This window comes from Oharaeibacter diazotrophicus (genome assembly GCF_004362745.1).
GTDB classification, from domain to species: domain Bacteria; phylum Pseudomonadota; class Alphaproteobacteria; order Rhizobiales; family Pleomorphomonadaceae; genus Oharaeibacter; species Oharaeibacter diazotrophicus.
On sequence record NZ_SNXY01000006.1, the window covers coordinates 109,468 to 223,314 of the forward strand.

The 113,847-nt window shown below is 71.1% G+C and carries 102 protein-coding genes and 1 tRNA gene (2 of these 103 cut by a window edge); 61 read left to right on the forward strand and 42 right to left on the reverse strand.

The genetic code is table 11. The annotated features are described in order from the left end of the window. Both EDD54_RS00700 and EDD54_RS00705 read right to left on the reverse strand, forming a co-directional pair. On the reverse strand, positions 1-1,808 hold the 5' portion of the coding sequence (locus tag EDD54_RS00700) for an acetoacetate--CoA ligase (RefSeq protein ID WP_126537516.1). The gene continues 154 nt to the left of window position 1, outside the view; the window shows 1,808 of its 1,962 coding nt (coding positions 1-1,808); the start codon lies at positions 1,806-1,808; its stop codon lies off the left edge, out of view. 91 nt (positions 1,809-1,899) lie between these two features. Further along, positions 1,900-4,254, reverse strand: a complete 2,355-nt coding sequence (locus tag EDD54_RS00705; protein ID WP_133673942.1) for a heavy metal translocating P-type ATPase — start codon at positions 4,252-4,254, stop codon at positions 1,900-1,902. A gap of 69 nt (positions 4,255-4,323) precedes the next feature. Here EDD54_RS00705 and EDD54_RS00710 point away from each other — a divergent pair, with 69 nt between their 5' ends. After that, a complete protein-coding gene (locus tag EDD54_RS00710) occupies positions 4,324-4,776 on the forward strand; it encodes a MerR family transcriptional regulator (protein ID WP_126537514.1) in 453 nt (150 codons plus the stop codon). Here EDD54_RS00710 and EDD54_RS00715 read toward each other — a convergent pair. Further along, positions 4,746-4,994, reverse strand: coding sequence for a DUF3297 family protein (locus tag EDD54_RS00715; RefSeq protein WP_126537512.1), 249 nt, complete (start codon positions 4,992-4,994; stop codon positions 4,746-4,748). The genes EDD54_RS00710 and EDD54_RS00715 overlap by 31 nt on opposite strands. 169 nt (positions 4,995-5,163) lie before the next feature. Then, positions 5,164-6,663, reverse strand: coding sequence for a CoA-acylating methylmalonate-semialdehyde dehydrogenase (locus tag EDD54_RS00720; RefSeq protein WP_126537510.1), 1,500 nt, complete (start codon positions 6,661-6,663; stop codon positions 5,164-5,166). Between the two features lie 130 nt (positions 6,664-6,793). Here EDD54_RS00720 and EDD54_RS00725 point away from each other — a divergent pair, with 130 nt between their 5' ends. Next, positions 6,794-7,678 (forward strand): LysR family transcriptional regulator, encoded by an 885-nt coding sequence (locus EDD54_RS00725; protein ID WP_126537508.1) that lies wholly within the window; start codon positions 6,794-6,796, stop codon positions 7,676-7,678. Between the two features lie 4 nt (positions 7,679-7,682). On the opposite strand, the gene EDD54_RS00730 is transcribed toward EDD54_RS00725, so the two are convergent. Then, a complete protein-coding gene (locus EDD54_RS00730; protein ID WP_126537506.1) occupies positions 7,683-8,630 on the reverse strand; it encodes a hypothetical protein in 948 nt (315 codons plus the stop codon). A 70-nt stretch (positions 8,631-8,700) separates the two neighbouring features. After that, a complete protein-coding gene (locus tag EDD54_RS00735; RefSeq protein WP_126537504.1) occupies positions 8,701-9,231 on the reverse strand; it encodes a lysozyme in 531 nt (176 codons plus the stop codon). A gap of 209 nt (positions 9,232-9,440) precedes the next feature. On the opposite strand from EDD54_RS00735, the gene EDD54_RS00740 reads away from it, so the two are divergent. Next, complete coding sequence (locus tag EDD54_RS00740) at positions 9,441-10,499, forward strand: dipeptidase (protein ID WP_126537502.1); 1,059 nt, start codon at positions 9,441-9,443, stop codon at positions 10,497-10,499. Between the two features lie 7 nt (positions 10,500-10,506). Here the strand turns inward: EDD54_RS00740 and EDD54_RS00745 are convergent, their stop codons facing one another. Then, positions 10,507-11,751 carry an NAD(P)/FAD-dependent oxidoreductase gene (locus EDD54_RS00745; protein WP_126537500.1) on the reverse strand — a complete coding sequence of 415 codons (1,245 nt, stop codon included), beginning with the start codon at positions 11,749-11,751 and terminating at the stop codon, positions 10,507-10,509. A 153-nt stretch (positions 11,752-11,904) separates the two neighbouring features. On the opposite strand from EDD54_RS00745, the gene EDD54_RS00750 reads away from it, so the two are divergent. The 3 genes from EDD54_RS00750 to EDD54_RS00760 all read left to right on the forward strand — a co-directional run bounded on the left by EDD54_RS00750 (position 11,905) and on the right by EDD54_RS00760 (position 13,791). Beyond that, a complete protein-coding gene (locus EDD54_RS00750) occupies positions 11,905-12,540 on the forward strand; it encodes an SGNH/GDSL hydrolase family protein (RefSeq protein WP_126537498.1) in 636 nt (211 codons plus the stop codon). Positions 12,541-12,625: 85 nt separating this feature from the next. Then, positions 12,626-13,471, forward strand: coding sequence for an HpcH/HpaI aldolase/citrate lyase family protein (locus tag EDD54_RS00755; RefSeq protein ID WP_166653417.1), 846 nt, complete (start codon positions 12,626-12,628; stop codon positions 13,469-13,471). Next, positions 13,468-13,791 carry an Rdx family protein gene (locus EDD54_RS00760; protein WP_126537494.1) on the forward strand — a complete coding sequence of 108 codons (324 nt, stop codon included), beginning with the start codon at positions 13,468-13,470 and terminating at the stop codon, positions 13,789-13,791. Before EDD54_RS00755 ends, EDD54_RS00760 begins: the two co-directional genes overlap by 4 nt. 12 nt (positions 13,792-13,803) lie before the next feature. Here EDD54_RS00760 and EDD54_RS00765 read toward each other — a convergent pair whose 3' ends face one another. The 5 genes from EDD54_RS00765 to EDD54_RS00780 form a co-directional block, all read right to left on the reverse strand. Beyond that, a complete protein-coding gene (locus EDD54_RS00765; RefSeq protein ID WP_126537492.1) occupies positions 13,804-14,574 on the reverse strand; it encodes a sensor histidine kinase in 771 nt (256 codons plus the stop codon). A gap of 120 nt (positions 14,575-14,694) precedes the next feature. Further along, on the reverse strand, positions 14,695-15,021 hold the full coding sequence (locus EDD54_RS23320) for a DUF2293 domain-containing protein (RefSeq protein WP_425374986.1): 327 nt from the start codon (positions 15,019-15,021) through the stop codon (positions 14,695-14,697). 5 nt (positions 15,022-15,026) lie between these two features. Continuing rightward, a complete protein-coding gene (locus EDD54_RS23325) occupies positions 15,027-15,227 on the reverse strand; it encodes a hypothetical protein (protein ID WP_245515703.1) in 201 nt (66 codons plus the stop codon). A 71-nt stretch (positions 15,228-15,298) separates the two neighbouring features. Further along, positions 15,299-17,110, reverse strand: a complete 1,812-nt coding sequence (locus EDD54_RS00775; protein ID WP_126537488.1) for a CHASE2 domain-containing protein — start codon at positions 17,108-17,110, stop codon at positions 15,299-15,301. After that, the gene (locus EDD54_RS00780; RefSeq protein ID WP_126537486.1) at positions 17,110-20,730 is read right to left on the reverse strand and encodes a FecR domain-containing protein; all 3,621 of its coding nucleotides are present in this window, start codon (positions 20,728-20,730) and stop codon (positions 17,110-17,112) included. Before EDD54_RS00780 ends, EDD54_RS00775 begins: the two co-directional genes overlap by 1 nt. A 257-nt stretch (positions 20,731-20,987) precedes the next feature. On the opposite strand from EDD54_RS00780, the gene EDD54_RS00785 reads away from it, so the two are divergent. Continuing rightward, positions 20,988-24,701: an EAL domain-containing protein gene (locus EDD54_RS00785; protein ID WP_126537484.1), complete on the forward strand. Its 3,714-nt coding sequence runs from the start codon at positions 20,988-20,990 to the stop codon at positions 24,699-24,701. Here the strand turns inward: EDD54_RS00785 and EDD54_RS00790 are convergent. Further along, positions 24,680-25,486, reverse strand: a complete 807-nt coding sequence (locus tag EDD54_RS00790) for a DeoR/GlpR family DNA-binding transcription regulator (protein WP_126537483.1) — start codon at positions 25,484-25,486, stop codon at positions 24,680-24,682. The two genes, EDD54_RS00785 and EDD54_RS00790, sit on opposite strands and share 22 nt — an antisense overlap. A gap of 316 nt (positions 25,487-25,802) precedes the next feature. Here EDD54_RS00790 and EDD54_RS00795 point away from each other — a divergent pair, with 316 nt between their 5' ends. The 12 genes from EDD54_RS00795 to EDD54_RS00850 all read left to right on the forward strand — a co-directional run bounded on the left by EDD54_RS00795 (position 25,803) and on the right by EDD54_RS00850 (position 42,211). Beyond that, the gene (locus EDD54_RS00795; protein WP_207620575.1) at positions 25,803-26,765 is read left to right on the forward strand and encodes an ABC transporter substrate-binding protein; all 963 of its coding nucleotides are present in this window, start codon (positions 25,803-25,805) and stop codon (positions 26,763-26,765) included. Positions 26,766-26,992: 227 nt separating this feature from the next. Beyond that, the gene (locus EDD54_RS00800) at positions 26,993-28,030 is read left to right on the forward strand and encodes a quaternary amine ABC transporter ATP-binding protein (protein ID WP_126537481.1); all 1,038 of its coding nucleotides are present in this window, start codon (positions 26,993-26,995) and stop codon (positions 28,028-28,030) included. A gap of 4 nt (positions 28,031-28,034) precedes the next feature. After that, on the forward strand, positions 28,035-30,047 hold the full coding sequence (locus EDD54_RS00805; protein WP_245515605.1) for an ABC transporter permease: 2,013 nt from the start codon (positions 28,035-28,037) through the stop codon (positions 30,045-30,047). Between the two features lies 1 nt (position 30,048). Continuing rightward, entirely contained in the window at positions 30,049-30,921 is an 873-nt protein-coding gene (locus EDD54_RS00810) for a choline/ethanolamine kinase family protein (protein ID WP_126537479.1), read from the forward strand. After that, on the forward strand, positions 30,918-33,365 hold the full coding sequence (locus EDD54_RS00815; RefSeq protein ID WP_126537477.1) for a GcvT family protein: 2,448 nt from the start codon (positions 30,918-30,920) through the stop codon (positions 33,363-33,365). Before EDD54_RS00810 ends, EDD54_RS00815 begins: the two co-directional genes overlap by 4 nt. Before the next feature lie 236 nt (positions 33,366-33,601). Beyond that, positions 33,602-36,022: a GcvT family protein gene (locus EDD54_RS00820; protein WP_126537475.1), complete on the forward strand. Its 2,421-nt coding sequence runs from the start codon at positions 33,602-33,604 to the stop codon at positions 36,020-36,022. Between the two features lie 17 nt (positions 36,023-36,039). Beyond that, positions 36,040-36,978: a choline/ethanolamine kinase family protein gene (locus EDD54_RS00825; protein ID WP_126537473.1), complete on the forward strand. Its 939-nt coding sequence runs from the start codon at positions 36,040-36,042 to the stop codon at positions 36,976-36,978. 114 nt (positions 36,979-37,092) lie between these two features. Next, positions 37,093-37,851 (forward strand): ABC transporter ATP-binding protein, encoded by a 759-nt coding sequence (locus tag EDD54_RS00830; protein WP_245515606.1) that lies wholly within the window; start codon positions 37,093-37,095, stop codon positions 37,849-37,851. Further along, on the forward strand, positions 37,848-39,383 hold the full coding sequence (locus EDD54_RS00835; protein ID WP_126537469.1) for a permease: 1,536 nt from the start codon (positions 37,848-37,850) through the stop codon (positions 39,381-39,383). Before EDD54_RS00830 ends, EDD54_RS00835 begins: the two co-directional genes overlap by 4 nt. A gap of 128 nt (positions 39,384-39,511) precedes the next feature. Next, the gene (locus EDD54_RS00840; RefSeq protein WP_126537467.1) at positions 39,512-40,156 is read left to right on the forward strand and encodes a methyltransferase family protein; all 645 of its coding nucleotides are present in this window, start codon (positions 39,512-39,514) and stop codon (positions 40,154-40,156) included. Positions 40,157-40,271: 115 nt separating this feature from the next. After that, positions 40,272-41,453, forward strand: coding sequence for an aminotransferase (locus tag EDD54_RS00845; RefSeq protein WP_126537465.1), 1,182 nt, complete (start codon positions 40,272-40,274; stop codon positions 41,451-41,453). A 53-nt stretch (positions 41,454-41,506) separates the two neighbouring features. After that, on the forward strand, positions 41,507-42,211 hold the full coding sequence (locus EDD54_RS00850) for an SDR family NAD(P)-dependent oxidoreductase (protein WP_165644470.1): 705 nt from the start codon (positions 41,507-41,509) through the stop codon (positions 42,209-42,211). A 13-nt stretch (positions 42,212-42,224) separates the two neighbouring features. On the opposite strand, the gene EDD54_RS00855 is transcribed toward EDD54_RS00850, so the two are convergent. The 18 genes from EDD54_RS00855 to EDD54_RS00940 all read right to left on the reverse strand — a co-directional run bounded on the left by EDD54_RS00855 (position 42,225) and on the right by EDD54_RS00940 (position 62,755). Beyond that, entirely contained in the window at positions 42,225-43,040 is an 816-nt protein-coding gene (locus tag EDD54_RS00855; protein ID WP_126537461.1) for a creatininase family protein, read from the reverse strand. Positions 43,041-43,076: 36 nt separating this feature from the next. Then, positions 43,077-44,591 (reverse strand): class I adenylate-forming enzyme family protein, encoded by a 1,515-nt coding sequence (locus EDD54_RS00860; RefSeq protein WP_165644469.1) that lies wholly within the window; start codon positions 44,589-44,591, stop codon positions 43,077-43,079. 88 nt (positions 44,592-44,679) lie between these two features. After that, positions 44,680-45,789, reverse strand: coding sequence for a L,D-transpeptidase family protein (locus EDD54_RS00865; RefSeq protein ID WP_245515607.1), 1,110 nt, complete (start codon positions 45,787-45,789; stop codon positions 44,680-44,682). A 406-nt stretch (positions 45,790-46,195) separates the two neighbouring features. Further along, positions 46,196-47,182: an ABC transporter ATP-binding protein gene (locus EDD54_RS00870; RefSeq protein ID WP_126537459.1), complete on the reverse strand. Its 987-nt coding sequence runs from the start codon at positions 47,180-47,182 to the stop codon at positions 46,196-46,198. Continuing rightward, on the reverse strand, positions 47,179-48,213 hold the full coding sequence (locus EDD54_RS00875) for an ABC transporter ATP-binding protein (protein WP_126537457.1): 1,035 nt from the start codon (positions 48,211-48,213) through the stop codon (positions 47,179-47,181). The genes EDD54_RS00870 and EDD54_RS00875 overlap by 4 nt, the downstream gene beginning before the upstream one ends. 5 nt (positions 48,214-48,218) lie before the next feature. After that, on the reverse strand, positions 48,219-49,190 hold the full coding sequence (locus EDD54_RS00880; RefSeq protein WP_126537455.1) for an ABC transporter permease: 972 nt from the start codon (positions 49,188-49,190) through the stop codon (positions 48,219-48,221). Between the two features lie 4 nt (positions 49,191-49,194). Next, positions 49,195-50,217 (reverse strand): ABC transporter permease, encoded by a 1,023-nt coding sequence (locus EDD54_RS00885; protein ID WP_126537452.1) that lies wholly within the window; start codon positions 50,215-50,217, stop codon positions 49,195-49,197. A 139-nt stretch (positions 50,218-50,356) separates the two neighbouring features. Beyond that, positions 50,357-52,042, reverse strand: a complete 1,686-nt coding sequence (locus tag EDD54_RS00890; protein WP_126537450.1) for an ABC transporter substrate-binding protein — start codon at positions 52,040-52,042, stop codon at positions 50,357-50,359. A gap of 168 nt (positions 52,043-52,210) precedes the next feature. Next, entirely contained in the window at positions 52,211-53,110 is a 900-nt protein-coding gene (locus EDD54_RS00895; RefSeq protein WP_126537448.1) for a proline iminopeptidase-family hydrolase, read from the reverse strand. Beyond that, complete coding sequence (locus tag EDD54_RS00900) at positions 53,107-53,754, reverse strand: ANTAR domain-containing response regulator (protein ID WP_208112133.1); 648 nt, start codon at positions 53,752-53,754, stop codon at positions 53,107-53,109. The genes EDD54_RS00895 and EDD54_RS00900 overlap by 4 nt, the downstream gene beginning before the upstream one ends. Beyond that, on the reverse strand, positions 53,754-54,899 hold the full coding sequence (locus EDD54_RS00905; RefSeq protein ID WP_126537446.1) for a transporter substrate-binding protein: 1,146 nt from the start codon (positions 54,897-54,899) through the stop codon (positions 53,754-53,756). The genes EDD54_RS00900 and EDD54_RS00905 overlap by 1 nt, the downstream gene beginning before the upstream one ends. Positions 54,900-55,168: 269 nt before the next feature. Beyond that, entirely contained in the window at positions 55,169-56,542 is a 1,374-nt protein-coding gene (locus EDD54_RS00910) for an FGGY-family carbohydrate kinase (RefSeq protein ID WP_126537444.1), read from the reverse strand. Between the two features lie 20 nt (positions 56,543-56,562). Next, entirely contained in the window at positions 56,563-56,895 is a 333-nt protein-coding gene (rhaM, locus tag EDD54_RS00915; protein WP_281008702.1) for an L-rhamnose mutarotase, read from the reverse strand. Between the two features lie 14 nt (positions 56,896-56,909). Then, complete coding sequence (locus EDD54_RS00920; protein WP_126537442.1) at positions 56,910-57,923, reverse strand: ABC transporter permease; 1,014 nt, start codon at positions 57,921-57,923, stop codon at positions 56,910-56,912. Further along, the gene (locus EDD54_RS00925; protein ID WP_126537440.1) at positions 57,920-58,903 is read right to left on the reverse strand and encodes an ABC transporter permease; all 984 of its coding nucleotides are present in this window, start codon (positions 58,901-58,903) and stop codon (positions 57,920-57,922) included. Before EDD54_RS00925 ends, EDD54_RS00920 begins: the two co-directional genes overlap by 4 nt. Before the next feature lie 280 nt (positions 58,904-59,183). Next, positions 59,184-60,716 (reverse strand): sugar ABC transporter ATP-binding protein, encoded by a 1,533-nt coding sequence (locus tag EDD54_RS00930; protein ID WP_126537438.1) that lies wholly within the window; start codon positions 60,714-60,716, stop codon positions 59,184-59,186. Between the two features lie 167 nt (positions 60,717-60,883). After that, positions 60,884-61,876, reverse strand: coding sequence for a rhamnose ABC transporter substrate-binding protein (gene rhaS, locus EDD54_RS00935; protein ID WP_126537436.1), 993 nt, complete (start codon positions 61,874-61,876; stop codon positions 60,884-60,886). Between the two features lie 66 nt (positions 61,877-61,942). Further along, complete coding sequence (locus EDD54_RS00940; protein ID WP_126537434.1) at positions 61,943-62,755, reverse strand: DeoR/GlpR family DNA-binding transcription regulator; 813 nt, start codon at positions 62,753-62,755, stop codon at positions 61,943-61,945. A gap of 218 nt (positions 62,756-62,973) precedes the next feature. On the opposite strand from EDD54_RS00940, the gene EDD54_RS00945 reads away from it, so the two are divergent. Continuing rightward, positions 62,974-65,067 (forward strand): bifunctional rhamnulose-1-phosphate aldolase/short-chain dehydrogenase, encoded by a 2,094-nt coding sequence (locus tag EDD54_RS00945; protein WP_126537432.1) that lies wholly within the window; start codon positions 62,974-62,976, stop codon positions 65,065-65,067. A 16-nt stretch (positions 65,068-65,083) separates the two neighbouring features. Here the strand turns inward: EDD54_RS00945 and EDD54_RS00950 are convergent, their stop codons facing one another. Beyond that, entirely contained in the window at positions 65,084-65,242 is a 159-nt protein-coding gene (locus EDD54_RS00950) for a YqaE/Pmp3 family membrane protein (protein ID WP_126537430.1), read from the reverse strand. Positions 65,243-65,346: 104 nt separating this feature from the next. Here EDD54_RS00950 and rhaI point away from each other — a divergent pair, with 104 nt between their 5' ends. Next, the gene (gene rhaI / locus EDD54_RS00955; RefSeq protein WP_126537428.1) at positions 65,347-66,636 is read left to right on the forward strand and encodes an L-rhamnose catabolism isomerase; all 1,290 of its coding nucleotides are present in this window, start codon (positions 65,347-65,349) and stop codon (positions 66,634-66,636) included. A gap of 330 nt (positions 66,637-66,966) precedes the next feature. Here the strand turns inward: rhaI and EDD54_RS00960 are convergent, their stop codons facing one another. Then, positions 66,967-67,752 carry a helix-turn-helix transcriptional regulator gene (locus EDD54_RS00960; protein ID WP_126537426.1) on the reverse strand — a complete coding sequence of 262 codons (786 nt, stop codon included), beginning with the start codon at positions 67,750-67,752 and terminating at the stop codon, positions 66,967-66,969. 119 nt (positions 67,753-67,871) lie between these two features. Here EDD54_RS00960 and EDD54_RS00965 point away from each other — a divergent pair, with 119 nt between their 5' ends. From EDD54_RS00965 to EDD54_RS00995, 7 genes are all read left to right on the forward strand, one after another. Next, the gene (locus EDD54_RS00965; RefSeq protein WP_207620308.1) at positions 67,872-69,224 is read left to right on the forward strand and encodes a glutamine synthetase family protein; all 1,353 of its coding nucleotides are present in this window, start codon (positions 67,872-67,874) and stop codon (positions 69,222-69,224) included. A gap of 95 nt (positions 69,225-69,319) precedes the next feature. Then, positions 69,320-70,441, forward strand: a complete 1,122-nt coding sequence (locus tag EDD54_RS00970; protein WP_165644419.1) for an ABC transporter substrate-binding protein — start codon at positions 69,320-69,322, stop codon at positions 70,439-70,441. Between the two features lie 106 nt (positions 70,442-70,547). Next, entirely contained in the window at positions 70,548-71,681 is a 1,134-nt protein-coding gene (locus EDD54_RS00975; RefSeq protein ID WP_166653418.1) for an ABC transporter ATP-binding protein, read from the forward strand. Then, positions 71,678-72,556 (forward strand): ABC transporter permease, encoded by an 879-nt coding sequence (locus EDD54_RS00980; RefSeq protein ID WP_126537419.1) that lies wholly within the window; start codon positions 71,678-71,680, stop codon positions 72,554-72,556. Before EDD54_RS00975 ends, EDD54_RS00980 begins: the two co-directional genes overlap by 4 nt. Next, entirely contained in the window at positions 72,553-73,389 is an 837-nt protein-coding gene (locus EDD54_RS00985; protein WP_126537417.1) for an ABC transporter permease, read from the forward strand. Before EDD54_RS00980 ends, EDD54_RS00985 begins: the two co-directional genes overlap by 4 nt. Positions 73,390-73,478: 89 nt before the next feature. Continuing rightward, a complete protein-coding gene (locus EDD54_RS00990; RefSeq protein WP_126537414.1) occupies positions 73,479-74,990 on the forward strand; it encodes a hypothetical protein in 1,512 nt (503 codons plus the stop codon). A gap of 73 nt (positions 74,991-75,063) precedes the next feature. Then, on the forward strand, positions 75,064-76,260 hold the full coding sequence (locus tag EDD54_RS00995; protein ID WP_126537412.1) for a glycosyltransferase family 87 protein: 1,197 nt from the start codon (positions 75,064-75,066) through the stop codon (positions 76,258-76,260). On the opposite strand, the gene EDD54_RS01000 is transcribed toward EDD54_RS00995, so the two are convergent. The 9 genes from EDD54_RS01000 to EDD54_RS01040 all read right to left on the reverse strand — a co-directional run bounded on the left by EDD54_RS01000 (position 76,197) and on the right by EDD54_RS01040 (position 85,656). Beyond that, positions 76,197-76,682, reverse strand: a complete 486-nt coding sequence (locus EDD54_RS01000; protein WP_126537409.1) for a CYTH domain-containing protein — start codon at positions 76,680-76,682, stop codon at positions 76,197-76,199. The two genes, EDD54_RS00995 and EDD54_RS01000, sit on opposite strands and share 64 nt — an antisense overlap. 10 nt (positions 76,683-76,692) lie before the next feature. Further along, a complete protein-coding gene (locus EDD54_RS01005) occupies positions 76,693-77,010 on the reverse strand; it encodes a hypothetical protein (RefSeq protein ID WP_126537407.1) in 318 nt (105 codons plus the stop codon). Positions 77,011-77,174: 164 nt separating this feature from the next. Further along, positions 77,175-78,683, reverse strand: coding sequence for a M81 family metallopeptidase (locus tag EDD54_RS01010; protein WP_126537405.1), 1,509 nt, complete (start codon positions 78,681-78,683; stop codon positions 77,175-77,177). Continuing rightward, complete coding sequence (locus EDD54_RS01015) at positions 78,680-79,648, reverse strand: ABC transporter ATP-binding protein (RefSeq protein WP_126537403.1); 969 nt, start codon at positions 79,646-79,648, stop codon at positions 78,680-78,682. Before EDD54_RS01015 ends, EDD54_RS01010 begins: the two co-directional genes overlap by 4 nt. Beyond that, positions 79,641-80,600 carry an ABC transporter ATP-binding protein gene (locus EDD54_RS01020; RefSeq protein ID WP_126537401.1) on the reverse strand — a complete coding sequence of 320 codons (960 nt, stop codon included), beginning with the start codon at positions 80,598-80,600 and terminating at the stop codon, positions 79,641-79,643. The genes EDD54_RS01015 and EDD54_RS01020 overlap by 8 nt, the downstream gene beginning before the upstream one ends. A gap of 1 nt (position 80,601) precedes the next feature. Beyond that, positions 80,602-81,450, reverse strand: a complete 849-nt coding sequence (locus tag EDD54_RS01025; RefSeq protein ID WP_126537399.1) for an ABC transporter permease — start codon at positions 81,448-81,450, stop codon at positions 80,602-80,604. Continuing rightward, positions 81,447-82,373 (reverse strand): ABC transporter permease, encoded by a 927-nt coding sequence (locus EDD54_RS01030; protein ID WP_126537397.1) that lies wholly within the window; start codon positions 82,371-82,373, stop codon positions 81,447-81,449. The genes EDD54_RS01025 and EDD54_RS01030 overlap by 4 nt, the downstream gene beginning before the upstream one ends. Positions 82,374-83,102: 729 nt before the next feature. Beyond that, the gene (locus EDD54_RS01035) at positions 83,103-84,677 is read right to left on the reverse strand and encodes an ABC transporter substrate-binding protein (protein WP_126537396.1); all 1,575 of its coding nucleotides are present in this window, start codon (positions 84,675-84,677) and stop codon (positions 83,103-83,105) included. A 64-nt stretch (positions 84,678-84,741) separates the two neighbouring features. Next, positions 84,742-85,656 carry a MurR/RpiR family transcriptional regulator gene (locus EDD54_RS01040; RefSeq protein ID WP_126537394.1) on the reverse strand — a complete coding sequence of 305 codons (915 nt, stop codon included), beginning with the start codon at positions 85,654-85,656 and terminating at the stop codon, positions 84,742-84,744. Positions 85,657-85,854: 198 nt separating this feature from the next. On the opposite strand from EDD54_RS01040, the gene menC reads away from it, so the two are divergent. From menC to rplF, 33 genes are all read left to right on the forward strand, one after another. Next, positions 85,855-86,973, forward strand: coding sequence for an o-succinylbenzoate synthase (gene menC, locus EDD54_RS01045; protein WP_126537393.1), 1,119 nt, complete (start codon positions 85,855-85,857; stop codon positions 86,971-86,973). Continuing rightward, positions 86,970-87,686 carry a GNAT family N-acetyltransferase gene (locus EDD54_RS01050; RefSeq protein WP_208112135.1) on the forward strand — a complete coding sequence of 239 codons (717 nt, stop codon included), beginning with the start codon at positions 86,970-86,972 and terminating at the stop codon, positions 87,684-87,686. The genes menC and EDD54_RS01050 overlap by 4 nt, the downstream gene beginning before the upstream one ends. 80 nt (positions 87,687-87,766) lie before the next feature. Continuing rightward, on the forward strand, positions 87,767-88,558 hold the full coding sequence (locus EDD54_RS01055; protein WP_126537392.1) for a glycoside hydrolase family 16 protein: 792 nt from the start codon (positions 87,767-87,769) through the stop codon (positions 88,556-88,558). Positions 88,559-88,679: 121 nt separating this feature from the next. Next, positions 88,680-88,755 (forward strand) — tRNA-Trp (locus EDD54_RS01060). A 102-nt stretch (positions 88,756-88,857) separates the two neighbouring features. Then, a complete protein-coding gene (gene secE, locus EDD54_RS01065; protein ID WP_126537391.1) occupies positions 88,858-89,058 on the forward strand; it encodes a preprotein translocase subunit SecE in 201 nt (66 codons plus the stop codon). Between the two features lie 26 nt (positions 89,059-89,084). Next, the gene (nusG, locus tag EDD54_RS01070) at positions 89,085-89,615 is read left to right on the forward strand and encodes a transcription termination/antitermination protein NusG (protein ID WP_126537390.1); all 531 of its coding nucleotides are present in this window, start codon (positions 89,085-89,087) and stop codon (positions 89,613-89,615) included. 159 nt (positions 89,616-89,774) lie between these two features. Next, a complete protein-coding gene (gene rplK / locus EDD54_RS01075) occupies positions 89,775-90,203 on the forward strand; it encodes a 50S ribosomal protein L11 (protein ID WP_126537389.1) in 429 nt (142 codons plus the stop codon). 8 nt (positions 90,204-90,211) lie between these two features. After that, on the forward strand, positions 90,212-90,919 hold the full coding sequence (gene rplA, locus EDD54_RS01080) for a 50S ribosomal protein L1 (protein ID WP_126537388.1): 708 nt from the start codon (positions 90,212-90,214) through the stop codon (positions 90,917-90,919). A gap of 459 nt (positions 90,920-91,378) precedes the next feature. After that, the gene (gene rplJ, locus EDD54_RS01085; protein WP_126537387.1) at positions 91,379-91,897 is read left to right on the forward strand and encodes a 50S ribosomal protein L10; all 519 of its coding nucleotides are present in this window, start codon (positions 91,379-91,381) and stop codon (positions 91,895-91,897) included. A 57-nt stretch (positions 91,898-91,954) separates the two neighbouring features. Next, the gene (rplL, locus tag EDD54_RS01090) at positions 91,955-92,335 is read left to right on the forward strand and encodes a 50S ribosomal protein L7/L12 (RefSeq protein WP_126537386.1); all 381 of its coding nucleotides are present in this window, start codon (positions 91,955-91,957) and stop codon (positions 92,333-92,335) included. Positions 92,336-92,546: 211 nt separating this feature from the next. Beyond that, a complete protein-coding gene (rpoB, locus tag EDD54_RS01095) occupies positions 92,547-96,686 on the forward strand; it encodes a DNA-directed RNA polymerase subunit beta (RefSeq protein ID WP_126537385.1) in 4,140 nt (1,379 codons plus the stop codon). Positions 96,687-96,857: 171 nt separating this feature from the next. Further along, positions 96,858-101,066, forward strand: a complete 4,209-nt coding sequence (gene rpoC / locus EDD54_RS01100) for a DNA-directed RNA polymerase subunit beta' (protein WP_126537384.1) — start codon at positions 96,858-96,860, stop codon at positions 101,064-101,066. Between the two features lie 705 nt (positions 101,067-101,771). Beyond that, on the forward strand, positions 101,772-102,143 hold the full coding sequence (rpsL, locus tag EDD54_RS01105; protein WP_126537383.1) for a 30S ribosomal protein S12: 372 nt from the start codon (positions 101,772-101,774) through the stop codon (positions 102,141-102,143). A gap of 56 nt (positions 102,144-102,199) precedes the next feature. Next, positions 102,200-102,670: a 30S ribosomal protein S7 gene (gene rpsG, locus EDD54_RS01110; RefSeq protein ID WP_126537382.1), complete on the forward strand. Its 471-nt coding sequence runs from the start codon at positions 102,200-102,202 to the stop codon at positions 102,668-102,670. Positions 102,671-102,694: 24 nt separating this feature from the next. Next, positions 102,695-104,770: an elongation factor G gene (fusA, locus tag EDD54_RS01115; protein ID WP_126537381.1), complete on the forward strand. Its 2,076-nt coding sequence runs from the start codon at positions 102,695-102,697 to the stop codon at positions 104,768-104,770. Positions 104,771-104,817: 47 nt separating this feature from the next. Beyond that, on the forward strand, positions 104,818-106,008 hold the full coding sequence (tuf, locus tag EDD54_RS01120; RefSeq protein WP_126537249.1) for an elongation factor Tu: 1,191 nt from the start codon (positions 104,818-104,820) through the stop codon (positions 106,006-106,008). 57 nt (positions 106,009-106,065) lie between these two features. After that, positions 106,066-106,374, forward strand: a complete 309-nt coding sequence (gene rpsJ / locus EDD54_RS01125) for a 30S ribosomal protein S10 (protein ID WP_026782425.1) — start codon at positions 106,066-106,068, stop codon at positions 106,372-106,374. Between the two features lie 26 nt (positions 106,375-106,400). Further along, positions 106,401-107,129, forward strand: a complete 729-nt coding sequence (rplC, locus tag EDD54_RS01130; RefSeq protein WP_126537378.1) for a 50S ribosomal protein L3 — start codon at positions 106,401-106,403, stop codon at positions 107,127-107,129. Beyond that, complete coding sequence (rplD, locus tag EDD54_RS01135) at positions 107,129-107,746, forward strand: 50S ribosomal protein L4 (protein ID WP_126537376.1); 618 nt, start codon at positions 107,129-107,131, stop codon at positions 107,744-107,746. Before rplC ends, rplD begins: the two co-directional genes overlap by 1 nt. Continuing rightward, entirely contained in the window at positions 107,743-108,036 is a 294-nt protein-coding gene (locus EDD54_RS01140) for a 50S ribosomal protein L23 (RefSeq protein WP_126537374.1), read from the forward strand. Before rplD ends, EDD54_RS01140 begins: the two co-directional genes overlap by 4 nt. Before the next feature lie 19 nt (positions 108,037-108,055). Further along, positions 108,056-108,895 carry a 50S ribosomal protein L2 gene (gene rplB, locus EDD54_RS01145; protein ID WP_126537372.1) on the forward strand — a complete coding sequence of 280 codons (840 nt, stop codon included), beginning with the start codon at positions 108,056-108,058 and terminating at the stop codon, positions 108,893-108,895. A 15-nt stretch (positions 108,896-108,910) separates the two neighbouring features. Next, positions 108,911-109,189, forward strand: a complete 279-nt coding sequence (rpsS, locus tag EDD54_RS01150) for a 30S ribosomal protein S19 (RefSeq protein ID WP_126537370.1) — start codon at positions 108,911-108,913, stop codon at positions 109,187-109,189. 1 nt (position 109,190) lies between these two features. Beyond that, complete coding sequence (gene rplV, locus EDD54_RS01155) at positions 109,191-109,571, forward strand: 50S ribosomal protein L22 (protein ID WP_126537368.1); 381 nt, start codon at positions 109,191-109,193, stop codon at positions 109,569-109,571. Continuing rightward, complete coding sequence (gene rpsC / locus EDD54_RS01160) at positions 109,571-110,353, forward strand: 30S ribosomal protein S3 (RefSeq protein ID WP_126537366.1); 783 nt, start codon at positions 109,571-109,573, stop codon at positions 110,351-110,353. Before rplV ends, rpsC begins: the two co-directional genes overlap by 1 nt. 22 nt (positions 110,354-110,375) lie before the next feature. Further along, positions 110,376-110,789 carry a 50S ribosomal protein L16 gene (gene rplP / locus EDD54_RS01165; RefSeq protein WP_126537364.1) on the forward strand — a complete coding sequence of 138 codons (414 nt, stop codon included), beginning with the start codon at positions 110,376-110,378 and terminating at the stop codon, positions 110,787-110,789. A 43-nt stretch (positions 110,790-110,832) separates the two neighbouring features. Beyond that, a complete protein-coding gene (gene rpmC / locus EDD54_RS01170) occupies positions 110,833-111,033 on the forward strand; it encodes a 50S ribosomal protein L29 (protein WP_126537362.1) in 201 nt (66 codons plus the stop codon). Positions 111,034-111,044: 11 nt separating this feature from the next. After that, positions 111,045-111,287, forward strand: a complete 243-nt coding sequence (gene rpsQ, locus EDD54_RS01175; protein ID WP_126537360.1) for a 30S ribosomal protein S17 — start codon at positions 111,045-111,047, stop codon at positions 111,285-111,287. Between the two features lie 81 nt (positions 111,288-111,368). Further along, complete coding sequence (gene rplN, locus EDD54_RS01180; protein ID WP_126537358.1) at positions 111,369-111,737, forward strand: 50S ribosomal protein L14; 369 nt, start codon at positions 111,369-111,371, stop codon at positions 111,735-111,737. 2 nt (positions 111,738-111,739) lie between these two features. Further along, positions 111,740-112,057 (forward strand): 50S ribosomal protein L24, encoded by a 318-nt coding sequence (gene rplX / locus EDD54_RS01185; RefSeq protein WP_126537356.1) that lies wholly within the window; start codon positions 111,740-111,742, stop codon positions 112,055-112,057. Continuing rightward, entirely contained in the window at positions 112,050-112,607 is a 558-nt protein-coding gene (rplE, locus tag EDD54_RS01190) for a 50S ribosomal protein L5 (RefSeq protein ID WP_126537353.1), read from the forward strand. Before rplX ends, rplE begins: the two co-directional genes overlap by 8 nt. Before the next feature lie 18 nt (positions 112,608-112,625). Further along, on the forward strand, positions 112,626-112,931 hold the full coding sequence (gene rpsN, locus EDD54_RS01195) for a 30S ribosomal protein S14 (RefSeq protein ID WP_126537351.1): 306 nt from the start codon (positions 112,626-112,628) through the stop codon (positions 112,929-112,931). Positions 112,932-112,944: 13 nt separating this feature from the next. Next, positions 112,945-113,340: a 30S ribosomal protein S8 gene (rpsH, locus tag EDD54_RS01200; protein ID WP_126537349.1), complete on the forward strand. Its 396-nt coding sequence runs from the start codon at positions 112,945-112,947 to the stop codon at positions 113,338-113,340. Positions 113,341-113,366: 26 nt separating this feature from the next. Beyond that, on the forward strand, positions 113,367-113,847 hold the 5' portion of the coding sequence (gene rplF, locus EDD54_RS01205) for a 50S ribosomal protein L6 (RefSeq protein WP_126537347.1). Its footprint extends 56 nt past the window's final position; only the first 481 of its 537 coding nucleotides appear in the window; it begins with the start codon at positions 113,367-113,369; the stop codon falls past the right edge of the window.

The following is a 113,847-nucleotide window of genomic DNA, read 5'->3' on the forward strand; positions in this document are numbered from 1 at the left end:
ACGATCTTCGCCGGCACGTGCCGCGGCGAGGCGCCGGCGCGGATCCGCTCGCGGATGCGGCGGTCGAGCGCGGCGTCCAGCGTCGCGCCGGGCGCGAGCCGCACGAACAGGATGACGCGGACGTCGCCGGCGAAGTCCTGGCCGATCGCCAGCGCTTCGACCACCTCGGGGATCTGCTCGACCTCGGCGTAGATCTCCGCGGTGCCGATCCGCACGCCGCCCGGGTTCAGCGTCGCGTCGGAGCGGCCGTGGATCACCAGCCCGCCGTGCGCCGTCGTCTCGGCGAAGTCGCCGTGGCACCAGACGCCCGGGAAGCGCTCGAAATAGGCGGCGCGGTATTTCGCGCCGTCCGGATCGTTCCAGAAGCCGAGCGGCATCGTCGGGAATGGCTTGACGCAGACCAGTTCGCCCTTCTCGCCGACCGGGGCGCGCCGGCCGTCGTCCGTCCACACCTCGACGGCCATGCCGAGGCCGGGGCCTTGGATCTCGCCCTTGAAGACCGGGCGGGTCGGGTCGCCGAGCACGAAGCTGGAGACGATGTCGGTGCCCCCCGAGATCGAGGCGAGGTGCAGGTCCGTCTTGATGTCGCGGTACACGAAGTCGAAGCTCTCCGGGGCGAGCGGCGACCCGGTCGAGGCGAGCGCCCGGACGGTGCCGAGCCGGAAGCGCTCGCGCGGCACCAGGCCGGACTTCTTCACCGCGTCGATGTACTTGGCCGAGGTGCCGAACAGGGTCGTGCCCTCGGCGTCGGCATAGTCGAACAGCACCTCGGGGCCGGGGTGGAACGGCGAGCCGTCGTAGAGCAGCAGCGTCGCCCCGCGCGACAGCGCGGAGACCAGCCAGTTCCACATCATCCAGCCGAGGGTGGTGAAGTAGAACACCCGGTCGCCCGGCCGGGTGTCGGCGTGCAGGGCGTGTTCCTTGAGATGCTGCAGCAGCACGCCGCCGGCGCGGTGGACGATGCACTTCGGCACGCCCGTCGTGCCGGAGGAGTAGAGGATGTAGAGCGGGTGGTCGAACGGCAGCCGCTCGAATTTCGGCCGTCTCGCCTCGAAAGGCGCCAGGAAGGCCGGGAGGGTGGTCGCCCGGGGCAGGCCGGTGGCGAGCGTTTCGGCCTCGCCCAGGATGTCGAGCACGACGACCGTTCGCGCGGAGGGCAACTGCGGCACGATCTCGCCGAGCTTGTCGCCGATCGGGCAGCGCTTGCCGGCGTACCAGTAACCGTCGACCGTGAAGAGCACCTTCGGCTCGATCTGGCCGAAGCGGTCGAGCACGCCGCGCGGGCCGAAGTCCGGCGACGCGGACGACCAGACAGCGCCGATGGAGCTGGCGGCGAGCATGGCCGCGACGGCTTCGGGCACGTTCGGCAGGAGGCCCGCGACCCTGTCGCCGACGCCGACGCCGGCCGCGACGAGCGCCTGCTGAAGCCGCGACACGAGCGCGGCGAGGTCGCCCCACGACAGGCGTCCCGTCGCCTTGTCCTCGGCGCGGAACACGACGGCGTCGTCTTCGGGCGCGCCCGGCCGGGCGAGCAGATTCTCGGCGAAGTTCAGCGTGGCGTCCGGGAAGAATCGGGCGCCGGGCATCCGGTCGCCGTCGACGAGACGGCGTTCGCCCTTGTCGCCGACCACGCCGCAGAAGTCCCAGACCGCTTCCCAGAACGCGGCCGGCTCGGCGATCGACCACGCGTGCAGCGCGACGCCGTCGGAAAGCGGGATCCCGAACCGCTCCGCGCAGAAGCCGCGGAACGCCGTCATCGCCGTCGCGGCCGCCCGTTCCGGCGAGGGGCTCCAGAGCAGTTCCGCCATGTTCTCCCGTCCCGTCCCGCTGCCGCGCCTCGCCCGGCGCGGCCCAGCATGGCCTTGCCGGGTGTCGCAGGGCAAGCGCCGCCGGCCGATTTCACGCCTCGCCGCGCCAGCCGAGCAGGCGCATGGCGTTGGCGGTCACGATCACCGTGGCGCCGGTGTCGGCGAGGATCGCCGGCCAGAGGCCGGTGACGCCGGCGACGGTCGTGACCAGGAACACCGCCTTCAGGCCGAGGGCGATCGTGATGTTCTGTCGGATGTTGGCCATGGTCGCCCGCGACAGCCGGATCATCGCGGCGACGTCGCCGACCCGGCCGTGAAGAACCGCGGCGTCGGCGGTCTCGAGCGCGACGTCGGTGCCACCGCCCATGGCGATGCCGACGTCGGCGGCGGCGAGCGCCGGCGCGTCGTTGATGCCGTCGCCGACCTTGCCGACCCGCCTCCCGCCGGCCTGGAGTTCGCGGACGATGCGCTGCTTGTCGGCGGGCAGCAGTTCGGCGCGGTGGTCGATCCCGAGCGTCGCCGCCACCGCCGCGGCGGTGCGGGCGTTGTCGCCGGTCAGCATCACCGGCGCGACGCCGGCCGCCTTCAGCGCGTCGAGCCCGCGGCGGGCGTCGGCGCGCGGCTCGTCGCGCATGGCGATCCAGCCGGCGACCCGGCCGTCGCGGACCACTACCGCGACCGACTTGCCCTCGCCGCCGCGGGCCGCGAAGGCGTCGCGCTCGGCCGCGCCGACGACGCCGATGGCTTCCGCCGCGGCCGGCGAGATCAACTGGACCTCGACGCCGTCCACCGTCCCGCGGACGCCCTTGCCGGGCAGGGCGGCGACCGCGCCGGCGGCGGGGACGGCGATGCCGTCGGCGGCGGCACGGGCGAGGATCGCGACCGCGAGCGGGTGGCTCGACCCGGCCTCGAGTGCGGCGGCGAGCGCGAGCACGTCCGGCACCCTGGCGTCGCCGACCGCCGCGACGTCGGTCACCACCGGCCGGCCCTCGGTCAGAGTGCCGGTCTTGTCGAGCGCGACCGTGGTCAGGCGCCCGACCTGTTCCAGCACCGCACCGCCCTTCATCAAGAGGCCGCGGCGGGCGCCGGCGGCGAGTCCGGCCGCGATCGCGGCCGGCGTCGAGATCACAAGCGCGCAGGGGCAGCCGATCAGCAGGATGGCCAAGCCCTTGTAGACCCAGGCGTTCCAGTCGCCGCCAGCGACCAGCGGCGGCAGCACCGCCACCGCCGTCGCCACCGCGACGACACCCGGCGTGTACCAACGCGCGAACCGGTCGATGAAGCGCTCGGTCGGCGCCTTGGCCTCCTGCGCCTCCTCGACCAGACGGACCACGCGGGCGATGGTGTTGTCCGCGGCGGCCGCGGTGACGCGGACGCGCAGGAGGCCCTCGCCGTTGATCGTGCCGGCGAAGACGGGATCGCCGACGGTCTTGGCCTTCGGCACGCTCTCGCCGGTCACCGGGGCCTCGTCGACCGCGCTCGCCCCCTCGACGATCGCGCCGTCGGCGGCGATCCGGTCGCCGGGCCGGACCGCGATCACCGCGCCGACGGCGAGATCGGCCGCCGGCACCTCGACGAGTGCGCCGTCGCGCTCGAGCCGTGCCGTCGCCGGCACCAGGGCCGCGAGGCCGCGGATCGACGCCCGCGCCCGTGCCGCCGCGACGCCCTCCAGCACCTCGCCGACCAGGAACAGGAACACCACCGCCGCCGCCTCCTCGGCGGCGCCGATGACGACGGCACCGACCGCGGCGATCGTCATCAGCATCTCGATCGAGAAGGGTGAGCCGTAGCGGGCGGCGACGACCGCCCGCCGCGCGATCGGCACCAGTCCGACCGCAAGCGCCGCCAGGAACGCCCACGGTCCGACCGCCGGGGCGAGGTGGCCGAGGGCGTAGGCGAGCGCGAGGGCGGCACCGCAGGCGATCGCCAGCCGCGCCTTGGCCGACGCCCACCACGGGCCGTCCGAGGGGCCGTGGTCGTGGCCGTGGAGGCCGGCGGCGACAGTGGGCGAGGGGGGGGACGGGGTGTGATGGGTGTGGCTATGGGCTTGGCGTGGCGCGTGATTTTCGTGTCGGCCACCATGGTCATGGTCATGGTCATGGTCATGGGCGTGGCGGTGCCCGTGATCGTTTCCGGCACCGTGGTGGTGATCGTGCCCGTGGTCGTGCCCGGCGCAGCAGCCTTCGGCCGCCGGCGCCGCCGGCCGGGTCGCGGCGGGGCGCGCGGCCACCGGCATCACCGGATAGCCGAGGCGGGTGATCGTGGCGGCGAGGCCGTCGAGGTCGGCATCGCCGGCGTGGGTCACGGTCATCGACGCGGCCGTGACCGAGACGGTGACATCCTCGACGCCGCCGAAGCGGCGGGCGGCGGTCTCCACCTTCAGGGCGCAGCCGGCGCAGTCCATGCCCTCGACTCGGAAGCGCGTCTTCGTGGTCGGTGCGGTCATGTCCGGGGTCCTTGCGGTTCGCATGGAGCGACCCTAGATCCTCCAGCGACTAGAGGAGCAAGACCGAAAATGACAGGCCCGGTTCCGATCGGCGAGGCCGCACGCGTGAGCGGGGTGAAGGTGCCGACCATCCGCTACTACGAGGAGGTCGGGCTCCTGCCCGAGCCCCCGCGCACGGAGGGCAATCGCCGGCTCTACGGCGACAAGCATTTGAAAAGGCTGGCGTTCATCCGCCACGCCCGCGAGCTCGGCTTCGAGGTCGACGCGATCCGCACGCTGCTCGACCTCCAGGACGATCCCGGCCAGTCCTGTTCGCCGGCCGATTCGATCGCGAGGGTCCGGCTCCGCGACGTCGAGGCCAGGATCGCGCGGCTGACCGCGCTGAAGGCCGAACTCGAACGGATGATCGCCGGTTGCTGTGCCGGCACGGTGGCGGATTGCCGGGTGATCGAGGCGCTCGCCGGCGACCACCCGCATCCCGCAGGTCCGGGTCAGGCCTCGTCGGCGCTGTCCTTCAAATAGGGCTCGACCCGGCCTTTCAGCTTCAGCGTCAAGGGGTTGCCGCGGCGGTCGCGGGCGGTGCCAGCGGCGACGCGGATCCAGCCCTCGCTGACGCAGTATTCCTCGACGTTGGTCTTCTCGGTGCCGTTGAAGCGGATGCCGACGCCGCGCTGCAACAGCTCGGAATCGTGGAACGGGCTCGACGGATCGGAGGAGAGACGGTCGGGAAGCTCGGCCATGGGGCCCTCGCGCGGTTGGGGACGGGTGGACGGATCGGCGATCCCTTTAGCCGTCGCCGCCGCCATTGCCAACCATTCGTCAACCGACCGACAACCGATCGCCAACACGGGGCGGGCCGCGGCGTCGTCCGCCGCGGCCCGCCCCGGTCGCCGGTCCGGTCGACCCGTATCACTTCATCGTCGGCATCACGAAATCGGCGCCGGCGCGGATACCGGTCGGCCAGCGGCTCGTGATCGTCTTCAGCCGGGTGTAGAAGCGGACGCCTTCGGGACCGTGCATGTGGTGGTCGCCGAACAGCGACGCCTTCCAACCGCCGAAGGAGTGGAACGCCATCGGCACCGGGATCGGCACGTTGACGCCGACCATGCCGACCTGGATCTGGTGCGCGAACTCGCGGGCGGCGTCGCCGTCGCGGGTGAAGATGGCGGTGCCGTTGCCGAACTCGTGCTCGTTGATCCAGCGCGCGGCGGTCTCGAAGCTGTCGGCGCGGGCGACCGAGAGCACCGGCCCGAAGATCTCCTCGCGGTAGATCTTCATGTCGGTGGTGACCCGGTCGAACAGGGTGCCGCCGATGAAGTAACCGTCCTCGTAGCCCTGCATCTTGAAGCCGCGGCCGTCGACCACCAGTTCGGCGCCCTCGGCGACGCCGGCGTCGACGTAGCCGCGGACGCGGTCGAGGTGCTGGCGGGTGACGAGCGGGCCCATCTCCGCCTCGGGATCGGTGCCCGGGCCGATCTTGAGCGCGCGCACCCGCGGCTCCAGCTTGGCGACCAGCGCGTCGGCGGTCTCCTCGCCGACCGGCACCGCCACCGAGATCGCCATGCAGCGCTCGCCGGCCGAGCCGTAGGCGGCGCCCATCAGGGCGTCGACGGCCTGGTCGAGATCGGCGTCGGGCATGACGATCATGTGGTTCTTGGCGCCGCCGAGCGCCTGGGCGCGCTTTCCGTGCGCGGCGGCGGTGGCGTAGATATAGCGGGCGATCGGGGTCGAGCCGACGAAGGAGATCGCCTGGACGTCCGGGTCGATCAGGAGCGCGTCGACCGCCTCCTTGTCGCCGTGGACGACGTTGAAGACGCCGGCGGGCAGGCCGGCCTCGGTCAGCCAGTCGGCGATCAGAAGCGAGGCGGAGGGATCGCGCTCGGACGGCTTCAGCACGAAGCAGTTGCCGCAGGCGAGCGCCACCGGGAACATCCACATCGGCACCATCGCCGGGAAGTTGAACGGCGTGATGCCGGCGACGACGCCGAGCGGCTGGCGCATCGAGTGGCTGTCGACCCGGGTGCCGACGTTCTCGGTGACCTCGCCCTTGAGGAGCTGCGGGATGCCGGTGGCGAACTCCACCACCTCCATGCCGCGCTGCACCTCGCCGAGCGCGTCGGACAGCACCTTGCCGTGCTCGGCGGTGATCGCGGCGGCGAGTTCGCCGGCACGCTCCTCGAGGATGCGCAGGAAGCGGTTGAGGATGCGGGCGCGGCGCAGCGGCGTCGTCGCCGCCCAGCCCGGGAAGGCCGCCTTGGCGGCGGCGACCACGCCGGCCACCTCGGCCGTGGACGCCAGCGGCACCGTGCCGGTGCGCTCGCCGGTCGCCGGGTCGAACACCGGCGCCTCGCGCCCACCGTTGCCGGCCACGCGCCGGCCGTTGACGTAGTGATCGATCGCCTTGACCATCGCCGCTCTCCCGCTTCGGCGCGCCCTGCCGGCGGCCGTGATGGCGAGCGTTGTCGCGCTTCATTCGGTGCACAGCAACGTGCTATTCTGCGGATCAATTGTGCGTGGATCGTAGAACGAGGCACCGGCGATGGACTGGAACAACCTCGCCGTCTTCCTGGCGGTCGCCCGCGAGGGACAGGTGCTCGGCGCCGCGCGCCGGCTCGGCCTCAACCATGCCACCGTCGCCCGCCGCCTGGACGCGCTGGAGACGGATCTCGGCGCCCCGCTGTTCGACCGCGGTCCCGCCGGCTCGGTGCTGACCGAGGCCGGCGAGCGGCTGCTGCCCTATGCCGAGCGCATCGAGACGGAGGCGCTGAACGCCGCCTCGGCCCTGACTCGCGACGCGGCGGCGGTGGCCGGCACCGTCCGCGTCGGCGCGCCGGACGGCCTCGGCACGCTGGTGCTCGCCCGCATCCTCGGCGAGCTCGCCCGCGACCACCCGGACCTCGTGGTCGAACTGGTGCCGCTGCCCAGGGTGTTCTCGCTGTCGCGCCGCGAGGCCGACGTCGCCATCGCCCTCGACGCGCCGGCCGAGGGCCGGGCGGTGGTGGCGCGCCTGACCGACTACACGCTGTCGGTCTACGCGGCGGGGTCCTATCTCGGCGCCGCCGGCACGCCGGCCGGGCTCGACGACCTTTCCGGCCACGTCGTCGTCACCGGCGTCGACGACTTCGTCTACACCGCCGCTCTCGACTACGGCGCGACGCTCGGCAGCCGCGCCCGCCGGCAGTTCCGCTGCGCCGGCGTGGTCGGTCAGCTGGAAGCGGTCCGTGCCGGCGCCGGCATCGGCATCCTCCACGACTTCGCCGCCGCCGACCACCCGGACCTCGTCCGCGTGCTGCCCGAGGTGCAGTTCCGCCGCAGCTACTTCCTGCTCACCCACCCCGACACCCACGACCTCCGCCGCGTCGCGGTGGTCCGCCGCTTCCTCACCGAGCGCATCCGGGCGGAGCGGGGGCGGTTCCTGCGGTGAGGGTTCATTTCGCGGCCTGCGTCGACGCCTCCAGTCGCGTCAGCTGGTCCGGCAGCAGCCGTTCGGAGAAGCCGGCGACGAAACTCCAGACCAGGAGCTTGGCGAAGTCGAAGGTCGGGAGATTGTAACCGAGGTCCTTGAAGACGAAGGCCAGCTTCTCAGGCGCGGTGGGGAAGAGTTCGCCGCCGATCAGCTTCGAGACGACGAGGAGGTAGAGGATCGCAGCCGCGATGGATCCGATGAACAATCTTACCGTGATCGCCCAGGCGGCGAAGTCCTGCTCGATGAGGTCGTAGTCGAGGGTCGCGGCCTTGGCCTGGAACGAGGCGATCCGGGAAAAGAAGGCTCCGAGCGCTCCGAAGTAGATCACGGCCGGTATGTGCCAGGTGGCGACGCCTTTGTCCTCGACGCACATGAAGGCGACGACGACCACGATCAGGATCGCCAACAGGACGGCTCCGAAATTGTTCATGCGCTTGGCGGCGATCCGGCGCATCCTCCGATCGAGGCCGCGCTTGATATAGCGGAAGTGGAGGTCGTCGAGTAGCGAAAGGTAGACGGCGCGCCGGCCGTCCGGCGTCGTGTCCGCGAGGTAGGCCTTCTTCAATTCCTCGTGCGACGTGACGCCGAGCTTCGCCGCTTCGACGAAGCGCTTCGTGGCTTCCGAGGTGACGAGCTTGTCCGGAATGTAGCGCCCGAGCCGCTGCTCGGCCTCGTAGAGACGTTCCCAGGTCCGTTCCGGCGACTTGCCGCCGTCGGCGGCCCTGTCGGCGATCAGCGCGTCGATCTTGCCGTCTTTGGGAAGGCCGTTCCTGTTCTTGGACGCATCGGAGGAATTGTGCGCGTCGTTGAGAACGGAGAGCTGGATCCGGTAGGCCTCCCAGAGGGCCAACTGGTTGTCCTGCGCGGTCACGCGGGACGAAGATAACGTGAACCATTTCAGCAGATCCATGACGTCCCTCCCACGTCTTGCCGCCGTCGCTCGAATGCCCCGACCGGCCCCCGCCGATCGCCCCGGCCGCTCATATCACCCCGTCCGCGAGCACCACCTCCCGCCCGGCGCTCCACTGCACCCGTCCCTCCGCGTCGGCGGGGTAGACCGTGGCGCGGCCGCCGTTCGAGTAGAGGCCCTCGCGGAAGAGGCGCTGTTCCTTCTGGCGGCGCGGCACGATCTCGGGCGGCTTGCGCCAGTTCATGAAGAGGTCGGCGGCGCGGGCGCGGTCGCCGGCGTTGAGGGCGTCGACGAGTTCGGCACGGCCGATGCCGCCGGTGTTGAAATGGAACGAGACGAGGGCGTCGAATTCGGTGGCGCTCACCGGCACGGTCACGGCGGCGCGGACGTCGGCCTCGTAGCGGGCGACGTCGTGGCGGAACAGGGCGCTGACGGCGGCGAGGCTCATCGGCGCCGTCACCGTCGCCGGGTCGGGCGGCCCGGCGGCCGCGGTGTGGCCGACCCCGACGGTCCAGATCCCCTTGCTGTCGCGGTAGCGCGTCAGCACGATCGCCTCGTGGCCGATCAGCTCGCGCAACCCGGCGTCCGACATCACGCGCATCGGCCGTCTCCCCCCGAAGGCCCGGCACGGCTCCGAGACTGTGTACGTCGAGCATCGCACGCTTTCCGCGTGCAATCAACGGTCGCGACGGCCCCTCGCTTTTGCGGCTTCCCGGCGGGGGCGCTCCCGTGCCACCTTGCCGATCCCCCGCCGGCGCAGCCGTCGCCGGCCCGTCCCCTTCCGGAACAGCGGCCCCGAGTTTTCCACCGATGACCGATCTCGTCCCCGTCTTCGACGGCCACAACGACGTCCTCCTCCGTCTCTGCGGCCGGCGCGCCCCCGCCGGCGAGATCGCCTTCCTCGACGGCACCGCCGATGGCCAGCTCGACCTGCCGCGCGCCCGTGCCGGCGGCTTCGTCGGCGGCTTCTTCGCGATCTTCCCGCCGTCGCCGGCCTCGCTCGACTTCACCGCCTTCGAGACGCCCGACGGCCTCGACGTGCCGCTGCCCGAGCCGCTGGCGATCGGCGAGGCGCGCGTCTCGACGCTGGCGATGGTGTCGCTGATGCTGCGGATCGAGCGCGAGTCGGCCGGGCGGGTCCGGATCTGCCGCGACGGCGCGGCGCTGCGCACGGCCATCGCCGACGGCGCGCTCGCCGTGATCCTGCACGTGGAGGGCGCCGAGGCGATCGACCCGGACCTCGCCATGCTCGACGTGCTGCACGCCGCCGGACTGCGCTCGCTCGGGCCGGTGTGGAGCCGGCCGAACATCTTCGGCCACGGCGTGCCGTTCCGCTTTCCCTCCTCGCCCGACACCGGCCCCGGCCTCACCGACGCCGGCAAGCGGCTGGTGCGCGCCTGCAACCGCTTGAAGATCCTGGTCGATCTCAGCCACATGAACGAGAAGGGCTTCTGGGACGTCGCCGCGCTCTCCGACGCGCCGCTGGTCGCGACCCATTCCAACGTGCACGCCGTGACGCCGACCGCGCGCAACCTGACCGACCGCCAGCTCGACGCCATCGCCGAACGCCGCGGCGTCGTCGGGCTCAACTTCGCGACGTCCTTCCTGCGCGGCGACGGCCGGATGTCGACCGCGACCTCGCTCGACTGGATGCTCCGTCACCTCGACGCGCTGCTGGCGCGGCTCGGCGAGCACGGCGTCGCCTTCGGCTCCGACTTCGACGGCGCCGAGGTGCCGGAAGCGATCGGCACCGTCGCCGGCCTGCCGGTGCTGATCGAGGCCATGCGCGCCCACGGCTACGGCGAGACGCTGATCCGCCGGATCGCCTGCGACAATTGGCTGGACGTCGTCGCCCGCACGATCGGGTGAGGCGCCTTCAGCGCCCGAACCGGGACGGCGCGTAGGGGGCGGGGTCGACCACCGTCGGCCCGCCGGTCATCATCTCCGCGAGCAGGCGGCCGGTGACCGGTCCGAGGGTGAAGCCGTGGTGGGCGTGGCCGAAGGCGAACCACAGCCCGGCGTGGCGCGGCGCCTCGCCGATCACCGGCCGCATGTCGGGCAGGGCGGGGCGGCGGCCGAGCCAGGGCGTCGCGTCGACCCGGGCGCCGAGGCCGACGACCTCGCGGGCGCGCGGCTCGCAGCGCTCGAGCTGGCGGTAATCCGGCGGAGCGTCGCGGTCGGCGAACTCGACGCCGGTGGTCAGGCGGATGCCGCGCGTCATCGGCGCCAGCACGTAGCCGACGTCGGCGTCGAGCACCGGGCGGACGAGGCCGGGCGCGGCGGCCGGGGCGTAGTGCATGTGGTAGCCGCGCTTGACGGCGAGCGGGAAGCGATAGCCGAGCGCGGCGAAGACGTCGTTCGACCACGGCCCGAGCGCCACCACAGCGGCGCCGGCGAGGCCCGGACCGTCGTCGGTCTCGAACCGGACATCGCCGCGCCCGACGGCGAGGCTGCGGGCGTCGCCGCGGGAAAAGCGGCCGCCGCGGGCGAGGAACAGGTCGGCGTAGGCGCGCGTCGCCGCGGCCGGATCCGGCACGCTGACCGGGTCGCGCCAGTGGATGCCGCCGACGAAGGCGTCCTTCAGCTGCGGTTCGGCCGCCTTCAAGGCGGCGGGATCCATGACGTCGAAGGCGAGGCCGTGGCGCTCGAGCGCGCGCGCCTCGGCGACGGCGTCCGCGAGGCTCGCCGGCGAGCGGTAGCCCTCGATCCAGCCGGTCCGCCGCATGGTCGGGAGCGTGCCGGCGTCGGCGGCGAGGGCGTCGTGCTCGGCGACCGAACGCTCGATCAGCGGCAGCATCGCCGCGGCGGCCTCGGCGAGGCGGGCCGGGGCGGAGTGGCGCCAGTAGGAGAACAGCCAGCCGCCGATCTTCGGCAGGAAGGCCGGGTCGTAGCGCCCGTCGATCCGGCGGCCGAGGGCGTAGCCGACCAGCGCGGCCGGATCGCGCGGGAAGGCGTAGGGGATCACGCTCGACCGCTCGATCAGCCCGGCGTTGCCGGAGCTGGTCTCGGCGGCGACGCCGGTGCGGTCGACGAGGAGCACACTGCGGCCGCGCGCCTGGAGATGCAGCGCGGCCGAGACGCCGACGATGCCCGCGCCGAAGACGACGACGTCCGTTGTCATGTGCGAGTGTCCGGATGGGCCGGGCCGGACGGCGCGGCGGTGGCGGGTATCGGTCCGCCATACACCGCGGCGGGGCGCCGCGGAACGGGAAAACGTGCTAGGGCGGGATCGGAGCGCCGCGAGGACGGCGCCCGCCGGAGGAGACGCGCGACCATGGCCGACCCGAAGACGATCCTCGCCTATGGCGACAGCAACACCTGGGGCTGCGTGCCGATGAACGGTCCGGACGACGGCCGCCGCTTCCCGATCGAGGTGCGCTGGCCGACGGTCGCCGCCGCCCGGCTGGGGCCCGGCTTCGCGATCGCCGCCGAGGGCCTCAACGGCCGCACCACCTGCCTCGACGATCCGATCGAGGGCCGTCACAAGAACGGCGAGACCTTCTTCCCGGTGGCGCTCGAGACCCACGCCCCGCTCGCCGGCGTGGTGATCGTCCTCGGCACCAACGACCTCAAGGCCCGCTTCGGCCTGCCCGCCAGCGACATCGCCGCCGGCGCCGGCCGGCTGGTGGCGATCGCGAAGGCGTACGGCGTTCCGAAGATCCTGCTGGTCGCGCCGGCGCCGCTGACGACACTCGGCTGGCTCGCCGAGATGTTCGCGGGCGGCGAGGAGACGTCGCGCGGGTTCGCCGCCGCCTACGCCGCGGTCGCCGCCCGACACGGCGTCGACTTCCTCGACGCCGGCGCGGTGGTGGCGTCGAGCCCGGTCGACGGCATCCACCTCGACGCCGAGGCGCAAGTCGCGCTCGGGCGGGCGATCGGCGACAAGCTCGCCGCCATGGTCGCGGCCTGAGCCGTTAGGCGAACGGTTACGGCGTTTCGCTTAGATTGATCCCACGATGGGGCCCCCGCGCGCCCCGCCAGGAGCGAGATCGCCCGTGAACGCAATCGAACCCCTCCGATCCGTCGTCGCCGTCTCGGCGGCGCGGCCCGACCTCGTCGAGAAGGTCATGGGCCGCGGCGCCGACGCCATCCTGCTCGACCTCGAGGGCGAGGCGACCTCCGACCTGCACCGCGCCGCCGTCGCCGCGCTGCCCGACGTCGTGCAGATGCTGAAGGGCCGCGAGACCGTCGTGCTGGTCCGCCTGACTCCCGGCCTCGAGGCGACCAACGAACTGAGGATGTTCACCGACCTCGCGATCGACGCCTGGGTGCTACCGCGGGCGGAGGATCCGCAGCAGATCCAGACGCTCGCCTCGATCGTCCGCGCCGCCCGCCGTCCGAGCGACGCCGGCCTCGTGCCGCTGATCCAGACCGCGCGCGGCGTCGTCGCCGCCGCGACGCTCGGCGGCTGCGACATGCGCGTGATGGCGCTCGCCTTCGACGGCGACGCCTTCGCCGAGGACCTCGGCATCGCGCCCGAACCGGTCGGGCTCGCCATGCCGGGTCAGCAGGTGGTGCTCGGCGCCCGCGCCGCCGGCCGCTGCGCCCTCGGCCTGCCCGGCGCGGTGCGCGGCGGCGACGCCAGCGAGCGCTTCCGCTCGCTCTGCATCCACGGCCGCGCGCTCGGCTTCTCGGGCGTGCTCTGCTCGGCCCTGGCGCAGGCGCCGGTGGCGAACAAGGTGTTCCGCTCCAGCGAGGACGAGATCGCCTGGGCCGACGGCATCGACGAACAGCTCGCCGCCCGCGTCTCCGGCCACTCGCCGCGCGACCGTGACGGCCGCCTGATCGACCGCTCCGTGGTAGACCGCGCGCGGCTGGTCTCGCTCAGGGCGCGCTCGTGACCGCCAGCGACGACGCGGCGGCGCCGCGGCCGCGGGTGGCGATCACCTATTGCCGGCAGTGCAACTGGCTGCTGCGCGCCGGCTGGATGGCGCAGGAACTGCTGTCGACCTTCGGCGAGGAACTCGGGGAGGTCGCGCTGCGTCCGGCCACCGGCGGCGCCTTCTGGATCGAGGTCGACGGCGAACTCGTCTGGGAGCGCGTGCGCGACGGCGGCTTCCCGGACGTCAAGGCCCTGAAGCAGCGCGTGCGCGACGCCATCGCCCCGGACCGCGACCTCGGCCACGTCGACCGGCCGCAGAGAACGGACCCGGGCGCCTGACGGATTCCGCGGTCAGCCGCCCGCCGGAGCGGCCTCGGGCGGAAAGCGGATCTCGAAGGCGGCGCCGGCACCGGGCGCGGATTCCACCGCCATCCGCCAGCCGTGGCGCTCGACGATCGCCTTGCAGATCGACAGGCCGAGGCCCGAGCCGGTGTAGGCGCTGCGCGGGTTGAGGCGGCGGAACGGCTCGAAGATCGCGCTGCCTGCGGTCTGCTCGAAACCGATGCCGCGATCGCGCACGGTGAGCACGACGCCGCCGTCGTCGGCGCGGCGCGAGCGGATCTCGACATAGGGCTCGGTGCCGGGCGTGAAGAACTTCAGGCTGTTGGACACGAGGTTCAGGACGAGGTGGTAGAGTTGCAGCCGGTCGGCCCGCACGGTCGCCGGCTCGATCGAGACCGACAGGATCGCGCTGGTCTCCACCACCGTTCCCGACACCGCCGACAGCACCTCGTCGACGATCCGCTTCAGTTCGACCGGCTCGCGGTGGACCTCGCCGCGGGCGCTGCGCGAATAGGCCAGCACGTCCTTGACGAGTTGCTGCACCTGCCGGGCCGAGCGGCGCAGCACGTCGAGGGCGTAGGCGGCGTCGTCGGCGTCGTCGGTGGCGAGCGCCTGTTCCAGGAGGTCGGTGAAGGCGCCGATCTTGCGCAGGGGTTCCTGGAGATCGTGGAACGCGGTCACCGTGAAATCGCGCAAACGATCGTTCTCCGCGGCGAGCTCGGCGAGCCGACGGTTCAGCGCGGGCAGGTCGGTCTCGTTCGATCCATCCCCCAGCGCCATGTCCTCCCCCCGTCGGGATCCCCTGCGGTGATCAAATTAAGGCACTGCTATGTATTCGACCAGATGCGCGTCAATGCTGAGTTCACCATGAAAATGACACGCGCTGAAGCCCGCCGGTGCTCACCATCCCGTGTCTTTTGTGTCCGTCGTCGAATCGTCGTCGCCGAGGGGGCGTCGGACCCCCCAGCCGGCGAGCGCGGCCGCGAGGTCCTCGCGCACGAAATGGCGGGCGGCGTCGCGGTCGTAGCCCTCGTCGAGCAGGCTGTCGTAGTCGGTGAAGACGTGGCGGGCGTAGGCGACGAGCGAGAGCCAGGCGGCGGTCTCGGGCTTGGCGCGGGCGAGGCCGGCACTGTCGACGGCGTGGTCGGCGACCACGGAGAACTCGTGCGCGGGCAGACCAGGCGCCAGGCGGCGCAGCGCCGTCTCGATCGCCGCGCGCGTCGCCAGGACGGTCAGCCCCCGAATTCGCCGCCGACCGCGACCATCGCCGCCAGCAAGAGCACCGCGCCGCTGGCGAAGGCCCAGGCGAGGACCTCGAGCTTCTGCTTGTCGTCGTGGAAGGTCGGGCCGTTCGGCAGGACGCTGCGCACCGTCGCGGCACCGGTGGCCGCGAGCACGACGACGCAGAACAGGAAGGGCAGGGCGTCGGGCATGGTCGGGCACCACTCGTCGAACGTTTCGGACCGGACCGTTGAATGGGCGATTTGCGGCGTGAGCGCAAGTCCTACCCGCCATGCGTCGCCTCCGCCACCCCCGAACGGGTGACAGCCCACACCGCCTCCGGCTCGCTCCGGCCGCGCGGGACCACGCTGTCGACGGCCGTGAAGGCGAAGCGCTCGCCGAGGGCCGCACGGGTGGCGTCGCCGACCAGGATCGGAACGTCGTAGCGCCGGGTCAGCGTCTGCAGGCGGGCGGCGGTGTTCACGGTGTCGCCGAGCGCGGTGTAGTCGAAGCGTGCCGACGAGCCCATGTTGCCGACCACAGCCTCGCCGGTGTTGACGCCGACGCCGACCGCGAGCGGACCGATCGGCCGCCCGGTACCGTCGGGCTCGCGCTCGATCGCCGCCGACAGCCGCGCCACCGCCTCGACCATGGCGAGCGCCGCCTCGACCGCGCGGCCGGCGTGGTCGGGCTCCTCCAGCGGGGCGTTCCAGAATGCCATGACGCAGTCGCCCATGTACTTGTCGATGGTGCCGCCGCGCTTCAGGATCTCGTCGGAGAGCGGATCGAGCACCCGGTTGACGAGCTGCGTCAGCCGTTCCGGCTCGTCCTTGAGCCGCTCGGCGATGCCGGTGAAGCCGCGCAGGTCGCAGAAGAGCACCGTCAGCTCGCGCCGCTCGCCGCCGAGCCGGAGCGCCGCCGGCTCGGCGGCGAGCCGCTCGACCAGTTCCGGCGCGAGATACTGGCGGAAGGCGCGGACGATGTCGCGCCTGAGGCGGCGCTCGGCGGCGAAGTCGGCGATGCCCTGGACGGTCAGCACCGTCGTGAAGGCGAGGGCGGGGCAGACCGGCGACACCCAGACGTGGCGGAACGCCAGCAGCAGCCCCGCGCCGGCCACCATGGCCGCGGTGAAGGCGGCGCCGCCGACGATCGCCGCCGGATGGGTGCCGCCCCTGACCGAGAGGCCGGCGAGGAGCGCGGCGAGGGCGGTGAGGACGACGCCGAGGCTCGCCGGCGTGGCGGTGATCGCGCGGTCGAGGCGGAGCGTGTCGAGGATCGCCGCCTGGACCTCGACGCCGGGCACGAGGCGGCCGGTGCGCGGCGTGAACGGGGTCGCGAAGGCGTCGGTGCCCGACGCCTTGACGTCCGGCACCGCCTGGAGGCTGAGCCCGACCAGCACGATGGCGTCGCGGAAGGTGCCGGGCGGCAGCGTGCCGGCCGGGTCGAGCGCCTGATAGTAGGACACGGTGCGGTAGGTCCGCGCCGGACCGACCGGGGCGATCAGGTCGCCGGGCGCGGTGGCGGCCGGACGCTCGCCGGCCGCCTCGAGCAGCCGGCGCGCGAAGCCGTCGGCGAAGGGCGGCACGCGCCGGAGCACGCCGTCGCCGTCGAGCATCACCGAGACGAGGCCGGAACGGGCGCCGGCGGCGGTGAGCGTCTGCAGCGGTTCGGTGCGCAGGATCTGGTCGGCCTGGGGCGTCTCGACCACGCTCTCGTCGGCGCCGAGCACCACGTCGGGCTCGAGGGCGGCGGCGAAGGCCTCGTCGTCGCGGTCGTTCGAGGCCTCGGCGAAGACGACGTCGAAGCCGATCGCCCGCGCGCCCGCGGTGCGCAGCGCCCGGACGAGGCGGCCGTGCAGGGCGCGCGGCCACGGCCACTGGTCGCCGACGTCGGCGAAGGACGGCTCGTCGATCGCGACGATCACCACGTCCGGCGACGGCGCGGCGGGACGCAGCGTGGCGGCGAAGTCGACGAGGCGGGCGTCGAGCAGGTGGAACGGCCCGCTCGCCGAGACCGCCACCACGGCGGCGGTTGTGACGGCGACGAGGGTCGCGACCAGGGCGCTGCGCCGGCGCGGACCCGCCAGCGCCGCCATCAGAATCGGACCGCCAGCTTCGCCTCGACCGTGCGGCCCCAGCCGGGCGTGTCGGGGGCGATGTCGAAATGCTTGTCGAGGATGTTGTAGAGGCCGACGTCGAAGACAAAACGGCCACCGTCGGGCTCGTAGCGGAACTTGGCGTCGACGGTGAAGGCCTCGTCGAGCCGGGTGCCGAGGTCGTCGCCGAGGCGCTCGCCGACGTAGGTGCCGGACAGCGTCACCCGCCAGCGCGCCGGATCGACGTAGGCGAGGCCGACCCGCGCCATCGTCTCGGGCACGTAGGGGATGTCGGCGCCGGTGCCGTCGTCCGAGCGGGCGAGCGCCAGGGTGGCGAAAGCGCCGAAGCCGTGGCCGAGGAGCAGGTTGGCCGAGGCGGTCAGACGGTCGACCTCGCCGTCGGCGACGGTGTAGGTCTCGAGCGTGCCGGGATTGGTGATCGACAGCCGCTCGAGCCACTGGTGCTGGTACTCGATCGCCGTGAACAGGTTGTCCGACCACTCGGCCTCCCACTTCGCACCGACGGTGTCGGCGGTGGCGCCGGAATCGAGCGGGGCGTCGTAGGGGCGCAGCCCGACGGCGCCGATCGGCTCCAAGGTGGCGAGGCCGGGCATGTCGACGTCGCGCTCGGCGAAGGCGCGCAGCCACTGGCCCTCGTAGAACGACCAAGCGACGCCGACGCGCGGGCCGAGGTCGAAGCCCTGGTCGCGGCCGCCGCCGTCGCTTTCGGCGATCCCGGTGTCGTGGAAGGTGCCGTCGAGGCCGACCTCGAAGGCCAGGTCACGGTTCGGCTCGAAGCGCAGGTTGCCGTAGGCGCGGGCGAAGGAGAAGTCGCGCGTCTCCGCGCCGCTCTGCGTGCTCGGGTCGCCGCCCGGCGGCGTCGTGGTGGTCGAGAGCGCCGAGCGCTCGTCACCGCCGCCGCCCTCGAGGCCGTAGACGAAGCTCCAGGCGTCGCCGCCGATCATGTGCTGCAGGCTGCCACGGACGACGCGCTGGCGGACCTCGGCGTCGAAGTCGGCGAGCGTGCCTTCGCCGTCGGTCGGGACGTCGAACAGGTTGGCCCGGTCGGTGCGGTCGCCGTAGGTGACCGCGGCGTTGACGACGTTGCGCCAGCCGATCGTGTGGCTCCAGGTGGTGCCGGTCTGGACGGCGTCGGAGCGGATCAGGTCGTCCGGCGTCGGCCACCACCACACGCCCGGTGTCGCGACGTGCTGGCGGCCGGCGGTGACGAAGCTGGTGACGCGGTCGTAGGGCGTCGGCGTCGCCCCGAGGATCACCGACAGCGACCCCAGGCGATCGTCGACGTTGCTGTCGTTGCCGTCGAAACGGTCGACCGTGAGGTTGGCGCTGAGGCCGAACGGGAACGGCTTCAGCGCGAAGGCCTGGATGTTGGTCTCGCTGCTCCAGCCGCGGCCCTCGCCGAAGGTCAGGCCGCCGATCGTCTCGGCCTCGAGGAAGGGCGCGTGCAGCAACTGGCGCCGCCGGAGCGTGGCGCCGATCGCGAGCGGGTCGTGCAGCAGGCCCTGCAGCAGGATCGAGAAGTCGTCCTCGCCCGAGCCCCGGTCGGGGGCGAGGTCGCCGCGGGCGAGGGCGTCGGTGAAGGCGGTGGCGTTGCCCTCGGCGGCGGCGTCGTTGTAGCCGGAGAAGTCGAAGCGCGAGAACGAGCGGTCGCCGTAGTAGTCGGCCCAGGCGGACAGCCCGGCGAAGCGCATGGCGTCGGCGACGGTGGAGAGCGCGTCGGCGTTGGCCCCGAGGGTGGCGAACCAGCCGCCGCGCGATTCCGAGCGCCTCAGCGCCTCGCGCGCCGCCGCGATCGCCACGTCCGCCTCGTAGGCGTCGATGGCGAAGCCGGAGCGCACGATCGAGGGCAGGGGATCGTTCGGGTCGAGGCGGTCGGCGTTGTCGAGCGCCTGCCAGGCGGGATCGTCCTGGTCGTTCTGGTAATAGGCGGCGGCGAGCAGAAGCAGCGCCTGCGAATAGGTCGGGTTGGCGGTCGAGCCCTTCAGCAGCGCCTCGATCGCCGCGGGCATGTCGCCCTTCTGCAAGTACCAGCGGCCGAGCGCCACGTAGGCGACGTCGAAGGCGGGATCGAGGGCGAGGGCGCGGTCGATCTCGGCCCTGGCCTCCTCCATGCGGTTCTGCTCGAGCAGCATCAGCGCGTAGTTGGCGTGGCCGAGCGGATCCTCGGGGTCGAGTTCGATCGACCGGCGGATCGCCGCCTCGGACTCGCGCGTGGCGTCGCGGTCGTCGTAGGCGAGCGACACCGCGTTCCAGATCGACGCCGATCCCGGCTGGATCGCCGCCGCGGCGCGGGCGTCGGCGAGCGCACCGGCAAGGTCGCTCTCGTAGGCGCTGCGGTAGTAGCTGCGCGATTCCAGCGCCATCGGCTCCTGCGGATCGAGCGCCAGCGCGCGCTCGTAGGCCTCCCGGGTCTGCGCGCGGTCGTCGACCACCGCCGCGAGCTGCGAACGCGCCGCCGGCAGGTAGGAATCGGTCGGCCAGCGCCGCTCGGCCTCCTTCAGGAGGTCGATCGCGGCCGGGACGCCCTCGCGGAAGGCGAGGCCGTAGGCGGCGGCCGTGGCGGCATAGGGGCTGTCGAAACCGGCCGGCGGCGTCGACGGCCGGTCGGGATGGGCGAGCGTGTCGGCGAAATGGGCAGCGTAGAGCGCGACGGTGCGGCGCTTCGGGTCGAGCCGCGGCTGGGCGGCGCGGAGCGTCGCGGCGGCGGCGGCGTAGCGGCCCTCGTTGGCGGCGAGCAGGCCCTCGACGAGGTCGAGCCGGGCGGCCTCGGCCGGCGACGGCCGCAGCGCGCGGGCGGCCGCGACCGCGGCGCGGGTGTCGGCGCGGCTGTCGAAGCCGAAGGCGATCTCGGCACGCGCGACGGCGTCCGCGACGCCGCGCGCCGCCGGCGGGATCGCGTCGATCCGCGCCCGCTCCTCGCGCTGCTCCCGCGTCGAGCCCGGGTGCGCCGACAGGAGCTGGAAGGCGTAGCGGATCGGCATGTAATAGAGCATCTGCTCGCGGTCGTCCGGGCGCACCACAACCGTCTTGGTCGGCGCCTCGCCGACCGCCACGGTCGCGGCCTCGCCGGGCTGCACCACCACGCTGCCTTGCGCGTTGGCGAGCTCGACCTTGCCCTCGAGCACGATCAGCGACGTCCGCCTGTCCGGCCCGACGGTCAGCGTCCAGTCGGTGCCGCGGATCGCCGCCGCCGCCGCCGGGGTCTCGACCGTGACCGCCGAGCCGCCGCGGGCCGCGCGCGCCCAGATGGTGCCGCCGGAAAGGTCGAAGCGCGAATCGCCGTTCGGCCGGAGCTCCTTGATCCGCATCGTGGTGTTACGGCCGATGCGCAGCTGGGTCTGGTCGGCGAACAGGACGGCGAGCTGACCCTCGGCGTTGGTGCGCAGGCCGTCGCCGGTGCGCACCTCTTGGCGCACCTCCACGGGAATCCAGCCCGGCCGCTCGCCGAGCTCGAGCTGTTCGCCCCGCTTCACGGCGACGACGGTGCCGGCCACGGGCGGATCGCGCGGCACGATTTCCGCGGCCGCGGCGCTCGCGTAGACGGCGGCCGCGGTGGTGAGGACGAGGTTGCGCAGGCGCATGTCGTGAAACTGGACCACCCGATTGAACGGCGATGGAACGCGTGCACCGGTCCCGCTGTCAAGGCGTGCGGACCGGCCGCGTGGAGCGGCCGCCTCCGAACGGGCGTCGATCTCGGAAAATCGCATGGATCCATCGATTTGCAACGACTGCGAAACGTTTGGCGACCACGATGACCGGACCGGGGGCAGGCGATTTGGCGACCATGACGGGGCAGGGGACGGAAACGGTGTCGGCGCGTGCCGATCGGACGGCATCCGCGAGGATCGCCGCCGCGGTGGCGCTGCTGGCCGTGATCGCCGCCCTTGCCGTGCCCGCGATCGCACCGGTTCCGGGCGCGCGGGCCTACGTCTGGGTCGCCGACGCCGTCCTGGTCACGGCCGGGCTCGTGGCCCCGGCGCGCCTGCGCATCCCGCTGGTCGCAATCACCCTTTTCGCAATTCCCGCCGTCGTGTTCGCCACCGGCGCCGCCTCGTTCGAGAGCGCGGTCGCGGACGGGATCGGCGACGCCGTCTGCGTCGCCGTCGCGCTGGCGATGGCGCTCGGCATGGACGGCGGGCGGACGATCCGCTCCCACGACATCGCCGGCCTGTTGCGCCGGACAGCGGCGGTCGCGTTCGTCGGTCCGATGGTCGGCGCCCTCGTCGGGGCCGCTCTGCTCGCCGTCCTCGGCGAGGCGGGCTTCGGCGGGGCACTGTGGTCACGGTGGACGGCCGGCTCGGGTGGCGCGCTGACCGTTCTGCCCGTGCTGCTGTTCCCGCCGATCATCCGGCTCGGCCGGGCCAACGCGCTGCGCGAGTTCATGGAGGCGATGGCGGTGTTGGCGGCGACGCTGGTGCTCGTCGTCTTCGCCGTGCCGAACCTGCGCTTCCCCTTCGTGGCGGCGATGATCCCGCTGGCGCTGGCGTCGAGCCGGATGCGGCCGATCCAGATCGCGGGCCTGTGCTCGGCCGTCGCCACCGCCTTCGCGCTCGGCGGCGTCCATGGCGCCTATCACGGCCTCGGCAGTGCGGCCCTAGCGTTCGACGGCGGCCTGCAGGTGGCGGGCGCGGTCGCCGCCTTCGTGCCCTTCTGCATCGCGGTGCTGGCCGAGCACATCCGCCGCGACAAGCGCGCCCTCGCCGTCGGTGCGGAACAGCTCCGCCGGGCCTTCCAGGGCAGCGCGGTCGCCGCCGGCATGATCGGTCGCGACGGCACATTCATGCGTGTCAACGCCGCCTGCGCCGCGCTGTTCGGCCGTACGGAGGCGCAGATCGTCGGTCGGCGGCTCGACGCCTTCTGTCGGGAGGGCGACCTCGACCCGGACTGGCTACCCGGACTGTTTCCCTTCTCGCGCGACCCGGTGGCCCACCGCGACCTGCGTCTCGTCCGGCCCGACGGCACAGAGGTCTGGGCCCGCGTCCACGCCTCCGCGATCCGCCGCCGCCCCGGCGCACGCTCGCTCTATCTCTTGGTGCAGATCGAGAACATCGACGCCCAGCGCCGCGCCGTCGACGAACTCGTCCGGGTCCAGACCCTTTGGAACTTCGCCCTCGAAGGCGCCGGGCAGGGGGTGTGGGAGGAGGACTATCTCACCGGCAAGGACCACTATTCCCTGACCTGGACGGCGCTGCTCGGCTTCACCGAGGCCGACATGGCCGGCCGGCGCTACTGGCCCGACATGGTCCACCCGGACGACCGCGCCGAGGTGGTGCGGCGCGTCCACGAGCACGAGGCCGGTCTGACCTCCTCCTTCGAGGCGACCTGCCGGATGCGCCATGCCGACGGCCGCTGGGTCTGGATCCTCGACCGCGGCCGCATCATCGAGCGCGACTCCGAGGGGCGGCCGGTGCGCATGGTCGGAACCCACACCGACATCACGCGCCAGAAGGAGAACGAGGAGAAGCTCGCGATCCTCAACGAGCGCATGCGCCTCGCCACCGAGGCCGGCGGCGTCGGGCTGTGGAGCTACGACGTCGCGACCGGCGAGGTGTTCTGGGACGAGCGCATGCACCAGCTCTACGGCATCGACACCGGCGGGTCGTCGTCGCACGAGGTCTGGTCGGCGTGCCTGCACCCGGACGACCGCGAGGCGACGCTCGCCCTGTTCTTCGCGGCGGTGGAGCACGGGGCCGCCTACAACACCGTGTTCCGCATCGTCCGCGGCGACGGCGAAGTGCGCTACATCCGCACCCTCGCCAAGATGACGAAACGCGCCGACGGCGGCGCGCTGATGGTCGGCTGCAACTGGGACGTCACCGAAATCCGCCTCACCGCCGACGCGCTCGCGGAGGAGAAGGAGCGGCTGCGCGTCACGCTGCATTCGATCGGCGACGCGGTGATCTGCACCGACACCGCCGGCAACGTCACCTTCATGAACCTCGCCGCCGAGACGCTCACCGGCCACATCGAGCCGATGGTGCGCGGCGCCCCGCTCGCGACGGTCTACCGCCCGGTCCACGAGGACAGTGGCGAGGAACTGCCGTCCTCGGCGGCCGAGGCGCTGCGCAGCGGTGCGCCGGTGGAGATGGGCCACCCCGCCAAGCTGGTTCGCCCCGACGGCGTCTCGCGCGCGGTCCGCGACAGTGCCGCGCCCGTGCGTGCGGCGAGCGGCGAGACGATCGGCGTGGTGCTCGTCTTCCAGGACGTCACCACGGCGCGCGCCCTGCAGCGCGACCTCGCCTACGCCGCCAGCCACGACGCGCTGACCGGCCTGAAGAACCGCACCGCCTTCGAGGGCGCCGTGCAGGCGGCGCTGGCCGAGGCGCGGGCCGGCGGCCCCGGTCACGCCGTGCTGTTCGTCGACCTCGACCGCTTCAAGGTTCTCAACGACACCGCCGGCCACGCCGCCGGCGACACGCTGCTGCGCGAGATCGCCGGCGTGGTCCACGCGGTCGTCCGGCCGGGCGACGTGGTCGCCCGCCTCGGCGGCGACGAGTTCGCCGTGCTGCTGCGCGACTGCCGGATCGACGAGGCCGAGGCCCAGGGCGCGCGCATCATCGAGGCCGTGCGCTCGCTGCGCTTCTCCTGGAACGACCGCGTCTACAACTTCGGCGCCTCGATCGGCGTCACCGCGCTCGACGCCCGCAGCGTCGGCGTCGCCGAGGCGCTCGCCCAGGCCGACGTCGCCTGCTACGCCTCCAAGGCCGGCGGCCGCGACCGCGTCTCGGTCTACCGTCCGGACGCCAGCGAGGCGCACCGCCACCTCTCCGACCTGCACATCGTCGCCGGCATCCGCGAGAGCATCGAGGCCGGCATGTTCCGGCTCTACGCCCAGGAGATCCGCGAACTCTCCGCGCCGCTCGCCCGCGCGCCGCGCCTCGAGATCCTGACCCGCATGGTCGGCCCGGACGGCGCGCTGGTGCCGCCCGACGTGTTCATCCCGGCCGCCGAGCGCTTCGACCTGATGGGCGCGCTCGACCGCTGGGTGCTCGCGACCACGCTGCGCGAGCACGGCGCCCGCGTCATGGCCGTCGAGGGGCTGACGGTGGCGGTGAACCTCTCCGCCAACTCGCTCAGCGATCCGACGCTCTGGGACTTCCTGTCGGCCGAACTCGCCGCCACCGGCTTCTGCCCGTCCCGCCTCGTGCTCGAGATCACCGAGACCGCGGTGATCAACAATTTCGTCGCCGCCGAACGCTTCATTACCGCGGCGCGCGCGGCCGGCTGCCGCGTCAGCCTCGACGACTTCGGCTCGGGCGTCTCCTCCTTCACCTACCTGAAGCGCTTCCCGGTCGACGCCATCAAGATCGACGGCACCTTCGTGCGCAACATGAAGGACAGCCGCTACGACATGACGATCGTGCGCATGATCCACGAAGTCGGCATGGAACTCGGGGTCGAGACGATCGCCGAGTTCGTCGAGGACGTCGAGACGGTGGACCTGTTGCGCACGATCGGCGTGGCCTGGGGCCAGGGCTACCTGTTCCACCGCCCGCGCCCGCTCGACGAGGTGCTGGACGGCTACCGTCCGGCGCTGGCGTCGCCGGCTCAGGTGGCGCGTCGGGCCTGAGGCTCGGCCGCGGCCGCGGCGGCCTGCGGGGGCGTCAGCACCGTCGCGCCGTGTTCGGCGAGCCGCGCGGCGAGGTCCGGCGGCGGCAGCGCGTCGGTCGCCAGCGTGTCGAAGCCGTCGAAGCCGCAGACCCGGACGAGGGCGCGCCGGCCGAACTTGCTGGCGTCGGTCACCACGATGCGGCGGTCGCCGCAGGCGAGCACCTCGCGGCCGAACTCGGCCTCCTCGAAATCGTAGTCGGTGACGCCGGCCTCGGCGTCGATCGCGCCGGTCGACACGATGGCGTGGCGGACGCGGAAGCGCTTGACGAACTCCACCGCCGCCGCGCCGAAGGCGGCGCCGTTGTCGGCCCGGAGCCGGCCGCCGGCCATGTAGACCGTGTTGTCGTTGACGACCGACAGGGTGCGGGCGACGTCCGACGAGTTGGTCACCACGGTGAGACGGCGGCGGGCGAGCAGCGCCCGGGCGACGAAGCTCGTGGTCGTCCCGGTGTCGAGCATGACGCTGTCGCCGTCCTCGACGAGACCGGCGACCAGCGCCGCGATCGCCCGCTTGGCCTCGGCGTTCTCGCGCATCCGGCGGTCGAACGGCGCCTCGCCGCGCTGGCTCGACAGCGCCGCGCGGCCGTGGGTCTTCACGACGGTGCCGGCGTCGGCGAGCAGCTTGAGGTCGCGTCGGATCGTCTCCGCCGAGACGGCGAGCCGGTCGGCGAGGTCGCTGACGCCGAGGGTGCCGGCGCTGGCGAGCGCGTCGACGATCGCGGTCTGGCGGGGTGTCCGTCCCATGGTGGGCTCGTGGCGCTCCGGTGTGGGAACACCATCATAGTCGTGCCCGGCTCGTGTGGGAATATGCCCGAACTGCCCAGGAAGGCGGCAGGATGGCGCGTCTTTGCCACGCCGGGGTGTGGGAGTGCTGTGGTTTTCGGATTGACTCGCCCGGCGCCGTCGGTCGACACTGACCCTGGAGAGACGGGCACGAACCCGTCCCAGGGAACGCGCCGGTCCCGGCCCCTCGAGGCGGAGCGACCGGCGGCAACGTCGTCGTCGAGGGGAGGGCGGTCGCGGGCGGCCGGCCGTCCCCGCTCAATCGCGGGAGAGACCGATGCGCAGTGCCTTCCCCCTGTTCCGACGCCTCGCGCCGGCGCTCGCCGGCCTCGGCCTCCTCGCCGCGGCGGCGATGCCGGCGGCGGCGGTCGAATCCACCGACCCGATCAAGATCACCCTGCACGACTGGACCGGTCAGCTGCTCTCGGCCCACATCATGGGCGAGGTGCTGAAGAAGGCCGGCTACAACGTCGAATACGTCCAGGCCGACTATCTCGCCCAGTTCGCCGGCCTGAAGACCGGCGACCTCGACCTCGCCATGGAGATCTGGGCCACCACCGGCCGCGAGGCGCTCGAGGAGGCCGTCGCCTCCGGCGGCGTCGAGAACCTCGGCGAGAGCGGGCTGCAGGCGATCGAGGAGTGGTGGTACCCGGACTACGTCAAGGAGAAGTGCCCGGGCCTGCCCGACTGGAAGGCGCTGAAGGACTGCGCGGAGATCTTCTCGACGCCGGAGACGGCGCCGAAGGGCCGCTATCTCGGCGGCCCGGTCACCTGGGGCGGCTTCGACGAGGAGCGCGTCGAGGCGCTCGACCTGCCCTTCGAGGTGGTCCACGCCGGCACCGACGCGGCGCTGTTCGCCGAACTCGAATCCGCCGAGCAGCGCAAGGCGCCGATCGTGCTGTGGATCTACGCGCCGCACTGGGCCCCGGCCAAGTACAAGGGCGAGTTCGTCCAGTTCCCGCCCTACGAGAAGGCCTGCTACGAGGATCCCGCCTGGGGCGAGAACCCCGACGCCACCCACGACTGCGGCAAGCCGCGCGGGCCGATCTGGAAGGCCGGCTGGTCCGGCATCAAGGACAAGTGGCCGGGCGCCTACAAGGCGATCAAGGCCTTCACCCTCGACAACGACGAGATGGGCAAGATGGTCGGCGAGGTGGACCTCGACGGCAAGAAGCTCGACGACGTCGTCGCCGAGTGGATGAAGACCAACGAGGCGCGCTGGAAGCCCTGGGTGGAGTGAGGGGGCTTCTACCCTCCCCCTTGCGGGGAGGGTCGGCCCGAAGGGCCGGGGTGGGGTCGCTTCCGTGGGCGCGGCGCTTCTCGTGGCGTCTCGCGGGTTGACGCGTACCCCACCCCGCCGGCCTCCGGCCGTCGACCCTCCCCGCAAGGGGGAGGGTAATCGGCGCATCTCCCGCCCCCCGCCCACGGGCGGGGCGCCACGGATCCTCTCACCCGGTCGCCGTCGCCATGAGCCAGTCCGACATCGCGCCGCATCTCGCCGCCACCGGCCTGTGGAAGCTCTACGGGCCGGCCGACGTCGACCTGACGCACCACGTCGACGCGGCGCGGACGACCGAGGAGCTGAAGGCCGCGGGGGTGGTCGGGGCCGTGCGCGGGGTCGAGCTGTCGGTGCGCCGCGGCGAGATCTTCGTGATCATGGGCTTGTCCGGCTCCGGCAAGTCGACGCTGGTGCGCCTGCTCGCCCGCCTGATCGACCCGACCGCCGGCGCCGTCACCTTCGACGGCCGCGACCTCGTCGACCTGCCGCCGCGCGAGCTGATCGAGATCCGCCGCCACCGCATGGCGATGGTGTTCCAGAACTTCGCCCTGCTCGGTCACCTCTCCGCCCTCGGCAACGTCGCCTTCCCGCTCGAGGTCCGGGGGCTGCCCCGGGCCGAGCGCGAACGGCGCGCCCGCGAGGTGCTGCAACTGGTCGGCCTCGAGGGCCGCGAGAATTCCTATCCGCGCCAGCTCTCCGGCGGCCAGCAGCAGCGCGTCGGCATCGCCCGCGCGCTCGCCGGCGATCCGGAGCTGCTCTTCCTCGACGAGCCCTTCTCGGCGCTCGACCCGCTGATCCGTCGCGAGATGCAGGACGAGTTCCTGCGCCTGCAGGCGGTCCTGAAGAAGACCATCGTCTTCATCACCCACGACTTCGACGAGGCGATCCGGCTCGCCGGCCGCATCGCCATCATGAAGGACGGCGCGATCGAGCAGATCGGCACGCCGGAGGATCTCGTGCTGCGCCCGGCGACGCCCTACGTCGCCGCCTTCACCCGGCAGGTCTCGCCGTCCAAGGTCCGCACCGTCGCCTCGCTGATGCGGCCGCTGCCCGAGGGCGGGGCGGTGCCGGCGGGGTATCCGGAGGTCGCCGCCGACGCCAAGGTCGCCGACGTCGGCCCGCGCTTCCGCGCCGCGCCGGGCCCGTTCCTGGTGACCGACGGCGACGGCCGGCCGGCGGGCGTGCTGCGGCGCGACGACGTCGTCGACGTGGTACTCGGAGGCTGAACGGGTGACGGACGGCATCGCCACCGCCGCCGCGCCGCCGCGCGGCCTCGCCGGGCCGTCCCGCCGCCTCGTCGGCTGGGCGGCGTTCCTGGCGGTCTGCATCGTCGTCTCGCTGACGGCGAAGGGCCTGGCGCCGGCCGCCGCGGTCTATCCCAAGGCCTGGGTGGTGCCGGTCCGGCGCTGGATCTCCGCTTTCATGAAATGGCTGGTGGAGAGCGCCGACCTCGGCCTCTTCACCGTGCGCGAGGCGACCCGTGCCGTCGCCGCCGTGCTGGCCGTGCCCTACGACGTCGCGCTCGGCCTGTTCGCCCGCGGCCTCGTCGACGGTCCCGGCACCGACGCGCCGCAGATCCTGCCGCCGCTGTCCTGGGCCGCGGTCGTGCTGCTGGTCGCCGCCGCCGGGACCTGGGCGGGTGGGCGCCGGCTCGGCCTCTTCGTCGGCGCCTGCTTCCTCTATCTCGCGGTGTTCGGCGAGTGGCAGGCGGCGATGACGACGCTGGCCTCGATCGTGGTGGCGGTGCCGCTCGGCGTCGCCGGCGGCCTCGCGGTCGGCCTCGCCGCCTACCGCAGCCGCGGCTTCGAGCGGGCGATCTCGCCGCTGCTCGACCTGATGCAGACGGTGCCGGTATTCGCCTATCTGGTGCCGATCCTGGTGCTGTTCGGCTTCGGCCCGGTCGCCGCCATCCTCGCCACCGTGATCTACGCCATGCCGCCGATGGTCCGGATCACCATCGTCGGCCTGCGCGCCGTGCCGGCCGAGGTGCTCGAACTCGCCGCCATGATCGGCTGCACCCCGCGCCAGACCACGTGGCGGGTGCTGCTGCCGACCGCGCTGCCGGCGCTGATGGTCGGCGTCAACCAGGTGATCATGCTGTCGCTCAACATGGTCATCATCGCCTCGATGATCGGTGCCGGCGGCCTCGGCTTCGACGTGCTGGCGGCGCTGCGCAAGCTCGACATCGGCGGGGGCGTCGAGTCCGGCCTCGCCATCGTGGTGCTGGCGGTGGCGCTCGACCGGTTGTCGCAGGCGGTCGCGGTGCGCGAGGCCCGCCGCACGACCGGGGCCGACGGCACGCCCCGGCGCGACCCCGCGATCGGCCTCGCGCTCGCCGGCGCCGCGGCGGCGACGGTCGGCGCGCTGTTCGTGCCGGCGCTCGCGACCTATCCCGAGGCGTTCAGGCTCACGACCGGGCCGATCTGGTCGGACGCGATCGCCTGGATCAACGTCCATTTCTTCGACACCCTCGACGCGGTCAAGAACGCGCTGCTGCTCGGCGTGCTGATCCCGGTCAAGCGCTTCCTGCTCGAGCTGCCATGGACGGTGGTGGTGGCCGTCGTGACCGCGCTCGGCTGGAGCGCCGGGGGCCTGCGCCTCGCCGGGCTCGTGCTGGTGCTGACGTCGGCGATCGCGATGGTCGGCCTGTGGGAGCCGGCGATGGTGACGCTCTATCTCTGCGGCGTCTCGGTGGCGATCGCCATGCTGATCGGGGTGCCGATCGGCATCGCCGCCTCGACCCGGCCGCGCCTTTGGCGGGTGGTCGAGGCCGGCATCGACACGCTGCAGACCCTGCCGTCCTTCGTCTATCTGATCCCGGTGGTGATGCTGTTCCGCGTCGGCGACTTCTCGGCCATGGTCGCCGTGGTCGCCTACGCCGTGGTGCCGGCCGTGCGCTACACCGCGGTCGGGCTGATGCGGGTCGACCCGCAACTGTTGGAGGCCGGCGTCGTCGCCGGCTGTACGCCGTGGCAGCTCCTGACCAAGGTCAAGCTGCGCCTCGCGTTCCCCGAGATCCTGCTCGGCCTCAACCAGACCGTGATGCTGGCGCTGTCGATGCTGGTGATCACCGCGCTGGTCGGCACCCGCGACCTCGGCCAGGAGGTCTACGTCGGCCTCACCAAGGCGGACGTCGGCCGCGGGGTGGTCGCCGGCCTCGCCATCGCCTTCATCGCCATCGTCGCCGACCGCCTCATCATGGCGGCCGCCGGCCGCCGAAACGCCACCCGGGGAGGGCACTGACGTGGACGCCGAGACCCGCATCCGCGCGCTGCCGATCTGGAGCGGGCCGATCGCCGTCCGCCCGGTCGGCGGCGGCCTGTCGAACTCCAACTACGCCGTCACCGACGCCGGGCGCACCGTGATGGTCCGCCTCGGCGACGACCTGCCGTTCCACCACGTCTTCCGCGACCGCGAAGTGGCGGTGAGCCGGGCCGCCCACGCCGCCGGGCTGTCGCCGGCGGTGGTCCACGCCGAGCCCGGCGTCAGCGTGTTCGAGTTCCTGACCGCGCGGACCTACACGGCGGACGACGTGCGCGCCAATCGGGGGCGCATCGTCGAGATGGTGCGCCGGCTGCACGCCGACGTCGCCCGCCACCTCGTCGGCCCGGCGCCGTTCTTCTGGGTGTTCCACGTCGTGCGCGACTACGCCGCGACCCTGACGGCCAAGGGCAGCCGGATGGCCGACCGGGTGGCCGAGTTCGTGGCGATCGCCGACCGGCTCGAGGCGATGCAGGTGCCGCTGCCGCTGGTGTTCGGCCACCACGACCTCCTGCCCGCCAACATCATGGACGACGGCACCCGGCTCTGGCTGGTCGACTGGGAATACGGCGGCTTCGGCACGCCGCTGTTCGACCTCGCCAACCTCGCCGGCAACGCCGGCTTCTCCCGCGACGAGGAGCTCGACCTGCTCGACGGCTATTTCGGCCGGGCACCCGAGCCGGCGCTCGTGCGCGCCTTCGACGCCATGAAGGCCGCCTCGCTCTTGCGCGAGGCGATGTGGAGCCTCGTCTCCGAACTCACCCTGAACGCGCCGGGGGCCGACTACGAGGCCTACACCGCCGCCAATCTCGGGCGCCTCGAAGAAGCGCTCGCCTCCCTCGAGGAAAGACCATGAGCACGCCCACCATCCCGACCCAGGCGGACGTCGTCGTCATCGGCGGCGGCATCGTCGGCTGTTCGACCGCCTACCACCTCGCCCGCGACCACCGCCGGAACGTGCTGCTGCTGGAGAGCGGCCGGCTCACCAACGGCTCGACCTGGCACGCCGCCGGCCTCGTCGGCCAACTGCGTACCTCGGCCTCGATCACCCGGTTGCTGAAGTATTCGGTCGAGCTCTATTCCAAGCTCGAGGCCGAGACCGGCCTCGCCACCGGCTGGAAGCAGAACGGCGGCCTGCGCCTCGCCTGCAACCAGGACCGCTGGATCGAGATCAAGCGGCAGGCCACCACCGCCAAGAGCTTCGGCCTCGAGATGCACCTGCTCTCGCCGAAGGAGGCGCTCGACCTCTGGCCGCTGATGGATCCGTCCGACCTCGTCGGCGCCGCCTTCCTGCCGACCGACGGGCAGGCCAGCCCCTCCGACATCACCCAGTCGCTCGCCAAGGGCGCGCGCATGCACGGGGCGAAGATCGTCGAGGGCGTCGCCGTCACCGGCTTCCGGATCGAGAACGGCCGCGTCACCGGCCTCGACACCACCGCCGGGCCGGTCGCCTGCGAGAAGGTCGTCATCTGCGCCGGCATGTGGTCGAAGGAGGTCGGCCGCCTCGCCGGCGTCTCGATCCCGCTGCAGCCGGTGCAGCACCAGTACATCCTCACCGAGAAGATCGACGGCGTCTCGCCGAACCTGCCGACGCTGCGCGACCCCGACCGCCTGATCTACTTCAAGGAGGAGGTCGGCGGCCTCTCCATGGGCGGCTACGAGACCAACCCGATCGCCTGGGCCGAGGCGGGCATCCCGAAGAATTTCGAGTTCCAGCTGCTCGACGAGAACTGGGACCACTTCGAGCCGCACATGATCCAGGCGATCGAGCGCGTGCCGGCGCTGGCGAATGCCGGCGTCAAGCAGATGATCAACGGCCCGGAGAGCTTCACGCCCGACGGCAACTTCATGCTCGGCGAGGCGCCGGAGGTGAAGGGCGTGTTCGTCGGCTGCGGCTTCAATGCCTTCGGCATCGCGTCCGGCGGCGGCGCCGGCTGGGCGCTCGCCAACTGGGTCGAAACCGGCGAGCAGCCGATGGACCTGTGGGTCGTCGACATCCGCCGCTTCGCCGGCCTGCACCGCGACGACGCCTGGGTCTGCGAGCGCACGCTCGAGGCCTACGGCAAGCACTACTCGATCGCCTGGCCGCACGAGGAGTACAAGTCGGCCCGCCCGCGCATCGTCTCGCCGCTCTACGAGCGCCTGAAGGCGGAGGGCGCCGTGTTCGGCTCCAAGCTCGGCTGGGAGCGGCCGAACTGGTTCGCCGCCCCGGGCGAAGCCGCCGAGGACGTGCCCTCGCAGGGCCGCACCAACTGGTTCGAGCCGGTCGGCGCCGAGCACCGCGCCTGCCGCGAGGCCGTGGTGGTGTTCGACCAGTCGTCCTTCGCCAAGTTCGAAGTCAGCGGCCCGAAGGCCGCCGAGCGGCTGGAATGGGTCGCCGCCAACCGGGTCGCCCGCGGCCCGGGCCGGCTGACCTATACCCAGATGCTGAACTCGCGCGGCGGCATCGAGTGCGACCTCACGGTGGCGCAGATCGCCGACGACCGCTTCTACGTCGTCACCGGTACCGGCTTCCGCACCCACGACGGCGCCTGGATCCGCGACCACCTCGGCACCGACGGAGTCACCTTCACCGACGTCACCGAGGACTGGGGCACGCTGTCGCTGATGGGGCCGAAGGCGCGCGACGTGCTCGCCGCCGTCACCGACGCGGACATGTCCAACGCCGCCGCGCCCTTCGGCAGCGTCCGCGACATCGTCGTCGCCGGCCACCCGGTCAGGGCGCTGCGCGTCACCTACGTCGGCGAACTCGGCTGGGAGCTGCACGTGCCGCTCGCCGCCACCGGAGACGTCTTCGACGCGCTGATGGCCGCCGGCGCGCCGCACGGCATCCGCCCGGCCGGCTACCGGGCGATCGAGTCGCTGCGCCTCGAGAAGGGCTACCGCGCCTGGGGCTCGGACATCACGCCGAACGACAGCCCGGTCGAGGCCGGGCTCGGCTGGGCGGTCAAGCTGAAGTCGAACCTCGACTTCCTCGGCCGCGCTGCGACGGCGGCGATCGCGTCGGCGCCGCTGAAGAAGCGCCTCGTCGGCTTCACCGTCGCCGATCCCGACTGCTTCCTGGTGGGCCGCGAGACCATCCTGCGCGACGGCGTGCCGGTCGGCTACCTCGCCAGCGGCGGCTGGGGCTACACCGTCGACGCCGCCATCGGCTACGGCTACGTCCGCCGCGAGGAGGGCGTCGCCGAGGACTGGCTGACCGCGGGGCGCTACGAGCTCGACGTCGCCAACCGGATCTTCCCGGCGACGCTCGCGCTCGGCCCGCTCTACGACCCGGCCATGGCGCGCGTGAAGGCGTGACGGATCGTCCTGACCCTCCCCTCGTGGGAGGGTCGGCGCTGAGCGACGGGGAGGGTCGCCGGGCGTGGAGCCCGACGCCCCGAGGTCGGCGCCACCCCACCCCGTCGGCCTCCGGCCGCCGACCCTCCCCACAAGGGGGAGGGTAGACCCTGCGGCGACCGTCGCACGCGTTCTTCCAGTGCGGGGCATCTCCGCGCTCTCCGATCGATCCCCGCTCCCCTCGCGAGATCCCAACGATGTCCTCCTCGCTTCCCTCCCACGCCCGCATCGTCGTCGTCGGCGGCGGTGCCGTCGGTACCTCGGTCGCCTACCAGCTCGCCAAGGCCGGCGAGCGCGACGTGCTGCTGATCGAGAAGGCGCAGCTGACCCACGGCTGCACCTGGCACGCGGCCGGCCTCGTCGGTCAGCTGCGCACCAAGGCCAACCTGACCCGGCTGATGCAGAACTCGGTCGCCGTGTTCGACCAGCTCGAGGCCGACACCGGTCAGGCGGTCGACTGGAAGCGCGTCGGCTCGCTCCGACTGGCGGGGTCCGAGGCGCGCTGGTCGGAGATCCGGCGGACGCTGTCGATCGCCCGTTCCTTCGACTTCGAGGCGCACACGCTGAACGCCCGCGAGGCCCGCGACCTCTTCCCGTTCATCGTCGAGGACGGCATCGTCGGCGCCGCCTTCATCCCCTCCGACGGCTACGTCGACCCCTATTCGCTGACCATGGCCTACGCCAAGGGCGCCCGCGCCGGCGGCGTCAAGATCCGCGAGGGCGTGCTCGTCACCGACATCGTGGTGGCCGACGGCCGGGTGACCGGCGTCGTCACCGACCACGGCAACGTCTCCTGCGAGATCCTGGTCAACTGCGCCGGCTTGTGGGCGCGGCGGGTCGGCGAGATGGCCGGGTTGTCGCTGCCGGCCGGCGTGGTCGAGCACCAGTATTTCGTCACCGAGCAGACCATCGACCTGCCGCCGGGCATTCCGACCCTGCGCGACCCCGACCGCATCTTCTACCTGAAGCCCGACGTGCGCTCCTTCGCCATCGGCGGCTGGGAGGAGGGCGCGCCGGAGTGCTGGAACTCGCGCCCGCCCTTCGACTTCGGCCGCTCGCTGTTCCCGGCCGACATGGACCGCCTCGCCCTGTTCGCCGAACCGGCGGCCGAGCGCATGCCGATCCTGAACGAGACCGGTATCCGCACCGTCATCAACGGCCCGATCCCGGTCTCGGCCGACGGCGAGCCGATCATGGGCCCGGTGCCGGGCATCCCCAACCTCTTCGTCGCCTGCGGCTTCACCGCCGGCATCGCGGCGTCCGGCGGCGCCGGCCTCGCCATGGCCGCCTGGATCCTCGACGGCGATCCGGGCATGGACCTCTGGCCCTTCGACGTCCGCCGCTTCGGTCCGCACCACGGCCAGTCGCGGCATCTCGGCGAGCGCGCCCGCACCGCCTACGCCGGCTACTACAAGCTCCATTATCCGGGCGAGGAGACCTCGGTCGGCCGGGGCCTCCGCCGCTCGCCGCTGCACGGCCTGCTCGACGACGCCGGCGCCCGCTTCGGCAACCGCTTCGGCTGGGAGCGGCCGAACTGGTTCGCCGAGCCCGGCGACGCCCCGGAGCGCCCGACCTTCGAGGACGTGCCGGCCGGCTTCGACGCGGTGGCGCGCGAGGTGCGGGCGATCCGCTCCGGCGTCGCGCTGATCGACCAGACCTCCTTCGCCAAGTTCGAGGTGACCGGCCCCGGCGCCTTCGCGGCGCTGCAGGCCCTCGTCGCCAACGACCTCTCCGGCGGCCCGGGCAAGGTCACCTACACCCAGATCCTCAACGCCCGCGGCGGCATCGAGGCCGACGTCACCGTGCTGGAGCCGGAGGCCGGCCGCTTCTTCGTGATCACCGGCTCGGGCTTCGGCGTCCGCGACGGCGCGACGATCCGCGCCGGCCTGCCGACCGACGGCTCGGTGGCGATCCACGAGGTGACGTCCGGCTACGCCGTGCTGAACCTCTGCGGCCCCGCCTCGCGGGCGGTACTGGAGACCGTGTCGGCCACCGACGTCTCCAACGCCGCCTTCCCGTTCCTCGGCTGCCGGATCGTCGAGATCGGCGACGCCACGGTGGTGGCGAGCCGGATCGGATACGTCGGAGAACTCGGCTACGAGCTTCTGATCCCTTCGGAATTCGCCCCGCACGTCTACGAGAGCCTGAAGGCGGCCGGCGCCGCCCACGGCATCCGCGACGCCGGCTACAAGGCGATCGACAGCTGCCGGATGGAGAAGGGCTATCTCTACTGGTCGGCCGACGTCGGCCCCGACGACGACCCCTACGAGGCCGGCCTCGGCTTCTGCGTCAAGCCGGACAAGGGCCCGTTCCAGGGCCGCGACGCGATCGTGGCGAAGAAGGCGGCCGGGCGCCGGCGCAAGCTGGTGTCGTTCCGCGTCGACGGCTTTGCGCCGCTGATGGGCGGCGAGGCGATCCTCGCCGACGGCCGCGTCGTCGGCTCGACCACCAGCGGCGGCTACGGCCACCATCTCGGCTGCTCGATCGCCTTCGGCTATGTTCCGACCGAGGGCCTCGAGGCGGCGCGCTTCGAACTGGAGGCCTTCGGCCGGTTGCATCCGGCGACGGTCGGCCCGCGCTGCCTCTACGACGCCAAGGGCGAGCGGCTGAAGTCGTGACGACGGGGGAGAGGGCGATGGCGGACGACATCATCGGAACCGACGAGGCCGAGGCGCTCGCGACCTTCGGCGGCCTCGGCCTCGTGCCGGCGGGAACGCCGGCGACGGCGCGCCGGCTCGGCGGCCTGACCAACCGGGTGTTCCGGATCGAGGCCGGCGGCACCGCCTTCTGCCTGCGCCTCGCCGGCGCCGGCACCGAGGAGTACATCGACCGCGGGCGCGAGGCCGAGATGGCCCGGCTCGCCGCCGCGGCCGGCGTCTCGCCCGAGGTCCTCGCCGTCGACCCCGCCACCGGCGTGATGGTGACCCGCTTCCTCGACGGCGTCGCCACCATGACGCCGGCCGGCTTCGCGGACCGCGCCGGCGCCCCGGCCCGGGCGGGACGGGTGTTCCGCCAGCTCCACGATGGCGCGGCGGCGTTCCCGTCGCGCTTCGAGCTGTTCCAGATGATCGACGACTATCTCCGCATCCTGTCGACGAAAACCGTCGACCTGCCCGAGGGCTACTTCGACGTCCTGAAGGAGGCGGAGACCGTCAAGGCCGCGCTCTCGGCCCGGCCGCTGCCGCTGGCGTCCTGCCACTGCGACCCGCTCTGCGAGAACTTCCTCGACACCGGCGAGCGCATGTGGCTGGTCGACTGGGAATACGGCGGCACCAACGACCCGATGTGGGACCTCGGCGACCTCTCGGTCGAGGGCGCCTTCTCGCCCGAACAGGACGAGGAGATGCTGGCGGCCTATTTCCCCGCTGGCCCGACGCCGGCCGAGCGCGGCCGCATGGTGATCTACAAGGCGATGTGCGATCTCCTGTGGACGCTCTGGGGCCTGATCCAGCACGCCAACGGCAACCCCGCCGACGACTTCGCCGCCTACGCCGCCGGCCGCTTCGCCCGCTGCCGGGCGCTGATGGCGACGACGGACTTCGCCGGCCACGTCGCCGCCGTGGCACGAGGCTGAGCGGGGCCGGCTCGGGTCGCCCCCGGCTTTCCGCGGCCGCGTTCACCCCGCTTCAACCGCCGGGCGCTAGCCTGTCCGCATCCTCCTCGGATGGCGGTGGGAGCCGAACTCGGCATGCGGGACGTCGCGGCACTGGAACTCGTGGGCCTGTCGAAGACCTTCGTCCGCCCGGCGGTGGCCGGGCTGGACCTCACCGTACGCGCCGGCGAGTTCTACGCCCTGCTCGGACCGAACGGCGCCGGCAAGACCACCACGCTGCGCATGGTCGCCGGACTGTTGCGGCCCGACGCCGGCACCGTCCGTGTCTGGGGCCACGACGCGCTCGCGGATCCGATCGCCGCCAAGCGGATCATGGCGTGGATCCCCGACGAGCCGATGATCTACGACAAGCTGACGCCGCTGGAATATCTCGCCTTCGTCGCCGGGCTCTGGAGCGTGCCGAACGCGGAGGCCGAGCGGCGCGCCGCCGAGCTCCTCGACCTGCTCGGCCTCGACCCCCACGCCGACGAGCGCTGCGAGGGCTTCTCCAAGGGCATGCGCCAGAAGGTTGCGCTCGCCGGTGCGCTGATCCACGACCCGCGCCTGATCATCCTCGACGAGCCGCTGACCGGCCTCGACGCCGCCGCCGCCCGCCTCGTCAAGGACGTGCTGCGCGCCCGCGTTCGCGCCGGCGCCACCATCATCATGACCACCCACATTCTCGAGGTCGCCGAGCGGATGGCCGAGCGCATCGGCGTCATCGCCGGCGGCCGGCTGATCGCCGAGGGTACGCTCGAGGAACTCCGCGAGCGCGCCGGCCGCTCCGGCTCGACGCTGGAGGAGGTGTTCCTCGCGCTCGTCGCCGGCGAGGGCGCCGCGAGGGAGGCGGCGTGAGCGCCGGTTCGACCCTCGTCCGCTTCGCCCGCCACGAGGCGCGGCTCGCCTGGCGCGACTGGCTCGGCATGATGTCGGGCAACCGGACCGGCCGCGAGCGCGCGGCTATCCTCGGCGTCGCGCTGTTCATGCTCGCCCTCCACGTCATGGCCTACGGCATGGTTGGCGACTTCGCCCGCTTCGCCGACAACCTCGACACCCACGACCGGCTGGTCGTGACCGGCGCCGCCTTCTTCACCTTTGCACTGATGCTGGCGCAGGCGCTGGAATCGGTCACCCGCGTGGTCTACGGCCGCGCCGATCTCGACCTGATCGCCTCCTCGCCGGCGCCGCTGCCGACCGTGTTCGCGCTGCGCGCCGGCATCGCCGCGATCTCGACGACGACGATGACCGTGATCATCGTCGGCCCCTTCGTCGACGCGCTGGCGCTGCGCGGCGGCGCGCGCTGGCTCTCCGCCTACGGTGTCGTCGCGGCGATGGGGCTGGCGGCGGCGACGGTCGCGATCGCGATCACGCTGGCGCTGCTGCGCTTCGTCGGCCCGCGCCGGACCCGCACGGCCGCCCAGATCGCGGCCGCTATCATCGGCGCCGGCTTCGTGATCGGCGCACAGGCGATCGGCATCTTCGCCTACGGCGAGATGGGACGGTTCTCGATGTTCCGCTCGCCGGCCCTGCTCGAGGCCGTGCCCGGACCGGACAGCCTCCTGTGGTGGCCGGCGCGCGCCGCCATGGGCGACGTCGCGGCGCTCGCCGGCGCGCTGGTCGGCGCCGTGGCGGTGTTCGCGCTCGCCGTCGCGGTCGCCGCGCCGCGTTTCGCCCGCTACGCCGTGGTCGTGGCGGGGACGCAGGTCGACGGCGTGCCGACCGGCCGCGCCGCGGCGCGCCGGCCTTTGAAGGCGCGCAGCGCCGCCGGCTACCTCCGCGCCAAGGAACTGCGCCTGCTCGGCCGCGATCCCTGGCTGATCTCGCAGACGCTGATGCAGGTGCTCTACCTGATCCCGCCGGCGCTGATGCTGTGGAAGGGCTTCGGCAGCGACGAGGACGCACCGGTGATGCTGGCGCCGATGGTCGCGATGGCGGCGGGCCAGCTCGCCGGCGGCCTCGCCTGGCTGGCCGTCTCCGGCGAGGACGCCCCCGACCTCGTCGCGACCGCGCCGATCGGCTTCGCCGCGGCGATCCGCGCCAAGATCGAGGCGGTGATGATGGCCGTCGCCGTGCCGGTGGCGCCGCTGCTCCTCGGCTTCGCGCTGGTCGACCCCTGGGTCGCCGCGGTGGCGGCGGCGGGCGTCGCGCTGTCGGCCGCCTCGGCGACGGCGATCCAGTTCCTGTTCCGCAAGGCCGCCAAGCGCAGCCACTTCCGCCGCCGCCAGACCGCCTCGCGCGTCGCCACCTTCGCCGAGGCGTTCTCCTCGATCTCCTGGGCGGGCGCCACCGGCCTCGCCGCGGCGTCGTCGTGGTACGCGGTCGCGCCCGCCGGCTTCGCCGCCGCGGTGCTGGCGCTCGCCTGGGCGGTCAGCCCGCGCCACCCCTGATCCCCCCGGGCCGATCCGCGCCAACGGATCGGCCCCGGACGGCCGCCCTTGCGGATCGCCTCGCGACTGTCGAAGATCGGGACGACGACGGCTTTCGGGAGCCCTTGTCGATCGTTCGGGAGATCGACGTGTCGTTCGAGGACTTCGTGCGGGCGTTCGTAGCCTGCTACTTCATCTTCGTCGCGCTGCACTACACGGCGCGGCTGTCGGGCCTGCGCGCCCGACGCGGCTTCCCGCATGCGCCGGTCGGGCCGTGGCGGAGCGCCAACGGGCTGAACCAGATCGTGTTCCGGCTGTTCCGGGCGGCGATCCTGGGACTGATGACACTACGCGTCTTCGTGCCGGCGACCGACGTCTTTCTCGGCGCGCTGCCGGTGCTCGAGACGGACGCTGTCCGCGCGGTCGGCTTCGTGGCGATGTGCGCGGGGCTGGCGGTCGCCGACCACGCCCATTCCTACCTCGCCGACGAATGGCGCTCCGGCACCGCGGCGCGGGCCGCCGATGTACTGGTGACCGACGGGCCCTATGCCCGCTCGCGCAATCCGATCTTCACCGGCGTGCTGATCGGGCAGGCCGGCCTGTTCCTGGCGGCGCCGTCGCTGTTCACGCTCGCCTGCCTCGCCATCGGCGCAGCCGTGATCCTGCGGCAGGTCGGCGTCGAGGAGCGCACCCTCGCCGGCCGCTTCGGGGGACGCTACGCCGCCTATCGCGCGCGCGTGCCGCGCTGGGGAGCGGTGGGGATGGCCGCGCGCGGGGTGACGGAGAGGCGCTGATCGGCCGCCTTGTCGCCCCGGCGGCGGGCCTCTATCGTCGCGCCGAACCGCCCGCGCCGGGCGACGCGACCCGGGCCGCCGGTCCGGATCGGCCCCCACGGAAGACGCCCCCTCGATGAAGCCGACCAACCCGATCTTCACCGGCCTGCCCACCACCATCTTCGAGGTGATGTCCCGCCTCGCGGTGGAGACCGGGGCGATCAACCTCGGCCAGGGCTTTCCCGACGTCGACGGCCCCGAGGAGATCCGCCGCGCCGCGGCCGACGCGCTGATGGCCGGGCCGAACCAGTATCCCTCGATGATGGGCATCCCCGAACTGCGTCGGGCGGTGGCGGAGAGCAACCGGCGCTTCCACGGCCTCGACGTCGACTGGCAGAGCGAGGTGATGGTGACCTCCGGGGCGACCGAGGCGATCTGCGATTCGATCCTCGGACTGGTCTCGCCCGGCGACGAGGTCGTGCTGATCGAGCCGCTCTACGACTGCTACCTGCCGATCGTGCGACAGGCCGGCGGCATCCCGAAGCTGGTGCGGATCGCGCCGCCGACCTGGACGATCGACCCGGACCAACTCGCCGCCGCCTTCTCCGACCGCACCAAGGCGATCGTGATCAACACGCCGATGAACCCGGCCGGCAAGGTGTTCACCGAGGCGGAGCTGCAGCTGATCGCCGACCTCTGCCAGAAGCACGACGCCTACGTGATCGCCGACGAGGTCTACGAGCACCTCGTCTACGACGGCCGCCGCCACCTCTCGCCGATGGCGCTGCCGGGCATGCGCGAGCGCGTCGTCCGGATCGGCTCGGCCGGCAAGACCTTCTCGCTGACCGCCTGGAAGATCGGCTACGTCACCGCTCCGCCGCACCTCCTGGCGCCGATCGCCAAGGTGCACCAGTTCGTCACCTTCACGACCCCGCCCGACCTCCAGGCCGCCGTCGCCCGCGGCCTCCGGCTCGGCGACGATTATTACGAGGGCTTCGCCGCCGGCCTCGCCGCCAAGCGCGACCGCCTCTCGGCCGGGCTCGCCGACCTCGGCTTCGAGGTGCTGCCGAGTGCCGGCACCTATTTCGTCACCACCGACGTCGGCCCGCTCGGCATCGCCGACGACCGCGAGGCCTGCCTGACCATGACGCGGGAGGCCGGCGTCGCCGCCGTGCCGGTCTCGGCCTTCTACGCCTCCGACCCGCCGACCAACTACATCCGCTTCTGCTTCTGCAAGCGCGACGAGGTGCTCGACGAGGCGCTCGAACGGCTTGGCAGGTGGTTGAAAACCGGTCGGAAATCCGCGGCGACCGGTTAGGATCGGCCGCCGGCGGGGGGCCGGCGATGATTCTCGGGAGGGCCGGGGCGCTCATGAACCGGGTCACGATGCTGGTCGGCGCGGCGGAACCGTTCGGGCGCGCCATCCTGTCCGCCCTGCTCGACGCCGGCGACACCGTCGCGGTGGTCGCCGTCGACGGCGAGGCGTCCGACGAGATCGAGACGGAGACCGACGGCCGCGCCGTCGCCTTCGCGGTCGATCCGACCGATCCGGAGAACGTGGCCGAGACCTTCGACGCGGTCGTCGACGCCATGGGCGCGCCGGGCGCGATGGTGCTGCTGGTCGAGGAGGCGCAGCCGGCCTGGCTGATCGACGGCGGGGCCGAAGGCGTCAACGCCGCCGTGCAGCACCGCATCGTCGCGCCGCTGACCATGGTCGCGCTCGCCGCCGAGCGCATGGAGGCCGGCGCCGCCATCGCGCTGGTGCTGCCCTCGACCGGCGCCCATTCGGTCGCCAAGGCGCTGACCGGGGCCACCCGCGGCGCGCTCGAGGGCTTCGTGCGCGGCGCCGCCACCGAACTCGCGGTCGCCGACATCCGGATCAACGCCGTGCTGACCGGGGCGGTCGACGCCGACGCCGGCGTGCGCCCGGTCCGCCGCACGCCGCTGTCGCGCCCGGCCGAGCCGGAGGACGTCGCCGCCGCGGTGCTGTTCCTGATCGCCGACGAGGCGCGCGGCGTCACCGGCGAATGCCTCGCCGTCGACGGCGGCGCCGGGGCGTCGCGGGCGGTGCCGTAGGATCGGCGCGCGCTCAGCCGCGGTCGAACCGCGTACGGCCGGTGAGGCGCGCCATGTCGAAGGCGGCGACGTCGGCGACGAGGCGGCGGAGGGCTTCGGCGGCGCGGGCGATCACCGCCTCGCCCTTGGCGGCGGTGGCGGCCGAGGCGTCGCCGCAGACGCCGGCGGGGTGGAGGTCCTGGGCCTGCCAGCCGAACCCGACCCGGCCCTCGGCGGTGAGCGCGCTGCCGGAACGCTCGATCTCGACCGTCAGCGGCACGAAGTTCTCGGCCCGGTCCATGGCGACGAGGTCGCCGTGGAGGGCGAGCATGACGCTGGTCTCGATGTCGCCGCCGTGGATGCCGTGCTCGATCTCGGCGGCGGGGAAGAGGTCGTCGACGGGCGTGATCCGGAACCACGAGCAGGCGACGGCGAGCAGGCCGAGCTCGACCCGGATCCGCCGACAGACGATGTCCATCAGCGCCATCTGACCGCCGTGGGCGTTGAAGAACAACAGCTTGCGCGCCCCGGCCCGCGCCACCGAGGCGGCGATCTCGAACCAGACCGCGGCTAGCGTGTCGCCGGAGAGCGTCAGCGTGCCCGGGAAGGCGAGGTGCTCGTCCGACTTGCCGTAGGGCATCTGCGGCAGCACCAGCACGTCGGCGCCCTCGGGCAGGCCGTCGAGCGCGGCGGCGAGCAGGCCGGCGCCGATCGCGGCGTCGACCCGGACCGGCAGGTGCGGCCCGTGCTGCTCGACGGCGGCGACGGGGAAGATCACCACGGTGTTCGAGAGGTCGCGGGCGGAAAAGTCGGCGGTGGACAGGTCCCACCAGGCGAAGGAGCGGGTCATCGTGTCTCCGGTGTCTCGGCCGGGCGGGTGGGGGTGTCAGCCGCCCGCGGTCTCGGCCAGCGTCGCCTTGGCGATCTTGCCGGTCGGCGTCGTCGGAAGCTCGGCGGCGACGCGGATCTCGAGCTTGGCGAGGTCGTAGGGCAGCTTCGGCGCGATCGCGGCGGCGAGGGCGGCGGTGTCGAGCACCGCGCCGGCGCGGGCGGTGACGAAGGCGACCGGTCGGGTGCCGTCCGGCCCCGTCAGGCCGACGAGCGCGGCGAGCAGCACGCCGGGCTCGGCGGCGAGCGCCTCCTCGACGTCGCGCGGGAACCAGTCGACGCCGTCGACGGTGACGAGTTCGGAGCGGCGGCCGCGCATGGTGACGAAGCCGTCGGCGTCCATCGAACCGAGGTCGCCGGAGCGCAGCCAGCCGCCACGAGTCGCCTCGGCGGTCTTCTCCGGCTTGCCCCAATAGCCGGCCATGAAGCCGCCGCGCAGCGAGATCTCGCCGACGCGCCCCAGCGCGGCCGGTTCGTCGGCGGAGGTGAGGATCGCCACCTCCTTGTCCGGCAGCGGCGGGCCGACGCGCATCAGGCGGTCGTCGTCGGGCTCGAGCTCGGGAAAGCCGAGGGCGAAGAAGCCGCCGAGCTCGCTCTGGCCGTAGCTCTCGACCAGCGGCAGCTTCAGCACGTCGCGGAAGGCGCGCTTCAGCGTCGGCGGCACCGGTCCGCCGCCGGAGAGGCCGAAGCGCAGCGGCGAAGGCAGGCGGCCGCGCGCCTCCGATTCCTCGAGCAGTTCCGTCAGCACCACCGGATTGCCGACGAACATGGTGGCTTGCGTTGCGGCGAGGGCGTCCCAGCCGGCCTGCTGCGTCCAGCGGCCCATGACGTTGACGGTGGCGCCGACCGCGAGCTGCGGCAACAGGTTGGCGACCAGCTGGTAGGACGACGACAGCGCCGTCGGCCCGAAGGAGCGGTCGTCGGCGCGGATGCGCAGGCGCTCGCCGATCACCCGGCAAGCGGTCACCGTCGGTTCGTGGGCGAGGCAGGCGCCCTTCGGCCGGCCGGTGGTGCCGGAGGTGTAGGAGAGGTGGGCGACCGCATCCGGACGGCCGGGATCGGCGGGGGCGGCGAGGCCGGCGGCCATCAACTCGGGCAGCGACACCGCGCCCTCCTGTGGCCCGTCCATGCAGATCAGCCGGGCGTCGAGACCGGCCGCCGCCACCGCGGCGCGGACCGGGTTGGCCATGTCGTGGGTGTAGACGATCACCGTCGGGGCGTGGTCGCCGACGTAGTAGGCGAGGTCGTCGGCGTAACGGACGTTGACCAGCGCCGAGATGGCGCCGAGCCGCCACGCCCCGAGCATGGCGACGAGATAGTCGAGGCCGTTGTGGGCGAACACCAGCACGCGGTCGCCCGGGCGGACGCCGAGGTCGGCGAGGCCGCCGGCCATCGCCTCCATGGCGGCGACGGCCTCGGCGTAGGTGGCGGTGCGCTGGCGGTCGACCCAGCGGAAGGCGACGCGGTCCGGCGTGCGCGCGGCGCTCGCCTCGAGCAGGCGGTGCATCAGCATGGTGCGGCCGGGTCCCCTCCCTGGGTGTCGTTCGGGAGAGAGTGCCGCCGTTCGCCCGCGCCGTGAACCGGGCGGGCGTCGATAGAGGCTATTGGCCCGCCGTTATGGCCGGCGCGACGGCGGCCGCCGCCGCGGTGGTGGTGGCGGCGACCGAGCCGGTCAGGGTGGCGTCGACCGGGGGCGGCAGCAGGCCGGGCACGTAGGGATCGGCGAGGGCGGCCTCGGGGCGGCTCACGGGCGCGCGTTCCGACGTCAGCTTGGCGAGCTTGCGCGCGCCGTCGCGCTCCAGGATCTCGCGGAAGCGCGGGTGCATGCCGCCGTCGACGTAGGACATCGCCGGCAGCACCGGATAGGACGCCGCGACGGTGGCGACGGCGGCGTCGTCGCGCGCCTGCTTGGCGGCGACGGCGGCGGCGACCGCGGGGTCGGTCTCGAGCGCCGGGCAGGCGGCGAGCGGGTCGAAGTCGCGGCCGACGTTGGGGGCGTCGAAGACGTAGCGGCGGCCGCACCAGCCGACCGTCGGCTCGCGCCGGGTCACCTCGAAGACGTCGGCGCCGTCCTTGAGGGTGCGCCAGAACGGCATGTTGGGGTCGTCGCGGTGGAGGGCGAGGTTCACCGGCGTCATCCGGAACGGCAGCGCCTGGACCTGGAACGCCTCCTGCCCGCCGCGGAACGCCTCGCGCGCCACCACGTAGATCTCCGCCGCCGCCTCGTCGGTGACGGCGTAGCAGCCGGACGACGAGCAGGCGCCGTGGATCATCAGCGCCGCGCCCTGGAAGCCTTGAGCGGCCTCGAGCCGGTTGGGGAAGCCGAGATTGAAGGAGAGGTAATAGCGGCTGTCCGGGTTCATCTGCCGGCGGGAGATCGCGTAGAAGCCTTCCGGCGTCTGCCGGTCGCCCTCGAAGCGCTTCGGCCCGAGCTTCCCGGACCAGCGGCAGATCGGGTAGGTCTTCAGGAGCGCGTAGCGGCCGGTGCGGTCCTTCTTCCAGAGCTCGAGCTCGCTCTCCTGCTTGAACACGCGGATCAGGATCGGCGCCGTCTCGGCCATGCCGAGCCGCGCCATCTCGCTCCTGAGCGCGGAGGGGATCGGCTGGATCGAGCGTTCGGCCTGGTCGATGTCGTAGAGCGTCGAGCAGGCGGCGGTCGCGAACGCGACGAGGAGCGCGGCGATCGCGCGTTTGCCCGGAACCGGTCTCAAGGATGGCAACCCCGAATCAGAGGTCCGCACTCTACGGGAAACTGTGCCCTAAGTTGGGCGGGGTGGGGAGGGTGGTGGGATACGGATGGGGGGGAAGGGGGGCCTCGGGAGCCCGCCGTCTTCATCCTTCCCCTCCAGGGGAAGGTGGCCCGGAGGGCCGGAAGGGGTCGGGGTTCCGTGGGGCGGACGTTGGACGTTGGACGTCGGCGGGCGGAACGGCCGGCTCCGCCGTCCGTCGCGACCCCTTCCGCCTCGCTCCGCTCGGCACCGCCGGCCTCGGAGTCGCTTGCCTCCTCGGCGTTCGGCTTCGCCTCACCCCCCGAGGGGAAGGATGAAGGGGCAGAGCGGAAGGACGCGTTGCGCCCTTTCCGGATGCCGATACCGTCGCGCCGGCGCGCTCTTCCCATCACCCCGGCAGATGACACGCCACCGCGCGGCCGTCGGCGCGCGGCGTCAACGCCGGCCGGTCGGTGCGGCAGCGGTCGAAGGCCTTGGGGCAGCGGGTGGAGAAGGCGCAGCCGGGGGGCGGGGCGAGCGGGCTCGGCAGGTCGCCCTGGAGCAGGATGCGCGGGCGGACCGGTCCCTTGGCGCGGCGGGCCTGCGGGATCGCCGACACCAGTGCCTCGGTGTAGGGGTGCGCGGGCGCGCCGAACACGGCGGTGGTGTCGCCGGTCTCGACGATGCCGCCGAGATACATCACCGCGACCCGGTCGGCGACCTGACGGACGACGCCGAGGTCGTGGGCGATGAAGACGTAGGTGAGGCCGAGCCGTTCGCGCAGGTCCGCGAACAGGTTGACGATCTGCGCCTGCACCGAGACGTCGAGCGCCGACACCGGCTCGTCGGCGACGATCAGCTCCGGCTCGACCGCGAGCGCCCGGGCGATGCCGATGCGCTGGCGCTGGCCGCCGGAGAACTCGTGCGGGTAGCGGTCGAGATAGGCGGCCGGCAGGCCGACGAGGTCCATCAGCTCGTCGAGGCGGGCCGGGATCTCGCGGCGCGGCCGGAGGCCGTGGACGGCGAGCGGCTCGCCGATCAGGTCGCGCACGGTGCGGCGCGGGTTCAGCGAGGCGGACGGGTCCTGGAAGATCATCTGCATCCGCCGGCGCACCGGCGCGAGGGCGCGGCCGTCGGCGCGGGCGATGTCGACGCCGTCGAACAGGATCTCGCCGGCGGTGACGTCGTAGAGCCGGGTCAGGCAGCGCCCGAGCGTCGACTTGCCCGAGCCGGACTCGCCGACGAGGCCGAGGGTGTCGCCGCGGCGGACCGCGAGCGAGACGTTCTCGACCGCGTGGACGGTGCGGCCCGAGCCGGGCACGAAGCTGCGGCCGACGACGTAGCGCTTGGTGAGGTTGCGGGCCTCGAGCAGGGGGCGGACGGCGGTGTCGGTCACCGGGCGGTCTCCCAGTCGGGCAGGACGAGGCGGCGGGCGTCGGGGCGCGCGGCCGGCTCGATGTGGCAGCGGACGGCGTGACCGGAGCGCGCCAGCGGCGGCACGGTGGCGTCGCAGGGGGCGAAGCGGAAGCGGCAGCGCGGGGCGAAGCCGCAGCCGGGCGGCTGGTTGGCCGGCGTCGGCGGCAGGCCGGGGATCGAGGCGAGCCGGCGCGGCCGGGCGCCGTCGATCGGCGGAATCGAGGCGATCAGGCCCCAGGTGTAGGGGTGCGAGGGATTGCCGAAGATCTCGTCGCGCGTGCCGCTCTCGACGATGCGGCCGGCGTACATCACGATGACCCGGTCGGCGACCTCGGAGACGACGCCCATGTCGTGGGTGATCAGCACGATCGCCGAACCGAAGTCGCGGCGCAGCCGGACGATCAGGTCGAGCACCTGCGCCTGCACGGTGACGTCGAGCGCGGTGGTCGGCTCGTCGGCGACCAGCAGCGCCGGGCTGCAGGACAGCGCCATCGCGATCACCGCGCGCTGGCGCATGCCGCCGGAGAGCTGGTGCGGGTAGCGGCCGAAGGCCTCGGCCGGGTTCGGCAGGCCGACGGCGTCGAGCAACTCGATCGCCCGCCGCTTCGCCGCGGCGGCGGAGACACTCTCGTGGGTGCGGATCTGCTCGACGATCTGCCAGCCGACGGTGTGCACCGGCGTCAGCGCCGTCATCGGATCCTGCGAGATCAGCGCGATCTCCTTGCCGCGGATGCGCCGGAGCGCCCGGTCGGGCAGGCCGAGGACGTCGCGGCCGCGGAAGGTGACGGCGCCCTCGACCGTGGTCGTGCGCCGGTCGGTGAGGCCGAGCACGGACAGCATCGACACCGTCTTGCCGGAGCCGGACTCGCCGACGATCGACAGGATCTCGCCCGGCTTGACGGCGAAGGAGACGTCGCGGATCGCGGTGACGCGGCCGCGGTCGGTGGCGAAGGAGACGGTCAGCCCCTCGACGGCGAGGAGGTCGGGGGCGGCGGGGTCTTGCGCGGCCATCGCTCTCAGCCCTCCCGCGTGCGCGGGTCGACCGCGAGGTAGACGAGGTCGACCGCCGCGTTGGCGACCACCACGAAGAACGAGGCGTAGAGCACGGTGGCGAGGATCATCGGCAGGTCGAGGCTGAGGAGGGCGAGATAGGTCAGCCGCCCGACGCCGTTGAGGCCGAACACCACCTCGGTGAGGAGGGCCGAGCCGCCGACCAGCACACCGAAGTCGAGGCCGAACATGGTGATGAACGGGATCATCGAGGTGCGCAGCGCGTGGCGGAGCATCACCCGCGCCGGCCCGAGGCCCTTGGCGCGGGCGGTGCGCACGAAGTCCTCCTGGTAGGCCTCGACGAGGTTGGCGCGCAGCACCCGGCCGTAGATGCCGACGTAGAGGGCGGCGAGCGTGAACCAGGGGATCACCAGCGTCCTGAACCAGCCGGCGGGATCCTCGGAGAACGGCTTGTAGCCGAGCGCGGGCACCCAGGAGAACATCCAGGTGTCGTGCAGGCGCGACTGCGACAGGAGGTTCATCACCTCGCCGAGCCAGAACACCGGCATCGAGACACCGACGAGGGCGACGATCATCAGCGTCTTGTCGACCCACGTGCCGGCGGTGGCGGCGGTGACGACGCCGAGCAGGATGCCGCCGATCACCCAGATCACCGCCGCGCCGGCGACCAGCGACAGCGTGATCGGGGCGGCGTCCATCACCAGCGGGATCACCCGCTGGCCGCGGTTGACGAAGGAGGTGAGATCCTGCGTCACGAACAGGCGCCGCATCATCGAGACGTATTGCACCGGCAGCGGGCGGTCGAAGCCGAAGTCGCGGCGGACCTGCTCGACCGTCTCGGGCGCGGCGTTGCGGCCGGCGATGCGGGCGGCGGGGTCGGAGCCGGGGGTGGCGAAGAAGATCAGGAACACCACCACGGAGATGCCGAACATCACGAAGACCATCTCGGCGAGGCGGCGGATCAGGCTGACGATCATGGGGTCACCGCGGCCGGAGCTTGGAGCGGGGATCGAAGGCGTCGCGGACGCCGTCGCCGAGCACGTTGAGGGCGAGCACCGTGACGACGATGGCGATGCCCGGGGCGAGCGACACCGCGGGCCGGGAGTAGAGCAGGCCCTGGCCCTCCTGGATGATGGTGCCCCAGGAGGCGTCCGGCGGCTGCACGCCGATCGACAGGAACGACAGCGCCGATTCCGTGACGATGTTGAGCGCCATCATCAGCGGCACGAACACGATCAGCGTGGTCGAGACGTTGGGCAGGATGTCCTTCACCAGGATGCGCCGGCGCGGGATGCCGAGGCCGACCGAGGCGAGCACGAACTCCGAGCGCTTCAGCGTCAGCACCTGACCGCGGATCGGCCGGGCGACATAGGGCACGTAGATCACGCCGATGATCAGGATCGGCAGCATCAGGCTGTTCGAGGCGATCGTGATCGGCCCGATGGTGAGGCCGCCGTTGATCAGCACGATCGAGAGCGAGATCGCCAGCAGGTAGACCGGAAAGGCCCAAAGGACGTCGAGCAGGCGCGACAGCACGAGGTCGACCGCGCCGCCGAAGAAGCCGGCGGTGACGCCGACCAGCGCGGCGAGGAACAGGCAGAGCGCGGTGGCGCTGCCGGCGATCAGGAGCGAGTTGCGGCCGCCGTAGAGGAGGCGCGCGGCGACGTCGCGGCCCTGGCTGTCGGCGCCGAGCAGGTAGCGCGGGCCCCAGGTCGGCCCGATCGGGGTGACGCCGAGGCCGAGGCCCTCGGTGGAGCGCTCCATCACCGGCACCTTCTTGCCGCCGATCTCGATCTTGGCGCTCAGGGTCGAGCGGAAGGGGTCGGTGCCGGAGACGTGGCGGGCGTAGAGCGGCGCGGCGAGCACGGCGAGCACGATCAGGACCAGCACGACGGCGGCGCCGATCGCGGCGTGGTCGGCGAGGAGCTTGGCCCGGGCGCGGGCCCACGGGCCGTCCGGGCGATCGGACCCGGCGGTGGCGGGCGGGAGGGGGATGTCGGTCATCTCGGATCCGGGCGGGGCGCGGTCGGCGGGCGGGTCCGGCGCGGGGCGCCGCGCCGGCCTCGGGTGTCACGGGATCCCGGCTGGCCGGGATACCCGCGGGATCCCGAGTCTTCGGGATCCCGCGCGCGGAGCGTGGCCGTCACTTCACCCAGACGTTGGCCAGGATCATGTAGAACTGGCTCGAGAACATGTAGTTGCCGACGCGGGACGACACGAAGTCGACGCGCTTCGGGGTGAACAGCGGGGCCATCGGCGCGGCGTCCATGAAGGCCTGGTCGATCTTGGTCCACTCGGCGTAGGACGCCTCGGGATCGGTCACGGCCAGCTCGAGCGCCGCCTTCATGCGGGCGTCGAGGTCCTTGTTGCAGTAGCCGGAGATGTTTATCGAGGCGTCGGCGCCCGGGGTGAAGGACGCGCAGCTGAGCAGGATGTTCAGGAAGTTCGAGGGCTGCGGATAGTCCTGGTACCACTGGCTGATCGACATCTGCACCTTGTTGTTGGTGTTCTGGATGTAGGTGAACTGGATGTTCGACGAGATCGGCTTGACGGCGGCCTTGTAGCCGAGGTCGCCGAGCACGGTCTGCAGGTAGGTGCCGATCGCCTTGGAGACGGCGGTGTCCTCGGTGACGATGGTCACCTCCTGGCCGGCGGTGCCGGATTCCTCGACCAGCGCCTTGGCCTTGTCCATGTCCGGGCCGGACCACTCGGAACCGGGGTCGGTGGTGTACTGGCAGACGGGCTCGTGGCCCGGCATGTTCGGCGGCAGGATCTGGCAGACCGGCTGGGCGAGCACGGGGCCGCCGAACAGGTCGACGATCGCCGAGCGGTCGATCGCGTAGTTGACCGCCTGCCGCACCCGCGCGTCGTTGAACGGCGCGAGGTTGGTGTTCATCGGCGCGTACCAGAACGCCATCAGCGGGTTGACGTGGACCTGGGCGGCGTAGGTGGTGCCGAGCTCGTTGAGGCGGTCGGCCGGCGGCGGGTCGAACAGCCAGTCGGCCTGACCGTTCTGGATCGCGGTGATCGCCGCCTCCTCGGTGAGGCCGAAGTCGTAGTCGATCTCGTCGACGAAGCCGTCGGGCTGGGCCGCCTCGCTCCACTCCTTGAAGTACGGGTTGCGGACCAGCTTCATGCGCTGGTTCGGATCGTAGGACTGGATCATGTAGGCGCCGGTGCCCGGGATCGGGTCGGTGCCGACGTCCTTGGCCGGGGCGTCCGCCGGCAGGATCGCGGCGTGCGGCACGGCGAGCTTGTAGAGGAACTCGGAGTCGGGCGCGGTCAGGGCGATCGTGACGGTGCCGGCGGCGGCGTCGGCGGTGACGCCCTCGAGCTTGCAGTCGGCCGGAGCGGACAGGCAGGCGTCGGCGCCGACGATGCCGTTGTAGAAGGTACCGGCGGTCGGGCCGGAGACCTTGAAGATGCGCCGGAGCGAGGCGACGACGTCGTCGGGGGTCAGGTCCTTGCCGTTGGAGAACTTGACGCCCTTGCGGATCTTGAAGGTCCAGGTCTTGCCGCCGTCGGTCGGGGTCGGGATCTCTTCGGCCAGACTCGGCACCAGCTTGAAGGCACCCGGGCCGGCGACGCGGCTGAAGTTGACCAGACCGTCGTAGGCGAGCTGGTAGATCTGCCAGTTCTTCAGGGTGTAGTTGATGTGCGGATCGATCGTGCCCTCGGCCGCGACCGTGACGAGGCGGAGCGTGCCGCCGCGGTGCGCGGCCATGTCGGCGGCGCGGTCGGCGAGGGCGGTGGTCGAGAAGAGGGCGGTGGCGGCCAGCGCCGTCAGGGCGCCGAGGAGGGGCTTGGCGTATCGCTTCGTCAGGGACATGCGGTCGATCCTTCGTGCTTCGGTCGAGGGCTGGCGGGTGTCTTGCCTGTCTCGTGAACTCCGGATTTGTCGGGCGTTCGCGAGGTTTCGGCCTTGCGGCCGGCGCCCGGTCGGGCGCTTCTCGCCCGCGACGCCCCGACCACGGGTCGGAGCGTCGCGGGCTCGGGGTCAGGTGCGGGCGTCGATCTCGTCGAGGAAGGCGGAGACGGTGGCGATGCAGGCCTCCTTCTCCTCGAGATGCGGCATGTGGCTGGACTGCTCGAAGATGGTCCAGCGCACGTCGGGGATGCGGTCGGCAAAGGGCTGCACGGTGGCCGGCGTCGCCTCGTCGAAGCGGCCGGAGACCAGCAGCGTCGGCACCGCGATCGCGTCGAGGCGGTCGACGATGGTCCAGTCGCGCATGGTGCCGATGACGTAGAACTCGTTCGGCCCGTTCATGGTGTGGTAGACGGTCGGGTCCTTCTCGAGCCACGCCTCCATCCGCGCGACGTCGTCGGGCTTCGGCTTCACCCGGCAGACGTGGCGGTCGTAGAAGACGTCGGCGGCGGCCTTGTACTCCGCGCTCGAGGTGGTGCCGGCGGCCTCGTGGGCGAGCAGGGTGGCCTGCACCTCCGGCGGCAGTTCGGCGCGCAGGCGGTTCGCCTCCGAGATCCAGAGCTCCATCGAGGCCGGCGAATTGGCGATCACCAGCGCCTTCAGGCCAGCGGGCCGGCGCACCGCGAACTCGGCGCCGAGCATGCCGCCCCAGGACTGGCCGAGCAGGTGGTAGGCGCCGCGGATGCCGAGGTGGTCGATCAGGTTGTTCAGTTCGGCGACGAAGAAGTCGACGGTCCAGAAGTCGCCGCCCTTCTCGGGCAGGTGGGTCGACTTGCCGTTGCCGACTTGGTCGTAGTGGATCACGGCGCGGCCGCTGTCGGCGACCAGCTTGTAGCTGTCGACGTAGTCGTGGGTGCAGCCGGGGCCGCCGTGGGCGACGATCAGCGGCGGCCGGCCGTTCTCGATGTCGCCGGTGATCCTGTACCACGTGAGGTAATCGCCGTAGGGGGCGAAGCCTTCGACCGTCTTCACGTCTTCTCTCCAGACCTTGCGGGGGCGGATGCGGTGCGGGTGGTGCGGCGCGCGGCGGCGCGGGCGCCGGCGGCGACGACGATCTCGGCCGCGTCCTCGAGGCCGATGCGCCGCTCCATGGCGAGCGCGCGCAGGCGGGCCATGGCGCCGGCCTCGTCGAGGCCGCCGGCCATCAGCGCGACGACCGCGCCGACGACCGCCGAGCGGCGGCCGAGCCGGTCGTCGAGCGCCGAGACCTCGGCGGCGCGGCGGCGGGCCTCGGCGAAATTCTCGGCGGCGATGGTGAGCGCGCTGAAGGTGCCGGCGGAGCCGACCGGCTTCAGGAGATGCGCGTGGAAGCGGTGGCCGAGCGCCCACTCGAGCCGGCCGGCGGCCTCGGAGCCGATCAGCGCGACCAGCGGCATCGGCGCGGCGCCGGGCGCCCACGGGAACTGGGCGTCGTGGCCGGTGTCGACGTCGAACAGCACGACGTCGGCGCGGATGTCCTCGGGCTCGAGCGCCGGCCACGCGACGCGGACCGTCAGGCCGAGGCGCTGGAGCTGGCGCTGGATCGTCTCGACCATCGGGTGGGGCGGGTGCAGCAGCACCGCGTGCCAGGACCTGAGCGGCGGCGTGGTCGGGGCGGGACGGGGACGACGGGCCATCAGTGGGTCACCCGGCGGCTGGCGCCGGCCCGGAGCGCGGCGGGGCGGTCCGGTCGGCGGTGGAGGAGGTAGGGGTCGGGCGCGATCGGCGGGAATTCGTGCAGCGTCTCGAAGCCGCCGGCGGCGTCGGCGCGCACCAGCAGCGGCGCGTGGACGGTGTGGGCGGTGACCGGATCGATCGCGACGGCGCCGAGCGGTGTCTCCCAGGTCTTCGCCATCACGGCCTTCTTGACCGCGTCCGGATCGTCGGTGCCGGCGAGGCGGATGCCCTCGGCCAGGAGTCGGACGGCGGTGTAGGCCGAGGCGAAGCAGGACGACGCCCGCCGCGGCGGCGCGAGGCCGGCGGCGATCGCGTCGGTCCAGGGCGAGGGCCGTCCGCCGAAGTGGACGCCCGCGATCAGCGTGCCGGCGACGGCGGGGCCGATCACCGCGGCGTCGGCCTCGGTGAGGTTGCAACTGGCGAGCGGCCGACGGCCGCCGGCGAAGGCGGGATCGGCGACGGCGAACTCGGCGTAGGCGCGGACGAAGGCGTGCGAGGACGGGCCGATCAGGCTCGACAGCACGAAGCTTGGCCGGCGTCGCGCGATCTCGGCGACCACCGGCGAAAAGTCGACGGTGCCGACCGGGATCGCGACCTCGCCGGCCGGCGTGCCGCCGACCTCCTCGACGAGGGCGCGGGCGATCCGGTTGATCTCCCAGCCCCAGACGTAGTCGGGCGCGACCAGCATCGGCGACGGGCCGTAGCGGCGGATGCACTCCTCGAGCAGCGGCACGACGTGCTGGTTGGCGGTAGCGCCGAGGTAGACGACGTTCTCGCTGCTCTCGTAGCCCTCGTAGGGGAAGGCGTACCAGAGCAGGCCGCGGTGGCGCTCGGCGACGGGGAGAACTTCCTTGCGGCTCGACGAGGTGATGGTGCCTACGACGTGGCGGCAGCCGGCCGGGCCGAACAGACCCTCCGCCGCCGGCGCGTAGGCGGCGACGTCGCCGGCGGGATCGGCGGCGGCGAGGGCGAGGCGGAATGGCAACGTCTGGTCGGCCTCGACCGCCGCGATCGCGTGGCGGGCGCCGTCGGCGGCCTCGCGGCCGAGCACCGCGTAGGGTCCCGCCTCCGAGAACAACATGCCGACGGGGATCGTGGTCCGCATCCAACTCACCTATCCGCGCCGCCCGAAACGCAAAGAGCCCCGCTGCCGCGCTGGTCGGGCGCGGTGACGAGGCTCGGTTGCCGGTCGGCGATCAGGGCCGTATGCGCGAAGCTTCCGCCCTCGGCCGGCCGGCGTCAAGGACGCCGCCTGGGCACGGCCGTGGGCAAGCTGCCCAATCGGCGGGCAAGTGCGCAGTTCGGTGCAATGGACGGGCGCGGCGGCGCCGTGGCTGCCGGGGCAGTCGCGGTGCGCGTCCGCGGCCACGGTGGTCAACCGACCCGGCGGCGCCACGTCGCGGCGTAGGCGTCGAGGTCGATTCCGGCGAGGTCCGGGGTCCGCTCGTCGGGCGGCAGGACGAGAGGATGGTCGCGGCCGAGGGCGAGCAGGGCGGCGCCGGCCGACGTGCCCGTGGTGCCGCCGCCGGCGACCACCGGCCGTCCGACCAGCCGTTGCAGCGCGGCGCGGAACAGGGCATTGCGCGTGAACGGGCCGTCGAGCACCACCGGCCCGGCGCCGCCGGCGACCGCGATCGCCTCGGCGGTCATCAGCGCGGCGTAGAGCGAGACGGCGGCGTTGCGCGCTCCCGGGGAGAGCGTGGCCGGGTCGTGCGACCAGCCGCCGGTCCGGTGCGGGAACGGGCCCGAACCGGCGACGAAGGACGGCAGCACCGTCACCGCCTCGGCGACGACGCGGGCGATCTCCTCCGCCGTCGGCTCGGCGGTGCCGCCGGGGTTCAGCAGGTCGAACTCGCGCCCGCCCATCCAGCGCGCCGACGGCACCGGGCGGCCGAAGGCGTCGACGTTGGCGAGGCCGTCGCGGGCGGGGTCGAGGCCGGCGACGTCGGCGCCGACGGCGAAGACGATCACCCAGGTGCCGGTGGAGACCACGGTGAACGGTGGCGTCCGCGCCATCAGGTGCGGCAGCAGCGATGCGTTGCTGTCGTGGATGCCGGAGATCACCGGCGTCGTGGGGGAAAGGCCGGTGCGGGCGGCGACGGCGGGCAGGATGGGGCCGGCGACGTCGAACGGGCTCGCGAGCGGCGGGAACAGGGACCGCCAGCCGCAGCGGTCGACCAGGGTGGAGAAGGCGCCGGCGGCGGGATTCCAGAGGTCGGTGTGGGCGCCGAGCGAGGTGGGCTCGCAGGCGAGGACCCCGGTGAGCCGCCACGTCCAGTATTGCGGACAGGTCAGGATGGCGCGCAAACGCGCGAAGGCGTCCGGAAAGCGCGTCTGCTGCCAGTGGATCTGGGCGCCGACGTTGAGGCCGCCGGGCAGGCGTGGCGAACCGGTCTCGGCGAAGGGCGGGCGGACGGCGTCGTAGGCCGCGGCGGTGTCGTCGGGCCCGGCGTCCTCGTAGACGAGCATCGGCAGGGCGAGGCCGTCGTCGCCGAGGAGCACGGCCGACGCGCCGTGGGTGGTGACGGTGACGGCGTCGACATCGTGGCCCTCGGCGACGGCGGCCGCGAGGGCGTCGAGCGCGAAGGCCCAGATCGCCTCGACGTCGAAGTGCCGGTAGGGCGGCCCGGCGATCTCGAGGTTGGGGGTGGTGTGCACGAACAGGTCGCGGCCGGCGACGACGTCGCGGACGACGACCTTGACGTTGGTGCGGCCGACGTCGAGCACGGCCACGCTGCGGGGCGCCATCCCGGGAAACTCCTGTCGGGTCAGTCCATGTGGAAGACGGTGACGAGCGGCACGGCGACGGGCTCGTCGTCCGGCTTCGTCTCCATGATGTCGGCCATGTGGGCCCACCAGCGCCGCATCACCGGATGGGCGGGCAGCGCGGCCATGCCGTGGTCGCGGCGGCGCCAGAGCACGCCGAACAGGAGGTCGGTCTCGCGGTCGAGGTGGATCGAGTAGTCCTCGACGCCGGCCTCGCGCAGGAGCGCGGCCAACTCCGGCCAGATCTCGTCGTGACGGCGGCGGTACTCGGCCTCCATGCCGGGATGGAGGCGCATGCGGAAGGCGTATTTCTCGTGGGTGGCGGGGTCGGGCACGGGCTCTGTCTCCGTCAATGGCCGGCGCCGGCGCCGCGGCGGCGGGCGATCCGGCCGGCCAGGATGGGAACGGCGATCACCGAGATCAGCATGACGCCGATCACGATCGACATCACGATGCCCGGCACGTTGAGGAGGCCGAGGCCGAAGGTGACGAGGCCCATCACGAAGGCGGCGATGGCGACGCCGAGGATCGAGCCGGAGCCGCCGAGGATCGACACGCCGCCGAGCACCACCATGGTGACGACCTCGAGCTCCCAGCCGACCGCGATCGAGGGACGGGTCGAGCCGAGGCGCGACGTCAGCATCACCGACGCCGCGCCGGCGGCGAGGCCGGTGCCGAGGAAGAGCAGGAACTTCACCCGCTCGACCTTCACGCCGGAAAAGCGGGCGGCGAAGGCGTTGTTGCCGATGGCGAACACCTGCCGGCCGAACACCGTGCCGTGCAGGATCACGCCGCCGACGACGGCGACGGCGAGGAAGGCTGCGAATTCGAAGGAGAACACCCACCAGACGTAGCCCTGGCCGAACCAGGCGAAGGCGGCGGGATAGCCCTTGTAGACCTGATCGCCGAGCACGACGAAGGAGAGGCCGCGGAAGAGGCTCATGGTGCCGATCGTGACCACGATCGAGGGCAGGCCAAACCTCGTGACGAGCAGGCCGTTGAAGGCGCCGCAGGCGAGGCCGACGCCGAGCCCGATCGCCACCAGCCCCGGCGCGCCGACGCCGGCCTGCGCCGCCGCGCCCATGGCGGTCGACGCCAGCGCGATGATCGCGGCGACCGACAGGTCGATCTCGCCGGCGATGATCAGGAAGGCCATGGCGACCGCGACGATCGCCTTCTCTGTGAAGTTGAAGGTCGCGTCGGAAAGGTTCCACGGATCGAGGAAATAGGGCGACGCGAGGCTGTTGGCGACGAAGATCGCGACGGCGACCGCGAACAGCAGCGCCTCCCAGCTCTTGAGGATCCGCTTGGCACCGCCGTCGAGGCGGTCTGGGATGACCCGGGGTGCGGGAACGTCGGTCATGCCACGGCTCCGGCTTCGCGCAAGATGATGCGGCCCTTGGCGCGCTCGGCGCGGGCGTTGATGGCGACGGCGGCGATGATGACCGCCCCCGAGATCGCCATCTGCCAGAACGGCGAGACGCCGACGACCGGCAGGGCGTTCTTGACGAGGCCGAGGAACAGCGCGCCGAGCACGGCGCCGGCCACCGAGCCGATGCCGCCGGCGATCGAGACGCCGCCGATCACGCAGGCGGCGACGACGTCGAGTTCGAAGCCGGCGGCGACGTCGACGTAGGCGACGGCGTAGCGGGCGACCCACAGGTAGCCGCAGGCGCCGGCGACGAGGCCGGACAGGCAGAAGGCGGCGAAGCGCGTACGGCCGACGTCGACGCCGGCGTAGACCGCGGCGGTCGGGTTGCCGCCGGTGGCGTAGAAGGCGCGGCCGAGCGCGGTGCGGGTGAACAGGACGAAGGCGGCGGCGATCGCCGCCAGCGCGATCCAGGACAGCACCGGCAGCCCGGCGATCACCACGCGCGGGGTGTCGAGGAAGGCCGGCGTCATCTCGTGGGCGTTGACCCAGGCGCCGCCGGAGACGACGAAGGCCATGCCGCGGTAGATCGTCAGCGTGCCGAGCGTGACGACGATCGGGGGAATGCCGAGCTTCCAGACCAGGAGGCCGTTGATCGCGCCGAGCGCGAGGCCGATGCCGAGCGAGACGAGCACCAGCAGCGCGAGCGGCAGCTCCGGATGGGCCTCGTTCAGCATCGCGACGACCATGCCGGTGAAGGCGAGGTTGGCGGCGACCGAGAGGTCGATCGAGCGCGTCAGGATCACCGCCGACTGGCCGAGCGCGAGCACGATCAGGATGGCGGTGTCGTTGAAGACGGCGGCGAGATTGCCCGGCGCCGCGAAGGCCGGGAAGCGCCACGTCACCGCGGCGACCAGCAGCGCGGTGGCGAGGAGCAAGAGGCTCTCGCGCCGGGCGAGGAGGGCGGCGATCATGCGGGGGCTCCGGGGCGGGCGACGGTTCCGGGGAAGGGGCGTGCGGTGGCCCCTCCCGTCGACTTGGTCCGCGCAGGCGGACCATCCACGAGGGTGACGGGTGCGGCGGTGTCCGGCCGGGCAGGCTCTCGGCCGTGACGTGGATGGTCCGCCCGCGCGGACCAAGCCGGAGAATGGAAAGGCGGGCGCGGGTGGTCCGCGTGGAGGGTCGCGCGACCCGCGAGCGTCCCGCCCGCGAGCGTCCCGCTCGGTGCCGTCCGGCCCGCCGGCGTCCTCGACGTCATGGCGCGGCCTCCGCGTTGCCGGTCGCGGCGGCGACGAGGATCTCGGGGGTGAGGCCGGCGCGGTCGTAGGTGGCGACCATGCGGCCCTCCTTCATCACGACGACGCGGTCGCTCATGCCGAGGATCTCCGGGATCTCGCTCGACACCATCAGCACCGCGAGCCCCTCGGCGGCGAGTTCGCCCATGAAGGCGTGCACGGCGGCCTTGGAGCCGATGTCGATGCCCTTGGTCGGCTCGTCGAGCACGATGACCTTGGGCCGCGTCGCCAGCCACTTGCCGATCACCACCTTCTGCTGGTTGCCGCCCGACAGCGTGCCGACCGGCTGGCTGAGCGAGGCGGCGCGCAGGTCGAGCCGGGCGGCGTAGGTGCGGGCGAGGGCGAATTCCTCGGCCGAGCGCAGGAAGCCGCGGCGGGCGGTGCGGGCGAGCGAGGGCAGCGAGATGTTCTCGACGATCGGCATCGCCGTGATCGCGCCGTGGCGGCCGCGCTCCTCCGGCACGTAGACGATGCCGGCTGCGATCGCGTCGGCCGGCGAGCGGATCGTCAGCGTCCGGCCGTCGAGGGCGACGGTGCCGCCGGAGGGACGGGTGACGCCGAACAGCGCCTGACAGAACTCCGAGCGCCCGGCGCCGACGAGGCCGTAGAGGCCGAGGATCTCGCCGCGGCGGAGCTCGAGCGAGATGCCGTCGAACTCGGTCGGATGACGGTAGCCCGCGACGGAGAGCACGGTCGGGCCGATCGCGACCTCGCGCTTGGGGAAGACCTGGGTGACCTCGCGGCCGACCATCATCCGGACGAGGTCGGCGTGGGAGACGTCGGCGAGGCGGCCGGCGCCGACGCGGCGGCCGTCGCGGAAGACGGCGTAGTCGTCGGCGATCCGCCTGAGCTCCTCGAACTTGTGGCTGATGAACAGGATCGCCTTGCCGCGGCTCTTCAGCCGCTCGATGATGCGGAAGAGGTCCTCGACCTCCTTGTGCGACAGCGCCGCGGTCGGCTCGTCCATGATGACGATGCGGGCGTCGACCGAGAGCGCGCGGGCGATCGCCACGAGGTGGCGCTGGGCGATCGAGAGGTCCTTCAGCCGCGTCCGCGGGTCGATGGCGGCGTCGATCGAATAGAGCAGGGCCGCGGCGCGGGCGTTCATCGCGCCCCAGGCGACGAGGCCGAGGCGGTTCTTCGGCGCGTGGCCGAGGAAGATGTTCTCGGCGACCGTGAGGTCGTCGAACAGCACGGTCTCCTGGTGGATCGCGGTGATGCCGGCGGCCTGCGCGGCCTCCGCGGTCGGCAGGACGCAGGGCGCGCCGTCGATCAGGATCTCGCCGGCGTCGGGCCGGTGGATGCCTGTGAGGATCTTGACCAGCGTCGACTTGCCGGCGCCGTTCTCGCCGATCAGCGCGGTGACGCGGCCGGGGCGCAGCTCCAGGGCCACGTCCGAGAGCGCGCGAACGCCCGGGAAGGCCTTGGAGATGCCGCGCATCTCCAGCACGGGCGCGGCGACGGTCGTCTCGGGGACGGGCATGGCGTTCATCGGTCGGAGGGGCCTCGGCTGGAGCGGTGCGCCGCTCTCTCGTCGTGGTCTCGGGCGCCGCCGGACGGTGCGGCGGCGGGGCGCGCCGGCACGAGCGGCCGACGGGCGGATGCCGACGGCGCCGGACCTCGGGGGGCGGCGCCGTCGCGGATCGAGCGTTTCGCCGATCAGAAGATCTTGGCGAATTCCTCGACGTTGGAGGCGTCGTAGACGAACGGGTCGGCCATGGCGCCCTCGGCGTTGTCGTCGAGCTTCACCGTGCCCATCCGGCCCATCGGGATCTCGGCGCCCGGACCGGCCTTCGCCTTCCCGGTGGCGAGGTTGTAGGCGATCGTGGTGGCGGCGTAGCCGAGGTCGATCGGGTTCCAGATCGCGAAGGACTTCGAGGCGCCCGACTTGACATGGCCGGCCATCTCCGAGGGCAGGCCGAGGCCGGTGACGTTGATCTGGCCGGTCTTGCCGGCGTCGGTCACGGCCTGGGCGGCGGCGACGATGCCGACCGAGGTCGGCGCGATGATCGCCTTCAGGTTCGGGTACTTCTGGATCAGGCCCTGCGTCTCGCGGTAGGACTTGTCGGCGAGGTCGTCGCCGTAGACCGTGTCGACCAGCTTCACGTTCGGATAGTTCGGCAGCACCTTCTTCATCTCCTCGATCCAGGTGTTCTGGTTCGTGGAGGTGGCGGTGGCCGAGAGGATCGCGACCTCGCCCGGCTCGGTCAGGTTGTCGGCAGCCATCTTGACGCACATGTTGCCGATCAGCGCGTTGGACGACGGGTTGAGGTGCATGGCGCGGCCCTCGGTAGCGACGCCCGAATCCCACGAAATCACCGTGATGCCGCGCTCCTGCGCCTTCTTCAGCGCCGGGACGAGGGCGTCCTTGTCGTTGGCCGAGACCGCGATGGCGTTCACCTTCTGGGCGATCAGGGCGTTGATCACCTCGATCTGGCCTTCGGCGGTGGTGCTGGTCGGGCCGGTGTAGATGACCTCGACGTCGCCGAGTTCCTTGGCCGCTTCCTGGGCGCCCTTGTTGGCGGCCTCGAAGAAGCCGATGCCGAGCGCCTTGACCACCAGCGCGATCCTGACGGTCTCGGCCGAGGCGGTCGCGGTGGACAGCGCCAGCACGGCCGCCGTGGTGACGGCGAGTTTCTTCCAGAGCTTCATGGTTCTTCTCCTCCCGGTCGAACGCATCACCGCCGGCGCGCGCCGCCCCCTCCGGGGCGGCCTCCTTCACGCCACCGACGGGGATTCCCTGTGCCGGTCGGCGGCCGTGACCTCGGCCACCACCAGCGTCACGCCCGCGGCCTCGACCATCCGCCGCGCCTCGTCGGTGACGCCGTCGTCCGTGACGATCACGGAGACGCGGTCGAGGGGGCAGAGGATCAGGCTGGAACGGTTCTCGAACTTCGACGAGTCGACCAGCAGGATCGTCTCGTCGGCTTGGCGCATCAGTCGCTGCTCGGATTGGCTGATCAGGCTGTCCTGCTCCATGATGCCCGCCTTCGAGACGCCGCGGGCGCTCATGAACATGCGCCGGCCGTAGAAGTGGGCGATGCCGTCGTTGTCGAACGGCGACACGATCACGCCCTGCTCGCGGTAGACCGCGCCGGCCGGCAGGATCACCGAGCACTTGGAGTGCTTCACCAGATACTCGGCGATCGGGAACGAGTTGGTCAGCACCTGCATCCGGAGATGGGCGACGTGGTGCACCATCTGGAAGGTGGTGGTGCCGGCGTTGATGATGACGGCGTCGCCGTCGGCGCAGTACTTGGCCGCCTCGCGCGCCACCGCCCGCTTCTCGGCGGTGCGGACCGTCTCGTCGACACGGAACGGGCGCGCCGACAACGTACCGAACTGCGGCGGATGCACCGCCTCGGCACCGCCGCGCACCTTGCGCACCCGCCCCTGCAGCGCCAGAGCCGCGATGTCGCGCCGGATCGTCGCCTCGGACGCGCCGGTCAGCTCGACGATGTCGGGCACCGTCGCGACCGGGCGTTCCTGCACGGCGGCGAGGATGATGCGGTGGCGTTCACGTTCGTGCATGGGCTTCCCCTCGGAGCCGCATCAAAACGATTGAAACGACCGGTGTCAATCAGATTCGATCATGACTGGTCATTGTGCGCTGCAATATGATCGAAAATGATTGGAAGCGATTGACAGTCGCCGGGCCGGTCTGGGATATGTCGGCGCCATGGGAAGAGGTCCGCCGCCGCGCCGTGTGCGCCCGGCGGACGGGATGCCGCGACGACGAGGAGGCGCCGATGGCCGACGTGAAGCTCCTGGACAACCGCTGGGACGAGGCCCACGCCGCGACGCTCGACGAGCCCGGCCGGCTGCTCTACCGCTCCAACCTGCTCGGCGCCGACAAGCGCATCACCAACTACGGCGGCGGCAACACCTCCGCCAAGGTGGTGCACCGCGACCCGCTGACCGGCGAGGACGTCACCGTGCTCTGGGTCAAGGGCTCGGGCGGCGACGTCGGATCGATGAAGCGCGACGGCTTCGCCACGCTCTACATGGACAAGCTCGAGCGGCTGCGTTCGATCTATCGCGGCCCCGACCACGAGGACGAGATGGTGGGCTACCTGCCCCACTGCACCTTCGACCTCAACCCGCGCGCCGCCTCGATCGACACGCCGCTGCACGCCTACCTGCCCTACGCCCACGTCGACCACATGCACCCCGACGCGGTGATCGCGATCGCCGCGACGCGGAACTCCAAGGCACTGACCGCCGAGATCTTCGGCGACGAGATCGGCTGGCTGCCCTGGCGCCGCCCGGGCTTCGAACTCGGTCTGATGCTCTCGACCTTCGCCCGCGACAACCCGCGGGCGAAGGGCGTGGTGCTGGAGAGCCACGGCCTGTTCACCTGGGGCGACGACGCCCGGGGCTGCTACGAGACCACCCTCAGGATCATCAACAAGGCGATCGCGTATTTCGCCGAGAAGACCGCCGGCCGCACCGTCTTCGGCGGCGCCGCGGTGGCGACGCTGGAGCCGGAGGCGCGCCGCGCCGTCGCCGCCCGGCTGATGTCGGAGATCCGCGCCCGCATCTCGGCCGGCGAGCGCAAGCTCGGCCATTTCGACGACCAGCCGGCGGTGCTGGAGTTCGTGGGGTCCGCCGACCTCAGGGCACTCGCCGCGCTCGGCACCTCGTGCCCCGACCACTTCCTGCGCACCAAGATCCGCCCGCTCGTGCTCGACTTCGACCCGGCGACGGGCGACGTCGAGGCGGTGGTCGCCGGCCTCGACGCCGCGATCGCGGCCTACCGCGACGACTACCGCGCCTATTACGAGCGCTGCCGCCACGCCGATTCGCCGGCCGTGCGCGACCCCAACGCGGTGATCTACCTCGTGCCGGGCGTCGGCATGCTCTCCTTCGCCCGCGACAAGGCGACGGCGCGCATCGCCGGCGAGTTCTACGTCAACGCGATCAACGTGATGCGCGGGGCGTCGACGGTCGACACCTACGTCGGACTGCCCGAGCAGGAGGCCTTCGACATCGAGTACTGGCTGCTCGAGGAGGCCAAGCTGCAGCGGATGCCGAAGCCGAAGTCGCTCGCCGGCCGCATCGCCTTCGTCACCGGCGGCGCCGGCGGCATCGGTCGGGCGGTCGCCGGCAAGCTCCTGTCGGAGGGTGCCTGCGTCGTGCTCGCCGACATCGACGACGCCGCGCTCGAGACGGCGCGCGCCGACTTCGCCAAGGGCTTCGGCGCCGACGTCGTCCGCGCGGTGCGCCTGGACGTCACCGACGAGGCGGCCGTGGCGGCGGGCTTCGCGGCGACGGCGGTGGAGTTCGGCGGCCTCGACATCCTGGTCTCCAACGCCGGCATCTCGTCGTCGGCGCCGATCGAGGAGACGCCGCTCGCCATGTGGGACCGCAACATGGACATCCTCGCCAAGGGCTATTTCCTGGTGAGCCGGGAGGCGTTTCGCCTGTTCCGCCGTCAGCGGCTCGGCGGCGCGGTGGTCTTCGTCGCCTCCAAGAACGGTCTCGCCGCCTCGCCCAACGCGGCGGCCTACTGCACCGCCAAGGCGGCCGAGATCCATCTCGCCCGCTGCCTCGCCCTCGAGGGCGCCGACGCCGGCATCCGCGTCAACGTGGTCAACCCGGACGCGGTGCTGCGCGGCTCCAAGATCTGGACCGGCGAATGGCGCGAGCAGCGCGCCGCCGCCTACGCGCTCGCCCCGGACGATCTCGAGGAGCACTACCGCAAGCGTTCGATGCTGAAGCGCAGCGTGTTCCCCGAGGACATCGCCGAGGCGGTCTACTTCCTCGCGAGCGACCTCTCCGCCAAGAGCACCGGCAACATCGTCAACGTCGACGCCGGCAACAAGGAGAGCTTCACGCGCTGACGGGGCCGTCGGACGCTCAGCGCCGCAGGATGACCCAGATCGCGTGGACGATGCCCGGGATGTAGCCGAGCAGCGTCAGGAGGATGTTGAGCCAGAACTGCAGCCCCAGGCCGACCTGGAGGAAGACGCCGACGGGCGGCAGGAAGATGGCGAGCAGGATGCGGACGACGTCCATGGGGGATCCTTCGGTTGATCGACGTGGCGCCGGGTGAACGCGGCGCCGCCCGGAAGGATCCCGCCCGCGCCGTCGCCGCCGACGAGGAAACGGGAGGATCGACCATGTCCGAACTGCCGATCGCGGCCGAACTGATCGCCGCCGACAACGACCGCCGGGCGAGCGCCCACGCCGCCGACTACGAGGCGCTCGGCGCCCGCCTCGCCCGCGCGGGCGTCTCGATCGAGACGCTGACGCAGAGGGTCGGCGCCTTCGGCGTCGCGATCCCGTCCTGGGGCGTCGGCACCGGCGGCACCCGCTTCGCCCGCTTCCCCGGCCGCGGCGAGCCGCGCGGCATCTTCGAGAAGCTCGACGACTGCGCGGTAATCCAGCAACTCGGCCGGGCCACGCCGACGGTGTCGCTGCACATCCCCTGGGACGCCGCCGACCCGACCGAACTCCGGGCGAAGGCGGCCGCCCTCGGTCTCGGCTTCGACGCCATGAACTCCAACACCTTCCAGGACCAGCCGGGCCAGCCGCTGTCCTATCGCTTCGGCTCGCTCAGCCACACCGACCCGGCCGTGCGCGCCCAGGCCGTCGCGCACAATCTCGAGTGCGTCGAGATCGGCCGGGCGATCGGATCCAAGGCCCTGACGGTGTGGATCGGCGACGGCTCGAACTTCCCCGGCCAGAGCCACTTCCGCCGCGCCTTCGAGCGCTATCTCGCCGCCATGGCCGAGATCTACGCCGGCCTGCCGGACGACTGGTCGCTCTACGTCGAGCACAAGATGTTCGAGCCGGCGTTCTATTCCACCGTGATCCAGGATTGGGGCACCAACTACCTCGCGGTGACCGCGCTCGGTCCCAAGGCCAAGTGCCTCGTCGACCTCGGCCATCACGCGCCCAACACCAACATCGAGATGATCGTCTCCCGGCTGATCCAGTTCGGCCGGCTCGGCGGCTTCCACTTCAACGATTCCAAATACGGCGACGACGATCTCGACACCGGCTCGGTCGACCCTTTCCGCCTGTTCCTCGTCTTCAACGAACTGGTCGACGCCGAGACCGCCGACCCGGCCTTCCGGCCGGCGCACATGATCGACCAGTCGCACAACGTCACCGACCCGATCGAGAGCCTGATCCGTTCGGCGGACGAGATCCGCCGCGCCTACGCCAAGGCGCTCCTGGTCGACCGCGCCGCCCTCGACGCCGCCCAGGACGCCAACGACGCCCTCCTCGCGTCCGAGACGCTCAAGGCGGCGTTCCGGCTGGACGTCGATCCGATCCTCGCCGAGGCGAGACGCCGCGCCGGCGGCGCGATCGATCCGATCGCGGCCTATCGCGCGAGCGGATATCGGGACAAGGTCGCGGCGCAGCGGCCGGCCGCGCAGGCGAGCGGCGGCGGGATCGTGTGAAGGGGGAGGGGCGGTAGGGAGTGGGCAGTAGGTAGTAGGCAGTAGGCAGTAGGGTTTCGGCAGTCGGCAGTCGGCAGTCGGCAGTCGGGCTTGGGACTTCGGCAGCCGGGCACCGGCAGCCACGTCTCCTCATCCTCGACGGCTTCCCTCCCCCCTTGTGGGGGAGGGTCAGGGAGAGGGGTATGCGGCGGTTCCGCCGCCGCGTCGGCTCGAGCGGGGGGACCCCCCTCTCCAACTCTCCCCCACAAGGGGGGAGAGGGCGGGGCGGGGCTCCGTGCGAACTGGGACGGGCCATCGCCGACCTCGACCGCCACCCTGTCCGCCCCCTGCTCAGCCCTCCGCCGGCGTCAGGAACATCGCGAACAGGGCGGCCTGGCTGGAGACTGCGAGCTTCTGGTAGATGTTCTTGCGGTGGATCTTCACCGTGCCCTCGGCGATGCGCAGGCGGGTCGCGATCGATCGGGTGGAGTGACCTTTCAGGATCAGCCAGGTGATCTCGGCCTCGCGCGGGGTGAGGATGCCGCGGGTGCGGCGGGCGATGGTCTCGCCGACGGCGTCGCGGCCGAGGGCCGACGGCGTCGTGCCCGGGGCGGCGGGGCGGGTCCAGTGGCGCTCGGCGAGGGCGCGGACGACCGGGTGGGCGGCGCGGATGGCGACGAGGTCCTGGCGGCCGAAGGCCGGGGCGGTGCCGGGCCGGGTCAGGCTGACCACCACGCCGGTCCAGCCGACCGGGCGGACGACGTGGCCGACCTCGTCGCGGATGCCGGTCCGCACGTAGTGTCGGCGCCAGTATTCGGAATTGTGGAACTGGTCGGGCGCCATGTCGCGCAGCCGGCGCACGCCCTCGACCTGCGGGTCGGTCGCGGCGGTGTAGAACGGGTCGAGCACGTAGGGGCCGGCGGCGTAGGCGTGGATCACGGTGGCGGCGCGGGTCTCGTCCATGTTGTGGTGCAGGCAGACCGGCGTCGCCGCGCCGGCGTAGGCGAACACCATCAGGATGTCGAAGTCGACCAGCGTCGCCATCGCCGCCTCGAGCCGGCGCGGAAAGGCGGGCGTGCCGACCGCCTCGACCGCCGCCGCCACCGCCGTGTTCCACGCCGCGAAACCACGCTCCACGCGAAGGACTCCCGCCCGCCGTCCGCGCCGGGCAGGCCGACCCGCGCCCGACGCCTATCCCTAGCGGGATATTTCCAGGCCGTCACGGCGGGGCCTAACCTGATCCTCCACGGATCCAGATGAGCACCATGCCCGAGAACGCCTACGCCGAAGCCGACCTCGCCTCCAGGCTCGCCGCGATCGGCGCCCGCACCGTCCACGTCGGCGTGGTCGACCCCGAGGGCGAGTTCCGCGACAAGCAGGTCTCGGCCGACAAGGCGCTGAAGCTCGGCGCCAAGGGCTATCCCTTCTGCGAGGTGCTCTACTTCTGGGACATCGCCGAGGCGACCTTCCGCGACGCCGCCTTCGTCGACCGTCCCGCGGCGCTGATGCCCGAGACCGTGCGCCGCTACCCCTTCGCCGACGACGCCGCCGTGGTGATCGCCGACTTCACCGGCGACTTCGGCCGCCGCTCGCCGCGCAACCTCTGCGCCCGCCTGATCGCCGAGGCCGCCGACCTCGGCTTCGACGTGCTGTCGGCCTTCGAGTTCGAGTTCTTCCTGTTCGCCGAGACCGCCGAGACCATGCGCGCCAAGAACTGGCGCGACCTCTCCTTCTTCGCCCAGGGCAACCGGACCTATTCGCTGCAGACCGCCGCGCTGCACGGCGGGTTGATCGACGGCCTGGTCTCGACCATGGACACGCTCGGCATCGCCCTCGACGCGGTCCACACCGAACTCGGGCCGGGCTGCCTCGAGGCGCCGCTGACCTACGCCGTCGGCATGAAGGCGCCCGACGACGCCGTGCTGTTCAAGAATTTCGCGCGGGCCTATTTCGCCCGCCAGGGCCTGACCGCCGGCTTCATGTCGAAGCTGTCGCCGTCGCTGTCCGGCCAGTCCGGCCATCTGCACGTCTCGCTGCGCGACCGCGCCGGCAACCCGGCCTTCGCCGATCCCGCGGCGCCCGACGGGCTCGGCCGAACCGCGCGCCACTTCGTCGGCGGCCTCGTGAAGCTGATGCCGGAGCTGCTGGTGCTGTGCGCCTCCACCGTCAACGCCTACAAGCGGCTGGTGCCGGGGGCGTGGGCGCCGACGGCGGCGAACTGGGGCGTGCAGAACCGCACCGCCGCGGTCCGCGTCATCAACGACGAGCCGGCGGCGACGCGCGTCGAGTTCCGCGTGCCCTCGGCCGACACCAACCCCTACCTCGCCCTCGCGCTCTGCCTCGGCGCCGGCCTCCACGGCATCCGCAACGAGATCGAGCCGCCGCCGGGCAGCGCCGAGAACTTCTACGCCGCGACGCCGGCGCCGGAGGCCGTGTTCCCGCGCGACCTCGGCGCCGCCGCCGACCGGCTCGCGGCCAGTGCCGCCGCGCGCGCCATCTTCGGCGCCGACTTCGTCGACGGCTACGTCGAGGGCCGGCGCGTCGAATACGACGCCTACCAGCGTCACGTCAGCGAATGGGAGCTCCGACGGTATCTCGGCATCGTCTGATGCCGGGCGCGCGACGATCCGGCTCCGGCCGGGGCGTCGCGACACCCGCACGAGCCCGAAGTGGTCCGAAACAACGACAAAGGGGAACCGGAACCATGCGTCAGACCCGCCTCGACCGCCGCACCGTCCTGAAGGGGATGGGCGGCCTCGGCCTCGCCGCCACCGGCGGCCTCGCCCTCGGCCCGACCGCCGCCCGTGCGACGGAGAGCATCGGCTACATGTGCTGGGAGGGCTACAATTCGCCCTCGATCGTCGAGCCGTTCCAGAAGGCCCACGACGTCTCCATCTCGATCGACCTGATCACCGACAGCGCCGGCGGTTTCGCCAAGCTGGCGGCGGGCGCCTCCAAGGACTTCGACCTCGTCTCCTCGGACAGCCCGTGGATCCAGCGCATGGGCCCGGCCGGCTTCTGCCGCTTCCTCGACGACGCCGACTTCGCCGAGCAGTACGCCGAGTTCTACCCGCAGTTCCGCGCGCCCTTCGGCCCGCTGCAGTTCGAGGGCAAGGCGACCGGCCTGCCGACGCGCTGGGGCTGGGTCGGGCCGACCGTCAACACCAAGTTCGATTCGCTCGACACCTGGAAGAGCTACGCCCCGGTGTTCGACGCCGCCTACCGCGACAAGATCTGCCTCCTGGACTGGGGCGACTGGCCGATCATGCCGCTGGCGCTCTACGCCGGCGTCAACCCCTACGAGGAGCTCGACCAGGCCGCCCTCGACGAGGTCCGCAAGGTGCTGCGCGCGGCCTTCAAGAACACCCGCGCCATCGTCGCCGACCTCGCGGTGGCGCAGAAGGGCCTGATCGACGGCTCGTTCCGCGCCCTGATCGGCGGCGGCACCTACTGCACCTCGTCGCTGCGACTCAAGGGCCACGACTACATCCAGTCGATCGTGCCGGAGCCGAAGGGCGGGCTGAAGCAGGGCATCATCTGGATGGAGGCGACCGGCCTCGTCGAGAACGGCCGCGACGGCAAGGCCGCCGCCGAGTTTCTGAAGTACATCGTCTCGCCGGAAGTCGCCAAGCAGCTCGCCATCACCGAGGCGACCTGCAACCTCGTGCCGAACGCCAAGGCCGAGGCGCTGTTCTCGGACGCCGAGAAGACCGCCCTGCAGATGGACTACATGTGGACCGCCTGGGACAACAGCCAGTTCCACACCGTGGCGCCGAACATCGACGACATGCTGGCGATCTGGCAGGAAGAGCTGGCCGCCCGCTGATCGCGGCCGGACATCCGAGACGGACGGACCCGTGCGCTCCAGGCAGGAGCGCGCGGGCCTTCGTCCGTATCACGACCAGGGACGATCACGAGGGGACGGGCGAACGGTGGCGACGGGCGACAACGATGCCGCGGGCGGCGGCACGGCGATCATCGATGCCACCGGCATCGTGAAGGACTACGGCCACGCGCGGGCGCTGCACGGCGTGTCGCTGACGGTGGCGGCCGGCGAGTTCGTGGCGCTGGTCGGCCCGTCCGGCTGCGGCAAGACCACGCTGCTCAAGATCCTCGCCGGCTTCGAGGAAGCGACCGCGGGCCGGCTGACCATCCAGGGCCGCGACATGCACGGCGTGCCGGCCGCGGCGCGGCCGACGCGGATGGTGTTCCAGAAGCTGGCGCTGTTCCCGCACAAGACCGTCGGCGACAACATCGGCTTCCCCCTGAAGTTGCAGAAGGTTGCCAAGGCCGACGCGACGGCCCGCGTCGCGGCGATGGCCGACCTGATGCACCTGAAGCCGGAGTATCTCGGCCGCTGGCCGGCCCAGCTTTCCGGCGGCGAGCAGCAGCGCGTCGCGCTCGCCCGGGCGCTGGTGTCGCAGCCGAGCGTGCTGCTGCTCGACGAGCCGATGAGCGCGCTCGACGCCAAGCTTAAGAAGTCGCTCCAGGCGGAACTGAAGAAGCTGCACCGCGAGCTCGGCACCAGCTTCGTGCTGGTCACCCACGACCTCGAGGAGGCGATGATGCTGGCCGACCGCATCTGCGTGATGCGCGCCGGCCGCGTCGTCCAGATCGGCACGCCGGCCGACATCTACTATCGCCCGGTCGACACCTTCGTCGCCGGCTTCATCGGCGAGACCAACTTCCTGCCGGTGACCGCGACGGCGGCGGCCGGCGGCGGATTTTCCGTGACGTCGCCGCTCGCCCGCGGCGGCGCGGCGACGATCGCCGCCGAACGCGCGGCGCCGGGCGCGGGTGCCGGACGAGCGGCGCTGCTGGTCCGGCCCGAGACGATCGGCTTCGTCACCGGCGAGCCGGCGCCGGGTCGCTGGGTGCTCGACGGCGAGGTCGAGGAGTATTTCGTCAAGGGTGCCTCGACCCAGTACCGCGTCCGCGTCGCCGGCCTCCAGGCCGCACTGGTGATGGACCTGCCGGGCTCGCTCGAACTGCCCGCCGAGGTCGGCGCCAAGGTGGCGGTCGGCTTCGATCCGGCCGGCGCCTACCTGCTTCCGGAGGCGCCATGACCCCCGAGGCGAAGTCCTGGCGCGATCCGGTGCTGGTGGCGACGGTGGCTCCGCTCGCCCTGATCATGGCCGTGTTCTTCCTGGTGCCGCTGGCGATGACCGCGGTGCTGACCTTCCAGACGACGCAGTATTATCGGCTGGTCTGGAGCTGGGATCTCAAGATCTGGACCGAGGTCTTCTCCAAACCGCACTACTGGACGATCATGGCGCGCACGCTCGTCATGGCGTTGGTCTGCGTCGTGGTCACGCTCGCGCTCGCCTATCCCGCCGCTTACGCGCTGGCGACGCGGCTGAAGGCTTGGAACACCCAGGTGCAGATCCTGATCGTGTTCGCCTTCCTGACCGACGCGGTGTTGAAGACCTTCGGCTGGATCCTGGTGCTCGACAAGTCCGGCGTCGCCAACTGGGCGCTCGACAAGGTCGGCTTCGGGCCGGAGGCGATGGACCTGCTGTTCACGCCGACCGGGACCATGATCGGCATGGTCTACAATCTCGTGGTCTACCCGATGTTCACGATCTACCTGTCGCTGGTCCGGATCGACCGCGACCTGGTGCTCGCCGCCTACGACGCCGGCGCCTCGCGCCTGCGCGCCTTCGTCGAGGTGACGCTGCCCTTGTCGCGGCCGGGGCTCTACGCCGGAGCCGTGCTGGTGTTCGTGCTCTCGCTCGGCGCCTTCCTCGAGCCGAAGGTGCTCGGCGGCGGCACCGCGCCTCTCGCCTCCGAGCTGATCCGCCAGAGCTTCGAAACGCGGGTGAACTGGCCGCTCGGGGCGGCGCTGACGATCCTCCTGATCGCGATCGGCGCCCTGGTGCTGGCGCTCGGCGCCGCCGTGGCGATGCGCCGGCCGGGCCGGACCGGGAGGGCGCCGGCATGATCTCCCGCCACGCCCGCAACGCCCTGGTCGACGCCGCGCTGGTCGGCTCTGTCGCCCTGCTGCTGGTGTTCTTCTACGTGCCGATCGTCACGCTGGTGGCGTTCTCCTTCACCTCGAGCCGGGTGCTGACGCTGCCGATCGAGGGGTTCTCGCTGGAATGGTACGGCGAACTCGTCCGCAAGCCGGACTTCTGGCCGGCGGTGACCAACTCGGCGCTGGTCGCCGCGATCTCCACCGTGTTCGCGACCGTCCTCGGCACCGCAGGCGCGATCGCCTGGATCCGCTTCCGCTTCCGCTTCCAGAACGCCTTCCGCGCCGTAACCTTCGCGCCGCTGTTGTTCCCTCAGCTGCTGCTCGGCGTGGTGATGCTGTTGTGGTTCTCGGTGCTCGGCAACTGGCTCGGCTTCTCGACCGGCCTCGCAACGGTGATCGTCGGCCACGTCGTCTACGTCACGCCCTTCGCGCTGGTGATCGTCGCGGTGCAGGTGTACGGATTCGATGCCTCGCTCGAGGACGCCGCCCGCGACGCCGGCGCCACCGGCTGGGAGGTCTTCCGCGAAGTGACCTTTCCGCTGCTCTGGCCGGGCGTGTTCTCGGCTGCGAGCTTCTCGTTCCTCCTGTCCTGGGGGAACTTCTACGTCTCCTATTCGCTCGCCGGCTCGGCGCGGACGCTGCCGGTGTTCGTCTACAGCGGCATCGCGGTCGGCTCCTCGCCGATCTACCCCGCGCTCGCCACGCTCAACTTCGTGCCGGCGCTCGCGCTCGTCGCCGTCGCCGAAGTGATGCGCCGCCGCGCCCTCAAGCGCCAGCGCCTGCCGACCGCGGAGGGGTGACGGGCGGAGCAATGGGGCTCGGAAGCGCGCCTTGTTCCGTCCGTGCCATTCGTGGAAGGTGCCCCGAAGGGCCGGCAGGGGCGGGGGCCATGGGCGTGACGGCGGTGGGGACGGGACGGGAGGGCGCGCGCCGGGTGCTGGAGGCGGCGCTGGTGCTCGCGATCGTCGCGACCTTCGTGACGGTGGGCTGGACCAGCCCAGGCTACGACGACGAGTTCTACAACGTGATGGCGATCGCCCGCACCAACGGCCTCGCCGATCTCGCGCGGCACATCCTGGCGGTCGACGTCCATCCGCCTGGCAGTTATCTCGCGAACGCGGTGCTGTTCGACCTGACGGGCTCGTGGGCGGCGGTCAGGGCGCTGACCGGGGCGGTGCTGGCGGCGAGCCTCGTGCCGTTCCTGCGGGCGGCGACGGCCGGCCGGCCCGGGCTGTTCGTGCCGGTGGCGATCGTGGTCGGCCTGCATCCGACGCTGGCGATGTGGGGTCCGAGCCTGCGCTGGACCGGGCCCTTCACCGCGCTGCTCCTGACGGCGCTGACGCTGATCCTGCGCGATCCCGCGCGGCCGGCGCTGTTCTGGGGCGTGTTGGCGGCACTGCTCGCCGCGATGGCGCACGTCAATTACGAGACCCTCCTCTTCGGCCCGGCGCTGCTTGGGCTCGCCGTCCACGTGCGCTGCGACCGGCTCGGCGCGGAATGGCGGACCGCGGCGGCGGCGCTCGCGGTCGCGGTCGCGGCCTGCCTGCCGCTGGCGCTCGCCGCGGCACCGACGCTGCTCGGACGGCGAGGCGGGCAGACCGGGACGATCCTCGCGAGCCTCGCCGGCGCGGGGCAGGGCTTCCTCGTCAACGCCGGGCTGTTCCCGCTCTCGGCCGCGGGGCTCGCGAATGTCGCGGCGGTGGCGGGGCTCGGCGGTTTGGTGCTTGCGGGTGGATGGCGCAAGCTGTCGCGCGAACCACTGGCGATGTTCTGGCTCGGCGCGACGGCGCTGCTGATCGTCACCGGCCTGGCGGCGAAGCCCCGCAACGCGACGCCGCTGATCCCGGTGCTGTTCGCCCTCCTGGTGATCCTGCCGCTGGAGGGACCGCGGCGCCGGCTGGCGGCCGGGCTGCTGGTGGTCCTCACGGCCTGCCAGGGTCTCGGCCTCGCGCACGTGCTGCTCCACCTCGACACGGCGAAGGGCTCGTGGAACCTGCCGGTGCCGGCGGTTCTGGAGGCGGTGCGCGAACGGGCGCGCACCTGCCCCGGCCGGCTCCACGTGGCGGTCCACGACGTGGTGCTGGCCAATCTGCTGGCGGCGGAACCCGGCCTTTCGATCGCGAGCCCCTACACGACGCCGACCGGCGGCGCGGCCGCGGGCGACTGCCTCGTCGCGCTCGCGACCTTCCGCGGCAGCCTCGGCCGGCCGCGGCTCGCCGCGATGCTCGCCAGCCTGCCGGCGACGCCCGTGGCCGAGACGCGGTTCGGGCCAGACCCCCACGCGGCGATCAAGCGCCGCTTCGACCCGGACGTGCCCGACGTCGCCGTGCGGCTGCTGGACTTCGGCAGCCTCGCCGAACCGGTCGACCTCGCGCCGTGGCAGCGGCGCGGACCGCCGTGACCGCGGGCCCGACGTTGACCGGACGCGGGCGGCCGCCTATGCGGGGCGCGATCTCGGGACGGGGAACTCGGCCGTGACGGTGCGTTGGCGGATGGTCGCGGCGGTTCTGCTGGCTGTCGCGGCGGTGGTCTCGACGGTGCGCGGGCTCCAGGTCGGCCTCGCCATGGGCACCGATCTGCAGTGGAGCCCGGCGAGGGTCTTCCTGTCGGGGCGCGATCCCTACGCGCTCTGGCTCGGCGGCGATCCGTCCGACGAGATCATCCTGAAGCAGGTGCCGAATTATCTGCACGTGCTCTACGTCGCGATGGCGCCGCTGGCGGCCATGGACTTCGTGTCCGCCCGGGCGGTGTGGGCGTTCGGGAACCTCGTGCTCGGGGTGGGACTGGTGCTGGTGCTGGCGCGGCGATTCGGGCTCGACGGCGCGCGCACGGCGCTGCTGCTCGGCCTGTTCATGGCCGGCACGCCGTTCCGCATCGGCCTCGAACTCGGCCAGACCGCGCTCGTCGCCATGGCGTTCCTGATCCTGCCGTTCCTCGGCCCGCCCTTTCCCGGACGGCGCGGCGCCTTCGCCCTGCAGGGAATGGGATACGCCAAGTACAGCTTCGCGCCGCCGTTCCTGCTCTACGGCCTCCTGCGTCACGGCCCGGTGGCGCTCGCCGGCCTGATCGTGCCGGCAGCCGGTTTCGCGGTCTTCTGCTGGTGGACCGGGACGTCGCCCTTCGTGGCGGCGCTGGAACCGCTGACGGTGGCCGGTCGCAACCTGGGCGTGACGACGGCCGACTTCATGGCGGTGGCGCAGCGGCTGTTCGGGAGACACACGGTCGTGTCGGGCACGCTCGCGCTGGCGCTCTGCGCCGTGCTCGTCCACGCGGCCGCCCGTCATCCGGACGAGGAACTGCACCTGCCGCTGGTCGCGCTGATCTCGCTCGCCTGCTTCAAGCACCACGTCTACGACTACGCGATACTGCTGCCGGTGCTCGCCTACGCTCTGCGGCCGGGCGAGGTGGCCGGCCGCCTGCCGATCCTGCTCGTGACGGCCTGGTTCTGGTTGGGGCGACAGGCCGTGGAGATGAGCACGGCCCCCTGGGGATATGCCGGCGCCGCGCGGCGGTGGATGGTGATCCCCGGGTTCGTCGTGCTCGTCGCGCTGATCGTCCACCTGCTCCGGACCGACGCCGCGGGGCGCCGGGTCCGGTGGCCGGGGTTTCAGGGCCGCCAGAAGGCGGTCGCCGGGTCGAGCGCGGCGCGCAGCAGCGCGGCCGAGCCGTAACGGCGGTCGTGGGTGATCTCGGCGCCGACCCAGGACGGCCGCTCGAAGAAGCGGTCCTCGTGGTCGAGCTCGATCTCGGCGACGACGAGGCCGGCGAGCTCGGCCTCGAACACGTCGACGGACCAGAGGTCCGGGCCGTTCGGCACCATGTGGCGGGTCTTGCGGATCAGCGGGCCGATGCTGCGGCGGGCGAGCAGTTCGTCGGCATCCGCGAGCGGGATGTCGTACTCGAACTCGTCGCGCGAGATGCCGTGCTTGGGGCCCTTGAGGGTGAGTACGGCGCGGGCGTCGTAGCGGCGCACCCGCACCTTGTTGGAGCCCTCGGCCGCGATGAGGCCGTCGACGAAGCGGTCGGCGGACGCGACCGCGTCGCGCCACCCTTCGCCGACGACCAGGAACTTGCGTTCGATCTCGATCGCCATGGCCGGAGCCTCAGACGGCCGCGACCTCCGCGCCGGATCCTTCGGCGGACTTGGCCTTGTCCTTGCGGCGGGCCTTCTTCGCCTTGACCGGCTCCTCGGCCGCGGCCTCTTCGACCACGACCGTCTCGACGACGACCGCCGATTCGGCGACCGCCGCCGGAGCCGCCGCGGCCTCTTCGGCCCGGCGCAGCACGGCCACCGCCGCCGCCGCGCCCGCCTCGAGCGCCGCCGCCCAGGCTTCGCGGACCAGCGGCGAGGCGAGCATCGCCTCGACCAGCTCGGCGGACGGCGCCGCCGCGTGCTTGTGCTTCTTCGAACCCTTGCCCATGTCGGCCTCCGTCACGGAAATGTCATATGGAAGCCTGTCTGGCGGTCGGCCTTGTCACAATCAAGCAGTGCCTCGCGAATGGGCACGGGGATGAACGATTCCTCCCCATCCGCGTGGAACGGACCGTTCCACGGGGGTGATCCGGACGCGTCGCCGCCGCGTCGTCAGGCGGGCATCTCGTCGCGGTCGAGCGGCCAGAGCGGCCGCGGTGCCTTGACGTAGGGCCGCCGGGCCGCCTGCGGAGTGGCGAGGGCGCCGCTGTCGCAGACGACGACGGTGCTGGCGATCGGCTCGAAGGCGGCGCGGAAGTGCTGCATCGACTTCAGGGCGAGCACCTTGCGGCGGGTCGGGTCGATGCCGAAGGCGGCGAGCTGCTGGCGGTCGAGCATCTGCTCGGCCTCGGTGACGACCAGGATGTCGATGCCGCCGACGCGGAACACCGCGGTCGGCCCGAGATTGCCGTGGATGCCGCCGAGGATCGGGCCGTCGCCGAGATAGACGCCGTCGGAGAGGTGGCGGATCCGGCCGGTGAGGATCAGCGGACCGCCGCCGAAGGACGGGTCGTTCTTGCCGCCGATCGCCACGGTCACGACGTCGCCGACCGCGTGCCGGTGCAGGAGGGCGGCGGCCTCCGGGTCGATCACGGGGGCGAAGACGGCGTCCTCGAGCCGGGCGTCGATCATCGCCTCCAAGAGCGCGGTGGCGTCGCCATAGGCGCCGGCGCCGGGATTGTCGGCGTAGTCGGCGATGACGAAGGGGCCTTCGGCGGTGTCGGCGTCGCGCGCCCGCGCCGCCGCGGCCTCCACGGTGAGGAAGTCGTTGGCGACCTCGAATCGGCCGGCCCAGATCCGGTCGGCGAGGCCCTCGGCGATGGCGCGGGCGCGCTCGGCGGCGCCGGGCACGGCGGTGTCGTGGGTGACGAGCACGGTCGGGCCGACGATCGCGGTGTCGGCCTCGGCGAAGCCTGCGTTGATCGAGACGGCGAGGATGCCGGGCTCGGCCTCGTGGGCGCGGGCGTCGGCATAGAGCGCGGCGGTGACCGGCACGTCGGTGCGCCCGGCGTTGGCCTCCTCGAGCATCGGACGGTGGGCGCGGAGCGTGCGCGGCTTCGCCGTGCCGCGCATCGCCGCGTCGAGGATGCGGCCGGCGTGGCGGCCGGTCTCGCGCATGTCGACGTGCGGATAGGTCTTGTAGGAGACGAAGGCGTCGCCGTGCGCCATCATCGCCGGCGAGGCCATGGCGTGGAGGTCGAGCGTCACGGCGATCGGCAGGTCCGGGCCGACGACGGCGCGCAGCCGCACCAGTAGCTCGCCCTCGCCGTCGTCGGAGAAGGTGGTGACCATCGAGCCGTGCAGGCCGAGCAGGATGCCGTCGATCTCGTCCTTCAGCCGGCTCGCCGCCGACACGATCAGCCCGGCGATGTGGTCGAACGCCTCGCGCGAGACCGGCGCGCCCGGCGTGGCGTGGGCGCTGACCACGTGGGTCACGGTCCAGCCGGCCTCGCGGCCGGCGTCGAGGAAGCCGGCGATCTCGGTGTTGGCGTCGCCGAGCTCGGCGATCGCCGCGTCGCCCTCCTTCAGGATGTTGACCTCGAAGGCGCGCAGGTCGGTGACGCCCTTCTTGAAGGTGTTGCTCTCGTGGATGAACTCGGCGGTGAGCACGTGGAAGGTCATCGGGGGGCGTCCGTGTCGAGGGGGAAGTGGCAGGCGACGGCGTGGCCGTCGGGCGCGGCGGCGAGCGCCGGCGGCACGGCGCGGCAGCGCTCGGCGGCGCGCGGGCAGCGCGCGGCGAAGGCGCAGCCGGCCGGCAGGGCATAGGGCGAGGGGATCTCGCCCGTGAGCGCGGTCAGCGTCCGCCGCTTCGCCGGATCGGGCGGGAAGGAGCTGTCCATCAGCGCGCGGGTGTAGGGATGGCGCGGCGCGGTCCCGGCGGTCGGCAGCACCTCGACGACGGCGCCGAGATACATCACCACGATGCGCGAGCAGAAGTAGCGCACCAGTCCGAGGTCGTGGGAGATGAAGAGATAGGTCAGCCCCATCTCGCGGCGCAGCCGCTCGAGCAGCGCCACGATCTGCGCCTGGATCGAGACGTCGAGCGAGGCGGTCGGCTCGTCGAGGACGACGAGGTCCGGGTGGAGCGCGAGCGCCCGCGCGATGCCGGCGCGCTGCCGCTGGCCGCCGGAGAGCTGGTGCGGATAGGCGGTCGCGAGGCCGCGCGGCAGGCCGACGGCGTCGAGCAGCTCGTCGATCCGGCCGGCGGGGACGGCGAGACCCTGGGCGCGGAACGGCTCGGCGAGCACGTCGGCGAGGCGCCAGCGCGGGTCGAGGCTGGAATAGGGATCCTGGAACACCATCGCCATCTTGCGGCGGACGGCGCGCAGCGCCCGCGGCGCCAGGGCGCCGAGGTCGGTGCCCTCGAAGGCGACGGTGCCGGCGCTCGGCTCGACGAGGCGCAGCACCAGCCGGGCGAGAGTGGACTTGCCGCAGCCGGATTCGCCGACGACGCCGACGATCTCGCCGCGCCGGATCTCGAGCGAGACGTCGTTGACCGCGGTCATGGCGCGTGCCTTGCGGCCGAAGCCGGCGGGCGTCTCGAAGCGGCGGGTCAGGCCGCGGATCGCGACCAGCGGCTCAGCCATGGTCGGCCTCCGCGGGATTGTGGCAGGCGAGCCGGCCGCCGGCGTCCGGCAGCAGCGGGGGCACGGTGACGGCGCAGGCCGCGAGGGCGCGCGGGCAGCGCGGGTGGAAGCGGCAGCCGGCCGGATAGCGCGAGGCCACCGGCACCGCGCCGGGAATGCCGGCGAGGGCGCCCGGCGCCATCCCCTCGCGCGGGATGCAGTCGATCAGGGCGCGGGTGTAGGGGTGGCGCGGCGCGGCGAACAGCGGGCGCACCGTGCGCGCCTCCGCGAGCCGGCCGGCGTAGAGCACGGCGACGTCGTCGCAGACCTGCGCGACCACGCCCATGTCGTGGGTGATCAGCACGAGGCCGAGGCCGCGCTCGGCGACGAGGGCGGCGAGGAGCTGGACGATCTGGGCCTGGACGGTGACGTCGAGCGCCGTGGTCGGCTCGTCGGCGACGATCAGGTCCGGGTCGCCGGCGAGCGCCATGGCGATCACCACGCGCTGCTTCATGCCGCCGGAGAGCTGGTGCGGATAGGCCTCGCAGACGGCGGCGGCGTCGGGGATGCGCATCCGCGTCAGGAGGTCGACCGTGCGCGCCCGGGCGGCGCGGCGGTCGAGCCCGAGGTGCAGGCGCGAGACGATGTCGACCTGCTCGCCGATGCGGTGGACCGGGTCGAGCGCCGTCATCGGGTTCTGGGTGACGAAGCCGATGCGGCGGCCGTGCAGGCGGCGCAGCGCCGGCTCGGGCAGGCCGACGAGGTCGGTGCCGTCGAACACGACGCGGCCGGCGGTGACCGCGCCGCCGACCAGCGGCAGGAGGCCGGTGACGGCGAGGGCGGTCAGCGACTTGCCGGACCCGCTCTCGCCGACGATGCCGAGGATGCGGCCGCGCTCGACCGTGAAGCCGACGCCCTCGACGGCGTCGATGCCGCCGATGCGGATGGAGAGGTTCTCGACCGCGAGCAGCATGTCAGGCCATCCTCGGGCGCGAGCGGACGTCCATCGCCCGGACCAGGGCGTCGCCGAACAGGTTGATGGCGACGACGGTGATCGCGACGGCGAGGCCGGGGAACAGGATGATGCCGGGCGCCTTGAACAGCTGCGCCGTACCCGACGACATCATCGAGCCCCAACTCGGCGTCGGCGGCTGGGCGCCGAGGCCGAAGTAGCCGAGGGTGGCCTCGAGGATGATGGCGTCGCCGGTGGCGAGCATGCCGGCCACCAGCACCGGCGTCAGCGTGTTCGGCACCAGGTGGCGCATCAGGATGAAGCCGTCGGAGCCGCCGAGGCTGCGGGCGGCCTCGACGAAGGTCTCCGACTTCAGCGCCATGATCTGGCCGCGGGCGAGGCGGGCGAACTGGGCGAGATAGGCGACGCCGATCGCCGCCAGCGTGCCGGTGACGCCCGGCCCGACGATCGCGACCAGGATCAGCGCGATCAGGATCTCGGGGAAGGACCACGTCAGGTCGACCGTGACGGTGACCGCCCGGTCGAAGCGGCCGCCGAAATAGCCGGCGGCGGCGCCGAGGATCATGCCGACCGTGACCGACACGCCGATCGCCACCGCCGAGACGCTGAGCGAGGTGCGCGCGCCGTAGAGCAGGCGGGTCAGGAGGTCGCGGCCGAACTCGTCGGTGCCGAGCCAGTGGGCGGCCTCGGGGCCGCGGAAGGCCTGCGACAGCGCCTGGGCGTCGTAGGCGTAGGGCGACACGAGCGGCGCGAACACCGCACCCGCGACCACCGCGACCAGCCAACCGGCCGACAGCGCGCCCTTCGGCGTCGACAGGGCCGCGGCGAGGGTGGAGAGCGCCTCCCTCACGACAGCGCCGCCCGGACCCGGGGGTCCATCGCCGCCTGGACGAGGTCGCCGGCGAGCGTGCCGAGCATCACCGCGACGGCGAGCATCAGGAGGCAGGCCTGGACGACCGGATAGTCGTGCTGGTTCAGCGCCTTGATCAACGTGGTGCCGAGGCCCGGGCGGGCGAACACCACCTCGACGGTGACCGAGCCGCCGAGGATCCAGCCGATCCGGAGCGCGAGGATGGTGACGACCGGGATCATGGCGTGGCGCAGCACGTGGGCGAAGCGGATGCGGGCGGGCGACAGGCCCTTGGCGTGGAGCAGCATGACGAAGTCGCGGGTACCGGCCTCGATCATGGCGACGCGGGTGACGCGGGCGACCAGCGCCGTGCCGCCGAGCCCGACGGTGAGCACCGGCAGCACGAGGCTCGACCAGGTGCGCGCGCCGGAGACCGGGAACCAGCCGAGCGAGACCGAGAAGATCAGGATCAGGATCAGCCCGAGCCAGAAGCCGGGCAGGGTGGAGCCGAGGAGCACGCCGGCCATGATCGCCTGATCCGGCCAGCGGTCGCGGAAGCGGGCGGCGAGGATGCCGAGCCCGATGCCGACCACGGTGGAGAACAGGATCGCGAGGCCGCCGAGCGTCAGCGAATGCGGCAGCGCCTGCGCCACGATCTCGGCGACCGGCCGCCGCCCGACGATGGCGGTGCCGAGGTCGCCGGTCAGCACCTTGCCGAGCCAGATCGCGTATTGCACCGGCAGCGGCCGGTCGAGCCCGTAGCGCGCCTCGATCGCGGCGCGGTCGGAGGCGGACGAGCCGACCTTCATCAGGTTGTCGACCGGGTCGCCCGGGATCAGGTGGATGATCAGGAAGATCACCACGGAGACGGCCAGGAAGACCGGTATCAGCGCCGCCAGACGGCGGATGGTGTAGGCGAGCATCGCCGCGGGGTCCGTGGCTGGCGGGACGGGGGTGGGGGCAGGGCACGGGAGCGCCTTGCCCGGGATCGTGCGGGTGCCGGATCGCGCGACGGCGCGCCGCCGGCCGGTGTTCGGACGCGGCCGACGCCGCCACCCATCCTTCCCCTCAGGGGAAGGTGGCCGGCCGGCAGGCCGGTCGGAAGGGGTCGCGGTTCCGTCTTCCGTTCGGCATGGCGTTCCTCCGGCGAGCGCGGCGATCGACGCCCGGCCCGACCCCTTCCGCCGCGCTCCGCTCGGCACCTTCCCCTGAGGGGAAGGATGAAGAGGAGCGTGGGGCCGGCCGTTGTTCCCAAGCCCGACACGGGGAGGGGCGGTGGAGCGAGGCGTCGGCCACTTCTACCCTCCCCCTCGTGGGGAGGGTCCGAGCGGAGCGAGGGGGTGGGGTGGCGCCGAGGTGTCGGCGTCGCGCCTCACGCCCGGCGACCCTCCCCGGCGCTCCACTGACCCTCCCGCGAGGGGAGGGTCAGTGGAGCGCGGGGCCGGCCACTCCTACCCTCCCCCTCGTGGGGAGGATCCGAGCGGAGCGAGGGGGTGGGGTGGCGCCGACGTTTTGCCGTCGCGCCCCACGCCCGGCGACCCTCCCCGGCGCTCCGCGCCGACCCTCCCACGAGGGGAGGGTCAGGGGAGCGTGGGGCCGGCCGTTGCGCCGCCCTCCCGCGAGGGAGGCGCGGGAGCGCCTACCCCGATCCCTCAGTCCTTGGTGGCGATGTCCATCGCCAGCGAGGAGAAGAACGGCGTCTCCTCGTACTTCGGCAGTTCGATGCGCGTGTTGTTGTAGGCGATCGCGTCGACCGGCTGGTAGATCGGCGAGAACGGATACTGCGACAGCACGTATTCGTGGTAGGCGATGAAGTTGGCGGTGCGCTCCTCGCCGGTCTTCGACCCGGTCATCGCCTTGGTGCGCAGTTCCTCGGCCTTGGGGTCGTTGAACATCGACACGTTGGGGTAGCCGAGACGGTCGCCGCCGAAGAACCAGTCGATGATGTCGGCGTTGTCCCAGTCGTAGGAGCGGACCGCCGCCTGATGGCCGCCCTTCTTGTACTCGTCGCGGATCATCGAGGAATCGAAGGTGGTGATCGGCGCGTCGATGCCGACGGCCTTCAGCTGGGCCTGGACCACCTCGGTGAGGCGGCGGAACGAGCTGTCGGACTGGGTCCACAGCTGGATCTGCAGCGGCTTGCCGTCCTTGGTGCGGATGCCGTCGGCGCCCTTGACCCAGCCGGCCTCGTCGAGCAGCGCCTCGGCGCGCGCCGGATCGTAGGCGATCTTGTACTTCGGATCGACGTTGGCCTCGGCCAGCGAGGAGATCAGGAAGGTGTCGGCGACGGCGCCGACGCCGCCGTAGATCGAATCCAGGATCTCCTTCTGGTTGATCGCCTTGGCCGCGGCCTCGCGGACGCGGATGTCGGTGAACGGCTCCTTGGTGACGTTCATCACGAAATAGGCGACGTTCTGGCCCGGGCGGGTCAGGAGCGTCAGGTCGCTCTCCTTGGCGAGCTCGGCGCGGTAGTCGATCGGCACGTTGAGCATGACGTCGACGCCGCCGGTCTTCATCTCGAGGAAGGCGGTGGAGTCCTCGGCGATCTCGCGGAAGATCGCGCGGTCGAACTTGGCCGGGCCGGGGTTGGACGAGATGTCCGAGCCCCAGGTGTAGTCGTCGTTGCGCACCAGCACCGTCTCCTGGCCGACGGTGAAGCTCTCCAGCTTGAACGGACCGGTGCCGATCGCGCCCTTGGCGGCGAAGTCGTCGCCGAGCGCGGCATAGGCCTTCGGCTCGACCACGCCCATGAAGGTGGACGAGAGATTGTAGAGGAGGTTCGGGTCCGGCGACTTCATGACGAACTTGACGGTGTGTTCGTCGATCACCTCGACCTTCTCGATCGAGGCCGTCATGTAGGCGCTCTCGGTCCCGGCGTAGAGCGGGATCCAGCCGGCGACGCTCGCCGCGGTGAAGGGCTCGCCGTTGTGGAACTTGACGCCCTTCTTCAGGTGGAAGGTCCAGGACATGCCGTCCGCGGCCTCCTCCCAGCTCTCGGCGAGGTGGGGGTGGTACTTGCGGTGGACGTCCATCTCGACGAGGCGGTCGTAGATGAGCTGGGTGGCGGCGTTGAGGTTGACGGCCTTGACCGGGTCGTAGCCCGGGGTGCCGACCTCGGAGGTGCCGAGCACGAAGGTGACGTCGCCCGCGAAGGCGGCGCCGGAGACGAGGATGGCCGCCGCGGCGACCGCACCCTTCAGGAAGTTGGACCTCATCCGATGGAACATCACGATACTCCTCTGGCCGGTCTCTCGTTGTTTCTCGTCCGCGGCCCGCCGGCGGCCGCGGTCGTCATTTCAGGGGCCCCCGGGGGTCGCCGGTGTGGCCGATGAAGTCGTTGTAGAGCGAGGACACCCGCGCCATCCGCCGCTCGACCTCGGGGCCGAGTTCGGCGAAGACGGCGTTGACGAGGAGCCCGATCAGGCTCGCCATCGCCGAGGTGGCGTCCCAGAACTGGTTGAGGTCGGTCTGCACCGCGAGGACCTCGTCGACGACGCCGCGGGCCCAGTCGCAGTAGGGATCGGTGACCAGCGTCACCGGCACGCCGGCCTCGCGGGCGGCGAGCGCGAGCCGCCGGGTCAGTCGCGAATAGCGCCGGCCGTCGATCAGCACGAGGCAGGCCTCGCCGGGTGCGTTCAGCAGCACCTCGCCGAAATGGCCGCCCTCGAGGTCGGCGAGCTGCACGCCGGGCCGGAGGTACTGCAGGCCGTGGGCGAGGTATTGCGCGTGGCCGCGCTCGGTCTGGAAACCGGCCACGAACACCTTGGGGCTGGTCGCGAGCCGGCGCGCCACCCGGGCGAATTCGGCGGTCCGGGCGAGTTCGTGGTTGGCGACCACGGCGGCGATCTCGCGCTCGAGCGCCCGGGCGCGGACATCGTCGCCCTCGCGGCTGCGGGCGGCGAAGTCGCGCAGCCGGTCGCCGATCAGCCAGGCGCGGTCGCCGAGGTCGTCCTGGAGCGCGCCCTTGAGGTCCTTGAAGTGGCGGAAGCCGACGGCGCGGCAGTAGCGCCCGATCGAGGCCTCGGAGACGCCGATGCGCAGGGCCACGGAAGCCGCGGTCTCGAAGGGCAGGCTGGCGAGGTTGGCGAGGAAGTAGCTGGCGATCGCCGCCTCGGTGCGGGTGGCGCCGGCGAGGCTGGATTCGAGCCGGCGACGCAGGTCCGCGCCCGCCGCCGTCGCCTCCCTGCCGTCGCCGCCGTCCGTCATCGCGAGCCCCCCTGCCGAGCCGATGGCGTATAGAAAACTTTCAAACCGGACTTCTTGCAAGAAAAATTGTTGCCGCCTAAGCTCGGATCGTCGATCGGACAACGGCGGCCCTGCCGGGCTGCCGGAACGGGCCGGCGATCCCGGCGGCGCCCAAGCGGCGACCCGTGCGGTGGACATCGAGGGGAGGAGACGACGCCCATGACCCGACCCGCCCTGCGGATCGACGGCGCCGAGCTGCGCGTGGTGCGGCTGCCGCTGGTGACGCCCTTCACGATCTCCACCGGCACCATGCACGAGAAGCTGTTCCCGCTGCTGACACTGCGCGCCGACGGCCTCGAGGGTTACGCCGAGGGCGTGATGGACCCGCTGCCGGACTATCTCGAGGAGACCCTGCCGGCCGCGCTCGCCATGCTCGGCGAGGTGCTGCTGCCGGGCATCGTCGGCCGCGCCTTCGAGAGCCCGGAGGCGCTGGAGGCGACGCTGGCGTCCTGGCGCGGCCACCGGATGACGCTGGCGATGGTCGAGATGGCCTTCCGCGACCTCCACGCCAAGGCGCTCGACCTGCCGCTGAAGACGCTGCTCGGCGGTTCGGGCGAGGCGGTCGACGTCGGGGTCTCGCTCGGCATCGGGCCGATCGAGGGCACGATCGAGCGGGTCCGCGCCCACGTCGAGCAGGGTTACAAGCGGATCAAGCTGAAGATCATGCCGGGCCACGACGTCGCCCTGGTCGAGGCGGTCAGGGCGGTCTTCCCCGACGTCCGGCTCTCGGTCGACGCCAACAGCTGCTACCGCCTCGCCGACGCCGCGATGCTGAAGCGGCTCGACCGCTTCGGCCTCGATTACATCGAGCAGCCGCTCGCCTACGACGACATCCACGACCACGCGCTGCTGCAGGCGCGGATCGACACGCCGATCTGCCTCGACGAGAGCATCCGCACCGTCGGACACGCCCGCCGGGCGCTGCAGGCCGACGCCACCCGCGTCGTCAACGTCAAAGTCGGCCGGGTCGGCGGCCACGGCGAGGCGCGGCGGATCCACGATCTCTGTGCCGCCTTCGACGTGCCGGTCTGGTGCGGCGGCATGCTGGAATCCGGCGTCGGCCGCGCCCACAACCTGCATCTCTCGACGCTGCCGAACTTCGCCAAGCCCGGCGACACCTCCTCGGCGAGCCGCTACTTCCACCGCGACATCGTCTTGGAGAAACTCGAGGCCGTGGACGGCCGCATGGCGGTGCCGCAAGGCCCGGGCATCGGCGTGACGCTCGACCGCACCTTCCTCGACACGGTCACCGTCTCGGCCGAGGACGTCCTGCCGTGAGCCTCGTCATCCGCGATCTCGACGGCATGGCCGAGTTCCGCGCCGCGGAGGCGCTGCAACGGGCGGTCTGGGGCGAGGACGACGCCGCCGACCCCGCCGACCTGATGATGGTGATCCAGCACGAGGGCGGACTCGTCGCCGGTGCCTTCGAGGACGGCCGCATGCTCGGCTACGTCTTCGGATTCCCGACCGCGACGGTGGGGCTGCAACACTCGCACCGGCTCGCCGTGCTCGCGGAGGCGCGCGGGCGCGGGCTCGGCGCGCGGCTGAAGTGGTACCAGGCCGACTGGTGCTTCGCCCGCGGCGTCACCCACGTGCGCTGGACGTTCGACCCGCTCCGCCTCGCCAACGCCGCGCTCAACGTCGAACGGCTCGGCGCCGAGGTCGCGACCTACCTGCCGGACTATTACGGCGCCATGGCCGGCATCAACGCCGGCACGCCGTCGGACCGGCTGCTGGCCGACTGGCGGCTGGGCGGCCCCGGCGTCGCCCGCGCCCGCACCGGCCTGCCGCCGCTCGACGAGACGGCGCGGGCGGCTGCTCTCCGGATCCGCATCCCCGCCGACTTCGGCACGCTGCTCGTCGCCGACCCCGCCCGTGCCGCGGTGGAACGGGCCACGGTCGGCGCCGCCCTGCGGGCCGCGATCGCCGACGGGCTGGTGATCCGCGGCTTCGACGCGGCGCGGCGGGAGTATCTTCTGGTCGCGGGGTGAGGGCGGCGCGCTGCTGACGGCGGCCGACGCGGGCGCGGGCTTTCCTCCCGGCGTCGTCGACCCCGTCCCGGAGAACCGCCGTGCCCCTCTGGCCGCCCGTCCCGCGCACCGAGCCCGGCCGTACCGGCCGCGGCCTCGTCTTCTCCGACGACTTCGACGCGCCGGGTCTGAACCGGGCGCGCTGGAGCGACCTCTACCTGCCGCACTGGACCGGGGACGGCCTCGGCCGCGCCCGATTCGGGATCGCCGGCGGCGCGCTGACGCTCGAGGTGCCCGACGACCTGCCGCCCTGGTGCCCCGAGCACGACGGCGACATCCGCGTCTCCGCGCTGCAGACCGGTCATCGCGCCGGCCCGGTCGGCTCCCCGGACGGCCAGCACCGCTTCCGGCCGGAGCTTCGGGTCCGCCGCCGGCTGCCCGAACTCGGGCTCTACCTGCCGCTCCGGCACCGAATCGAGATGCGCGCCCGCGCGGTACTCGACGCCGGCGCGCTCGCCTCGCTCTACCTGATCGGCTTCGAGGAGCACCCGGACGATTCGGGCGAGATCACGCTGATGGAGGTGTTCGGCCGCAAGGCGGGGCCGGACGGCACGGTGGTCCGGCGCGGGATCAAGGCGATCGGCGACCCGCGGATGGCCACCGAGATCCTCGACGACCGCCTGCCGCTGCGAATCGAGGACTGGCACGTCTACGCCGCCGACTGGACGGCGGCGGGCGTGGCCTTCGAGATCGACGGCCGCCCGGTCGGCCGGGTCGCCGGCGCGCCGGACTATCCGATGCAGCTGATGCTGACGCTCTACCGGCTCGCGCCCGCGGAAACCGCGGCGCCGCCGGCGCGCTTCGAGGTCGACTACGTCAGGGGATACGCGTGACCGTGGAGGGGGATGCGGGCGCCGCCGCCGCATCTTCCTCTTGCCTCCGGGACCGAGGCGCGCTAAACGGTCGCTCGCTCCCGACCGGCGCGCCTCGGCGCGACGCGGGTGCGCGACCTGGAGGGGTATAGCTCAGTTGGTAGAGCGGCGGTCTCCAAAACCGCAGGTCGCAGGTTCGAGCCCTGCTGCCCCTGCCATTTCCGTCACTTGCGGAGATGGCGCGAAGGTCATAGATAACGGTTCCCTGATCGCGGCGCGCGGGATCCACATCCCGCGCGCCCGACTGTCATGAGCAGGCCATGGCCACGAAGACCAACCCTCTCCAGTTCCTCCAGCAGGTCCGCACCGAGACCGCCAAGGTGAGCTGGCCGTCGCGCCGCGAGACCGCGATCACGACGACCATGGTGTTCATCATGGCCTTCGTCGCCGCGGTGTTCTTCCTGGTGGTGGACCAGCTGCTGCACTACGGCGTCGGGCTCCTGCTCGGCATCGGCGGCTGACGGTCGGACAAGGGGAGAGTCGCGTCATGGCCAAGCGCTGGTACATCGTCCACGCCTATTCCAATTTCGAGAAGAAGGTGGCGGACTCCATCAAGGAGCAGGCGCACCAGCGCGGGCTCGACCACCTGTTCGAGCAGATCCTGGTGCCGACCGAGAGCGTCACCGAGGTCCGCCGCGGCCGCAAGGTCAGCGCCGAGCGCAAGTTCTTCCCCGGTTACGTCCTCGTTCGCATGGACATGACCGACGAGGCCTACCACCTCATCAAGAACACGCCGAAGGTCACCGGCTTCCTCGGCTCCGACAACAAGCCGATCCCGATCCCCGACCGCGAGGCCGAGCGGATCATGCATCAGGTCGAGGAAGGCGTCGAGCGGCCCAAGCCCTCCGTCTCCTTCGAGATCGGCGAGCAGGTGCGCGTCTCCGACGGCCCGTTCGCCTCGTTCAACGGCCTCGTCGAGGAAGTCGACGAGGAGCGCTCGCGCCTCAAGGTCGCGGTGTCGATCTTCGGTCGCGCCACCCCCGTCGAGCTCGAATACGGCCAGGTCGAGAAGGTCTGAGCCGGTTTCGCGGACCGGTTCCCGGTCCGCGTCGCCGCGGCGTCGCCGCGGCTCCACCCCGTGGGAGACGGGTCCTGCTGATCGCCGGCAGGAGCGCCCGCCGAACCACGAAACCCACCCGCGGCCGGCCCGTCCGGACGCGTCACCGGGAGAGATGAGATGGCGAAGAAGATCACCGGCTACCTGAAGCTTCAGGTCAAGGCCGGCTCGGCGACCCCGTCGCCGCCGATCGGTCCCGCGCTCGGTCAGCGCGGCCTCAACATCATGGAATTCTGCAAGGCGTTCAACGCCCAGACGCAGTCCATGGAGAAGGGGATGCCGATCCCCGTGCTGTTCACGATCTACGCGGACCGCTCGTTCACCTTCAAGCTGCGCACGCCGCCGACCTCCTACTTCCTGAAGCAGGCGGCCGGCATCTCGTCGGGCTCGAAGACCCCGGGCAAGGGCTCCGCCGGCACCGTCACCCGCGCCCAGCTCCGCGAGATCGCGGAGAAGAAGATGGCCGACCTCAACACGGTCGACGTCGACAGCGCCGTGCTCATGGTCGAGGGCTCCGCCCGCGCCATGGGCCTCCAGATCGCGGAGTGAGGTGAATCATGCCGAAGATCGCCAAGCGCGTCGCCGCGTCCCGTGAGGGCATCGACCGCAACAAGCTCTACGCCGTGACCGACGCCGTCGGCATGGTCAAGGAGCGCGCCAAGGCCAAGTTCGACGAGACCGTCGAAGTCGCCATCAACCTCGGCGTCGACCCCCGTCACGCCGACCAGATGGTCCGCGGCGTCGTCAACCTGCCGAACGGCACCGGCCGCACCGTGCGCGTCGCCGTGTTCGCCCGCGGCGTCAAGGCCGACGAGGCCAAGGCCGCCGGCGCGGACATCGTCGGCGCCGAGGACCTGGTCGAGCAGATCCAGGGCGGCACGATCGACTTCGACCGCTGCATCGCGACCCCGGACCTGATGCCGCTCGTCGGCCGCCTCGGCAAGGTGCTCGGCCCGCGCGGCCTGATGCCGAACCCGAAGGTCGGCACCGTGACCGTCGACGTCGCCGGCGCCGTCAAGGCGTCCAAGGGCGGCGCCGTCGAGTTCCGCGTCGAGAAGGCGGGCATCGTCCACGCCGGCGTCGGCAAGGTCTCGTTCACGTCCGACGCGCTGATCGAGAACATCCGCGCCATCCTGGACGCCGTCCAGCGGGCCAAGCCGTCGGGCGCCAAGGGCACCTACCTGCAGCGCGTGTCCATCTCCTCGACGATGGGCCCGGGCGTGAAGGTGGACCCCGCGACCATCGCCGCCCAGGCGAACGGCTGACGCGAGCCATTCGCGGACGTCGCCCGTCGCGGCGTCCGCGGGCCGTCCCCCGGGACGGCCGAACGAGATCCCGCCCGCAAGGGCGGGAGGTCCGGCCGGCGGAGGCGCCTTTCGAGGCGTCCCCCGCGGGCCGAAACCTGTCCGAGATTGCAGGTGTCGAACCTTTCGGTCCGACCTAAGCCGCTCTCGGGTCGACCATCACCGCTTTTACGGGCGGCGGTCGGCCGGGGCCTGCATGAGACGGGAGTGGGACCCGAACTTTGGAAGACCGTGCCGCGGGCGACCGCGGACCGGACGTGACAGGATCGGTTCGAACTCTTCCCTCCAGCCTCCGTCGGAGCGATCCGGGACCGGGCTGGCGGACAGGCCATGCGAACGCCGGCCGGCCCCTCGGGGCGGGACGGCATCAGCAACCCCGGCGGCGGAGCATCCGGTTCCGTCGCTGAATGGAGACAGGCCGTGGATAGAGCGGAAAAGCGGGAACTGGTCGGCACGCTCAACACCGCGTTCAAGGACGCCGGTGTGATCGTCGTCGCCCACTACCAGGGCCTTACCGTCGCCGAACTGCAGGCGTTCCGCGCCCGCGTTCGCGAGGCCGGCGGCAAGGTCAAGGTCGCGAAGAACCGTCTCGCCAAGCTTGCTCTTCAAGGCACGGATGCTGCGCACATCGCGGACCTCTTCAAGGGTCCGACCGTGGTCGCCTACTCGGCGGATCCGGTCGCAGCCTCCAAGGTCGCCGTGGAATACGCCCGGACGAACGACAAGCTCGTCATCCTGGGTGGTGCCCTCGGCAAGACCAATATGGACCCCGACGGTGTGAAGGCGCTCGCCTCGCTGCCGTCGCTCGACGAACTGCGCGCGAAGCTGGTGGGCATGATCCAGACCCCCGCCACTCGCATCGCTGGCGTCGTGCAGGCGCCGGCGGCTCAGCTCGCCCGCGTTTTCGGGGCCTATGCCAAGAAGGACGAAGCGGCGTGAGGCCGTTCGACCAGAAGTCAAAAATCCGGTTCGAACCGATTGTGAAGGAAGTAGAAAATGGCTGATCTGTCCAAGCTCGTCGACGAGCTGTCCGCCCTCACCGTCCTCGAGGCGGCCGAGCTGTCGAAGATGCTCGAGGAGAAGTGGGGCGTGTCCGCCGCGGCTCCGGTCGCCGTGGCCGCCGCCGGCGGTGGCGCCGCCGCCCCGGCCGTCGTCGAGGAAGAGAAGACCGAGTTCGACGTCATCCTCGTCGACGCCGGCGACAAGAAGATCAACGTGATCAAGGAAGTGCGCGCGATCACCGGCCTCGGCCTCAAGGAGGCCAAGGACCTGGTCGAGGGCGCTCCCAAGCCGGTCAAGGAGGCCGTCTCCAAGGACGACGCCGCCAAGTTCAAGAAGCAGCTCGAAGAGGCCGGCGCGAAGGTCGACGTCAAGTAATCGACCCCACGCGTTTCGCGGCGGGCGGCCTGGAAGCGGGCCGCCCCCGCATGCATTTTGGAACGGGCCATCATTCGGCCCGAATCGGAGCGGATCCGGAGCGGTCCGTTCTCCGAGTGTTCGGGGATCGGGGCTGTCCCGAGCGCTTCCGCGGCCCAGAGGCGGGGCGGGAAGGGTTCCGGACAGCCGATCCGGGGAAACGAGGAAAGCGATGGCGCAGACTTTCAACGGCCGCAGGCGGATCCGCAAGTTCTTCGGCGACATCCGCGAAGTCGCGGAAATGCCGAACCTGATCGAGGTCCAGAAGGCGTCCTACGACCAGTTCCTGATGGTCGAGGAGCCGAAGGGCGGCCGGGCGGACGAGGGTCTGCAGTCGGTCTTCAAGTCCGTGTTCCCGATCTCGGACTTCGCGGGCACCGCGTATCTCGAGTTCGTCCGCTACGAGTTCGAGCCGCCGAAGTACGACGTCGACGAGTGCCGCCAGCGCGGCATGACTTTCGCCGCGCCGCTCAAGGTGACGCTGCGGCTGATCGTGTTCGACGTGGACGAGGACACCGGCGCCAAGTCCGTCAAGGACATCAAGGAGCAGGACGTCTACATGGGCGACATGCCGCTCATGACGGACAACGGCACCTTCATCGTCAACGGCACCGAGCGCGTGATCGTCTCGCAGATGCACCGCTCGCCGGGCGTGTTCTTCGACCACGACAAGGGCAAGACGCACTCCTCGGGCAAGCTGCTGTTCGCCGCCCGCATCATCCCGTACCGCGGTTCCTGGCTCGACATCGAGTTCGACGCCAAGGACATCGTCTACGCGCGCATCGATCGGCGCCGGAAGATCCCGGTGACGTCGCTGTTGTTCGCGCTCGGGCTCGACGGCGAGGAGATCCTCGGCACCTTCTACAACAAAATCCTCTACACCCGCGACAAGGGCGGGTGGCGGATGCCCTACGACGCCCAGCGCATGAAGGGCATGAAGGCCGTCGGCGACCTCGTCGACGCCGACACCGGCGAGGTCGTGGTCGAGGCCGGTCGCAAGCTGACCGCCCGCGCCGCCCGCCAGCTCGCCGACAAGGGCCTCAAGGCCCTGAAGGTGACCGACGAGGATCTCGAGGGTCTCTACCTCGCCGAGGACGTGGTCAACTACGGCACCGGCGAGATCTACGCCGAGGCCGGCGAAGAGATCACGCCCAAGATGATGACGCTGCTGAAGGATCTCGGCTACGACGAGCTCCCGCTGCTCGACATCGACCACGTCAACACCGGCGCCTACATCCGCAACACGCTCTCGGTCGACAAGAACGAGACGCGCGAAGAGGCCCTGTTCGACATCTACCGGGTGATGCGCCCGGGCGAGCCGCCGACCGTGGACACCGCCGAGGCGATGTTCCAGTCGCTGTTCTTCGACGCCGAGCGCTACGACCTCTCCGCGGTCGGCCGCGTGAAGATGAACATGCGCCTCGACCTCAAGTGCCCGGACACCGTCCGCGTGCTGCGCAAGGAGGACATCCTCGCGGTCATCCGCACGCTCGTCGAGCTGCGCGACGGCAAGGGCGAGATCGACGACATCGACAACCTCGGCAACCGCCGCGTCCGCTCGGTCGGCGAGCTGATGGAGAACCAGTACCGCGTCGGCCTCCTGCGCATGGAGCGCGCGATCAAGGAGCGCATGTCCTCGGTCGACATCGACACGGTCATGCCGCAGGACCTGATCAACGCCAAGCCGGCGGCGGCCGCCGTGCGCGAGTTCTTCGGCTCGTCGCAGCTGTCGCAGTTCATGGACCAGACCAACCCGCTCTCGGAGATCACGCACAAGCGTCGTCTCTCGGCCCTCGGCCCGGGCGGTCTGACCCGCGAGCGCGCCGGCTTCGAGGTGCGCGACGTGCACCCGACGCACTACGGCCGCATCTGCCCGATCGAGACGCCGGAAGGCCCGAACATCGGCCTGATCAACTCGCTGGCGACTTTCGCCCGCGTCAACAAGTACGGCTTCATCGAGAGCCCCTACCGCAAGGTCGTCGACGGCCGCGTCACGGACGAGGTGATCTACCTCTCCGCGATGGAGGAATCGAAGTACACGGTCGCCCAGGCGAACGTGGAGTTCGACGCGTCGGGCAAGCTGACCGAGGACCTCGTCGTCTGCCGTCAGGCCGGCGAGAACGTGCTCGTGACGCCGGACCGCGTCGACTTCATGGACGTGTCGCCGAAGCAGCTCGTCTCGGTCGCCGCGGCGCTGATCCCGTTCCTCGAGAACGACGACGCCAACCGCGCCCTGATGGGCTCGAACATGCAGCGTCAGGCGGTTCCGCTGGTGCGCGCCGAGGCCCCGTTCGTCGGCACCGGCATGGAGCCGGTGGTGGCGCGCGACTCCGGTGCGGCCATCGGCGCCCGCCGTGGCGGCGTGGTCGACCAGGTCGACGCCACCCGTATCGTCATCCGGGCGACCGAGGACCTCGACCCCTCGAAGTCCGGCGTCGACATCTACCGACTGATGAAGTTCCAGCGCTCCAACCAGTCGACCTGCATCAACCAGCGTCCGCTGGTGCGCGTCGGCGACGTGGTGGAGAAGGGCGACATCATCGCCGACGGCCCGTCGACGGACCTCGGCGACCTCGCCCTCGGCCGCAACGTGCTCGTCGCGTTCATGCCCTGGAACGGCTACAACTTCGAGGACTCGATCCTCCTCTCCGAGAAGATCGTCGGCGAGGACGTGTTCACGTCCATCCACATCGACGAGTTCGAGGTGATGGCCCGTGACACCAAACTCGGTCCGGAGGAGATCACGCGCGACATTCCGAACGTGTCGGAAGAGGCGCTGAAGAACCTCGACGAAGCCGGCATCGTCTACATCGGCGCCGACGTCCAGGCCGGCGACATCCTGGTCGGCAAGATCACGCCGAAGGGCGAGAGCCCGATGACGCCGGAGGAGAAGCTGCTCCGCGCCATCTTCGGCGAGAAGGCGTCGGACGTGCGCGACACCTCGCTGCGGGTGCCCCCGGGCGTGACCGGCACGATCGTCGAAGTGCGCGTCTTCAACCGCCACGGCGTCGAGAAGGACGAGCGCGCCATGGCGATCGAGCGCGAGGAGATCGAGCGCCTCGCCAAGGACCGCGACGACGAGCAGGCGATCCTCGACCGCAACGTCTACGGTCGTCTCGCCGCCATGCTGTCCGGCAAGGTCGGCGTCGCCGGCCCGAAGGGATTCCGCAAGGACACCGAGCTCGACCAGGAGCGCCTGGAGGAGTATCCGCGCTCGCAGTGGTGGCAGTTCGCCGTCGCCGACGACGCGCAGATGGCGGAGATCGAAGCGCTGCGCAAGCAGTACGACGAGAGCCGCAAGCGCCTCGAGCAGCGCTTCATCGACAAGGTCGAGAAGCTGCAGCGCGGCGACGAGCTGCCGCCGGGCGTCATGAAGATGGTCAAGGTCTTCGTGGCGGTGAAGCGCAAGATCCAGCCGGGCGACAAGATGGCCGGCCGTCACGGCAACAAGGGTGTCGTGTCGCGGATCGTGCCGGTGGAGGACATGCCGTTCCTCGAGGACGGCACCCACGTCGACATCGTGCTGAACCCGCTCGGCGTGCCCTCGCGCATGAACGTCGGCCAGATCCTCGAGACCCACCTCGGCTGGGCCTGCGCGGGCATGGGCCGCAAGATCGGCGAGATGCTGGACGCCTACCGGCAGTCCGGCGCCATCGAGCCGCTGCGCGAGCGCATCGTCGACACCTTCGAGGGCTCGCCCAAGACCGAGAAGGTCCGCGAGTTCGACGACGAGGCGGTGGTGCGTCTCGCCGAGCAGGTCAAGAAGGGCGTCTCGATCGCGACGCCGGTCTTCGACGGCGCCCGCGAGCCGGACGTGGTCGACCTCCTGAAGAAGGCGGGCCTGCACACCTCGGGCCAGTCGACGCTCTACGACGGCCGGACCGGCGAGTCGTTCGACCGCAAGGTCACCGTCGGCTACATCTACATGCTGAAGCTGCACCACCTCGTGGACGACAAGATCCACGCCCGGTCGATCGGCCCCTACTCGCTCGTCACCCAGCAGCCGCTGGGCGGCAAGGCGCAGTTCGGCGGCCAGCGCTTCGGCGAGATGGAGGTCTGGGCGCTCGAGGCCTACGGCGCGGCCTACACGCTCCAGGAGATGCTGACGGTGAAGTCGGACGACGTGGCCGGCCGCACCAAGGTCTACGAGGCGATCGTCCGCGGCGACGACAGCTTCGAGGCCGGCATCCCCGAGAGCTTCAACGTGCTGGTCAAGGAGATGCGCTCGCTCGGCCTCAACGTCGAGCTGGTGAACTCGAAGGAGCGCGCCGGCGTCCTGGACGCCGACCGCCCGGCCGACGCGGCGGAGTGATCCGCCGCGCCGTGAGTTCGTGAGAGACGGACGAGCATTCTGGCCGCCCGGACCCCATGTGAGGGGATCGGGCGGCCGGCTTCGTCCGAAGCCGCAGACAGATTCATGCGGCGGTCCTGGTCATCTGCGGCAGAGACCCGCGACCGGCCCGCATTCGAGGAGAGAGAGCCGATGAACCAAGAGGTCATGAACCTTTTCAACCCGCAGGCTCCCGTACAGACCTTCGACCAGATCAAGATCTCGATCGCGAGCCCGGAAAAGATCCTTTCGTGGTCCTACGGCGAGATCAAGAAGCCCGAGACCATCAACTACCGCACGTTCAAGCCCGAGCGTGACGGCCTGTTCTGCGCGCGCATCTTCGGACCGATCAAGGACTACGAGTGCTTGTGCGGCAAGTACAAGCGCATGAAGTACAAGGGCGTCATCTGCGAGAAGTGCGGCGTCGAGGTGACGCTGAGCCGCGTGCGCCGCGAGCGCATGGGCCACATCGAGCTCGCCGCGCCTGTCGCGCACATCTGGTTCCTGAAGTCGCTGCCGAGCCGCATCGGCCTGCTGCTCGACATGCCGCTCAAGGACCTCGAGCGCATCCTCTACTTCGAACACTACGTCGTCACCGAGCCCGGTCTCACCCCGCTGAAGCTGCACCAGCTGCTCAGCGAGCAGGAGTACATGCGCGCCCAGGACGAGTACGGCGAGGACTCGTTCACGGCCCTGATCGGCGCCGAGGCGATCCGCGAGCTCTTGCAGTCGCTGAACCTCGCCAAGCTGGCCGAGCGCCTGCGCCAGGAGATCGCCGAGTCGACCTCCGAGCTGAAGCCGAAGAAGCTCGCCAAGCGCGTCAACATCATCGAGGCCTTCATCGAATCCGGCAACAAGCCGGAGTGGATGGTGATGTCGGTGATCCCGGTCATCCCGCCGGACCTGCGCCCGCTGGTCCCGCTGGACGGCGGCCGCTTCGCGACCTCCGACCTCAACGACCTCTACCGCCGCGTCATCAACCGCAACAACCGCCTGAAGCGGCTGATCGAGCTGCGCGCGCCCGACATCATCATCCGCAACGAGAAGCGCATGCTTCAGGAGGCGGTGGACGCGCTGTTCGACAACGGCCGCCGCGGCCGCGTCATCACGGGCGCCAACAAGCGTCCGCTGAAGTCGCTCAGCGACATGCTGAAGGGCAAGCAGGGCCGCTTCCGCCAGAACCTGCTCGGCAAGCGCGTCGACTACTCCGGCCGTTCGGTCATCGTGGTCGGCCCGGAGATGAAGCTGCACCAGTGCGGCCTGCCGAAGAAGATGGCGCTCGAGCTGTTCAAGCCGTTCATCTACTCGCGGCTCGACGCCAAGGGCTACTCGTCGACCGTGAAGCAGGCGAAGAAGCTCGTCGAGAAGGAGCGCCCGGAGGTCTGGGACATCCTCGACGAGGTGATCCGCGAGCATCCGGTTATGCTGAACCGCGCCCCGACGCTGCACCGCCTCGGCATCCAGGCCTTCGAGCCGGTGCTGATCGAGGGCAAGGCGATCCAGCTGCACCCGCTGGTCTGCTCTGCCTTCAACGCGGACTTCGACGGCGACCAGATGGCCGTGCACGTTCCCCTGAGCCTCGAGGCCCAGCTGGAAGCGCGCGTCCTGATGATGTCGACGAACAACATCCTGCACCCCGCGAACGGCGCGCCGATCATCGTGCCGTCGCAGGACATCGTGCTCGGCCTCTACTACCTCTCGATCATGAACGAGGGTGAGCCGGGCGAGGACATGGTGTTCTCCGACATGGGCGAGCTGCAGCACGCGCTCGACACCGGCGCGGTGACGCTGCACACCAAGATCCGCGGCCGCTATCGCGGCGTCGACAAGGACGGCAACGTCACGTCGAAGATCTACGTGACCAGCCCGGGCCGGATGAAGATCGCGGAGCTTCTGCCGAAGCACCACGCGGTGCCGTTCGACCTCTGCAACGAGCTGATGACGAAGAAGAAGATCTCCGGGATGATCGATGCCGTCTACCGGCATTGCGGTCAGAAGGAATCGGTCATCTTCTGCGACCGCATCATGGCGCTCGGCTTCCGCGAGGCCTGCAACGCGGGCATCTCGTTCGGCAAGGACGACATGGTCATCCCCGAGACGAAGCACAATCTCGTCGAGGAGACCCGCGCCCTCGTCAACGACTACGAGCAGCAGTACTCCGACGGCCTGATCACCCAGGGCGAGAAGTACAACAAGGTCGTCGACGCCTGGGCCAAGTGCACCGACCGCGTCGCCGACGAGATGATGAAGCGCATCTCGGCCGTCCGCAAGGACGACGCCGGCCGCACCCGTCCGATGAACTCGATCTACATGATGAGCCATTCGGGCGCCCGTGGTTCGCCGGCTCAGATGAAGCAGCTCGCCGGCATGCGCGGCCTGATGGCGAAGCCTAGCGGAGAGATCATCGAGACGCCGATCATCTCGAACTTCAAGGAAGGCCTGACCGTTCTCGAGTACTTCAACTCGACGCACGGCGCCCGCAAGGGTCTGGCCGACACCGCGCTGAAGACCGCCAACTCGGGCTACCTGACCCGTCGTCTCGTCGACGTGGCGCAGGACTGCATCATCACCGAGGTCGACTGTGGCGCCTCCGACGAGGGCCTGCGCATGCAGGCGATCGTCGACGCCGGTCAGGTGGTCGCCACGCTCGGCGCCCGCATCCTGGGCCGCACCGCGGCCGAGGACATCACCGTCCCCGCCACCGGCGAGGTCGTGGTGCCCAAGGGCAAGCTGATCGAGGAGCGCGACGTCGAGAAGGTCGAGAAGGCCGGCATCCAGTCGGTCAAGATCCGCTCGGTGCTGACCTGCCAGACCAAGCTCGGCGTCTGCGCCAAGTGTTACGGTCGCGACCTCGCGCGCGGCACGCCCGTCAACATGGGCGAGGCCGTGGGCGTCATCGCGGCGCAGTCGATCGGCGAGCCGGGCACCCAGCTCACCATGCGCACGTTCCACATCGGCGGCACGGCGCAGGTGGTCGACTCGTCGTTCATCGAGTCGAACTTCGAGGGCACGGTCCGGATCCGCAACCGCAACGTGGTGCGCGACTCCGACGGCAAGCTGATCGCCATGGGCCGCAACCTCGCGGTCGTGGTGGTGGACGACGCCGGCAACGAGCGTTCGACCCACCGCGTCACCTACGGTGCGCGCCTGCACGTCGACGACGGCGACAAGATCAAGCGCGGCCAGCGCGTCGCCGAGTGGGACCCGTACACCCGTCCGGTGCTCACCGAGGTCGAGGGCGTGGTCGGCTTCGAGGATCTGGTCGAGGGCGCCTCGGTGTCGGAGACCGCCGACGAGGCGACCGGCATCACCAAGCGCGTCGTCATCGACTGGCGCGGCTCCTCGCGCACGTCGGACCTGAAGCCGGCGATGGTGGTCAAGGGCGCCGACGGCAAGATCCTGAAGCTGTCGAAGGGCGGTGACGCCCGCTACCTGCTCTCGGTCGACTCGATCCTCTCGGTCGAGCCGGGCGCGACGGTGCACGCCGGCGACGTGCTGGCGCGTATCCCGCTGGAGAGCGCCAAGACCCGCGACATCACCGGCGGTCTGCCGCGCGTCGCCGAGCTGTTCGAGGCCCGTCGTCCGAAGGATCACGCGATCATCGCGGAGATCGACGGCACGATCCGCTTCGGCCGCGACTACAAGAACAAGCGCCGCGTCATCATCGAGCCGCACGACGCGTCGCTGGAGCCCAAGGAATACCTGATCCCCAAGGGCAAGCACTTCCATCTCCAGGAAGGCGACGTCGTGGAGAAGGGCGATTACATCGTCGACGGCAACCCGGCGCCGCACGACATCCTGGCGATCAAGGGCGTGGAGGCTCTCGCGGCCTACCTCGTCAACGAGATCCAGGAGGTCTACCGGCTCCAGGGCGTGGTGATCAACGACAAGCACATCGAGGTGATCGTCCGCCAGATGCTGCAGAAGGTCGAGGTCACCGACGGCGGCGACACCGACCTGATGGGCGGCGACCAGGTCGACCGCATCGAGCTCGACGACATCAACGCCCGGACGGTCGAAGAGGGCAAGAAGCCGGCGATCGCCCACCCGGTGCTGCTCGGCATCACCAAGGCGTCGCTGCAAACCCGCTCGTTCATCTCGGCGGCGTCGTTCCAGGAGACCACCCGCGTCCTCACCGAGGCGGCGGTCAACGGCAAGACCGACACCCTGGAAGGCCTCAAGGAGAACGTCATCGTCGGCCGTCTGATCCCGGCCGGCACCGGCGGCATGATGAACCGCATCCGCCAGGTCGCCACCCGGCGCGACGAGCTGATCCTCGAGGAGCGCCGCAAGGACGCCCTCGGCGAGGGCTCCGGCGTGCCCGTGGGCGACGTGATGGAGATGCAGACCCCGGCCGAGTGACCCTCGGCGCGGCCGAGTGGACCTCGGCTCGGCCGAGTGACCCTCGGCCGGGGATCGACGATCAGGGGAGGGGCTCCGGCGACGGGGCCCCTTCGCGCATTCCGGGGCTCCTCCGAGTCGCCCGGCGAACGGTGGCGGCTACCGAGTCGAGTCGCGGCGAGACGGGAATCGGGCGATTCCCGACCGGCGCGGGCGCCGGAGTCGGGTCCGCAGGCCGATCCGGACGGTACGCGGGCGCGATCGGCGGCCTTCGATGGGCCGGGAATGCCGATTTCGCGCGGCATGGCCGCCCTGCGGCCCCCGGAAAGCGCCGAAATCCGGGGATCCGTGCTTGACGATGACGGGACGCCCGACTATGTTCCGCGCCACTGAAGGGCAGGCCCGTAGGGACTGTAGCTTCGGGAGCGCCCAAAGCGACCGAAGCAGAGTGCCTAGACGCTGCCCCTCGATCCGATGGTGAGATAGCTGTTGCACGCACGATCGGCACCCCGAAAGGGTGTTGGTCCTCTGCATTCCGCAGCGCCGCCCGTGGGCTTCCCCGGGTAGGCGCGCTTCGTTTTGTGCAAACGGACGTGCGGCATGCGGGAAAACGGGTCGGAGACCGCCGGGTTCGCGCCATCGCGTGGATCGTGTGGCTCCACAACGAATGACAACGGTCCGGTGGCGCCACTTCGAAGGCCGGGCCGACGAGATTGAAGGTGAAGTATGCCGACGATCAACCAGCTGATCCGCAACCCGCGCACCGCGCCGGTGTACCGCGAGAAGGCCCGCCATCTCGAGGCGTGCCCGCAGAAGCGCGGCGTCTGCACCCGCGTCTACACGACGACCCCGAAGAAGCCGAACTCGGCTCTCCGCAAGGTCGCCAAGGTGCGTCTCACCAACGGGTTCGAGGTGATCGGCTACATCCCGGGCGAGGGTCACAACCTGCAGGAACACTCGGTCGTCATGATCCGCGGCGGTCGCGTCAAGGACCTTCCGGGCGTGCGCTACCACATCCTGCGCGGCGTGCTCGACACCCAGGGCGTCAAGAACCGCAAGCAGCGTCGCTCCAAGTACGGCGCGAAGCGTCCGAAGTGATCGGCCGCCCGGCCTCCTTCGGTCCACTCCAGAATTCAAGTCGGAGACGTTAAGGCATGTCCCGTCGTCACAGTGCCGAGAAGCGCGAGATCAATCCCGATCCGAAGTTCGGCGATCTCGTCGTTTCCAAGTTCATGAACTCGATCATGAAGGACGGCAAGAAGTCGGTCGCCGAGGCGATCGTCTACGGCGCCCTCGATCAGGTCGAGGGCCGCACCCGGCAGAACCCGCTGCAGGTCTTCCATCAGGCCCTGCACAACGTGATGCCGCAGATCGAGGTCCGTTCGCGGCGCGTCGGCGGTGCCACCTACCAGGTTCCGGTCGAGGTTCGCACCGAGCGTCGTCAGGCGCTCGCGATCCGCTGGCTGATCTCGGCCGCGCGCGGCCGCAACGAGAAGACCATGGTCGACCGCCTGTCGGGCGAGCTCATGGACGCCTCCAACAACCGCGGCACCGCCGTGAAGAAGCGCGAGGACACCCACCGGATGGCGGAAGCCAACCGCGCGTTCTCGCACTACCGCTGGTAATTCAGGCTTCAGGCGGAGACGATCATGCCTCGCACGCATAAAATCGAGGACTACCGCAACTTCGGCATCATGGCCCACATCGACGCGGGCAAGACGACGACGACCGAGCGGATCCTCTACTACTCCGGCAAGTCCCACAAGATCGGCGAAGTCCACGACGGCGCTGCGACCATGGATTACATGGAGCAGGAGCAGGAGCGCGGCATCACGATCACCTCCGCCGCCACGACGACGTTCTGGAACGGCAAGCGCCTGAACATCATCGACACCCCCGGCCACGTCGACTTCACCATCGAAGTCGAGCGTTCGCTGCGCGTGCTCGACGGTGCGGTGTGCGTGCTCGACTCCAACCAGGGTGTCGAGCCCCAGACCGAGACCGTCTGGCGCCAGGGCGACAAGTACCGCGTGCCCCGTATCGTCTTCTGCAACAAGATGGACAAGACGGGCGCGAACTTCGACAACTGCATCCAGGACATCAAGGTGCGCCTCGGCGCGCGCCCCGTCCCGATCCAGCTGCCGATCGGTGCCGAGAACAACTTCAAGGGGATCATCGATCTCGTTCGCATGAAGGCGGTGATCTGGGAGGACGAGTCCCTCGGCGCCAAGTTCCACGACGAGGAGATCCCGGCCGACCTCATCGACAAGGCGACCGCCGCCCGCGGCGAGCTGATCGAGGCCGCGGTCGAGCTCGACGACACCGCGATGGAAGCCTACCTCGAGGGCACCGAGCCCGACGAGGCGACGCTGAAGCGTCTGATCCGCAAGGCGGTCCAGATCTCGGCGTGGTTCCCGGTGCTCGCCGGTTCGGCCTTCAAGAACAAGGGCGTGCAGACGCTCCTCGACGCGGTGGTCGACTATCTGCCGTCGCCGGTCGACGTGCCGCCGACCAAGGGCATCGACGTCAAGACGGGCGAGGAGATCGTCCGGCACTCGACCGACGCCGAGCCGCTGTCGATGCTCGCGTTCAAGATCATCGAGGACCCGTTCGGCGTCCTGACCTTCGCGCGCATCTACTCGGGCACCCTGCAGAAGGGCGTCTCGCTGCTGAACTCCACCAAGGACAAGCGCGAGCGCATCGGCCGCATGGTCCTGATGCACGCCAACTCCCGCGAGGACATCGAAGAGGCCTACGCCGGCGACATCGTCGCCTTCGTCGGTCTGAAGGACTCGCGCACCGGTGACACCCTTTGCGACCCGCAGAAGCCGGTGATCCTGGAGAAGATGGAGTTCCCCGATCCCGTCATCGAGATGGCCGTCGAGGCCGCCACGAAGTCGGAGCAGGAGAAGCTGACCGTCGCCCTGTTCAAGCTGGCCTCGGAGGATCCGTCCTTCCGCGTCAGCACGGACAGCGAGTCCGGCCAGACCATCATCAAGGGCATGGGCGAGCTGCACCTCGACATCAAGATCGACATCCTGCGTCGCGCCCCGCACAACATCAAGGTGAACGTCGGCGCCCCGCAGGTCGCGTACCGCGAGACGATCCGCAAGTCGACCGAGATCGACTACACCCACAAGAAGCAGACCGGCGGCACCGGTCAGTTCGCCCGCGTCAAGTTCGTGGTCGAGCCGAACGAGGTCGGCGCCGGCTTCACGTTCGAGAACAAGATCGTCGGCGGCGTGGTGCCGAAGGAGTTCATCCCGGGCGTCGAGAAGGGCCTCAACTCGGTCCTCGGCGCCGGCCCGATCGCCGGCTTCCCGGTGGTCGACATCAAGGTGACGCTGATCGACGGCGCCTACCACGAGGTCGACTCCTCGGCGATCGCCTTCGAGATCGCGTCCCGTGCCGCGCTCCGCGAAGCCTTCGAGAAGGCTGCGCCGGCGCTGCTCGAGCCGATCATGAAGGTCGAGTGCGTGAGCCCCGAGGAATACGTCGGTTCGGTGATCGGCGACCTCAACTCCCGCCGCGGCCAGATCCAGGGTCAGGACATGCGCGGCAACGCGAATGTCATCACGGCCTTCGTGCCGCTGGCCAACATGTTCGGCTACGTGAACCAGCTCCGCTCGATGAGCCAGGGTCGCGCCAGCTACACCATGCAGTTCGACCACTACGAGCAGGTCCCGGCCGCCGTGGCCCAGGAGGTTCAGGCGAAGTACGCCTGAACCCCGCCACCCCGGACCTGCAACTGACGAGATGATGGAGTAATCCGATGGCCAAGGAAAAGTTCAGCCGCACGAAGCCGCACTGCAACATCGGCACGATCGGCCACGTCGACCACGGCAAGACGTCGCTGACGGCGGCGATCACGAAGGTGCTGGCGGAGACGGGCGGTGCGACGTTCAAGGCGTACGACCAGATCGACGCTGCGCCGGAAGAGAAGGCGCGCGGCATCACGATCAACACGGCGCACGTCGAGTACGAGACGCAGAACCGTCACTACGCGCACGTGGACTGCCCGGGCCACGCCGACTACGTGAAGAACATGATCACCGGCGCGGCCCAGATGGACGGCGCGATCCTGGTGTGCTCGGCGGCCGACGGCCCGATGCCGCAGACCCGCGAGCACATCCTGCTGGCCCGTCAGGTCGGCGTGCCGGCGCTGGTGGTGTTCCTGAACAAGGTCGACATGGTCGACGATCCGGAGCTCTTGGAGCTCGTCGAGCTCGAGGTCCGCGAGCTGCTGTCGTCCTACGACTTCCCCGGCGACGACATCCCGGTGATCAAGGGCTCGGCGCTGTGCGCGCTCGAGGGCACCAACCCGGCGCTCGGCCACGACGCGGTGCTGCAGCTGATGCAGGCGGTCGACGCCTACATCCCGCAGCCGGAGCGTCCGATCGACCAGCCGTTCCTGATGCCGATCGAGGACGTGTTCTCGATCTCGGGCCGCGGCACGGTGGTGACCGGCCGCGTCGAGCGCGGCATCGTCAAGGTGGGTGAGGAAGTCGAGATCGTCGGCATCCGTCCGACGGTGAAGACGACCATCACCGGCGTCGAGATGTTCCGCAAGCTGCTCGACCAGGGTCAGGCGGGCGACAACATCGGCGCGCTGCTGCGCGGCACCAAGCGCGAGGACGTCGAGCGCGGCCAGGTGCTGTGCAAGCCGGGCTCGGTGACGCCGCACACGGTGTTCAAGGCCGAGGCCTACATCCTGACCAAGGAAGAGGGCGGCCGCCACACGCCGTTCTTCACCAACTATCGTCCGCAGTTCTACTTCCGCACCACGGACGTGACCGGCATCTGCACGCTGCCGGAAGGCACCGAGATGGTGATGCCCGGCGACAACGTGTCGATGACCGTCAAGCTGATCGTCCCCATCGCGATGGAAGAGAAGCTCCGCTTCGCCATCCGCGAAGGCGGCCGCACCGTCGGCGCCGGCGTCGTCGCTTCGATCATCGAATAAGGCCGAAGGGGGCACGGGTCTCGTGCCCGTGCTCCTGTCGCCGAGGTAGTCAAGACCATGAACGGCCAGAATATCCGCATCCGTCTCAAAGCGTTCGACCACCGCATCCTCGATGCGTCGACGCGCGAGATCGTCAACACGGCCAAGCGCACCGGCGCCCAGGTCCGTGGCCCGGTACCGCTTCCGACCCGTATCGAGAAGTTCACCGTCAACCGCTCGCCGCACATCGACAAGAAGAGCCGCGAGCAGTTCGAGATGCGCACCCACAAGCGCCTCCTCGACATCATCGATCCGACCCCGCAGACCGTGGACGCGCTGATGAAGCTCGACCTCGCGGCCGGCGTGGACGTCGAGATCAAGCTCTGAGACGAGCCGGGTAGGAAGTGAACGCCATGCGCTCAGGTGTCATCGCACAGAAGGTGGGCATGACCCGCGTCTACAACGACGCGGGCGAGCACGTCCCCGTGACGGTTCTCAAGCTCGAGAACTGCCAGGTCGTCGCCCAACGCACCGAAGAAAAGAACGGCTACACCGCGCTGCAGCTCGGTGCCGGTTCGATCCGCGTCAAGAACGTGACCAAGCCGATGCGCGGTCACTTCGCGGCCGCCCAGGTCGAGCCGAAGCGCGAACTCGCGGAATTCCGCGTGTCGCCGGAGAACCTCATCGAGGTGGGAGCGGAGATCACCGCCGACCACTTCCTCGAGGGCCAGTACGTCGACGTCACCGGCACGAGCATCGGCAAGGGCTTCGCCGGCGTCATGAAGCGCTGGAACTTCAGCGGCGGCCGCGCGACCCACGGCAACTCGCTGTCGCACCGCGTCCACGGTTCGACCGGTCAGCGCCAGGATCCCGGCAAGGTCTTCAAGAACAAGAAGATGGCCGGTCACCTGGGCGACGAGCGCGTGACCACCCAGAACCTCAAGATCGTCCGCACCGACGTCGAGCGCGGTCTGATCCTGGTCGAGGGTGCGGTTCCGGGCGCCAAGGGCGGCTGGATCCTGGTCCGCGACGCGGTCAAGAAGAAGCTCCCCGAGGGCGTTCCGACCCCGGGCAAGTTCCGCAAGCCCGCCGAAACGACCGCCCCGGCGGCCGAGGCCACTGCGGCGGAGGCAGGTGAGTGATGGAACTCGAAGTCAAGACCCTCGACGGCGCCCCCGCCGGCACGGTCGCGCTCGCCGACGAGATCTTCGGTCTCGAGCCGCGCGCCGACATCCTGCAGCGCGTCGTGCGCTGGCAGCTCGCCAAGCGTCAGGCCGGTACCCACAAGACGCTGACCCGTACGGAGATCAGCAAGACCGGCAAGAAGATGTACCGCCAGAAGGGCACCGGTGGCGCCCGTCACGGCAACAAGGCGGCTCCGCAGTTCCGCGGCGGCGGCAAGGCCTTCGGCCCGGTGGTGCGCTCCCACGCCCACGACCTGCCGAAGAAGGTGCGCGCGCTCGGCCTGAAGCTCGCCCTGTCGTCCAAGGCGCAGACCTCGAGCCTGGTCATCCTCGACCAGGCCGTGTCCGAGCCGAAGACCAAGGTGCTGGCGGGCAAGCTGGCCGCCCTCGGCCTCAGCAACGTGCTGATCGTCGACGGCGCCGAGCCGCAGGCGGAGTTCCGCCTCGCCGCCCGCGCGCTGCGTGACGTCGACGTGCTGCCGATCCAGGGCATCAACGTCTACGACATCCTGCGGCGCGACACGCTGGTGCTCACCAAGGCCGCCGTCTCTGCGCTCGAGGAGCGGTTCAAATGAGCAACCTGAAGCACTACGACGTCATCCGCACGCCGGTCATCACCGAGAAGGCGACGATCCTGGCGGAGAGCAACAAGGTGGTCTTCAACGTCGCCAAGACCGCCACCAAGCCCGAGATCAAGGCCGCCGTCGAGGCGCTGTTCTCGGTCAAGGTGAAGAGCGTCAACACGCTCGTGCGCAAGGGCAAGGTGAAGCGCTTCAAGGGGACCCTCGGTTCCCAGTCCGACGTGAAGAAGGCGATCGTGACCCTCGAAGAGGGCCAAGCCATCGACATCACGACGGGCCTCTGACGGGAGCCTCGGGACGAACATGGCACTGAAGACTTTCAATCCGACGACCCCGGGCCAGCGTCAGCTGGTCCTGGTCGATCGCTCCGAGCTCCACAAGGGCGCGCCGGTCAAGACGCTGACCGTCGGTCTCAACAAGACCGGCGGCCGCAACAACCACGGCCGCGTGACCGCGTTCCAGCGCGGCGGCGGGCACAAGCGCTCGTATCGCATCATCGACTTCAAGCGTCGCAAGCTCGACGTGCCGGGGAAGGTGGAGCGGCTCGAGTACGACCCGAACCGTACGGGCTTCATCGCCCTGATCAAGTACGAGGACGGCGAGCTCGCCTACATCCTGGCGCCGCAGCGCCTGGCGGTCGGCGACACGGTGGTCGCGTCGGCCCAGGCCGACGTCAAGCCGGGCAACGCCATGCCGCTGTCGGCCATTCCGGTCGGCACGCTGGTCCACAACGTCGAGCTGAAGATCGGCAAGGGCGGTCAGATCGCCCGCTCCGCCGGTTCCTACGCCCAGCTCGTCGGCCGTGACCAGGGCTACGCGATCCTGCGCCTCAACTCCGGTGAGCAGCGCAAGGTGCTCGGCGGCTGCTTCGCGACGATCGGCGCGGTGTCCAACCCGGACCACGCCAACGTCTCGATCGGCAAGGCCGGCCGCAACCGCTGGCTCGGCAAGCGTCCGACCGTCCGCGGCGTCGCGATGAACCCGATCGACCATCCGCACGGCGGTGGCGAGGGTCGCACGTCGGGCGGCCGTCACCCGGTCACCCCGTGGGGCAAGCCGACCAAGGGCAAGAAGACGCGCTCGAACAAGTCGACCGACAAGTTCATCGTGCGCAGCCGTCACGCGCGCAAGAAGACGCAGTAACAGAGAGGAACGACCGTGTCTCGTTCGGTATGGAAAGGTCCGTTCGTCGACGGCTACCTCCTCAAGAAGGCGGATGCGTCGCGCTCGAGCGGCCGTAGCGAAGTCATCAAGATCTGGAGCCGCCGCTCCACGATCCTGCCGCAGTTCGTCGGGCTGACGTTCGGCGTCTACAACGGCCAGAAGCACATCCCCGTCTCGGTCAACGAGGACATGGTGGGTCACAAGTTCGGCGAGTTCGCGCCGACCCGGACCTACTACGGCCACGGCGCCGACAAGAAGGCGAAGAGGAAGTAACATGGGCAAGCCGAAGCGCGAACGCTCGCTCGCCGACAACGAGGCGAGGGCGGTGACCCGGTCGCTCCGGGTGAGCCCGCAGAAGCTCAACCTGGTCGCGGCGCTGATCCGCGGCAAGAAGGTGGACGTGGCGCTCGCCGATCTCGCCTTCTCGAAGAAGCGCATCGCCGTCGACGTCAAGAAGACGCTCGAGTCCGCGATCGCCAACGCCGAGAACAACCACGACCTCGACGTCGACTCGCTCGTCGTCAAGGAGGCCTACGTGGGCAAGGCGCTCGTCATGAAGCGCTTCTCCCCGCGGGCCCGCGGCCGCGTCGGCGCCATCCAGAAGCCGTTCTCGAACCTCACGATCGTGGTTCGCGAAGTCGAGGAGACCGCCTGATGGGTCACAAAGTCAATCCGATCGGTCTCCGTCTCGGCATCAACCGTACCTGGGATTCGCGCTGGTTCGCCGGCAAGAACGAGTACGGCAAGCTGCTGCACGAGGACCTGGCGATCCGCAAGTTCCTCCTCGAGGAGCTGAAGGCCGCCGCGGTCTCCAAGGTCGTGATCGAGCGTCCGCACAAGAAGTGCCGCGTCACCATCCACTCGGCCCGTCCGGGCGTGGTGATCGGCAAGAAGGGTGCGGACATCGAGAAGCTGCGCAAGAAGATCGGCACGATGACCGACTCGGAAGTGCACCTCAACATCGTCGAGGTTCGCAAGCCCGAGACCGATTCGAACCTGATCGCCGCCTCGATCGCCCAGCAGCTGGAGCGCCGCGTCGCCTTCCGTCGCGCCATGAAGCGCGCCGTGCAGTCGGCCATGCGCCTCGGCGCCGAGGGCATCCGCATCAACGCCGGCGGCCGTCTCGGCGGCGCCGAGATCGCCCGTCTGGAGTGGTACCGCGAGGGCCGCGTGCCCCTGCACACCCTCCGTGCGGACATCGACTACGGCATCGCCACCGCGCACACCGCCTACGGCACCAACGGCCTCAAGGTCTGGGTGTTCAAGGGCGAGATCCTCGAGCACGACCCGATGGCCTCCGAGCGCCGTGCGCTCGAGGGCGGCAACGACGGTCCGTCGGGCGGCGAGCGTCGCCGCGAGCGCGACGACCGCCGTGGCGATCGTGACCGCGAGGGCCGCGGCCGTCGTCGCGACCGCGACGGCGACGGCGCCCGCTGACCGAAGGACTTAGGAGTTCGAAATGCTTCAGCCGAAGCGAACCAAATTCCGCAAGGCCTTCAAGGGCCGCATCCACGGCGTCGCCAAGGGTGGCTTCGACCTGAACTTCGGCGCCTTCGGTCTGAAGGCGATGGAGCCCGAGCGCGTCACCGCGCGGCAGATCGAGGCGGCCCGCCGCGCGATCACCCGCCAGATGAAGCGTCAGGGTCGGGTCTGGATCCGCGTCTTCCCGGACGTGCCGGTCTCCAAGAAGCCGACCGAAGTGCGCATGGGCAAGGGCAAGGGCTCCCCGGAATACTGGGCGTGCCGTGTCAAGCCCGGTCGCATCATGTTCGAGCTTGACGGCGTGCCCGAAGATGTTGCACGTGAGGCCCTTCGTTTGGGCGCCGCGAAGCTCCCGATCAAGACGCGCTTCGTGCAGCGCATCGCCGAGTGATCCCGAAGGGTATCACCGGAGACATTCCGAGGACGACAAGACCATGAAGGCGACCGATGTCAGGGCGATGACGCCCGACCAGCTCGACGACGAGCTGGCCAAGCTGAAGAAGGAGCAGTTCAACCTGCGCTTCCAGAAGGCGACTGGCCAGCTCGAGAACACGTCCCGCGTTCGGGCCGTGCGCCGCGACATCGCCCGCATCCAGACGGCGATGCGCGCGAAGCGCACCGCCGCGACCGCGTGAGGGAGACGACAATGCCGAAGCGCATCCTGCAGGGCGTCGTCGTCAGCGACAAGACCGACAAGACGGTGGTGGTCAAGGTGGAGCGTCGCTTCACCCACCCCGTCCTGAAGAAGACCGTGCGCCGTACCAAGCAGTACCAGGCGCACGACGAGACCAACCAGTTCAAGGTCGGCGACGTCGTCTCCATCGAGGAGAGCCGTCCCATCTCCAAGACCAAGCGCTGGATCGTTCTCGGTGCGGTCGAAGCCAGCTGACGGCGGGCCAAGAAGAACAGAGTTTTTTCCCCGGGGGTACGGATACGCCCCCGTGGGCCTGAGAGATAAGGCGGCCAACCCATGATTCAGATGCAAACAAACCTCGACGTGGCGGACAACTCCGGCGCCCGTCGTGTCATGTGCATCAAGGTGCTCGGCGGCGCGAAGCGGAAGTATGCCTCGGTGGGCGACATCATCGTCGTCTCCATCAAGGAAGCCATCCCGCGCGGCCGCGTGAAGAAGGGTGACGTGATGAAGGCGGTCGTGGTCCGCACGGCCAAGGACATCCGTCGCCCGGACGGCTCGGTGATCCGGTTCGACCGGAACGCCGCCGTTTTGATCAACAATCAGAAGGAACCCATCGGGACCCGTATCTTCGGACCGGTTCCGCGCGAGCTCCGCGCGAAGAACCACATGAAGATCATCTCGCTGGCTCCGGAGGTTCTGTAACCATGGCCGCCAAGATCAAGAAGGGCGACAAGGTCGTCGTCCTCGCGGGCAAGGACAAGGGCAAGACCGGCGAGGTCGTCGAGGTTCGTCCCTCCGACGAGCGCGCGGTCGTCCGTGGCGTCAACATCGTCAAGCGCCACACCCGCCAGACCGCCCAGACCGAGGGCGGCATCGTCGCCAAGGAAGCGGCGATCCACCTTTCGAACCTCGCGATCGCCGACCCCAAGGATGGCAAGGCCACCCGCGTCGGCTTCAAGGTTCTCGACGACGGCCGCAAGGTCCGCGTCGCCAAGCGTTCCGGAGATCTGATCGATGGCTGAGGCGAACTACGTTCCGCGTCTCAAGCGCGTCTACGACGAGACCATCCGCGCCGAAATGGTCAAGCAGTTCGGCTACAAGAATGCTCTCGAAGTGCCGTCGATCGAGAAGATCGTCCTGAACATGGGCGTCGGCGAGACCGTCGGTGATGGCAAGAAGATCCAGTCGGCCGTGGGTGACCTCACCCTGATCGCCGGCCAGAAGCCCGTCATCACCAAGGCCCGCACCTCGATCGCCACCTTCAAGGTGCGCGAAGGCATGAACATCGGCTGCAAGGTGACGCTGCGGCGCACCCGCATGTACGAGTTCCTCGACCGTCTCGTCACGATCGCGCTGCCGCGCGTGCGCGACTTCCGCGGTCTGAACCCGAAGTCCTTCGACGGCCGTGGCAATTTCGCCATGGGCGTGAAGGAGCACATCGTTTTCCCCGAGATCAACTACGACAAGGTCGACCAGGTCTGGGGAATGGACATCATCGTCTGCACGACGGCGAAGACCGACGACGAGGCGCGCGCGCTTCTCAAGGCCTTCAATTTCCCGTTCCGGCAGTGACGAGAAGGGTTCGGACCAATGGCTAAGAAGAGCGCCATCGAAAAGAACAAGCGCCGCCAGGCCCTGGCGAAGCGCTATGCCGGAAAGCGCGACGCGCTGAAGGCGATCGTCGACAACCGCGAGCTCCCCATCGAGGAGCGCTTCGCGGCGACGCTGAAGCTGGCCGAGCTGCCGCGCAACTCCGCGGAGGTGCGCGTGCGCAACCGCTGCGAAGTCACGGGCCGTCCGCGCGCCTATTACCGCAAGCTCAAGATGAGCCGCATCGCCCTGCGTGAGCTGGGTTCCGCCGGCCTCATCCCGGGCCTTGTGAAGTCGAGCTGGTGAGGAGAACGGTCCCATGTCGATGACCGATCCTTTGGGTGACATGCTCACCCGCATCCGCAATGCCCAGATGCGCAAGATGTCGAAGGTGCTGACGCCGGCTTCCAGCCTGCGCAAGCGCGTGCTCGACGTCCTGACCGCCGAGGGCTACATCCGCGGCTACGCCGCCGTCGAAGCCGACGGTCGCGCCGAGTTCGAGATCGAGCTGAAGTACTACGACGGCCAGCCCGTCATCCGTACGATCGAGCGCGTCTCCAAGCCGGGCCGCCGCGTCTACGCCTCCGTCAAGAACCTGCCGCGCGTGGCCAACGGCCTCGGCGTGTCGATCCTCTCCACGCCGAAGGGCGTGATGGCGGACCACGACGCCCGCGAGCAGAACGTCGGCGGCGAGATTCTCTGCCGGGTCTTCTGACCTCAGACTGGAAACGGACAACCATCATGTCGCGCATTGGCAAGAAGGCCGTTCCCGTCCCCAAGGGGGTCACGGCCGAGATCGCGGGCCAGACCGTCTCGGTCAAGGGCCCCAAGGGTACGCTTACGTTCAACCTCAACGAGTACGTCACGGCCGAGAAGGCCGAGGACGGCTCGATCCAGGTCACCCCGCGTGACGAGTCCAAGCTCGCCCGTTCGAGCTGGGGCATGTCCCGCACGCAGATCGCCAACCTCGTCAAGGGCGTCACCTCGGGCTTCGAGAAGAAGCTCGAGATCAGCGGCGTCGGCTACAAGGCCGCGGTCCAGGGCAAGAACCTGCAGCTGTCGCTGGGCTACAGCCACGACATCACCTACCCGATCCCCGACGGGATCAGCATCGTGACGCCGAAGCCGACCGAGATCTCGATCTCCGGCATCGACGCGCAGCGGGTGGGTCAGGTCGCGGCCGAGATCCGCGACTTCCGCGGCCCCGAGCCCTACAAGGGCA

Bases quoted from the DNA above. Each gene is read 5' to 3' on its own strand.
- EDD54_RS00720 (WP_126537510.1), bottom strand. From the start codon at position 6,663: ATGGTCAAGGCGATCGATCACTACGTCAACGGCCGGCGCGTGGCCGGC.
- EDD54_RS01015 (WP_126537403.1), bottom strand. From the start codon at position 79,648: ATGGCTGAGCCGCTGGTCGCGATCCGCGGCCTGACCCGCCGCTTCGAG.
- fusA (WP_126537381.1), top strand. From the start codon at position 102,695: ATGCCTCGCACGCATAAAATCGAGGACTACCGCAACTTCGGCATCATG.
- EDD54_RS00940 (WP_126537434.1), bottom strand. From the start codon at position 62,755: ATGCACGAACGTGAACGCCACCGCATCATCCTCGCCGCCGTGCAGGAA.
- EDD54_RS00920 (WP_126537442.1), bottom strand. From the start codon at position 57,923: ATGACCGACGTTCCCGCACCCCGGGTCATCCCAGACCGCCTCGACGGC.
- rplV (WP_126537368.1), top strand. From the start codon at position 109,191: ATGGGCAAGCCGAAGCGCGAACGCTCGCTCGCCGACAACGAGGCGAGG.
- EDD54_RS01010 (WP_126537405.1), bottom strand. From the start codon at position 78,683: ATGACCTTCCACGTGCTCACCGCCGAGTTCATCCACGAGAGCAACACC.
- EDD54_RS00860 (WP_165644469.1), bottom strand. From the start codon at position 44,591: ATGCTGATGCACCGCCTGCTCGAGGCGAGCGCCGCGCGCACGCCGGAC.
- EDD54_RS00890 (WP_126537450.1), bottom strand. From the start codon at position 52,042: ATGTCCCTGACGAAGCGATACGCCAAGCCCCTCCTCGGCGCCCTGACG.
- EDD54_RS00970 (WP_165644419.1), top strand. From the start codon at position 69,320: ATGCGTCAGACCCGCCTCGACCGCCGCACCGTCCTGAAGGGGATGGGC.
- EDD54_RS00745 (WP_126537500.1), bottom strand. From the start codon at position 11,751: ATGACAACGGACGTCGTCGTCTTCGGCGCGGGCATCGTCGGCGTCTCG.
- EDD54_RS00825 (WP_126537473.1), top strand. From the start codon at position 36,040: ATGGCGGACGACATCATCGGAACCGACGAGGCCGAGGCGCTCGCGACC.
- EDD54_RS01005 (WP_126537407.1), bottom strand. From the start codon at position 77,010: ATGGGCAAGGGTTCGAAGAAGCACAAGCACGCGGCGGCGCCGTCCGCC.
- EDD54_RS01020 (WP_126537401.1), bottom strand. From the start codon at position 80,600: ATGCTGCTCGCGGTCGAGAACCTCTCCATCCGCATCGGCGGCATCGAC.
- EDD54_RS00800 (WP_126537481.1), top strand. From the start codon at position 26,993: ATGAGCCAGTCCGACATCGCGCCGCATCTCGCCGCCACCGGCCTGTGG.
- EDD54_RS00845 (WP_126537465.1), top strand. From the start codon at position 40,272: ATGAAGCCGACCAACCCGATCTTCACCGGCCTGCCCACCACCATCTTC.
- EDD54_RS01040 (WP_126537394.1), bottom strand. From the start codon at position 85,656: ATGACGGACGGCGGCGACGGCAGGGAGGCGACGGCGGCGGGCGCGGAC.
- EDD54_RS00765 (WP_126537492.1), bottom strand. From the start codon at position 14,574: ATGGCGCTGGGGGATGGATCGAACGAGACCGACCTGCCCGCGCTGAAC.
- EDD54_RS00925 (WP_126537440.1), bottom strand. From the start codon at position 58,903: ATGATCGCCGCCCTCCTCGCCCGGCGCGAGAGCCTCTTGCTCCTCGCC.
- EDD54_RS01030 (WP_126537397.1), bottom strand. From the start codon at position 82,373: ATGCTCGCCTACACCATCCGCCGTCTGGCGGCGCTGATACCGGTCTTC.
- EDD54_RS00885 (WP_126537452.1), bottom strand. From the start codon at position 50,217: ATGACCGACATCCCCCTCCCGCCCGCCACCGCCGGGTCCGATCGCCCG.
- rpsJ (WP_026782425.1), top strand. From the start codon at position 106,066: ATGAACGGCCAGAATATCCGCATCCGTCTCAAAGCGTTCGACCACCGC.
- EDD54_RS00945 (WP_126537432.1), top strand. From the start codon at position 62,974: ATGGCCGACGTGAAGCTCCTGGACAACCGCTGGGACGAGGCCCACGCC.
- rpsN (WP_126537351.1), top strand. From the start codon at position 112,626: ATGGCTAAGAAGAGCGCCATCGAAAAGAACAAGCGCCGCCAGGCCCTG.
- EDD54_RS00790 (WP_126537483.1), bottom strand. From the start codon at position 25,486: ATGGGACGGACACCCCGCCAGACCGCGATCGTCGACGCGCTCGCCAGC.
- rplX (WP_126537356.1), top strand. From the start codon at position 111,740: ATGGCCGCCAAGATCAAGAAGGGCGACAAGGTCGTCGTCCTCGCGGGC.
- EDD54_RS00905 (WP_126537446.1), bottom strand. From the start codon at position 54,899: ATGCGGACCACGATCCCCGTCGGCATGTTGTTCTCGGAGGCGGGACCC.
- EDD54_RS00735 (WP_126537504.1), bottom strand. From the start codon at position 9,231: ATGCGCGTGATGTCGGACGCCGGGTTGCGCGAGCTGATCGGCCACGAG.
- EDD54_RS00795 (WP_207620575.1), top strand. From the start codon at position 25,803: ATGCGCAGTGCCTTCCCCCTGTTCCGACGCCTCGCGCCGGCGCTCGCC.
- EDD54_RS00815 (WP_126537477.1), top strand. From the start codon at position 30,918: ATGAGCACGCCCACCATCCCGACCCAGGCGGACGTCGTCGTCATCGGC.
- tuf (WP_126537249.1), top strand. From the start codon at position 104,818: ATGGCCAAGGAAAAGTTCAGCCGCACGAAGCCGCACTGCAACATCGGC.
- rhaI (WP_126537428.1), top strand. From the start codon at position 65,347: ATGTCCGAACTGCCGATCGCGGCCGAACTGATCGCCGCCGACAACGAC.
- rpsC (WP_126537366.1), top strand. From the start codon at position 109,571: ATGGGTCACAAAGTCAATCCGATCGGTCTCCGTCTCGGCATCAACCGT.
- rpoB (WP_126537385.1), top strand. From the start codon at position 92,547: ATGGCGCAGACTTTCAACGGCCGCAGGCGGATCCGCAAGTTCTTCGGC.
- rplB (WP_126537372.1), top strand. From the start codon at position 108,056: ATGGCACTGAAGACTTTCAATCCGACGACCCCGGGCCAGCGTCAGCTG.
- EDD54_RS00820 (WP_126537475.1), top strand. From the start codon at position 33,602: ATGTCCTCCTCGCTTCCCTCCCACGCCCGCATCGTCGTCGTCGGCGGC.
- EDD54_RS00705 (WP_133673942.1), bottom strand. From the start codon at position 4,254: ATGACCGCACCGACCACGAAGACGCGCTTCCGAGTCGAGGGCATGGAC.
- EDD54_RS00710 (WP_126537514.1), top strand. From the start codon at position 4,324: ATGACAGGCCCGGTTCCGATCGGCGAGGCCGCACGCGTGAGCGGGGTG.
- rpsL (WP_126537383.1), top strand. From the start codon at position 101,772: ATGCCGACGATCAACCAGCTGATCCGCAACCCGCGCACCGCGCCGGTG.
- rpmC (WP_126537362.1), top strand. From the start codon at position 110,833: ATGAAGGCGACCGATGTCAGGGCGATGACGCCCGACCAGCTCGACGAC.
- rpsG (WP_126537382.1), top strand. From the start codon at position 102,200: ATGTCCCGTCGTCACAGTGCCGAGAAGCGCGAGATCAATCCCGATCCG.
- rplA (WP_126537388.1), top strand. From the start codon at position 90,212: ATGCCGAAGATCGCCAAGCGCGTCGCCGCGTCCCGTGAGGGCATCGAC.
- EDD54_RS01140 (WP_126537374.1), top strand. From the start codon at position 107,743: ATGAGCAACCTGAAGCACTACGACGTCATCCGCACGCCGGTCATCACC.
- rplL (WP_126537386.1), top strand. From the start codon at position 91,955: ATGGCTGATCTGTCCAAGCTCGTCGACGAGCTGTCCGCCCTCACCGTC.
- EDD54_RS01000 (WP_126537409.1), bottom strand. From the start codon at position 76,682: ATGGCGATCGAGATCGAACGCAAGTTCCTGGTCGTCGGCGAAGGGTGG.
- secE (WP_126537391.1), top strand. From the start codon at position 88,858: ATGGCCACGAAGACCAACCCTCTCCAGTTCCTCCAGCAGGTCCGCACC.
- rplK (WP_126537389.1), top strand. From the start codon at position 89,775: ATGGCGAAGAAGATCACCGGCTACCTGAAGCTTCAGGTCAAGGCCGGC.
- rplE (WP_126537353.1), top strand. From the start codon at position 112,050: ATGGCTGAGGCGAACTACGTTCCGCGTCTCAAGCGCGTCTACGACGAG.
- rplD (WP_126537376.1), top strand. From the start codon at position 107,129: ATGGAACTCGAAGTCAAGACCCTCGACGGCGCCCCCGCCGGCACGGTC.
- EDD54_RS00900 (WP_208112133.1), bottom strand. From the start codon at position 53,754: ATGGCCCGTCGTCCCCGTCCCGCCCCGACCACGCCGCCGCTCAGGTCC.
- EDD54_RS00750 (WP_126537498.1), top strand. From the start codon at position 11,905: ATGGCCGACCCGAAGACGATCCTCGCCTATGGCGACAGCAACACCTGG.
- rpsH (WP_126537349.1), top strand. From the start codon at position 112,945: ATGTCGATGACCGATCCTTTGGGTGACATGCTCACCCGCATCCGCAAT.
- EDD54_RS00990 (WP_126537414.1), top strand. From the start codon at position 73,479: ATGGGCGTGACGGCGGTGGGGACGGGACGGGAGGGCGCGCGCCGGGTG.
- EDD54_RS00985 (WP_126537417.1), top strand. From the start codon at position 72,553: ATGATCTCCCGCCACGCCCGCAACGCCCTGGTCGACGCCGCGCTGGTC.
- EDD54_RS00850 (WP_165644470.1), top strand. From the start codon at position 41,507: ATGAACCGGGTCACGATGCTGGTCGGCGCGGCGGAACCGTTCGGGCGC.
- EDD54_RS00965 (WP_207620308.1), top strand. From the start codon at position 67,872: ATGAGCACCATGCCCGAGAACGCCTACGCCGAAGCCGACCTCGCCTCC.
- EDD54_RS00980 (WP_126537419.1), top strand. From the start codon at position 71,678: ATGACCCCCGAGGCGAAGTCCTGGCGCGATCCGGTGCTGGTGGCGACG.
- EDD54_RS00930 (WP_126537438.1), bottom strand. From the start codon at position 60,716: ATGAACGCCATGCCCGTCCCCGAGACGACCGTCGCCGCGCCCGTGCTG.
- nusG (WP_126537390.1), top strand. From the start codon at position 89,085: ATGGCCAAGCGCTGGTACATCGTCCACGCCTATTCCAATTTCGAGAAG.
- menC (WP_126537393.1), top strand. From the start codon at position 85,855: ATGACCCGACCCGCCCTGCGGATCGACGGCGCCGAGCTGCGCGTGGTG.
- EDD54_RS01035 (WP_126537396.1), bottom strand. From the start codon at position 84,677: ATGTTCCATCGGATGAGGTCCAACTTCCTGAAGGGTGCGGTCGCCGCG.
- EDD54_RS00725 (WP_126537508.1), top strand. From the start codon at position 6,794: ATGGACTGGAACAACCTCGCCGTCTTCCTGGCGGTCGCCCGCGAGGGA.
- rhaS (WP_126537436.1), bottom strand. From the start codon at position 61,876: ATGAAGCTCTGGAAGAAACTCGCCGTCACCACGGCGGCCGTGCTGGCG.
- EDD54_RS00910 (WP_126537444.1), bottom strand. From the start codon at position 56,542: ATGGCGCCCCGCAGCGTGGCCGTGCTCGACGTCGGCCGCACCAACGTC.
- EDD54_RS00740 (WP_126537502.1), top strand. From the start codon at position 9,441: ATGACCGATCTCGTCCCCGTCTTCGACGGCCACAACGACGTCCTCCTC.
- EDD54_RS00950 (WP_126537430.1), bottom strand. From the start codon at position 65,242: ATGGACGTCGTCCGCATCCTGCTCGCCATCTTCCTGCCGCCCGTCGGC.
- rpoC (WP_126537384.1), top strand. From the start codon at position 96,858: ATGAACCAAGAGGTCATGAACCTTTTCAACCCGCAGGCTCCCGTACAG.
- EDD54_RS00855 (WP_126537461.1), bottom strand. From the start codon at position 43,040: ATGACCCGCTCCTTCGCCTGGTGGGACCTGTCCACCGCCGACTTTTCC.
- rpsQ (WP_126537360.1), top strand. From the start codon at position 111,045: ATGCCGAAGCGCATCCTGCAGGGCGTCGTCGTCAGCGACAAGACCGAC.
- rplN (WP_126537358.1), top strand. From the start codon at position 111,369: ATGATTCAGATGCAAACAAACCTCGACGTGGCGGACAACTCCGGCGCC.
- EDD54_RS00875 (WP_126537457.1), bottom strand. From the start codon at position 48,213: ATGGCCGCGCAAGACCCCGCCGCCCCCGACCTCCTCGCCGTCGAGGGG.
- EDD54_RS00830 (WP_245515606.1), top strand. From the start codon at position 37,093: ATGCGGGACGTCGCGGCACTGGAACTCGTGGGCCTGTCGAAGACCTTC.
- rplC (WP_126537378.1), top strand. From the start codon at position 106,401: ATGCGCTCAGGTGTCATCGCACAGAAGGTGGGCATGACCCGCGTCTAC.
- EDD54_RS00880 (WP_126537455.1), bottom strand. From the start codon at position 49,190: ATGATCGTCAGCCTGATCCGCCGCCTCGCCGAGATGGTCTTCGTGATG.
- EDD54_RS23325 (WP_245515703.1), bottom strand. From the start codon at position 15,227: ATGCCCGACGCCCTGCCCTTCCTGTTCTGCGTCGTCGTGCTCGCGGCC.
- rplP (WP_126537364.1), top strand. From the start codon at position 110,376: ATGCTTCAGCCGAAGCGAACCAAATTCCGCAAGGCCTTCAAGGGCCGC.
- EDD54_RS00775 (WP_126537488.1), bottom strand. From the start codon at position 17,110: ATGGCGGCGCTGGCGGGTCCGCGCCGGCGCAGCGCCCTGGTCGCGACC.
- EDD54_RS00730 (WP_126537506.1), bottom strand. From the start codon at position 8,630: ATGGATCTGCTGAAATGGTTCACGTTATCTTCGTCCCGCGTGACCGCG.
- EDD54_RS00715 (WP_126537512.1), bottom strand. From the start codon at position 4,994: ATGGCCGAGCTTCCCGACCGTCTCTCCTCCGATCCGTCGAGCCCGTTC.